General features: G+C 35.9%; 104 protein-coding genes, 2 tRNA genes and 1 pseudogene (1 of these 107 running past the window's edge). 39 read left to right on the plus strand and 68 right to left on the minus strand.

From position 1 onward, the window contains the following. Positions 1–93 precede the first annotated feature (93 nt). From ACRD7B_RS02460 to ACRD7B_RS02475, 4 genes are all read left to right on the plus strand, one after another. A complete protein-coding gene (locus ACRD7B_RS02460) occupies positions 94–312 on the plus strand; it encodes a hypothetical protein (RefSeq protein ID WP_430822876.1) in 219 nt (72 codons plus the stop codon). Between the two features lie 74 nt (positions 313–386). Next, positions 387–824: a hypothetical protein gene (locus ACRD7B_RS02465; protein ID WP_430822877.1), complete on the plus strand. Its 438-nt coding sequence runs from the start codon at positions 387–389 to the stop codon at positions 822–824. A gap of 81 nt (positions 825–905) precedes the next feature. Beyond that, positions 906–2,339, plus strand: coding sequence for an SH3 domain-containing protein (locus tag ACRD7B_RS02470; protein WP_430822878.1), 1,434 nt, complete (start codon positions 906–908; stop codon positions 2,337–2,339). A gap of 77 nt (positions 2,340–2,416) precedes the next feature. Further along, on the plus strand, positions 2,417–3,556 hold the full coding sequence (locus ACRD7B_RS02475) for a hypothetical protein (RefSeq protein ID WP_430822879.1): 1,140 nt from the start codon (positions 2,417–2,419) through the stop codon (positions 3,554–3,556). Positions 3,557–3,641: 85 nt separating this feature from the next. On the opposite strand, the gene ACRD7B_RS02480 is transcribed toward ACRD7B_RS02475, so the two are convergent. Next, positions 3,642–5,603 carry a DUF2779 domain-containing protein gene (locus tag ACRD7B_RS02480; RefSeq protein WP_430822880.1) on the minus strand — a complete coding sequence of 654 codons (1,962 nt, stop codon included), beginning with the start codon at positions 5,601–5,603 and terminating at the stop codon, positions 3,642–3,644. A gap of 111 nt (positions 5,604–5,714) precedes the next feature. Between ACRD7B_RS02480 and ACRD7B_RS02485 the strand changes: the two genes are divergently transcribed. The 14 genes from ACRD7B_RS02485 to ACRD7B_RS02550 all read left to right on the plus strand — a co-directional run bounded on the left by ACRD7B_RS02485 (position 5,715) and on the right by ACRD7B_RS02550 (position 24,085). Further along, complete coding sequence (locus tag ACRD7B_RS02485) at positions 5,715–6,695, plus strand: hypothetical protein (RefSeq protein WP_430822881.1); 981 nt, start codon at positions 5,715–5,717, stop codon at positions 6,693–6,695. A gap of 30 nt (positions 6,696–6,725) precedes the next feature. Then, positions 6,726–7,130 carry a hypothetical protein gene (locus ACRD7B_RS02490; protein WP_430822882.1) on the plus strand — a complete coding sequence of 135 codons (405 nt, stop codon included), beginning with the start codon at positions 6,726–6,728 and terminating at the stop codon, positions 7,128–7,130. 4 nt (positions 7,131–7,134) lie between these two features. Continuing rightward, entirely contained in the window at positions 7,135–7,731 is a 597-nt protein-coding gene (locus ACRD7B_RS02495; RefSeq protein ID WP_430822883.1) for a hypothetical protein, read from the plus strand. Then, complete coding sequence (locus ACRD7B_RS02500) at positions 7,706–7,975, plus strand: hypothetical protein (protein WP_430822884.1); 270 nt, start codon at positions 7,706–7,708, stop codon at positions 7,973–7,975. The genes ACRD7B_RS02495 and ACRD7B_RS02500 overlap by 26 nt, the downstream gene beginning before the upstream one ends. Positions 7,976–8,070: 95 nt before the next feature. Continuing rightward, positions 8,071–8,907, plus strand: a complete 837-nt coding sequence (locus ACRD7B_RS02505; protein WP_430822885.1) for a hypothetical protein — start codon at positions 8,071–8,073, stop codon at positions 8,905–8,907. A gap of 85 nt (positions 8,908–8,992) precedes the next feature. After that, positions 8,993–9,214 carry a helix-turn-helix domain-containing protein gene (locus tag ACRD7B_RS02510; RefSeq protein WP_430822887.1) on the plus strand — a complete coding sequence of 74 codons (222 nt, stop codon included), beginning with the start codon at positions 8,993–8,995 and terminating at the stop codon, positions 9,212–9,214. Then, positions 9,204–9,818 carry a BrxA family protein gene (locus ACRD7B_RS02515; RefSeq protein ID WP_430822888.1) on the plus strand — a complete coding sequence of 205 codons (615 nt, stop codon included), beginning with the start codon at positions 9,204–9,206 and terminating at the stop codon, positions 9,816–9,818. Before ACRD7B_RS02510 ends, ACRD7B_RS02515 begins: the two co-directional genes overlap by 11 nt. Beyond that, positions 9,815–10,426, plus strand: a complete 612-nt coding sequence (locus tag ACRD7B_RS02520; protein ID WP_430822889.1) for a BREX protein BrxB domain-containing protein — start codon at positions 9,815–9,817, stop codon at positions 10,424–10,426. Before ACRD7B_RS02515 ends, ACRD7B_RS02520 begins: the two co-directional genes overlap by 4 nt. Before the next feature lie 35 nt (positions 10,427–10,461). Further along, entirely contained in the window at positions 10,462–13,965 is a 3,504-nt protein-coding gene (gene brxC / locus ACRD7B_RS02525; protein WP_430822890.1) for a BREX system P-loop protein BrxC, read from the plus strand. A gap of 1 nt (position 13,966) precedes the next feature. Further along, positions 13,967–17,521: a BREX-1 system adenine-specific DNA-methyltransferase PglX gene (pglX, locus tag ACRD7B_RS02530; protein WP_430822891.1), complete on the plus strand. Its 3,555-nt coding sequence runs from the start codon at positions 13,967–13,969 to the stop codon at positions 17,519–17,521. Positions 17,522–17,527: 6 nt separating this feature from the next. Next, complete coding sequence (pglZ, locus tag ACRD7B_RS02535; RefSeq protein WP_430822892.1) at positions 17,528–20,083, plus strand: BREX-1 system phosphatase PglZ type A; 2,556 nt, start codon at positions 17,528–17,530, stop codon at positions 20,081–20,083. Between the two features lies 1 nt (position 20,084). Further along, positions 20,085–22,109, plus strand: coding sequence for a BREX system Lon protease-like protein BrxL (gene brxL, locus ACRD7B_RS02540; RefSeq protein ID WP_430822893.1), 2,025 nt, complete (start codon positions 20,085–20,087; stop codon positions 22,107–22,109). Positions 22,110–22,159: 50 nt separating this feature from the next. Continuing rightward, positions 22,160–22,894, plus strand: coding sequence for an abortive infection system antitoxin AbiGi family protein (locus ACRD7B_RS02545; protein WP_430822894.1), 735 nt, complete (start codon positions 22,160–22,162; stop codon positions 22,892–22,894). A 123-nt stretch (positions 22,895–23,017) separates the two neighbouring features. After that, complete coding sequence (locus tag ACRD7B_RS02550) at positions 23,018–24,085, plus strand: hypothetical protein (RefSeq protein WP_430822895.1); 1,068 nt, start codon at positions 23,018–23,020, stop codon at positions 24,083–24,085. A gap of 39 nt (positions 24,086–24,124) precedes the next feature. Here ACRD7B_RS02550 and ACRD7B_RS02555 read toward each other — a convergent pair whose 3' ends face one another. Continuing rightward, positions 24,125–24,343, minus strand: a complete 219-nt coding sequence (locus ACRD7B_RS02555; RefSeq protein ID WP_430822896.1) for a hypothetical protein — start codon at positions 24,341–24,343, stop codon at positions 24,125–24,127. Between the two features lie 411 nt (positions 24,344–24,754). Here ACRD7B_RS02555 and ACRD7B_RS02560 point away from each other — a divergent pair, with 411 nt between their 5' ends. Together ACRD7B_RS02560 and ACRD7B_RS02565 are read left to right on the plus strand one after the other, a co-directional pair. Further along, positions 24,755–26,107, plus strand: a complete 1,353-nt coding sequence (locus ACRD7B_RS02560) for a protein NO VEIN domain-containing protein (RefSeq protein ID WP_430822897.1) — start codon at positions 24,755–24,757, stop codon at positions 26,105–26,107. Positions 26,108–26,164: 57 nt separating this feature from the next. Beyond that, entirely contained in the window at positions 26,165–26,563 is a 399-nt protein-coding gene (locus ACRD7B_RS02565) for a hypothetical protein (RefSeq protein WP_430822898.1), read from the plus strand. Positions 26,564–26,621: 58 nt separating this feature from the next. Here ACRD7B_RS02565 and ACRD7B_RS02570 read toward each other — a convergent pair whose 3' ends face one another. Then, entirely contained in the window at positions 26,622–26,948 is a 327-nt protein-coding gene (locus ACRD7B_RS02570; protein WP_430822899.1) for a hypothetical protein, read from the minus strand. Positions 26,949–27,734: 786 nt separating this feature from the next. Between ACRD7B_RS02570 and ACRD7B_RS02575 the strand changes: the two genes are divergently transcribed. Together ACRD7B_RS02575 and ACRD7B_RS02580 are read left to right on the plus strand one after the other, a co-directional pair. Continuing rightward, positions 27,735–29,279 (plus strand): T9SS type A sorting domain-containing protein, encoded by a 1,545-nt coding sequence (locus ACRD7B_RS02575; RefSeq protein ID WP_430822900.1) that lies wholly within the window; start codon positions 27,735–27,737, stop codon positions 29,277–29,279. Positions 29,280–29,658: 379 nt separating this feature from the next. After that, positions 29,659–30,813 (plus strand): carboxypeptidase-like regulatory domain-containing protein, encoded by a 1,155-nt coding sequence (locus tag ACRD7B_RS02580; protein WP_430822901.1) that lies wholly within the window; start codon positions 29,659–29,661, stop codon positions 30,811–30,813. A 55-nt stretch (positions 30,814–30,868) separates the two neighbouring features. On the opposite strand, the gene ACRD7B_RS02585 is transcribed toward ACRD7B_RS02580, so the two are convergent. Beyond that, on the minus strand, positions 30,869–32,314 hold the full coding sequence (locus ACRD7B_RS02585; protein WP_430822902.1) for a glycoside hydrolase family 16 protein: 1,446 nt from the start codon (positions 32,312–32,314) through the stop codon (positions 30,869–30,871). Between the two features lie 544 nt (positions 32,315–32,858). Between ACRD7B_RS02585 and ACRD7B_RS02590 the strand changes: the two genes are divergently transcribed. The 5 genes from ACRD7B_RS02590 to ACRD7B_RS02610 all read left to right on the plus strand — a co-directional run bounded on the left by ACRD7B_RS02590 (position 32,859) and on the right by ACRD7B_RS02610 (position 35,814). Continuing rightward, positions 32,859–33,638: a VTC domain-containing protein gene (locus tag ACRD7B_RS02590; protein WP_430822903.1), complete on the plus strand. Its 780-nt coding sequence runs from the start codon at positions 32,859–32,861 to the stop codon at positions 33,636–33,638. Between the two features lie 10 nt (positions 33,639–33,648). Then, positions 33,649–34,302 (plus strand): DUF4956 domain-containing protein, encoded by a 654-nt coding sequence (locus ACRD7B_RS02595; RefSeq protein WP_430822904.1) that lies wholly within the window; start codon positions 33,649–33,651, stop codon positions 34,300–34,302. Next, entirely contained in the window at positions 34,283–35,329 is a 1,047-nt protein-coding gene (locus ACRD7B_RS02600; protein WP_430822905.1) for a hypothetical protein, read from the plus strand. The genes ACRD7B_RS02595 and ACRD7B_RS02600 overlap by 20 nt, the downstream gene beginning before the upstream one ends. A gap of 130 nt (positions 35,330–35,459) precedes the next feature. After that, positions 35,460–35,534: transfer RNA gene (locus tag ACRD7B_RS02605), tRNA-Gly, on the plus strand. A 194-nt stretch (positions 35,535–35,728) separates the two neighbouring features. Then, positions 35,729–35,814 (plus strand) — tRNA-Leu (locus ACRD7B_RS02610). A gap of 47 nt (positions 35,815–35,861) precedes the next feature. Here ACRD7B_RS02610 and ACRD7B_RS02615 read toward each other — a convergent pair. From ACRD7B_RS02615 to ACRD7B_RS02900, 58 genes are all read right to left on the minus strand, one after another. Beyond that, positions 35,862–36,707 carry an HNH endonuclease gene (locus tag ACRD7B_RS02615; RefSeq protein ID WP_430822906.1) on the minus strand — a complete coding sequence of 282 codons (846 nt, stop codon included), beginning with the start codon at positions 36,705–36,707 and terminating at the stop codon, positions 35,862–35,864. Beyond that, positions 36,707–38,215 (minus strand): AAA family ATPase, encoded by a 1,509-nt coding sequence (locus ACRD7B_RS02620; RefSeq protein ID WP_430822907.1) that lies wholly within the window; start codon positions 38,213–38,215, stop codon positions 36,707–36,709. Before ACRD7B_RS02620 ends, ACRD7B_RS02615 begins: the two co-directional genes overlap by 1 nt. Positions 38,216–38,235: 20 nt before the next feature. Then, positions 38,236–40,275: a hypothetical protein gene (locus tag ACRD7B_RS02625; RefSeq protein ID WP_430822908.1), complete on the minus strand. Its 2,040-nt coding sequence runs from the start codon at positions 40,273–40,275 to the stop codon at positions 38,236–38,238. A 104-nt stretch (positions 40,276–40,379) separates the two neighbouring features. Next, complete coding sequence (locus tag ACRD7B_RS02630) at positions 40,380–40,934, minus strand: glycoside hydrolase family 108 protein (RefSeq protein ID WP_430822909.1); 555 nt, start codon at positions 40,932–40,934, stop codon at positions 40,380–40,382. Continuing rightward, positions 40,921–41,343, minus strand: a complete 423-nt coding sequence (locus tag ACRD7B_RS02635; RefSeq protein WP_430822910.1) for a hypothetical protein — start codon at positions 41,341–41,343, stop codon at positions 40,921–40,923. Before ACRD7B_RS02635 ends, ACRD7B_RS02630 begins: the two co-directional genes overlap by 14 nt. Further along, a complete protein-coding gene (locus ACRD7B_RS02640; RefSeq protein WP_430822911.1) occupies positions 41,340–41,672 on the minus strand; it encodes a hypothetical protein in 333 nt (110 codons plus the stop codon). The genes ACRD7B_RS02635 and ACRD7B_RS02640 overlap by 4 nt, the downstream gene beginning before the upstream one ends. 2 nt (positions 41,673–41,674) lie before the next feature. Further along, positions 41,675–42,289 carry a P-loop NTPase family protein gene (locus tag ACRD7B_RS02645; RefSeq protein WP_430822912.1) on the minus strand — a complete coding sequence of 205 codons (615 nt, stop codon included), beginning with the start codon at positions 42,287–42,289 and terminating at the stop codon, positions 41,675–41,677. Positions 42,290–42,303: 14 nt separating this feature from the next. After that, positions 42,304–43,218: a hypothetical protein gene (locus tag ACRD7B_RS02650; protein WP_430822913.1), complete on the minus strand. Its 915-nt coding sequence runs from the start codon at positions 43,216–43,218 to the stop codon at positions 42,304–42,306. Positions 43,219–43,249: 31 nt separating this feature from the next. Then, a complete protein-coding gene (locus ACRD7B_RS02655) occupies positions 43,250–47,167 on the minus strand; it encodes a strawberry notch-like NTP hydrolase domain-containing protein (protein WP_430822914.1) in 3,918 nt (1,305 codons plus the stop codon). Beyond that, a complete protein-coding gene (locus ACRD7B_RS02660) occupies positions 47,151–48,182 on the minus strand; it encodes a hypothetical protein (protein WP_430822915.1) in 1,032 nt (343 codons plus the stop codon). The genes ACRD7B_RS02655 and ACRD7B_RS02660 overlap by 17 nt, the downstream gene beginning before the upstream one ends. 3 nt (positions 48,183–48,185) lie before the next feature. Continuing rightward, on the minus strand, positions 48,186–49,184 hold the full coding sequence (locus tag ACRD7B_RS02665; protein WP_430822916.1) for a hypothetical protein: 999 nt from the start codon (positions 49,182–49,184) through the stop codon (positions 48,186–48,188). A 99-nt stretch (positions 49,185–49,283) separates the two neighbouring features. Then, positions 49,284–49,907, minus strand: a complete 624-nt coding sequence (locus ACRD7B_RS02670; RefSeq protein WP_430822917.1) for a hypothetical protein — start codon at positions 49,905–49,907, stop codon at positions 49,284–49,286. Between the two features lie 14 nt (positions 49,908–49,921). Then, positions 49,922–50,290, minus strand: a complete 369-nt coding sequence (locus ACRD7B_RS02675; RefSeq protein ID WP_430822918.1) for a hypothetical protein — start codon at positions 50,288–50,290, stop codon at positions 49,922–49,924. A 101-nt stretch (positions 50,291–50,391) separates the two neighbouring features. Then, positions 50,392–50,568 (minus strand): hypothetical protein, encoded by a 177-nt coding sequence (locus ACRD7B_RS02680; RefSeq protein ID WP_430811101.1) that lies wholly within the window; start codon positions 50,566–50,568, stop codon positions 50,392–50,394. 17 nt (positions 50,569–50,585) lie between these two features. Next, complete coding sequence (locus tag ACRD7B_RS02685; RefSeq protein WP_430822919.1) at positions 50,586–51,674, minus strand: hypothetical protein; 1,089 nt, start codon at positions 51,672–51,674, stop codon at positions 50,586–50,588. A gap of 7 nt (positions 51,675–51,681) precedes the next feature. Beyond that, a complete protein-coding gene (locus ACRD7B_RS02690) occupies positions 51,682–52,032 on the minus strand; it encodes a hypothetical protein (RefSeq protein ID WP_430822920.1) in 351 nt (116 codons plus the stop codon). Next, entirely contained in the window at positions 52,019–52,795 is a 777-nt protein-coding gene (locus ACRD7B_RS02695; RefSeq protein ID WP_430822921.1) for a hypothetical protein, read from the minus strand. The genes ACRD7B_RS02690 and ACRD7B_RS02695 overlap by 14 nt, the downstream gene beginning before the upstream one ends. Positions 52,796–52,879: 84 nt before the next feature. Then, the gene (locus ACRD7B_RS02700) at positions 52,880–53,260 is read right to left on the minus strand and encodes a hypothetical protein (protein WP_430822922.1); all 381 of its coding nucleotides are present in this window, start codon (positions 53,258–53,260) and stop codon (positions 52,880–52,882) included. Positions 53,261–53,332: 72 nt separating this feature from the next. Continuing rightward, positions 53,333–54,178, minus strand: coding sequence for a hypothetical protein (locus tag ACRD7B_RS02705; protein WP_430822923.1), 846 nt, complete (start codon positions 54,176–54,178; stop codon positions 53,333–53,335). A gap of 170 nt (positions 54,179–54,348) precedes the next feature. Beyond that, positions 54,349–55,011 carry a hypothetical protein gene (locus ACRD7B_RS02710; protein ID WP_430822924.1) on the minus strand — a complete coding sequence of 221 codons (663 nt, stop codon included), beginning with the start codon at positions 55,009–55,011 and terminating at the stop codon, positions 54,349–54,351. Positions 55,012–55,043: 32 nt separating this feature from the next. Next, positions 55,044–57,530: a hypothetical protein gene (locus tag ACRD7B_RS02715; protein WP_430822925.1), complete on the minus strand. Its 2,487-nt coding sequence runs from the start codon at positions 57,528–57,530 to the stop codon at positions 55,044–55,046. Positions 57,531–57,696: 166 nt separating this feature from the next. Further along, complete coding sequence (locus ACRD7B_RS02720) at positions 57,697–58,068, minus strand: heavy-metal-associated domain-containing protein (protein ID WP_430822926.1); 372 nt, start codon at positions 58,066–58,068, stop codon at positions 57,697–57,699. Positions 58,069–58,101: 33 nt separating this feature from the next. Continuing rightward, complete coding sequence (locus ACRD7B_RS02725) at positions 58,102–58,539, minus strand: heavy-metal-associated domain-containing protein (RefSeq protein WP_430822927.1); 438 nt, start codon at positions 58,537–58,539, stop codon at positions 58,102–58,104. Positions 58,540–58,541: 2 nt separating this feature from the next. After that, positions 58,542–59,009, minus strand: a complete 468-nt coding sequence (locus ACRD7B_RS02730; protein WP_430822928.1) for a hypothetical protein — start codon at positions 59,007–59,009, stop codon at positions 58,542–58,544. 387 nt (positions 59,010–59,396) lie between these two features. Then, entirely contained in the window at positions 59,397–59,792 is a 396-nt protein-coding gene (locus ACRD7B_RS02735) for a DUF302 domain-containing protein (protein ID WP_430822929.1), read from the minus strand. A gap of 38 nt (positions 59,793–59,830) precedes the next feature. Then, the gene (locus ACRD7B_RS02740) at positions 59,831–60,349 is read right to left on the minus strand and encodes a hypothetical protein (RefSeq protein ID WP_430822930.1); all 519 of its coding nucleotides are present in this window, start codon (positions 60,347–60,349) and stop codon (positions 59,831–59,833) included. A 39-nt stretch (positions 60,350–60,388) separates the two neighbouring features. After that, positions 60,389–60,913 carry a hypothetical protein gene (locus tag ACRD7B_RS02745; protein ID WP_430822931.1) on the minus strand — a complete coding sequence of 175 codons (525 nt, stop codon included), beginning with the start codon at positions 60,911–60,913 and terminating at the stop codon, positions 60,389–60,391. Between the two features lie 12 nt (positions 60,914–60,925). Continuing rightward, positions 60,926–61,606: an AlbA family DNA-binding domain-containing protein gene (locus ACRD7B_RS02750; protein WP_430822932.1), complete on the minus strand. Its 681-nt coding sequence runs from the start codon at positions 61,604–61,606 to the stop codon at positions 60,926–60,928. Positions 61,607–61,776: 170 nt separating this feature from the next. Beyond that, a complete protein-coding gene (locus tag ACRD7B_RS02755; protein ID WP_430822933.1) occupies positions 61,777–63,897 on the minus strand; it encodes an efflux RND transporter periplasmic adaptor subunit in 2,121 nt (706 codons plus the stop codon). A gap of 41 nt (positions 63,898–63,938) precedes the next feature. Further along, positions 63,939–65,171, minus strand: a complete 1,233-nt coding sequence (locus ACRD7B_RS02760; RefSeq protein WP_430822934.1) for a TolC family protein — start codon at positions 65,169–65,171, stop codon at positions 63,939–63,941. 3 nt (positions 65,172–65,174) lie between these two features. Further along, positions 65,175–68,978 (minus strand): efflux RND transporter permease subunit, encoded by a 3,804-nt coding sequence (locus ACRD7B_RS02765; RefSeq protein ID WP_430822935.1) that lies wholly within the window; start codon positions 68,976–68,978, stop codon positions 65,175–65,177. Positions 68,979–69,076: 98 nt separating this feature from the next. Then, complete coding sequence (locus tag ACRD7B_RS02770) at positions 69,077–69,457, minus strand: HYC_CC_PP family protein (protein WP_430822936.1); 381 nt, start codon at positions 69,455–69,457, stop codon at positions 69,077–69,079. Between the two features lie 110 nt (positions 69,458–69,567). Beyond that, positions 69,568–69,777, minus strand: coding sequence for a GDCCVxC domain-containing (seleno)protein (locus ACRD7B_RS02775; protein WP_317195167.1), 210 nt, complete (start codon positions 69,775–69,777; stop codon positions 69,568–69,570). A 37-nt stretch (positions 69,778–69,814) separates the two neighbouring features. Next, positions 69,815–71,074 (minus strand): permease, encoded by a 1,260-nt coding sequence (locus ACRD7B_RS02780; protein ID WP_430822937.1) that lies wholly within the window; start codon positions 71,072–71,074, stop codon positions 69,815–69,817. 88 nt (positions 71,075–71,162) lie between these two features. Then, positions 71,163–71,657, minus strand: a complete 495-nt coding sequence (locus ACRD7B_RS02785) for a helix-turn-helix domain-containing protein (RefSeq protein WP_430822938.1) — start codon at positions 71,655–71,657, stop codon at positions 71,163–71,165. A gap of 93 nt (positions 71,658–71,750) precedes the next feature. After that, complete coding sequence (locus ACRD7B_RS02790; protein ID WP_430822939.1) at positions 71,751–71,960, minus strand: GDCCVxC domain-containing (seleno)protein; 210 nt, start codon at positions 71,958–71,960, stop codon at positions 71,751–71,753. Continuing rightward, entirely contained in the window at positions 71,961–72,758 is a 798-nt protein-coding gene (locus ACRD7B_RS02795) for a cation efflux transmembrane domain-containing protein (RefSeq protein ID WP_430822940.1), read from the minus strand. Further along, the gene (locus ACRD7B_RS02800; RefSeq protein ID WP_430822941.1) at positions 72,752–73,651 is read right to left on the minus strand and encodes a cation diffusion facilitator family transporter; all 900 of its coding nucleotides are present in this window, start codon (positions 73,649–73,651) and stop codon (positions 72,752–72,754) included. The genes ACRD7B_RS02795 and ACRD7B_RS02800 overlap by 7 nt, the downstream gene beginning before the upstream one ends. Positions 73,652–73,660: 9 nt before the next feature. Continuing rightward, positions 73,661–74,248 carry a methyltransferase family protein gene (locus ACRD7B_RS02805; RefSeq protein ID WP_430822942.1) on the minus strand — a complete coding sequence of 196 codons (588 nt, stop codon included), beginning with the start codon at positions 74,246–74,248 and terminating at the stop codon, positions 73,661–73,663. 31 nt (positions 74,249–74,279) lie between these two features. Next, complete coding sequence (locus tag ACRD7B_RS02810; protein ID WP_430822943.1) at positions 74,280–74,741, minus strand: DUF302 domain-containing protein; 462 nt, start codon at positions 74,739–74,741, stop codon at positions 74,280–74,282. Between the two features lie 40 nt (positions 74,742–74,781). Continuing rightward, positions 74,782–76,953: a TonB-dependent receptor gene (locus tag ACRD7B_RS02815; RefSeq protein ID WP_430822944.1), complete on the minus strand. Its 2,172-nt coding sequence runs from the start codon at positions 76,951–76,953 to the stop codon at positions 74,782–74,784. A gap of 66 nt (positions 76,954–77,019) precedes the next feature. Further along, entirely contained in the window at positions 77,020–77,433 is a 414-nt protein-coding gene (locus ACRD7B_RS02820; RefSeq protein ID WP_430822946.1) for a Fur family transcriptional regulator, read from the minus strand. A 50-nt stretch (positions 77,434–77,483) separates the two neighbouring features. Beyond that, a complete protein-coding gene (locus ACRD7B_RS02825) occupies positions 77,484–77,951 on the minus strand; it encodes a hypothetical protein (RefSeq protein ID WP_430822947.1) in 468 nt (155 codons plus the stop codon). A gap of 14 nt (positions 77,952–77,965) precedes the next feature. Then, complete coding sequence (locus tag ACRD7B_RS02830) at positions 77,966–78,913, minus strand: hypothetical protein (RefSeq protein WP_430822949.1); 948 nt, start codon at positions 78,911–78,913, stop codon at positions 77,966–77,968. An 83-nt stretch (positions 78,914–78,996) separates the two neighbouring features. Beyond that, entirely contained in the window at positions 78,997–80,175 is a 1,179-nt protein-coding gene (locus tag ACRD7B_RS02835; RefSeq protein ID WP_430822950.1) for a TolC family protein, read from the minus strand. A gap of 12 nt (positions 80,176–80,187) precedes the next feature. Continuing rightward, positions 80,188–83,304: an efflux RND transporter permease subunit gene (locus ACRD7B_RS02840; RefSeq protein WP_430822951.1), complete on the minus strand. Its 3,117-nt coding sequence runs from the start codon at positions 83,302–83,304 to the stop codon at positions 80,188–80,190. An 18-nt stretch (positions 83,305–83,322) separates the two neighbouring features. Next, entirely contained in the window at positions 83,323–84,633 is a 1,311-nt protein-coding gene (locus tag ACRD7B_RS02845) for an efflux RND transporter periplasmic adaptor subunit (RefSeq protein ID WP_430822952.1), read from the minus strand. 67 nt (positions 84,634–84,700) lie between these two features. After that, on the minus strand, positions 84,701–84,982 hold the full coding sequence (locus ACRD7B_RS02850; RefSeq protein WP_430822953.1) for a hypothetical protein: 282 nt from the start codon (positions 84,980–84,982) through the stop codon (positions 84,701–84,703). A 154-nt stretch (positions 84,983–85,136) separates the two neighbouring features. Further along, on the minus strand, positions 85,137–85,556 hold the full coding sequence (locus ACRD7B_RS02855) for a DUF6769 family protein (protein WP_430822954.1): 420 nt from the start codon (positions 85,554–85,556) through the stop codon (positions 85,137–85,139). A gap of 71 nt (positions 85,557–85,627) precedes the next feature. Next, positions 85,628–85,972, minus strand: a complete 345-nt coding sequence (locus ACRD7B_RS02860) for a hypothetical protein (protein WP_430822955.1) — start codon at positions 85,970–85,972, stop codon at positions 85,628–85,630. Next, positions 85,969–86,202 carry a DUF4248 domain-containing protein gene (locus ACRD7B_RS02865; RefSeq protein ID WP_430822956.1) on the minus strand — a complete coding sequence of 78 codons (234 nt, stop codon included), beginning with the start codon at positions 86,200–86,202 and terminating at the stop codon, positions 85,969–85,971. The genes ACRD7B_RS02860 and ACRD7B_RS02865 overlap by 4 nt, the downstream gene beginning before the upstream one ends. A 648-nt stretch (positions 86,203–86,850) precedes the next feature. After that, positions 86,851–90,069: a DNA primase gene (gene dnaG, locus ACRD7B_RS02870; RefSeq protein ID WP_430822957.1), complete on the minus strand. Its 3,219-nt coding sequence runs from the start codon at positions 90,067–90,069 to the stop codon at positions 86,851–86,853. Positions 90,070–90,074: 5 nt separating this feature from the next. After that, positions 90,075–90,365 carry a hypothetical protein gene (locus ACRD7B_RS02875; RefSeq protein WP_430822958.1) on the minus strand — a complete coding sequence of 97 codons (291 nt, stop codon included), beginning with the start codon at positions 90,363–90,365 and terminating at the stop codon, positions 90,075–90,077. 73 nt (positions 90,366–90,438) lie between these two features. After that, complete coding sequence (locus tag ACRD7B_RS02880; protein ID WP_430822959.1) at positions 90,439–90,750, minus strand: DUF4406 domain-containing protein; 312 nt, start codon at positions 90,748–90,750, stop codon at positions 90,439–90,441. Between the two features lie 19 nt (positions 90,751–90,769). Beyond that, on the minus strand, positions 90,770–90,952 hold the full coding sequence (locus tag ACRD7B_RS02885; RefSeq protein ID WP_430822960.1) for a hypothetical protein: 183 nt from the start codon (positions 90,950–90,952) through the stop codon (positions 90,770–90,772). After that, positions 90,952–91,242 (minus strand): hypothetical protein, encoded by a 291-nt coding sequence (locus tag ACRD7B_RS02890; RefSeq protein ID WP_430822961.1) that lies wholly within the window; start codon positions 91,240–91,242, stop codon positions 90,952–90,954. Before ACRD7B_RS02890 ends, ACRD7B_RS02885 begins: the two co-directional genes overlap by 1 nt. 161 nt (positions 91,243–91,403) lie before the next feature. Then, positions 91,404–92,153, minus strand: a complete 750-nt coding sequence (locus ACRD7B_RS02895) for a hypothetical protein (protein ID WP_430822962.1) — start codon at positions 92,151–92,153, stop codon at positions 91,404–91,406. A 117-nt stretch (positions 92,154–92,270) separates the two neighbouring features. Further along, positions 92,271–93,641 (minus strand): tyrosine-type recombinase/integrase, encoded by a 1,371-nt coding sequence (locus tag ACRD7B_RS02900; protein ID WP_430822963.1) that lies wholly within the window; start codon positions 93,639–93,641, stop codon positions 92,271–92,273. Between the two features lie 560 nt (positions 93,642–94,201). Here ACRD7B_RS02900 and ACRD7B_RS02905 point away from each other — a divergent pair. The 6 genes and pseudogenes from ACRD7B_RS02905 to ACRD7B_RS02930 all read left to right on the plus strand — a co-directional run bounded on the left by ACRD7B_RS02905 (position 94,202) and on the right by ACRD7B_RS02930 (position 99,274). After that, positions 94,202–95,407: a site-specific integrase gene (locus ACRD7B_RS02905; protein WP_430822964.1), complete on the plus strand. Its 1,206-nt coding sequence runs from the start codon at positions 94,202–94,204 to the stop codon at positions 95,405–95,407. A 747-nt stretch (positions 95,408–96,154) separates the two neighbouring features. Continuing rightward, complete coding sequence (locus ACRD7B_RS02910; protein WP_430822965.1) at positions 96,155–96,739, plus strand: LacI family DNA-binding transcriptional regulator; 585 nt, start codon at positions 96,155–96,157, stop codon at positions 96,737–96,739. After that, positions 96,700–97,206: a substrate-binding domain-containing protein gene (locus ACRD7B_RS02915; protein ID WP_430822966.1), complete on the plus strand. Its 507-nt coding sequence runs from the start codon at positions 96,700–96,702 to the stop codon at positions 97,204–97,206. Before ACRD7B_RS02910 ends, ACRD7B_RS02915 begins: the two co-directional genes overlap by 40 nt. 54 nt (positions 97,207–97,260) lie before the next feature. Beyond that, positions 97,261–97,548, plus strand: coding sequence for a hypothetical protein (locus tag ACRD7B_RS02920; RefSeq protein ID WP_430822967.1), 288 nt, complete (start codon positions 97,261–97,263; stop codon positions 97,546–97,548). Positions 97,549–97,584: 36 nt separating this feature from the next. Further along, positions 97,585–98,355: pseudogene (locus ACRD7B_RS02925) on the plus strand (phosphotransferase enzyme family protein); the annotation flags it as partial. A 16-nt stretch (positions 98,356–98,371) separates the two neighbouring features. Continuing rightward, entirely contained in the window at positions 98,372–99,274 is a 903-nt protein-coding gene (locus tag ACRD7B_RS02930) for a sugar phosphate nucleotidyltransferase (protein ID WP_430822968.1), read from the plus strand. Positions 99,275–99,338: 64 nt separating this feature from the next. On the opposite strand, the gene ACRD7B_RS02935 is transcribed toward ACRD7B_RS02930, so the two are convergent. The 5 genes from ACRD7B_RS02935 to ACRD7B_RS02955 all read right to left on the minus strand — a co-directional run bounded on the left by ACRD7B_RS02935 (position 99,339) and on the right by ACRD7B_RS02955 (position 106,214). Next, positions 99,339–100,928 (minus strand): sulfatase, encoded by a 1,590-nt coding sequence (locus ACRD7B_RS02935; protein ID WP_430822969.1) that lies wholly within the window; start codon positions 100,926–100,928, stop codon positions 99,339–99,341. A gap of 4 nt (positions 100,929–100,932) precedes the next feature. Next, positions 100,933–102,510, minus strand: a complete 1,578-nt coding sequence (locus ACRD7B_RS02940; protein WP_430822970.1) for a chondroitinase-B domain-containing protein — start codon at positions 102,508–102,510, stop codon at positions 100,933–100,935. Between the two features lie 248 nt (positions 102,511–102,758). Further along, the gene (locus ACRD7B_RS02945; protein WP_430822971.1) at positions 102,759–103,382 is read right to left on the minus strand and encodes a carbohydrate-binding family 9-like protein; all 624 of its coding nucleotides are present in this window, start codon (positions 103,380–103,382) and stop codon (positions 102,759–102,761) included. A 52-nt stretch (positions 103,383–103,434) separates the two neighbouring features. Beyond that, positions 103,435–104,985 carry a sulfatase family protein gene (locus tag ACRD7B_RS02950; protein WP_430822972.1) on the minus strand — a complete coding sequence of 517 codons (1,551 nt, stop codon included), beginning with the start codon at positions 104,983–104,985 and terminating at the stop codon, positions 103,435–103,437. 20 nt (positions 104,986–105,005) lie between these two features. Then, positions 105,006–106,214: a glycoside hydrolase family 88 protein gene (locus tag ACRD7B_RS02955; protein WP_430822973.1), complete on the minus strand. Its 1,209-nt coding sequence runs from the start codon at positions 106,212–106,214 to the stop codon at positions 105,006–105,008. A gap of 326 nt (positions 106,215–106,540) precedes the next feature. Between ACRD7B_RS02955 and ACRD7B_RS02960 the strand changes: the two genes are divergently transcribed. The 3 genes from ACRD7B_RS02960 (at position 106,541) to ACRD7B_RS02970 (ending at position 112,920) form a co-directional block, all read left to right on the plus strand. Continuing rightward, positions 106,541–110,617, plus strand: a complete 4,077-nt coding sequence (locus ACRD7B_RS02960; protein WP_430822974.1) for a hybrid sensor histidine kinase/response regulator transcription factor — start codon at positions 106,541–106,543, stop codon at positions 110,615–110,617. A 103-nt stretch (positions 110,618–110,720) separates the two neighbouring features. Then, entirely contained in the window at positions 110,721–112,280 is a 1,560-nt protein-coding gene (locus ACRD7B_RS02965; RefSeq protein ID WP_430822975.1) for a DUF4955 domain-containing protein, read from the plus strand. A 25-nt stretch (positions 112,281–112,305) separates the two neighbouring features. Continuing rightward, entirely contained in the window at positions 112,306–112,920 is a 615-nt protein-coding gene (locus ACRD7B_RS02970; RefSeq protein WP_430822976.1) for a CBM96 family carbohydrate-binding protein, read from the plus strand. Between the two features lie 301 nt (positions 112,921–113,221). Here ACRD7B_RS02970 and ACRD7B_RS02975 read toward each other — a convergent pair whose 3' ends face one another. Beyond that, complete coding sequence (locus tag ACRD7B_RS02975) at positions 113,222–113,713, minus strand: cbb3-type cytochrome c oxidase subunit I (protein WP_430822977.1); 492 nt, start codon at positions 113,711–113,713, stop codon at positions 113,222–113,224. A 129-nt stretch (positions 113,714–113,842) separates the two neighbouring features. On the opposite strand from ACRD7B_RS02975, the gene ric reads away from it, so the two are divergent. The 3 genes in view from ric to ACRD7B_RS02990 are tightly spaced (at most 12 nt apart) and all read left to right on the plus strand, a layout consistent with a single transcriptional unit that may run on beyond the window. Then, positions 113,843–114,568, plus strand: coding sequence for an iron-sulfur cluster repair di-iron protein (gene ric / locus ACRD7B_RS02980; RefSeq protein WP_430822978.1), 726 nt, complete (start codon positions 113,843–113,845; stop codon positions 114,566–114,568). 3 nt (positions 114,569–114,571) lie between these two features. After that, positions 114,572–115,012, plus strand: coding sequence for an RrF2 family transcriptional regulator (locus tag ACRD7B_RS02985; RefSeq protein WP_430822979.1), 441 nt, complete (start codon positions 114,572–114,574; stop codon positions 115,010–115,012). 12 nt (positions 115,013–115,024) lie between these two features. Next, a protein-coding gene (locus ACRD7B_RS02990; RefSeq protein WP_430822980.1) for a hemerythrin domain-containing protein crosses the window boundary here: on the plus strand, positions 115,025–115,343 show its 5' portion. Its footprint extends 191 nt past the window's final position; the window shows 319 of its 510 coding nt (coding positions 1–319); it begins with the start codon at positions 115,025–115,027; its stop codon lies off the right edge, out of view.

The raw sequence follows: 115,343 nt of genomic DNA on the forward strand, positions 1-115,343 counted from the left end.
ATGTAACTCCCATTGAATATGAATTAAATTATTACCAAGTTTTAATTGCGGCTTAAGGTCTTAAAAAAACGTCCGGTTTTTATTTGTAATTCCATGGTTTACCTTCAAAAGGGTGGTACACTAGGAAGACCTAATGGTAGCACTGAATCAGAGAAAAAGTTTCTTGAGAAGGATAAGACCAAAGAGATCATTAAGTGGTTGAATAAAGGTCGTACTGTGCGTGAAATTGCAAGTCATACTCAGGCTAGTAACAAAACCATTCTTAAGGCTAAACAAATCGGGGGGAGGTATGGGTTGGTAAAAGAATGGTGATTTATAATTTTAATCGAATGCAGGTGGAATATATTTTCTATTTTTAACAATAATTATTTTAAGCGAAAATACAAATGTCGGATTCTAAATCAATTAAACAACAAATAATCAATGCTTTTACATCAGAGTTTGGGTTTATGCAGGATAAATTTGAGATATTAGATTTATTATCAAATGGATCTCCAATGGATTATAAAACCATTGAATATTTAAAACTACCATCAGAGGATATTAATATTGTGTGGCATCCGGGAGTATATGTTTTCATAGGTAATAATGTAGCGTACAGAGTCGGTGTTAGCATGAATAATAGTAGAGCAAGAGTTATGCAACATTTAGATGTTAGAACCCAAAAAGATGGCTATTGCGTCTGGGATATCAACCAATATGAAGACAAATCAATTCTACTGTTTAATGTAAAGAATAAGGTAGATAAGCACTGGTTATTAGCGTTGGAAGTATTTTTGGAAACTAAGTTTCAACCTAAAATTAAAGCAGGAAGAATTGGATAGTGGATAATTACATATTCACTACACATTTATTTTATGAGCATTATTATTAATGCTTATTCGTGTTGTACAAAGCAAAAACATATGAGAATAATAAAGAATGTTGCACTTTGGTTTTTGGGAATAACAGCAATTATTAGTGGTTTTTTCTACTTGATTGAGGCGACAACCAATGAAATGAGAGGACTTAATATTGCATTAATACTAATTGGTGTATATACTATTCCATTTGTAAAAAAGAGATTAAATATTCAACTACAACCAATTATCCATGTATTTCTTTACATAGGACTATTTTTTATCATCCAAGAACTCGATTCCGTTAAAAGAAATGAAATTGAAATCACATATACGGTTAATGCAACAAGTCTAAATATTAGAGAGGGAGCAGGAACAAGTTTTGCCATTGTTCATAAATTAAAGCAAGGAGATGTTGTTAGCGTTCTTTCAATTGAAGAGCCATGGTATGAAATTTCTACAGTCGATGGAAATAAGGGTTATGTTGCTGCGGAGTTTATTAAAAAAGAAGAAGAACAAAAGAGTGTTTGGTGGCGATGGATTGTATACATTATTTGGGGAGTTGTCGTGATAAGAATAATGTTTAAAAGAAAAAGAAGATATTCTAATGAGATCTCTAGTGGTTATGAGAAGTCCGCTAGTTTTGAAACAATTTCTAATAGTTCATCAAGTAATACTAGAGAAAAACCAAAGCCTGATTTTCATAAACAAACATCACACACAAATAAATCAGAAGAACCATTTAGAAAGTCATCATCACAGAAAGATGATTCAGTTGAAACTAAAGAAAAAGATAAAAAAGAGGACGCAAAGAATTATTACTGTAAATGTTGCGGTAAAAAAGATTCATCAATTCGTTCTTTGACATCGAGTTCGTGTAGATATAGTTCAAGTAAGAAACATCAACCGTATGAAGGGGATATTGCTCTTAAGTTCTTTTGTAAATATTGTGGAAAAGAGGATAGAACGATTAGTTCTTTAACTTCGAGTTCATGTAGAAATAGTCCCAATGGAAAGCACGAACCATTTATCGGTGAGTCTTTCAATTCATACTTTTGTAAATATTGTGGCAATAAGGATTCCTCTATTAGTTCTTTAACTTCGAGTTCTTGTCGTTATAGTCTAAATCAAAAACATCAACCATATGAGGGAAAAAATGCACTTAAATTTTACTGTAAGTATTGTGGAAAAGAGGATTCCTCTATTAATTCTTTGACATCAGGTTTATGTAGGATTAATTCAAGTGGGAAGCATCAGCCTTACATCGGAATAGAAAGAAAAGAATATTCTTGTGAATTTTGTGGAAAGAAAGATTCATCAATCCGTTCATTAACATCAAGTACTTGTAGAAATAATCGAGATGGTAATCATCAGCCATACGAAGGCAAGATGCAGATTAATTATACTTGTAAATACTGTGGTAAAAAGGATTCAACGATTAGTTCTTTGACTTCTAGTTCTTGCAGAAATAGTCCCAATGGAAAACACCAACCATATTAGGATTTATAACATTAAGTAATTTCAGATTCATTTATTCAAACATATTCATAGTTTATACATCACGTTATAGAAAAGTTATGGCAAATGGAAAAATAAAAGAACAACTTCGAAATAGAATCGCAAATTATGAACATTGGATTTCTTCTGGTTGTAAAGGAAATCCACCTCAAAATGTTCAAAAGGAGTTATTTGAATTATTCAAAGAATCTCCAAATACCTATACAATTTACAGAAATTATTTATGGAGTCTTTTGATTGGATTGGATGGGGAAAGCGATGAATTATCAGAATTTTTAGAATTTCTTAATCACTCAAAATCTGATGTTAAATTCAATGAAATTGTTAGTTTCTTTGAGACTGAAACGATGAGTTCATTTGATAACAAACGTATGAATGTTTTTGAAATTGTTTCTGAAGTTTCTGTTCAAGGTCTCTCTCAAGTTAGTTGCTTTTTATATCAAAGTTATTATGAAATTGAATCCATTCTCTTATTATTTGCTTCAATAGCTTCCTTTAATACTAAAGGAAGCGTAAATACTGAATTAAGTAATCTTCGAGATAAATCTGGCAGATTAAAAAAAGGAGTTGCAGTTGACTTTATAAAAGCAAAACTAAAAAAATACCCGATATTATTGAGTTTATTTAATAGTGGGTATAATGTAAAATTAAGGAATACAATTGGTCATAATAGCTATCGAATTAATGGCGAGTGTATTGAATCATTAGATTCTGAAATTAAAGTTTCAAAATCAGAGTTTTTTAAATCTCTATATGACCTTCAGAAATTGAATAATTTTCTAATTTACTTTTATTCATCTAATAGTTTAATAGAAAATGACTTTAAAGATAATGGTGCTATATCTATAGGGTTTGGAGAGGACGAAGAAGAATGCCTCCTATATGTTTTTCAGTTAGAATGCTTCTTCAATATTGATAATGAAAAAAAATGGTTTGACAATGTGATATTTACGATCGAAAATGATTTTATTCGAACAACATTACCAACAAAAACACCAATGAAAGGCAAATATGACGACAGGATGAAAACATGGCTAGAAAAGCAGAAAAAGAACAATAAGTTAACCGTTGTTTTCGAAAGCATTCGACCTCAAATGAATGAAGATGATAGTATCATAGAAACAGAATATGGAAATTTTGCGATTTGCGGTAACCAGATTGAGATAAAATGTGATTATGAGATAAAAACCACTTGCTAATCAAATAGGCGACTGACAGGATTGTTGCACTGCCAATGTGCCTCACTCTTCCTAAAGTAATGGTTCGTTCATGACGGTTCAGTCCCTAAATAATCATCTCCTTCCACCCCTCATAAATAAATACCATCGCCATAGTATCTAACTCACAGTACCTGAGAAGTCCATCAGCAATTCTCTGGTGTTCCTCTTGTGACATCTCCGAGAACTGCATCATCGCATATGCGGTCATGGCAGCACCACCATCAGCTAGTTTATCGCCCATAAGGTAAGCCTCAATTTGGTCATCATCCAACCCATCGAACAACGATGGTAGCAACTTGTAGGGACTAATTACCTTCCCCTGATCATCAAGCTGAATCCACTTCCAACCATCCTTAAAATTAAGACTTTTGACTTCAGAATTAAGACCGTAAATAGGTTGGATATACCTTTCCTTCAGGTACTCAGAAGAGTTCATTATTGCTGGTAAAACAGCTTTAATCGAATTCGATCCTTTCATCAGGGGATGCCAGTAATAAGACTTCACCAATTCCAGAAGGTCAATCATGTCCCTTGTACCTCTGTGGTTCGCTGAATGAGTGATGGTCTTTATGAATTCAATTAGTTCTTCTTTATCATTCACATCATCATTATTAGCCTCCTGAAGCTGGATCATAATGTGGTTTAGAATTGTGTTTTCATGTGCAGCATACCTAAAGACCGAACCTTCATCCTCTGAGAGTTCAGCTTTCAACATCCTAACAAATTCGAAATTGGGAAATACACCACGATAAATATTCAAGTACTGTCCCTTGTGCTCAATGCGACCATCTTCATAAATAATATGGTGGGAGAATTGAAAAGCAGTTTGTTCGTACGGTCGTCTCCCCTTATAGAATGGTACAGCAACAGCAGAGGTCTCAAAGTCAATCATGTGAAGCGGATACACCCAACTATCCATTTCTTCCCTAAGACCATCGAGATCAATATATGGTTGAGGATCGAGAGAAACAGTTTGTTGAACCTGTAGCCATTGTCGTGCCTTGGGAGTTAATATGTCTTCTTGGTTCTCAGCACCACTACCAATATCATCAACAGTGACCTGATCCATATGGTAGATACCATTATCCATTAGCTTCTGCTTACCCCTGAAGTTCCAGATATCGAATATTAGGGGTTTGTCGAAGTCCTGATGCTTCCAGTGTAGTTGATGAGACCAACATTCTTTAAAGCCTGAGAATTTACCATCAGTTTCTTCTTCTGTTTTGAATTCACATGACGCACATCCGGTATGAATAGGTGTTATGATTTTCTTATCCTGAGAATAATGATCAGCAAGATATTTAACCAAATCGATAAAACTCTTTTCGGGCAACGTTTTTGAATCAGTGCCATCATAAATCATTTGACATAGATCGTCAACATTAACTCGTACCAATATCTCTTCACCAAGTTCTTCAGGAGTAGGATTGCCAACGATTTCAACATAAGTTCTACCGTTTGAATTCTCCTTCAATAAAAACTTTTGGTTCAAACCATCAACAGTAGCAACAGTGTCTTTATCAGCCAGCATCAAATATGCTTTAACATCCCAATCTGGCTCTGCTTTAGTGACAACATGTTTCTGAAAAGCCACATCATATATGTATTTCTTCCACCCCGAATCTAGGTAGCCACTCTTGTTTAGCATGTCCAGTGAAGAGTTACCGGAAAAGGATTTTGATTTAACTTCGATGAGGTTAATCTGATTCCCAATCTTCTCCAAAACATCAACACGGATGAATAAATTATCAACTCTGAAGGCAGCTTCAAATATTACAACGTTTTCTTGTTGAAGTAGATCATTAGTTCTCTTGATGGCTTCTTCATAATCCAATGCATCGATATCATGACCATTGGGGTAGTAACATTTAGCAAGAGCACCAACTTGAAAACCACCTTTGGCGAGGGCAGCTAGAAAATCATTCTCTGTGTTTTGATCAGGGTATTGGTCTTTGCCTGAATAATATAACTTGGTGGGGCAAGCTAAGGCTAGGGCGAATCGGGATTTGGTTAGGTATCGGGGCATGATGCTTAGAGTTTAAATAAGTTTACTATACATAAAGAAAATAATAATCCACGTCAATCATGTATTCTTTTTACTTAAATTTAGATTTTAATCACATATTCTAGAATAAGAATGAAAATTGAAATAGCTGAATCACTCGTAAATAGTTACTTAAAGCATGTTGAAAAATGCCGACTGGTACAAACCAATTGGGCAACCAGTGGTGGTTGGGTAATTACTGATTACGATAAAGAAAGAGCAATTGAATTGTTCGAGAAAATAAAGCAACATCCTGTCTTTAGTGAAATATTTAAAGGTAATTCGTTTGAACAACTAGTTAAACAAGCTGAAATAGATGTCTTAGGAATAAATGTGGAAGAAAGCACTGTTTATGGCATAGATGTCGCATTTCATTCAGCCGGATTAAATTATGGTGGTCAGGATGAAACATGTGCCCGGTTAATGAAGAAGATATTCAGGACGGTTTTTATCATGCAATGCTACTTCAGCCAGTTTGATAAGTTTCACTCTTACTTTGTTTCTCCAAAAGTAAACCCATCGGTTGAGAAACAGATTTTAGAATATATCGATATAGCAAGGGGAGTGATTAGTGATGACAGTATTTCCATAAGGTTAATAGCTAATAGTGATTTCTATTCAGAGATGGTTGATCCAATCAGTAAAACCGTTAAACATGAAAATGATACCACTGAATTATTCGCACGAGCATTAAAGTTGTTGCAGTTGGATAATCGAAGTAAAAGCAATTTGATAACTCCGATTATACCATCGGGTGGCGTTAAAGTAAACAGTACTAAACCATCTGAAGATGGTATGAAAATAGGTCAGTTTGTTCAATACCATATGCAAAGACTATTCGATGAAGGGAAAATATCCGACTCGGAGATATCAAACCTTCTTGATGGATGGTATTCCAAACAAACCTTTAATCAGGACTGGTCTGTTCTTAGAAAAATAGAAGAAGGAACTAAAGATGATAAAGGCTATGGACGATATTATTCACGAAATATTTATGGGGGAAAGTACTACCTGACTTCTCAGTGGTATGATCGTCATTGGGAAATGTTTAAGAGTTGGCTTTCTAATTATTAAGCAACATCAATCCCGTAAAAAAAATAGATTATGGAAGAATTGCTTTTAGAATATAAGGTTGAGCCAACTGATATGTATTATCAGAATAGATTTATTAGATTCTATGTTGATCACACCAATAATGGAGAGATGTATTTTTTTAAATGTAACAGAAAAAAATATTTTATAACCCATGAGGAATACAGTGATTTAGAAAGAAGTATTTCAGGTCTGAAACTGGTTATTCTATTGCCAGATGATGCATGCGGATGTGATGGAGCGTGGGAAAGTTTAAGAATTGAAAAAGGATTTAATTCAATAGAATTTAAATGGTGGTGCGATTCTGCTGGTGATCAATGGAAAGGGATTTATGAAATAAGGGATAAAATAATGCATTTAAAAGAAAAATATGCGGATGCCAGTGACAATGCTGATTCCAATACCAAAAAATACTAAATAAATGGTAATTAACAACCAAATGAACATACCTTCCCTCACATTCGAAAGAATCAAAAATGATACTAAAAGGTTAACGATCCAGTCATCAGATTCTTATATTCAAACATATCCAGAGTTTATACAATACTTCAGAAATATCGATAGTATTGAGAAGCATCATTTATTAATTTCTAGCCATTTTGTTTATGGTTGGATGCCAACAATAATAACTTTAGACTTAACAAAGATTGATGAAGTTGTTTCGTTATTGAATGCTGCCAAGGATGGAATAGAATTATCGATTGATGATCTTAGTATTTTAAAGCCTTGCATTAATAATTCAATGGTTGGACTCTCTAAACTGTTACACTTTATTAATCCAGAAATGTATGCCATATGGGATAGTCGAATTTTTAGGTATGTTACAGGTAAGAAATCACAATATGGAATAGATCGACCAGAACTGTATCTTCAATATTTATCTGCACTTAAATCGATTTCAAGCAATAAGGATTATACAGCATTACATGAAGCAATTGAAAAGCAAATGGGGTATCCAATAACTCATTTTAGAGGAATTGAGATAGTGATGTTTGAGACAGATAAGCAAACGAATTAATGAATCAATTACACTTATGGGCGTTATTTACGATAGTTTTAAGGATAAGCAGTTGGCTGGCTTAATTCTCTATGCTACACTACATGATATGCAAAAGACCGAATCAATATTAGAACAGGTTAATTCTGGTAATTTAAAGATAGTACCTGTATATCCGGGAATGGGAGAGAAAGTACCTAAGAATGCTGAATGTATTGGTAGCATTATGGACGGAGCATTGTACTTATTAAAACTAATAAACTAACCAACTAGAATTAATAATTAATCATCTCCTCCTCAAACAAAATACTTATTGCCTACAACATCATGAACATTCATAATGCAAACACTTAATATATTATGGAAAAGCTAAAAGATTCTTATGAAGTGGGATTTGATCCAGATGAAAATACCATGATAATTGATCAATCTGGTGAAATTCATTATTCATTAGGTTTTCACTTTCATGATAATACTGTTGATGAAGAAATATCAAAATCACACATATTTTACACTCTTAAAGGATACAAACGAATGTGTAGAATACCGATCCTTACGAGTAACCATAGTGATGCAAAGAATATCACTAGTTACTATCCTGACAGTCCTGTCATAAAAATTATCAAGAAAGAATCTTTTAGATCAGGTACATATGATAATATCTATAAAGGCTACCCTGAAGAAATACTAACAGAATATTTCAGTCCTCTTATTCATGATATTAAAAATGAAGAATACCTAACTTGGAAACAGAAGAACGATTTAAATGAGAAGTTTAGTAAAACTAGAAAGCTTGTTTCAAAGTTTTACCGCATCTTAAAGAATGGAATGCACACAAATCTGGATTGTAGCCTATCAGAATTATTTAATCATACTATTAAAGATAAAAAGTTCATGATCCTTTACGAGAATTGGAGAAATTCTAATTATAATCAAGATTCTGAACCAAGCGTGGTAATTCGTGACCGTAATTCAAGTTCTATTAATGGATTTGAATTATGTACCGTTAAAGACAACAAGCTATATGGTAGGAGTGCTAGAAAAATTGGTCAATATACTCTTGATGGAGAATTAGTAAAAGTTTATCCGTCAATCGTAGAAGCAGTAAAAAATACTGAATGTACAAAAAGTGGTATATGTAAGGTTCTTTATGGTGACAGAAAATCACATAAAGGATATTTTTGGAAACATGAGTAGTTTTCATTCTCTCCCCTCCATCTCACTTTCATATCTCACATTTTGTGATATATTTGTAAACCTATATTCAAATCGGGGGATTTATATGAATCGGATTAAAGAAGTGCTTGAGGATAGAGGGATCAAGCAAACTTGGTTAGCGGAACGATTGGGCAAAAGCTTCAATATGGTTAATGCTTATGTGCAAAACAGAAGGCAGCCAAGTATTGAGGTTCTTTATCGAATAGCTGAACTATTACAGGTTGAGGCTAAGGAGTTGTTGGTGAATAATGATATGGTTGAAAAGGGAGGTGCTGATGAAAAATAAGTACCAGACAGGATATAGTACGAGGTCGTTAATGATAAAAGAATTTGATGCCATAATAAGTTCCGTTAATGACATTGGAGAATTTATTGCCGGAAGAGAGAAGGTCGATATTAATATCATCCCGGTAAATTCAGAAAACTCTAAAAAGAAGGTGTTGGCAGAAGTACTTAAAAGGGTTAGAAATGTGGGGAATAAAATATTTTGGAATTTGTTTTTAAACGCAAATCCAGAAGATAAATCGCTTATCCTTTTCTATGCGATATGTAAGTCATATCAACTAATACCGGACTTTGTATTAGACGTGGTGTTGAACAAATGGTATAACATGGATTACGAATTATCATCATACGATTTTAAGAACTTCATATACAAACTTTCTGATACACATCCTGAATTAGAAGGTATGTCAGATAAGAATTTGAGTAATATTTCTGGTGCTACCTTAAAGGTATTAAGGGAAGTTGGGATGTTAAAGAAAAACACGCTCGTTCAGGTCGAGTACGATCAACAAATACTCAAAGAAATCGTCAACAATGGCGACAGTTGGTTTCTGGAGGTATTGCTATTAAATGAGAATGAACGAAAGGAGATTATTGAAGCATGATCAATATTGATAAACTATATGATTTAATGTCGGATAAGGGTTTTCAAGAACCAAGGACTGGTAACCTGTTCTTTCCGGCATACATATACACCTACGCTCCAGAGAACGAATATGCCATGCGAGAGCAGATTAATCTATTGATCGAGAAACTCAAGCGTCCAAATCATTACTTGGATTCATTGGTGATTAATATCTATCACGAAGTAATTGAATATCTGAAGGATATAACCTTTGCTGGTCAATCGCTTTTTGATCAGGTAATAGAAAAGGAAAAAGAAGACCCTCAAGACGCTTTGCAATGGATACGTGAAGAGATTAATCATGGGGAGTTCTATGAGCAATTTGAGAAAAAGGTAAAAAGTCACTTTCAATCAAATGAAGACCAACGGGTGTACCTGATTCTTCATGGTTTCGGAAGTTCATTCCCTTACTTAAGAGCATCCGAGTTCTTGAAGAGAACAGAACGACTCATCAAAGAATTTAAGATCATCGTTTTTTACCCCGGTGAATATACCGAATCAAAATACAGTCTGTTTGGACTGCTTAATGACGATAATATGTACCGGGCAAACAACCTAAACAGACAATTAGGTGAAACAATTGAATAAACTAACACAATATAAAAGACATTAAACCAGATAGAATGCTCATTCAAAATTTATACGACAAAGACATTACCCGGAGAATCAACCCGGCAGTTGTAGTAAGTGAAATGGAAGACTACTTCATTAAGCAGGAAATTGATGAATATGTCTTTACTCAAGGAATTACTAAAAACATATATAAGTTTCTAAACGCTGTTGCCAACAAAAAAGAAGGTAAAACAGGTGTTTGGATCAGTGGATATTACGGAAGTGGTAAGTCTCACTTCATTAAGTACCTGTTCTATTGTTTGAATAAGGAGTATCGTCAAGATGCTTTTTCCAACTTTAAGGAGTCGTTGGAGAACTTGGAGTTAACAGATGAACCAACATTGCTTCAGGTATCCAACCTTCAGAAAAGTCTTGATCAACTCACCATTGAAGAAATCATCTTCAATATTGATGCTGTTTCTGATCAGGATGGAGCGAAAGATCGTATTACCAGAGTGTTGTTAAATCAGTTAAATGCCTACAGAGGTTACAACCATAGTAATATTGCTCTGGCTCTATATCTTGAAAAACCATTAGATAAGAAAGGGCATTTTCAGGCATTTAAGGATAAAATAAAATCTGCTTTCAATACCGATTGGACCGGAAATCAAAATCGATTTGCGAGGATGTATCTGGATAAGGTGATTCAGATTGCGATGGAATTCGATGCTGATATTGATAAAGAATCCTTGAAAAAAAGTATTCTGGATCGTAATCAGGATTACACCATCGAGTTCTTAATCGATGAATTGAAGGATTACCTGTCTCAACAGGATGATAACTATCGTTTGTTATTCCTAATGGATGAAGTATCTCAGTACATTGGTTCAAATACTTCTTTACTGCTGAACCTTCAAACCATAGTTGAAGAGGTTGGGGCACAGATTGGTCAAAAGGTATGGATCGTTTGTACGGCACAACAAGAGTTATCGAACTTGATTGACAATACCGATAGTAAAGCAGAGGATTTCGGAAAGATCATGGGACGTTTTGAAACCATGATATCGCTCGAAAGTCAGGATGCAGCATACATTACCAAACGTAGGGTGTTAGATAAAAACTCGGATGGATTAGGTGCATTAAGTGATTACTATAAGGAGAATAAAGGGGCAATTGAAAACCAGTTTGTATTCGATCATGATCTGTATGAGAACTTCAACAATAAAGAAGATTTCACCTTAACTTACCCTTTTATTCCTTACCAGTTTAGATTGATCTCCGATGTATTTGAATCGTTTAGCCAAGTAGGATATGTAGGCGAAGGTGTAAAGAACACTGAACGTGCTATTCTTGGAATTACTCACTACACAGCAAACCTTTGTAAGGATAGTGAAGTTGGGTATTTTGTGCCATTCGATCTCTTCTTCAATGAACAGCTTGAAAAGAATCTGACTCACCATGCAAGGGGAATATTGGACCGGGCATACAGTTTGGAAGCCATTAAGAATGATGAGTTTTCTAGACGAGTCGTAAGTTCTGTGTTTATGATCTCCAACCTTGGAGAGAGTCAAAGTGTTAATTTCCCTGCAAATGTGGAGAATCTCGCTTTACTAATGATGGATTCGGTGGATACCTCAAAAATGGATATGCAATCCAAGGTACAGTCAGTACTTGATGTTATGGTATCGCAAAACATCATTCAGGTTTCTGAAGGTAAGTACCGTTTTCTCAAAGAGGATGAAATTGAAGTGGCTCATATCATTAGAAGTACTGTTGTAACCAATGAAGATAGGTTAGATTACATTTATAAGGATATTATTCTAAAAGTTTTAAAGCCAACTCCGGTTGCTCAACTAGGGACTCGCAACTTCAAAATTGCTATTTCAATTGACGATAAAGAGATTGGAACAAAAGGGGATTTCAACCTTAAATTCTCAATTTACGATACTACCGATCTTGATCATCTGGCTCATTCTACTCCTTCCAACGATATCATCATAGGTATCAGTGAATGGTTTAATAATGACACTGATCTCCGTGCTCAGGTTTTGGATTATGTAAGAACTCAAAAATACATTTCTTCAAACCGTAATGCTACCGGAACACGAGCGGAAACGATTAAGAACTTTGGCGAAACCAATAAAACCCTGTTGGATGAAATCAAACTTCGCTTTGAAAATAAGTTTCAGCAGACCGCTATCATCTCGAAAAACCAAGTGATTACATCGGATGACATTAATGGTGGAAACCCTAATGCACGGTTTGTGGATATGGTGAAGAAGCATATGGAGCAAGTATACCACAAACACAATCTTAGTTCCAGCTATGCCACTACTAATGCCGAATTGTTAAAACAAGCCAAGCAAAAACAAAAGGAGATGTACAAAGACCTGTCTCCGGCTGAAGAAGAACTCAACAACAAACTAAACCTATTTGGTGAAGTAGCGGTGGTTGGTGATGTGGTGAAGCAATTTGAGAAAGACCCATACGGATGGAAAGATATATGTACCTTGGATATCCTATTACGTATTGCCAAGAAAGGGCACAGGCGTTTCGAGTGGAAAAACGAAGAGATTAATCTTGAAACATATGCAGATAAAGCACTGAACTCTAAAGAACGTGATTCTATAACCATTCTGAAAGAAAAGGTTCATTCGCAGGAAGAAATCGATGCATTCAGGCATGCCGTTAATGATGAAATATTCAACGAGACTCTTATTCCTTCAAATATTATGGAATATAAGGAAGCGGTTGAATCCTTTAGAATAAACCTTCAACCAATAATTGTTCAGGTTAATCAGTTTAAAAATGATTACGAGAGTTATCCATTTCATTCGCACCTAAAGATTTACCACAAACAACTTGAGACAATATATCACGAGCGTAATCCAGAAAAATTGGTTTCAACAGTAATGTCTCAGAAAGAAGAGTTAGTTACTGCACGTGATACATTCATGTTTATAGTAGAGTTCGAAGAGCACAACTTCAAAGCATATGCTGATATTGCAAACTTTACAAAACAGAATGAGAACAATTTCACCTCATTGGAAGACACTCTAAATATTAAGGCTGATGAATTGGTGGATTACTTTGCCAAAGACAAAGAGCCATGGGAGAAGTTTCCTCAAATGCGAAAGGCATACAAAGAGGTGCATGGAGCGATTAAAACCCGAATAGAAAACCTTCGAACAGAAGTGGTTAATTTATATGAAACCATTTTTGAAGAGATTGAAAAGCATCGTACTGAATTAGGCTTAGATGCCAACATAACACCTGCTTCTGATCAGCTTCTAAATAAAATTGGAAAAGAAGGGCAAATTACGATGCTGGAGAATTATCAGCTTAATGCCAGTAACTTCAGGGCAGAGAATTTTAAGAAGCTGGAAAATCGCAAAGCGGAAGAAGAGGCTAAGAAAACGGGTAAAAGTTATGTTACCAGCGTTGATGTCTTCATTGCAAAAGAAATGTCTCCACAAACCATTGAAACACCAGAACAGTTGGATGACTACATCAAGAAACTGAGAGAACGATTGATGGTAAAACTGGCTAAAAACAAAAAAATATTCTTGAACTAATATGCAAACCAACAATATAAAGTCCTTTGCGAAGGAAGCACGTTTAATTTTAATGGATGGGGTATTACAACGTCTAAAATATTGGGGATTTAACGAGGATGGCAACAATGACCAGAATCTGGAAGCGACTCATGGGGGATATTCCTTTAGGGGGCAAATCTACACTGAAACTACCGTCCCTGCAAAGTGGAACAAGCTAAAGGAACGATTGACGGATAAACAATCTGTTGAGGATGTGATTGAAGAAGCCTCATATACTTGGTTTAACCGTTTGATGGCAATTAAAATATTAGAATCCAATGGTTATATCACCAAACAGTTGGAATATGCTGAAGGGGTTCGTACACCATTAATCGTTCAAAATGCTAAACGTGGACAATCAACTCTGACCAAACAGAGTGAGAAGGATTTATTATTGGAGTATTTACAAGACGATAAAGAAGAACAAGCCTTTGGATTGTTGATTGCTGACCTATGCAACCGCAATAAGTTGTTGCACGATGTGTTTGGTAAACTTGACGATTATACCGAAATATTGCTCCCACAGAACCTAATGCAAGCTGATGGTTTGCTTGACCTGATCAATAGCGATGCCATTGCCTTGGATGACTATAAAGAGGTGGAGTTAATTGGGTGGTTGTATCAATTTTATATCTCGGATAAGAAAGACGAGGTATTTGCCGGGTTTAAAAAGAATAAGAAAGCCAGAGCAGAAGATATACCAGCAGCCACGCAGATATTTACACCTAAGTGGATTGTGAAATACATGGTGGAAAACACCGTTGGTAAAGTTTATCTGGATTACGAACCCACTTCTGACCTGAAAGAGGAAATGAAGTACTTGGTGGAGAACGATAGTGATATAAACAACCAAGCCATTATCACCGACATCACCGAATTGACCTTGATTGACCCGGCATGTGGTAGTGGACACATATTGGTTACCGGGTTTGAATTACTGTTTAAGATGTACCGAGAAGAAGGGTATACAGCCAAACAAGCAGTGGCTTCAATTTTGGAGCACAATCTTTACGGTCTAGATATTGATGACCGTGCCATGCAACTGGCTCGTTTTGCGGTATTGCTGAAGGCTGCGAAGTACGATGCCGATATCTTAAACAAAGGCATCTTACCTCATATCTATAGTTTCCCTGAAACAAGCCATTTCTTAAACGAAGAGTTACAAAACTTTTTGGGGCACGATGGACATGAACATGTAGCTGACCTAAGAGAAGCAATGCAACTGCTTAATCAAGGTAAAAACATTGGTTCTGCCCTTAAACTGGAGTTAAGTGCTGAAGCTTACGATTATATAAGGGGGCAATACAACAACTGGAACAAGCTAAGCCAGAGTGCTGGTGCATTGGATATGGTGCAGAGCGATATATGGATACGTTTAAAACCATTTTTGGAGGTATTGTTACTACTGACCAAGAAATATACATCTGTGGTAGCTAATCCACCTTACATGGGGCAGAAAAGTATGAATGGGGATCTGAAGAGTTATGTGAATTCACATTACCCGAAGACCAAATCAGACCTATTTGCTGTATTTATGGAGGTCTGTCTAGGTTTAAATTCTTCTAAGGGTTTAATGGGGATGATTAACCAGCACTCATGGATGTTCTTGTCTTCATACGAAAAGCTGCGTGATGATATTTTAAGTAATTATGAGATTATTAATATGCTTCACCTTGGTCCACGTACCTTTGAGGAATTAAGTGGTGAAGTGGTACAATCAACTGCATTCGTTTTATGTAATTCGCCATTGACAACAGATAATTTAACCTCTGGTGGCACTTATTATCGTTTGGTTGAGTACCGAACGAATACCGAAAAAGAGCAAAAGTTCTTAAATGGAAGTAATCACTATCAAAACATCCCCCAAACCAACTTCTCCAAAATACCGGGTAGTCCAATTGCTTATTGGGTGAGCGAGAGGGAAAAAGACATGTATTCATCTGGTGAGTTTTACAAAAATTATTCTTTCCCACGAAAAGGCATTGATACAGGTGAGAATGCACTCTTTCTTAAGTTTTGGTTTGAAGTTAACGTCATGAATTGCTCATTGACAAATCATAATGTTAATAAGAAGTGGTTTCCATATAACAAAGGGGGGGAACTTAGGAAATGGTATGGCAATCGAGATTATGTTGTTAATTGGAGAAATGAAGGTGAAGAGATAAAAAGTCGTCTTAAATGGAAAAAAAAGAAACCAACAATTAGGAACATTCAATATCATTTTAGAGAAGGGTTTTCATGGTCTACAGTTAGTTCCAATGGTTTATCCTGCAGGTATGTTCCTGCAGGTTGTTTGTTTGATAATGGAGGTTGTACTTTGTTTTCAGATAACAACTTACTTTATTTAGGTGCTGTTTTAAACAGTAAAATTGCTAAGCGTTATTTAGAATTTCTTTCACCAACATTAAACTTTCAACCCGGTGATATAGGACGAATGTTATACTTTCCTCCAAATAATCATTCAGCAATTTGTGAAGTAATAATAAATGAGTGTATAAAAATCACAAAATTCGATTGGAATTCCTTTGAAACCTCATGGGATTTCATACACTCCCCTTTATTAAATGGTAATAACTCCTTAACTGAATCATATCAACATTGGCAGGAACAAGTAACCAATGATTTCTACCAACTCCACGCCAATGAGGAAGAACTTAATCGCATTTTTATCGAAATTTATGGTTTGCAAGAAGAATTAACTCCAGAGGTGGCATTAAAAGATATAACCATCCTTCAAGATGAGTTGGATCGTAATGCGTTGGAACAACTAGAGCCTATTTATAGAGAACAAGGTAAAGATGCCGTTGAACTGCCCATCGATAAAGTAGAAGTGCTAAGTCAGTTTGTAAGTTATGCTATTGGTGTTTTTCTAGGTCGCTATCGTCTGGATAAACCCGGCTTAAACATTGCCCACCCTAATCCATCTGATGATGAGGTTGCTTCCTATCAATACAACAGCCATCCCATTGAAATTGATGAAGATGGCATCCTACCCCTTATGGGAGATAATTGTGCCTTCCCTGATGATGCCTTGGTACGCATGAAAGACATCATGTACGCCATATGGGGTGAAGAGACATTAACCGATAACGTTAACTTCCTGCATGAGTGTTTGGGTATGGACCTTCACAAGTGGCTCAACAATCAATTCTGGAAGTATCACACCAGTATGTACAAGAAGAAACCAATATATTGGTTATTCGCATCCAATGCTTCCAAACCACAAAACGCAGCGTTTAAAGTATTGGTTTACATGCACCGCATGGATAAGTTTACGGCACAGAAAATTCAACGCAACTACCTGCATCCTCATCAGGAGTACCTCAAGCAGGAGCGTGAGAAGCTAGAAGAGAATGAAATCACTTTGAGTCGTGAGGAAGTTAAACGTTTGGAGCAGATACGTAATTGGGAGATTGAGTGTCGTGATTACAACGAGGTATTAAAGAATTTGGCAACCAAGCAAATTGAGTTTGATCTGGATGATGGTGTAACTGTTAATTATGCCAAGTTTGAAGGTGCTGTTGCTAAGATATAATGGACAATGATAGTAGATAAGATTAAAAATATATTACTTCAAGAGAAGCGAAATATCGTATTTTATTTCGATGCGGATGGTTCATTACGTGATGACCTTCAAGAAATAGAAGCATCCGGCATTAAGGTAATTGAGGTTCAAAACAATTATTTTGAACTCAAGTATCGCTTGGAGATTGAATGGGCAGGACAGCAATTGTTTTTGTATCATCCATTTGCTCGACCCAACGATAATGAACTCAAGAAATATCCCCTGTTGGATTTATTGAAAGCCAATGCGGAGTTGAGATTGGATGATGCTTCTGAGTTTTTATCGGAATATGGATTGCAGGATCATCACCTATCGCTGGTTAAACGCTACATAAAGCAATTAAAAACCAAAACTAACCAGAAGAAGTTAGCGAAGATTTTGGATAAGGGAAATTTCAATGCTTCTAACCTAAAGTTAGGTCTGATCTCCATTTCTCTGAATTTCAGTTCAATCACTGACAGAAATAGCTGCATCGCCAAGTTGTTGATTAAAGGTACTGATGCAACTAAGTTCAACAAATTATTAAAAACCATTAAAGAACAGGACATAGAAGCCGATATTCTGGAGTGGATCAGTAATTTGGTGAATAAGCGTTATTCAGAATTAAATATTGAAACGGTTTCCGATGTTGCCCGGCTGATCAAATACAACATACTCACGGTGTTTATTGATAAGACCATCAAGGCAGATAGTTATTCGAAACTAAAGATGGATAATGCTGCTGGCTTAAACCGCATGCAATCCTTCTTTCAAGATTGGGAGAACAACCCCACATTAAAAGGTCATATCGAAACTGTATTCAGTGATCTGGCTGCTGACATTCAATACGCCAAGATCATTGAGTGGTACGGAACAGAGCAAGAGTATGGATACTACTCTGAGGATATGTTGAATCGTTTAATTCTGGATTTATATCATAACATAGAAAATCATCCAGTAAGAACAAAGGATGAATGTATTAAATGGATGCGTTCAAGTACTTTACCTGATGATTTAGTAGAGCAGGTTAACTTCATTTACAATGCTTCGGGCATGTATGGTGTGCTTGAAAGTTACAAGTCTTTTAAATTCAATGCACCTGAAGATTACGTCAATGAGTATTCCAATGAATTGTATCAGGTTGATTTAAGTTATCGTAAGGCGGTTATTGCCTACGAAAATGCCAGTGATGACCTTTACGATTTTGAACAAGTGGCATCAAAGGTATTCAGCACCCTGAATGAGAAATATGATCGCTTCTTGATTGATCTGAATGTGGAGTGGCAGAAGATAATGGCAGAGAATAAATTCAACTACCATGCCCTTGATGTTAACAAGCAGTTCGATTTTTACGATAACAACATTAAGGATTTCAATAATAAGATTGTGGTCATTATATCAGATGCCTTACGCTATGAGTTGGGGCACGATATGTATAACGATATGCTTTCCAATAGTAAGAATGACCTTACAATTGAACCTTGTCTGGCTTCAATTCCATCCTACACCAACCTTGGAATGGCGAACCTGCTACCTAATACAGATATGGTAGTAGAGAAAGCAGATGCCGACTTATCATTTAAGGTCAATGGAAAGACAACGGTTAGCACTAACCGAGAGAGCATCTTACAGACTCAAGAAAAAGAGAGTGCCACCATTAACTTCTCTGAACTCAAAAGAATGAGCAAGCAAGAGAAAAGGGCATTCTTTAGAGATCAACGTATCACCTATGTGTATCACGATTGGATTGATGCTGTTGGTGATAAGAAGAAAACAGAACATGAATCGTTTGAAGCCACTGAAAAGGCAATTAAGGACTTAAAGTGGTTAATCAATAATATTTCTGGAGAGATCAGGATCATGCATGTGCTGGTTACCTCTGACCATGGCTTCTTGTACAACTATAACGAATTAGCCGAAAGTAGTCGTGAGGTATTACCCAAAACAAAAGGTTACAGCAGGGAACATGCTCGTTTTGTTATTGCTGATGAGTTTGAAGGTAAGGTGGATGGATACCAAATGGACTTAAAGAATACCACTAATCTGGATACTGATCTTAAAGTGTCTGTTCCAAGAGCCATTAACCGTTATCGAAAACAAGGTAATGTTGGTGTTCAATTTGCACATGGTGGAGCAAGTCTTCAGGAATTAGTTACACCTGTTATTAAGCTATATAAGAACCGTAAAGAAGCTAATCAAGCTGTATCATTCAAACGTATTGATCAAGCGGATAAGATATCCTCGGGTAGCCTAAAGATTACGATTCTTCAGGATCAACCAGTATCCAATGAATATAAAAGTTCGGAGGTAGTATTTGGCTTGTTCTCAGACACAGGGGAATTATTATCGAATGATTCAACATTAATTTTGAATTCAACTTCAAACAATCCTAAAGAACGAGTATTTGAGGTGATATTGTCGCTCAATACACTTGGATCAAAAGCCAGCTTTGGATATTTAAGGGCATACGATAAGAAAGATAAGTCGAGGTTAAATCCGATTGGAGTAAATGACTTAATCAAAATAAGTACACGAGAAATAGATGAGTGGTAATATGGGACTAGAACAAAAAATCATAAAGCACTTTGAAGGTAAGGTCGTACGTAAGGACCTTACTAAGTTTGTTAAAGGTAATGCCGTTGTTCCAACCTATGTGTTAGAATATTTACTTGGTCAACATTGTGCTTCTTCAGATGATGAAATCGTAACGCAAGGCGTTGAAAAGGTAAAAGAGATTATCAAAAAACACTTCGTGCACCGTGATGAAGCTGAAGCTGTTAAGCATGATATTGTTACTAAAGGTAACCACCGTGTCATTGATAAAGTATCTGCCCGGTTAAATGATCGTAGAGGTATCTATGAAGCAGAGTTTGCCAACCTCGGACTTAAAAAAGTGACCATCAGTAATGATATTATTGCCAACCATAAAAAATTATTGACATCAGGTGTATGGTGCATTGTGAACCTATCTTACTTAGGTGGAGATGAAGGTAATGACTCACCTTGGGTGATTGAATCTTTAAAACCTATTCAAATCTCCCATGTAGATTTGGAGGAATTTAAATCGTTACGCTCTCATTTTACCAAAGACGAATGGATCGACCTGTTGATGCAAAGTATTGGCTTAAATCCTGAGCAGTTTAACTTCAGGGGGAAGCTGATTCAATTAACCCGTATGGTTTCCTTCTGTGAAAACAACTACAACCTGATCGAACTTGGTCCTAAAGGAACAGGTAAGAGCCATATCTATTCGGAACTATCACCACATGGGATGTTGATCTCCGGTGGTGAAGTAACTCAAGCCAAACTATTCGTTAACAATAGTAATGGTCAAATTGGTCTGGTTGGTTATTGGGATAATGTGGCTTTTGATGAGTTTGCCGGAATCACTAAGCGAGTGGATAAGAACCTAGTAGATACCATGAAGAACTACATGGCAAACAAATCCTTCTCTAGGGGTAGTTCACCTTATGGTGCAGCAGCATCATTCTCGTTTGTGGGTAATACCATGCATTCAGTAACCCATATGATTAAGCATTCGGATTTATTTGAAGCATTACCTAAAGCATATCACGATTCTGCATTTCTGGATCGTATACACTGTTATATTCCCGGATGGGAGGTGCAGAAGTTACGTAATGAATTATTTACTGATGGTAATGGGTTTATTGCTGATTATCTGGCAGAGATACTAAAAGTGTTACGTAAGGATGATTACTCGCACTTATGCAGTAAATATTTCGAATTATCAGAAGGTATCACCACAAGGGATCGTACGGCTGTTTTAAAGACCTTCTCTGGCTTGTGTAAGATTATATACCCTCATGGAGATTGCTCGAAAGAAGAAGCTAAAGAATTGCTTGATTTTGCTCTGGAAGGTAGACGAAGAGTTAAGAACCAGCTTGCCATCATCGATGAGACCTTCTCTGAAGTTGAATTCTCATACACCAATGGTACTAACAAGATTGCAGTACTAACCCTTGAGGAAAAACAGTATCCAAGTCTATTTAAAAAAGAGGGAGATGAAGAAACTGAGACCTATGAGGAAATACCAATGGTTGTTGAGAGAACTACAACACCAAAAGAAGAACTGTTGTCGGGCAAGCATGTGGTATACGAAGAAAACACTAAAGGGGTAAGTTATGAGAAACTCTTTGCGCCATACCTTAAAGGGGCACGAAGAATAACCATCAATGATCCATACCTACGATTATTCTACCAAGTGAAGAACCTGATGGAATTCATCCAGATGGTTCACAAGAACAAAACCATTGGTGAGGACATTGAGATAAGTGTTGTTACCAAATACGATGAATTTAAAGAGCAGGAAAGTGAGGAGCGTTTCGAACAACTTAAAGAAAGTATCGATGGCTCAGGCATTGTATTCGACTATGAATTCGACCAGTCTTTGAGTTTTCATGCTAGAAGTATCGAAACCGACACTGGATGGAAAATTAGCATAGATAGAGGTCTGGACATCTTCCAGCCATACGATTTTAAGAATCCATTTAATTTGGCAAATACCCTTCAGGAAGAGCGAGAAGTTAAGAAGTTTGAAATTACTTATTTGAGGGAGTAAGTTTTTAAGCATTTAATTATCGATAGCTAAAACTATAAACAATTTCATAGATGGATGATAATATAAAATCAGAGTTTAAACAGAAAAAAATTAATCACATTTTTCATTATACAAGAAGATATGATTGGCTGAAGAAAATTTTAGATTCTGGATTTGCGCCTTCTTATTGTCATGAAAATATTAGTGAGTTTGAATATTTTATTCCAATGGTAAGCTTTTGTAACATCCCATTAAAAGATGTTGATAATTATATGAGGTATGGGAAATATGGTATTGGGATGAGTATGGAGTGGGCAGTTAGAAATAGTATTTCGCCTGTTATATACATTCACGAGCAAACTCCATTTCAGAATTTTTATAGTCTTTTCTCCAGTTATAGAAAATACGATCAGACACTAAGTTTTCAAGATATGTCTATAAAAGTCGTTCAATACTTTAAAAATTGGAAGACACAATATCGAGGAAATGAAATTATCACATATCATGAAAGAGAATGGCGGTATATACCAAACCTGAACGGTAAGAAGCCGATTATAAAGGTTGATGACCATGAATTTAAAGATTATCAAGATAAGAATAAGATTAAGAAACCCCACTTTCCGGAAAAAGCCTTAAAGATCAATAGTATATCTGACTTAAAATATATTACAGTGAAGGATGAAAAACAAAGATTTGAAATATTGGACCTCCTAAAATTAAAATTTACTGATAAAAGTGTGACAGAAGCTTTGGTCGGGGGGCAATTATTGATTCTCACAATAGACCAACTTCATAATGATTTCTAATCCGTTTTAGTAAAATACCCATAATTAACACTTTGATATAGTACTTCCAATTGAAGTTATACATGCATAAAGCCTTGAGTCAGCAGATAAGTACTATTGAAATTATTTTTTTAGCTAAAAAATATGAACCAAGAAACAAAAGAAAATTTACGAGTATTTGTTGAGTTGTTGAAAAACAACAATAACTACTTTGATAATAAGAAAGTTAAAGTTCACTTAAAAGACTGGAATATATTAAGTTCCGAAGATGATATTAATAAAATTAAATTCAAAGGAGACAACAAGAGTGAAGTATTAAGTATTCTGAGAGAAATTGAAGACAAATTAAGAAACGATTTTATAAACGATCCAAACTATAATTACTTAGTAGATTTAAGAATTAGAAACTCTGTGGGAAGTATAACTGAGTTAGTTTCTATGCCATTAAAAGTAATAACGCCATCTGGAGAAATACAAGAAAACTCTTTTTACAACGAAGAGAAAGTAAGGGAAGAGTCATTTAGGTTAAGAATGATTGATTGCCTAGTAAGTAAAGATGAAGTTATATGTTATAAGATTGCGGAAATTATCAAGTCTAGTTATATTTCTGTTGGGATGATAGATTCTCTGGGTTTAGTAACAGTTTATGTCAAGGATAGTGATTCCATAAACTTGTTGGAGAACGAATATAAGAAACAAATCATTCAAGTATTCATTGATATTCTTGGTGAAGATGGTCTATCTCTGGATAATTTAGTATACAAAGAATATCCAAGTGATTTTTTTAAATCTATTGCCTATGATAATGACGGTAGTTTTCAAATTAAAATAAATGAACTTAGAAGCAACGCAGGATTAATTAATGATAACACGGAGCGAGAAATTAATATTGCTCTTGGTCTAATCGAGCAAGAACAATATTTATCGGCACTACGATTATTATTAATCATTGTTGAAGAAATTACAGATGAGATCATACTAAGGACTGAATCCTGGAGTGCTCAAGGAGAAATTATTGGTTTAAGAAAAAAGATTGCCCTCCTATCTGAAAAATATAATTTCAAAATGAGTACAATATATTTTACTACTGATATTGTGGATATTAGAAATTCTTTTGTTCATGCTTCAATTAATTTAAAAGACCAAACCAGTTTGTTAGTATACGTTAACTTCGTGATGGATGAGATGATTAAAATTATTAACATTAAGTAAAAAATACTGTAGCCAAACTTTTCCGGGGGAGGCTACAGTTTAACTATAACATAGGTTAGGATTCCCCTTCACTAATTCTTTAGCTTCGAAATATACATAATCAAGATCATCATGAATATGTGTTATCTCAACCATGGTCACTTCTTCATCAATTACAAGAGTCAACTTCATGCCCTCGTACAATAATCGATAACGGGTATATACATTATCATAGTCCACAAGAGTAGTACCGTCAGCATAATTATATAGTACATTCAATTGTTAATCAGTGTTGGTCGTATTAATTATGTGAATGGTGATAACGTAAAGTTACCATCCTCTGTAATGTCTTGCTTTTCATCGTTTAACAAACAATTAGTATCTTTGTGGAACAAGTCACGATCATTGAAAAATAACGTAAAAAAGTAGCACTTTCTTGTACCTACTAAATTGGGGGTTGCATGAATCGCTTATGAATAAAGGGGTGCGAGGGGTTAGGTTATGATTTAACTCGCTCTACAAACGGACATAAGAATCACTCCCCCCAAGTAGTGGTTTTTTGTTTATAGACCATCCCAAAGCCTTATGAATACTGAGTTTTTAGATTCTATACGTTACAAGTTCTACAATAGACTCGAACCTTTTTGGGGGCAGAAAGGGGTAATATAAATTAATATTAAACGAATTTTAATGAAATCAATAGTTGAAATTATTGTTGACAAGTCTGGTAGTATGGGATATATGAATGGCTCAAAAGATCATGAGAATAAATATCTTTTGCCAGATGGCTCAACTCGTATGTCTTTAGCTAAGAAAATACTATCACAAGATATTATTCCAATTATTGATTATGCCTCTCTTATTGTAATAAGAACCTTTAGAGTATCACGAAACGGAAAACAGGACTTCAATGATGTTGAGAAAATATATGATGGTGAGTATGATAAAGATAGGGTTACTAGAATTATAAGTGCCCTTGACAATCCTCCTCCGGGAGGTTCTCCGATTTCTGCTGCTATTGAAATGGCTATTACTAACCTGAAATCATTTAGTAATTATGATAGAAAGATTATCTTAATTACCGATGGTGAAGAAAATGGAGGAGGTGATTATAAGAAAACGATCGAAGAAGCGGAGACAATACATGGTGTTCCCTGTGGTGTTTTTATTGTTGGAATTGATCAGGATGATTCAGCAGAACAAAAGTCCAAAAAAATAACTCAAGCCACCGGAGGTAAATATTTAAACCTTAAGACTAATAATTATGAGACATCAAGTGTTTCATCAGTTTTAAGTGGATTTAAATCATCTATTTTAGCTAGTAGTGTAGAAAATCTTACCAAATCTGTTGAAGTATCAAGTGATCTAAATACGGCAATTGAAGATGTAAATAGTGAAACAACTAGGATTGTAATTCAAGAGCAAGAAGAGGAAAAAAAAGAACAGATTAACCTTGAAGCAAATGGAGATAAGGAAACTATTCAGAATATCAAGGAAGCGAGTATTAGTGAAGTTGTAAACAACAACTCTCAATCAATTAATATTATTTCCAAACAGTTAAGTATTATCTCAGATGAAATTAAGCAAATACGTTCATTCGACAATTTACCTGATAGTGAAGAGTTCTATGAAAACAAAGAGTTGAACGAAAAAACAAGGGTTAATAGTGAGACATTTGTTTACGATATGTTGAAGAAGATGTATCAGGATCGAGTTGTGTGGTTTAATAAGGATGGCGAGAGTCATTCGGCTTGTGATTTTCAGATATTAAAACCAGACAAGAGTATAGAATATTACATCGATTGTAAGGCTTCCAAAAATAATACTAACCAATTCTTAATGACTGAAAATGAGTGGGACTTGTTTCTTAATAACACTAAGAATTATCAGATATATTTCGTTTCTAATGCATTAACTAATCCGGAATTATTAATCGTTGATAATTTACTGGATTGGATTTTATCAGGTCGTGTTGTTCCGTTTTCATCTAAGAAGATTTGCCTTAAAGCAGGACGAATTTTGCTAACGATTAATGAAAAATAACGCTCATAGTATGAATACCATAACCATTATCTATCGTCTATTTGTAAAAGCCATAAGATGCAAGACCATATAACTAAGTTGGTTTTATTATTCCTGTTTTTCCTAGCAACATCAATGAGTTGTGAGAAAGAAGACGTAGAGCCATCAAATCATTATAAGATTGATATAGAGTATTCAATTTCCCCCAATTTATCGTTCACCATAAGCAATATAAATGATTCACGATGCCCTGAAGGTGCAAGATGTTTTTGGGAAGGTGATGTTGCAATGGATTTCCTTATTGAAGAAGGTAATAGTGTTATTGATACCACTCTAGACCTAAGTTATCACCGGGATAATCCATCCGAATTCGGGGGGTATAGATTTGAGATCACCGATGTCCTTCCTTACCCTAAATTGGGCACAGTGATTGAATTGGATGAGGTAAGGGTTGTAATGGACTTGGTTAAACAATAAAAGGGGCAGCAACATACTAACAAAGTTACCACCCCCTAACTATAAACGAATCAAAAAGTCATTGTGTTTTATCGTCAGTATTTTCAACCAACAAGTCCCACACATAGTCCAAGTTCATCATTGTGAAATAAGGATCTGAATCAAGGTCTATTGCCACAAGAATCTCCTGACATGCTTCTAGATCAATAAGATCGAAATAAACTATTCGCCCATTGATCTGGATGCGTTTTATCTGCACTGGTGTTGGTGAAGTTTTATCCATTAGCAGCATCATTTTATCCCCTACTTTTATGTGTTTATGTCTGGAGTAAATGTTGCTTAAATGAATAAGAGTTTCGTCTTCTGCATATGCTGTGGTGGTGGGTTGTTGTACATTCGTTTTCATATGATTCGTTTTCTATAAATACTGCTTTAAATGGTTTTGGACGATACAACTGTATGAATATTCAAACCAACAATGGGGTTATGCTTCTATGAGAGGCTGTGGACAATGGAATTTATTGTAAGTGTACAATTCAACACTATTGGTGGGGAGAACAATGTGTTCTCTTGTGGTGACATGGATTTGATGTACAATCAATGGTCTGAGATTGATAACCGTTTCTTTGGGGGGATGAGGTAAATAATGTACGTGATATTGAGTGTTTAATGCGCTAATGTACAGTAAAAGCCGTATCCGGGGGTATGTTTGATGCCCCCCCCCGGCACTCTATATACAGCTAGGGTCGAGCGTGAATGAGGGGGCGGATAGAATCAAAAAACTCATATATTATTTCGATTCCCCATTATTTGGGATCGTAAAAAATTTTGAAAAAAAATTGTGTAGTGGTGGAAAAGTGAATTGTAATTGATTTTGGCAATAGGTTAGAATAAATAAAAGTGTTTTAAACGATTGAAACATAAATGGTAATGAAATATTTGTAATAATCCAGAATTAACATTATATTATGTAGGAATTAGTATTCACACACTAGTTTCCCGATATTAAAAAGGGGTGGTACATTAGTTTGTGTCACCCTTTTTATTTGGAATTGCAGAAAAAACATGAGAAAAGGTGATGGTGTAATTATTGATTAGGATAATGACGTAACATAGTAACTGTAGTTGTCAGATGTAGAAATTGAATATTTTTGTTTACTTTAACAGGCATTATGTACGTCAAATTATATTTATGAAGGCTCTATATTCACTAACTATTTTTATTCTACTAACAGGTGTTCTGCAAGCACAATCTTCTGAACATGTTTTAGATTATACAATCACAGAAACGTATGATGAAACTACAGGGACATTAGTTAATAGTTCTAAGAAATCTTACGCCTTTGATTCCAATGGAAATCGGACATTGGCAGTAAGCTATAATTGGGATTCGACCCTCAATGATTGGGTAGGAAGTTCTAAAAATGAATTTACTTATGATTCCAATGGAAATGAGACTTTGGAAATATTATATAATTGGGATTCTACCCTCAATGACTGGGTAGGAACTTCTAAAAGTGAATCTAGTTATGATTCCAATGGAAATCGGACGTTGGCAGTAAGCTATAATTGGGATTCCACCCTCAATGACTGGGTAGGAAATTTTAAATCTGTATACACCTATGATTCCAATGGAAATGAGACCTTGAATGCACGCTATAATTGGAATTCCACCCTCAATGATTGGGTAGGTAAAAATTATAAATATGAATATAGTTATGATTCCAATGGAAATCGGACGTTGCATGTGGATTATCGTTGGGATACCGCCATTAATGATTGGGTTGGATATGTGAAATGGGAATATAGTTGTGATACCAATGGAAATCGGATATTGTCTACACGCTATAATTGGGATTCCACCCTCAATGACTGGGTAGGAACTTCTAAGTATGAATATACTTATGATTCCAATGGAAATGAGACTTTAAAAGCATTATATAATTGGGATTCGACCCTCAACGATTGGGTAGGAACTTCTAAGTATGAACATACTTATGATTCCAATGGAAATGAGACTTTGAAAGTATTATATAAGTGGGTTTCGATCTTCAACGATTGGGTAAGATATGTGAAATATGAATATAGTTATGATTCCAATGGAAATGAGACCCTGAAAACAATCTATAATTGGGATTCCGCCCTCAATGACTGGGTAGGAAGATCTAAATATGAACATTCTTATGATTACGATGGAAATGAGACCTTGAATGCACAATATAGTTGGGATTCCACCCTCAATTATTGGGTAGGAGATTTTAAATGGGAATATAGTTATGATTCCAATGGGAAAATGACGTTGATTGTAGACTATAATTGGGATATTACCTTAAATGATTGGGTAGGAAGTTCTAAGTATGAAAATAGTTTTGATTCCAATGGAAATAGAACGTTGTCTGCAACGCACAATTGGGATTCTACACTCAATGATTGGTACTTGTCATCTCGAACTACTTTATATTACACAGAACCCATATCAACTAGATTAAATGATATTATAGAATTCAATTATAAAATTTATCCAAATCCATCTACTGATTTCATATGCATTGATGTAACCGAATCGGTAAAAACCATATCTATTCAAATATTTGATGTAAGTGGATTAAAGGTATTAACTCAAGAATTAAATACGAATAATCAAATTCCTGTTGCTCATTTACCAAGGGGGATGTATATCATTAAATTAGTGGAAGGGAATAGCTTGGTTAAAAACACTAAGTTATTATTGAAATAAAGCGTGAATATATTTGGTGTTGCTTTCTCGACTTCACCAATAAAGAAACTGGTGGTGCATTAATTTGTATCACCCTTTTTTATAGATGAAAAATATTGTGGTATTTAATTAAAATAATGTTTGGAGTTGGGTATGTTGATATTTATCGAAGTAATTTTTTCACAAAACCGATCTTTTAAAATTAAGAACTTTGTTAGGCTTATTGAATATGAATAAAGGTGCTATATTTGTTAGTAATGGGAACAGTTGAGAATTTAATAAACTGCAATGTTCCCAGTAAAATGTTCCCAATGTTAAGGGTGGGGTATTTAATGAATTGATAATTAGATTACTGTGATTAATATTTATAATTTTATCAAAAATATAAAAAACTTCAGCAATGCAACGTCGAATTTTAAAATCAGCCATTATATTATCTGTATTAGGTTTTATTTGTGTTTCAACTCTTGTGGCTCAAAATATTGAGGTGAAAGGACGAATAGTAGATGCTGAGACCAATAAAGCGGTTGAGTTTGCGAATCTAGGAATAGTAAATTCGTACATGGGAACAGCTTCTGATTTCAATGGTGATTTTAATTTATTAGTAAGTCAGGATTTTGAGAATAATCTTGTTCGTATTTCAGCAGTAGGCTATAAAGTTCGTGAGTTGACTTTAAAAGAGCTTTACGATTTGGCACCCGAACCGTTAAAATTATTTCCCCAAAGCTATGGGATTAATCAAGTGGAAGTGAAGGCTGCTTCAAAACGTTTATATGGTATTTTAAAAACAGCTTCTAATGTAATTTCTGATAATTATTCTGACGCTTATTCATCAAAGGTTTATTTCTCACAGACTGTGAATGGTGCTAATACAAGTGAATTAGCTCTGAATTTTTCTGATGAAACTGGTTATGTTGATCGTTCGTACAGTAATGCTTTTGAAAAGCGTAGTTATGAAGTTAAGGAATTGCGCCGAAATTTTGAGCCCACGCCAATTATTAAAGGCATGTTATTCACTGATGAAGTTTTGGAGTTTGATGTGGCTCGAATTCGTGGAAATGTGCTTGATGCGGATGTTGTGGATCAGTTTGAGTTAAGTTTAAAGGAAGAAATCGTTTACAATAATGATTCAGTTTGGGTAATTGCATACAGTTTAAAAGAAGCTGACTTTGCTACAACTGGAGGTTCAGAGTTGACAGATTACGAGGGGACTATTTATGTGTCGCAATCAGATTATGCTATATTACGAAATGAGCTATCATATACCAGTGGTGGTTTTCATTTGGCCGGAAGAAGTGCTGGACTTTCAAGTAATGAAAACGGCGATTACAAAGTAAGTATTAGGGTTGATTATCGTAAAAAGAAGGATGGAAAATATGCCTTAAGCAAGATTGAATATCTTGGAAAAGAAATGGGTAAGTTAAAACTTGAACTTTCGTGGGTTGTTTATGATTATTCCGAAAAGCAAATCAGTTCAGTTTCGTCCAGAGAATACTACAGCGCGAAAGAATCAGATTCGAAGTTTTGGGAGAAGTTTAAATTACCTTCAAACTAAAGAAAGCCACCCATAGGTAGCTTTCTAAAAAATATCTGTTGTTGTTTGTTTCTTTTTAATTTTCTTGATAGCAGCGAACCCAATCTATTTCTATAGCAGCAGAGTTTAGCTTTTCAACATCTTCTAACAAGTGAGAACTTAAAGTTAGGTACATAGGTTCTTGTGGTATGTTGCTGGTTTGCTCATGCACTTTAACACCATTAACAGTCCATTTTAAGCTGTTCTTTGTCCACTCTAAACCATAAACATAGTAGTCGCTATCAAATTTAGCACCATTAACAGTACTGATCTGATGGGCCGTTTTATGGTTCTTATCTGCACTATGGCAGCCAGCGGTGTAACTTTTAGCATTCTTTGAGAACCTAAAAATATCAATTTGAGGGGCAATGTTTTCACCTACCATCCAAAAAGCATGGGTAAGTGGTGATGCATGGTCAATTTTTACTTTAACCTCAAACTTTCCGTAAAGTTGACGAAAGCTTTGACCTGTACTTATAAGTGCAGAACTATAATTAAACTCTTTGGGAACAAAACCAAGTGTCTCATTCCAAACTTTACCCTTAATTTTTTCATTTTTAGTAAGTAAACTAGCCGTACTGTTTCGCAATTGTATGTTCTTTTCAGTAAAGAATTGATGTTCGTTAGCTAGTACATAAACATCGTTCATTAAGGCTTTGCCCCAGTAATAGCCACTTATCCATTTTTCATTGTTAATAGATTTGGAATCGAAGTCATCTTCAAATGTCAATTTCCATTTGTCAATTTCTTTAAATGGATTTTGCTTTTCCGTTTTAGAATGCCATATAAATTCCGGTGTCTTCTTTATTTCAGCATATTCCGAAAGCAAGGCATATTCTTCTGATTTCTTAAAACGTTTAGGATCTTCTAACTCCTTTTTAAATGCCTGGAACTTGTCTGATTCAACCTCTTGCTTTAGTGTTGTGAAACTTACTAAACGTTCTGAATCCTTTATGTTTAGATAGTTCTTATAATTGGTGGAATTTATTTGTTTATTATAAAACCGAATGTCTGCATTTCTTCGCAAAGAACGAAAGTGTTTGAATTTTTTGTAGTTCTCGGTTTTTTTGAACCCTTTTTTACTCTTCTCCTCTTTAAATTCCGGACTGTCAAGAAAAAGTTTTAAGTCAGAATATTCATTGAAATTTTTTGAGTTGGCTATTTTAATTAAGCGCTCTGGAATTCCAGCGTTGTAATATTTAAAGTACTTTTTAAGATCACCAGATTTCTTTAAGGAGAGGTATTCTTTCAAACGCAAATGTTCTTTGCTATCCTTAAATTTTTCGGTTTTCAGTTTTTCAACTTTTTTCTTAAAGTCACCAGAATTGACAGTCGTGTCAAGTTCTTGAAAGCGTTTGAATTGAGATGATGATTCATAATCAACAAATCTTTTGTGGTCAACACTTAGCTTCTCAATATCTGCTTCGTATTTTGAAGTATTCGGGTATTTGCTACCAAATATGGTTTGAATAAATGAGGCCATACTGTCTTTACGTTTTTGGGTGATTGAGCCTATGATACGGTTTTCCGTCAATAAGGTTAATGAAATATGCTAAAAAAAATCCTAATTGGAAAATAATGTGCGTTTTTGATTTTCAGATGTTCGAAATCGGTCATTATAAAATTCTCTTCAAAATCCGTAATGCTAACAATATTAGGTTTTTGTGATTTTTGGACTGATGCTTGATATGTTAATATTAGAATATTTAATAATGAATGGAATGCCATTCGGCAATTAATTAAGTTTTAAGAAAATTGAGAAGAATATTTTCTATTAATAAAGTTTAACAATTGCATTTAAGTCTTTTTGATAAATTAACATGTGGTTAAAGTAGTTGAATATCAGTAGAAAGTGGTGTTTGTAGGAGTCGGAATTCATACTTTGCTTATGTTTTGAAAGAAGTAAAAAGGCTAATTGATTTAGATCATGAATTTGTTGAACGGAAAATGTGTGTTTTGCACAATATTTCAAAAAAGCGTTTAAAAATTCACAAACCAACGGAGTATTAAAGTTAAATAATCGAGATATGAATGTTTTAACTAATTTGATAAGTTTTTTTGACACTATACAGCTGAACGATACTGGTAGAGTAAAATTGCTCAATAGAATTGATACTAAATTTTTATTATCTCCAAAGGCACTCGTAGATTGTTTGTCAGCCCACATCGAAGATTACGAAGTGGTTGAAATAAATAATGAACGTGTTCTTAATTATGAAACTAAATATTTTGATACGTCTGATTTAAATATGTATTACGAGCATCACAATGGTAAAGCTCGTCGTTACAAGGTTAGATATCGTCGTTATGCCGAAAGTGGTGATCAGTTTTTAGAAGTTAAATACAAAGAAAAGAATAGAACACATAAGCAACGCATCGCTGTAGATGGATTTCAATCCCACCTTTCTGGCAATAACGAAGACTTTATAGAAAATGTAACGCCATATAGAGCTGACGAATTATTTCCTTCTATTACTACTAAATTTAAGCGCATTACACTCGTCAATAAAAAAGTGTGTGAGCGTATTACCATAGATTTAAATATAAACTTTTCCAATACTGATTCTGATTTTGAACTAAAAAACTGTGTTATTGTTGAGATTAAAAGAAATAAAGAGGATGTATACTCTTCGTTTGCTCGAACAATTAAAGAACATGGATTTTTACCATTATCTATTAGTAAATATTGTTTAGGAACAGTAGCTTTGAAAGACGGAGTGAAGTATAATCGTTTTAAACCTCGCTTACGCAAAGTTGATAGTTTAATGGCTCAAGAAGAAAATAATCACTTTGCGTTAGTTGTGTAAATAGCTAATTATGTTTGAGATTTCTGAAGGATCTGTTTTATTAAGTTTATTTGTTCGTTTTGTTTCCAATTTTTTAGTGCTAGCCATTATTGTTTGGGGAATTTATTTTCCATCGGCCAGACGTAAGGAGTATGTTTTTACATATGCCTTAATTAGCAAGACAGTTTTCTTTATGACTTTCTTCTTGGCTTCAGTAGAGCTTGAATTAGGTTTTGCACTGGGTTTATTCGCTATTTTTGGTATCATTCGATATCGAACATCAACCATTCCTATTCGAGAGATGACTTATCTGTTTTTATTAATCGCTGTAGCGGTTATTAATGCAGTGTCGCTTGAAGAATACTTGTTTCCAGAAGTTTTTATTGCCAATGTAGTGTTTGTTTTGTTGGCGTTTTTGATGGAGAAGTTGTGGATGAACAAAGGGGAACAACGAAAAACAATTGTCTACGAAAAAATTGAGCTACTTCGTCCCGAAAAAAGAGAAGCACTTCATGACGATTTACATCGACGAACAGGATTGGATATTCATAAAGTAGAAATTGGTCACATTGATTTCTTAAAAGACACAGCCGTGTTGACGGTATATTTTTCATCTATCAAATCCGACACTATCTTGTCAGATTTTGAGGTAATTAATGGTTCGAATGTTGAAGAGGTGGATTAAATTTTTTTTAATTTCAATTGTTTGTTTTGTTGGTTCTTCTAATTTATTTGGAAGAACAGAAGATATAAAATCTTTTCAAACAGATGATTTGTTCTCACATACCGAACCTCTTGATCTAATAGTATATGCCGATTTTGAGGCCTTAAAATCGAATCGTGATAAAACAGTACCTTATCAGAAAGTAAGCTTGTCATATGTCAACAATGATACGGACACAATTAAGGTATTATCTCAGATAAGAGTTAGGGGTAATTACCGTTTAAGAGAAACAACTTGTAGTTTTCCTCCACTCAAGTTCAAGTTTAGATCAAGAGATGTTGATTCAACCATTTTTGAAGGATGTAATAGACTAAAATTAGTAACGCATTGTCAGGATGATGAAGTTGAGATGCATAACAGTGCTATGCGCGAATTGTTGGCTTATCAGATCTATAATGAAATCTGTGATTTTAGTTTACAAGTTCGTTTGGTTAATGTCGTCTATGTAGATATTAATACAGAAGATAGAGTTACTCAACGAGGCTTTTTTATTGAAGATGTTGAATGTCTGAGTCGTCGAAATAATATGGAGGAATTTAATTCCGTAAACCTAACTATGGAACAATTGAGTCAAAATAATATGATTCGTATGTCAATGTTCCAGTTGATGATTGGAAATAATGATTGGTCGGTTCCTAAGTTACATAACGTTGTTTTAATGCGGGAAGGAACCCATACGCCTCCAATAGCAGTACCTTATGATTTTGATATGTCTGCATTTGTAAATGCACCATATCGTAAGTCTATCTTGGGTGAAGAAGAGGTTAGGTGTGTTTATAAGGGGCATCGTGTCGAAGTGGAAGAATTGGAAGAAACAATTGATTTATTTGTTGAACGACGCGGAGCCATTGTTGATTTAATCCTGGATTTTCCCTATTTGGATGTCAAAAATAAGCAACTTTGCCTTCAAAAAATTGATGAGTTCTACAATTTGTTTGACCATAAATCAAGTATTCGCCGCACATTCGTTTCTAAACCAAAATCATAGCTTTTAGTACAGCCTAGGTGTTAAGTGGTATCAAAAAAAAACCAGTCTTTTTCTGTGTTCCAAAGAATTATTTTTTATATTTTTGCATGCCCTTTTAGAGAAGGGTAAGAGTTATACATCAATAAAAAATGCGAAAATAGCTCAGTGGTAGAGCACGACCTTGCCAAGGTCGGGGTCGCGGGTTCGAATCCCGTTTTTCGCTCCAGTATTTCAGAGACTGCCCAGGTGCTGAAATTGGTAGACAGGCATGGTTGAGGGGCATTTACTAAACTTTAGCTACAAAGGACTGCTAAAGCTGATTAATAAAGAGTTATAAAAGAACGTAGCTCAAATGTAGAAAAATTTTTCGGAAACAATTCGGAAACAATCTACAGATTTGTAATTTTGGAATAGATACCAGCCCAGATGGTGAAATTGGTAGACACGTTGGCTTGAGGGGCCAATGCTCGTTTTAGAGCGTGCAAGTTCGAGTCTTGTTCTGGGCACACAAAAACTCCCGATTGATTTAGTTCAGTCGGGAGTTTTTATAAAACTATAATTCATTAAATCCCTCATTACAGAACCAGTCAGATGCAGCCAAAGCTTGATATAATGCTGTTTGCCAAGAATTAGGGTGCACCATTTGCCTACTTTCAGCTGCATCTTCCAAAAAGTCTTTCACTGCGTTTGAACCTCCAACTTCATATTGTAGAAGTAAAGAGAACTGGATATTAACTAATTCTTCGGCTGCGTGAGAAGCATACAATGTATTTAAATCCAGTACGGAAAAGTGTAATTTTACTCTTTCAAAAAGAATATCATCCCATTCTTTTGGGTGTTCTACAAAAAAAAGTATTGCAACAGGTTTAGAATCAATTACCAAAGCTTTTAACCATCTTTCTTTCTCGATGTTGTCATAATACGGATGGATTGTAACTTCTTGCTTTGAATTAGGTTCAATATCATCTTTAGCTGTATTACAATCCTTACAAGCAGGTATAAGATTAATTGGAGAAATAGAAAGTAAAGGATAATGAGCTTTAGGTAAATGGTGGTCTAGCGTTGTTACTGTTCTATGTCCACACAAAGGGCATCGACTATGAGGAGTTGATGTAATTATTTTGTCATAGTATGGACGTCCGGGTGATTTTTTAGGAACCATTCTCGAAGTATAAACTTTTACTAGTTCCTCATTAGTGATATCTATACCTTCAGGCACACCTGATTCAATAAGATGTAATTCCCCAGAACGCGCAACAGTGTCGTATTCGGTATTTGCTTCTTCAATAATATCACCGCATTGACTTAACCTTTGTTTTAAATCAGGATTTCTAACTTTTGAAATACAGGTAGTGTAAATCTCAGTAATATCTTCGTCTGGTATAGGTAAACTCCTCATTAAAACATTCTATTTTTTTTGTGAATTAACGAATTTGCAATGGCTTTACCTTCCATACCTATTTCTGAATTAAAAGAATCTAATACTTCTTTGAAACTATCAAATTCATTTACCTTTTCGAGAATTAATTTGTGAAAACCTGAGTATGTAACTTCTAAACCAAAAACCTCACGAGTGAGCAGACCTACATTTTCACCAAAAGATTCTGCTTCTAGTCGTTCTATTTTTGACTCTGCTCCTGATCTTCTCAATTTCCACACGCAGCTCATCGGAACTTCTTGCAAAACCACTGGAGAATGAGTCGCTATCACAGCTACACCATTTCGTTCAATAAGAAGGTTTGATAAGGCACGGATAAATGCAGAAAGTAATGGTGGATGCAAATGAGCTTCTGGTTCATCTAAAAGTACAAGACTACGTTCTTCAACCGTTTCAACTAATCGAGTAATAGTTAAAAGAACTATTTTATGTCCAGAACTAAGCTTGTTAAATAAAATCCCGGCTTCTTCTTTAAACTCATCCTTATTCCTAATTTCTGCAATTTTTGTTACTTCTGCTTCTTTAAAAATATTATCAGACTCTAATTCAATAAGTGCTCGTTTCCACCTTTCATTTTTAGCACCTCTTCTACATGCTTCAACACTTTTAACAAATTCGTTCTTTAATATAGTTGGGCTTTTAGGAGCTAAACTAGTATCTTTTCCTTGTTTGTTTCTTTTCAAACCAATGTAAGAATATTGCAAACCTTTAGTTTTATCCTTTCTTTCAGGCATTGGCTCTGTAGTATCAAATGCACTAAAAGTAACTGAGACAAGATTTGAGAATATTTCATTATAATCATCCGAAGTAAAATATCCATATCTAGAGCGAGCATTATCTACAAGAAGAGAACTTATCATGTTGTTTAAAAGATAAGTTTTTCCAACTCCATTGCGACCAATTAGCACATGAATATTTGTTGGTGGGTTTGAGTTTGGAATCACAGAAAAATCAAACTTCATACGAGGAGAAGTACTTCCTTTGGTTTTGGGTGCAGTATATTTGAAATTATATGGAGACAATTGCGCCATTCCTTGTGCAAGCCTTCTATATTGACCAACAACTGATGAGATTGAAACATCTCTAAGCAGAGAAATTTTCATAACCCTTTCTTCTATAGACTTCTCGTATATTTCATTATTTAATGCAACATCGTTAAGTTTTGATAGCACGTTATCACGAATTTCATCACCAAAGGCATTAAGGTTTTCATAATATGAAACATCTTGCCCTAATGAGAAGAAATCTTTGGGTAATTCATCAAATTCAGAAGGAATGGTAGGCCTCCTTTCTGTCATATTAAACTGTCCTATCTTAAGAGAACCTATTCGGTGATATATCTCCTCAGAATCGATATAAACCAAATGAAAAAGTGTTGAGAATTCAAACCAATCATCCCAATTATCATACTCTAACCTAAATTGATTGGTAGCCTCTCTAATTCTACTTTTTGAGGTAATAAATTGCATATTTGTCAGTATGAAGGATTTTATAAACTATCAATTCCTAAAGCTCTAAAAAAGGCATCATGTCTTTTCTCTGCAAATTCAATCATTGTTTCATACGACATTACTTCGAAGTATAAGTTTAGTTCCGGATTAATTTTGTATAGCGTCCCATATGGAGTGAGCTTAAAATAGTTACGAGTTATATTATATTCTACTAAATCTTTGTGTAAATCACATATTATATAACCAAATTTAGGAGTGTTATTTTCTATGTTTAGGAATTTCCCTTTACTTGATTTTGCCTTTGATTCCAATAATTTTTCGAAGTAACCTTCTAATTGATGATCAAGCTTTTTATCTTCTGAGGTATTCATATCCCTTCCCGGACGCTTAAATTCAAATAAAACAATTGAGTTTATATTATTTGGGTCATCGGAATATGCCCATGGAAAATCGTAAATCAATAAATCTGGTTCTTTTTGGCTCTTACTCTCAATCTGCTTGTTTGTTCTTAGCTGTCTATCTGAATTAATAAACGAATTAAAGGTTAGTCGCTCATCCAATAACCATAAGTTGTGGTATTCACTTGGCATCGCATTACTTTCAGCCCCCATTGTAAATATTATATTGTGGAGATCTTCTTCAAGCATATAATTTTCATCACTTCGCCATTCAAGATACTGTCTAAATAATTTAATAATTGATTTTCTTCGAATCATTAAATCAGCTAATTTACCGGCCGAGAAAGCAGCCTCCTCGCTTAATACTTCATGAATTATTTTACTGAAGTCATCTTTGTCATATTTCTTCTTTGAGAAAGCCTTATTGAACGCTTTTGTCCTTTTTTGTTCTAGTCTAAAGCTTTTCTTATGAAGCTCAGATTCAAGCCTTTCTTCTGAAATATTTGCAGGTATATCATCAAATACATTATCTACATTTAACAAGTGCCTATATGCTAATCTTGGTTTTTGCGGATTTAATATGTAATTATGAATTTTAGAGTTTTTCTCATCAACAGCAGCCACTATGTGTTCAGAATATTGAGTTCTTAGATTAACTGAAACATCAGATAATAACTCGTCAATACTTAACTCATCAAAACTAGTTTTATCTTCGCTCTTCAAAGGTATGGCGAATTTATTTCTTTGGTTATTTGCTCGTTCATCAAGAAAATCCCCAGTTACATAAACTGATAAATAATACTTTTCTTCCTGTTCATCCATTAATCCATTTACAAACGAAGGAATATAATTTGCAATATTAACTTTTGCTCCAACCTCTCTTTTATTGGCGCAAAGGTGAACAGAATGAGATTTGTTTTTGTAATTTCGAAGATAGTCAAGCGAAAATGGAGCTTCTATGCCATTGATTTTTATATCCTTTGAAGCTTTATCAAATTTCACAAACTGATTAAATAAGTCATTAATAATTAATGATTTTTCAGGCTCACCTTCATTGAAAATTCTGATTTTAGGAACTCCACCCGATAAAAAATACAATAAACAATGGTCAATTATGCCTTTTGAAATATCTTCAATTTCGATTCTATGGTTAACTATATAACTATGAAAGTTCTTATGGTAATTATTAAGTTTTACGACAGTCTTTAATTCTCCAGATTCAACCTCTTTTAGGTTATCGTCATTTTCAGGATTTACTCCATCAATTACATCAAATTGGAATGTTCTATTAAACCAAGTATTATTCTCGGAAAAGGTACTTTCGATATTCATGCTGCCAAAACAAGCAAGTACAGTATATCTGCCAACTCCTTTACAACCTTTACCCTTATTTATTTCAGTAAAAGCATCATTAAAAGCCTGAAACCTCTTCCGAATAAAACCTACACCATCATCGTAGACTTCAAATCCAATAATGGGACTGTAAGGTTCTTCGAATTCTTTTCCTACGTTAAGTTGCTTACCTCGAACGATTTTAATAGAAATCGTACCATCTTTGGATTTTTTATCCTCGATGCTTTGAATCGCATTTACAATTACTTCTTGTAAGGGCAACAAGTATTCATTAGGTTGTATTTCAATACCTGCAACAAAACCTCTTATATTTAACGTTTGAGCCATATTTGCATTTTTAACGAAGAATGCAAGATACTCATTTTTCATACTATTTGAGATTTGTTTATCTGATATTTTGTATAATAGGTTTATTAAAAATACCGTAAGCATTAGTACATGATAGAGTTAATCCTTCTCAACCACCCGTTTAAAAATTTATGATTCTGACCTCTTTGAGCAATCGTATTGTAATAATGAATCCGGGCAGATTTAATGGCGTTAAATAGCAATTCCGGTGGACATGAGTTAATTGCCTTGATAGTGTTTTTACCAATAATTCCATCCAGTTTAAGGTCGCAATCAAAGAATCGATTCAAGACCTTCTGAACGCCACAACTCCCCCAATAACCACTATTGACACACCAATCAAAAATGATTTCTTGTAACGAGCCGGAGTTAATGCTTCCGATTTTGTACTTATCGTAGAAAGTTTGTTTGTAGAACTCCTTGACCATTGCAGTTAGTTCCGGAATATCAATCTTGGTGTTTCGTTTGAGTTCACCAAATGTCAGTTTGTAACCATCAATAATTTGCCAACCTTCCCAGTTTGGGTGCAGGTTTCTGGCTACACCCATATACGTTTCACCTCCTTTATCTCCGGTAACATTGGCGTAGTAGCCTTCGTGCTTTATCACTCCATCAAAGAGTTCGTCAAATGTCTTCATTCTTACGTTTGGTTTTAAGTTTTACATTGTTCACACCGGAAATTGCACCACCGAAAAGGAAGTCGATAATGGTACTGAGCTTGGTTGAGATACCGCCATTAATGCTACTCACAAAAGCAATTTGCCAATCCTTTAATTCAATGGTTTGAAACACAAAGTAGTTGAGCATTAGAACCGTTAATGCACACCATGCCAGTAAGAAGAAAAGTGCAAATACCTTTTGCAGCCAACTGTCCTGAGCGTACATGTCTCTTGCGGAATCCCGGTCGGCAACAGCCATTTTAAAAAGCTCCATTTTTCCTTGGAGCTTTTCTTCCTGAGTGGTAAATATCTCATCAATGAGTTTCGTGCCAACCTTCAAAGTCTCAGCTACTCCGGCATTGGTTAATTTTCCAAATATCTTTCTCATCGCTCCACAAATTTTAAGATGGTGTCTAGTTTATCATTGAGTTGCTTGATCGTCTGGTGAAACAGTTCCTTACTCACGTAAATCTCCTTGGAACTATCCCTTAAATCGGAAACACGTTTATGCAGTATGGCAAACTTATTTTCAGCTCCTTCTAATTCTTTGGTCAGGTGCTTAATATCTTTTTCCAGTAAATCGGTTTTGGCTTCCACCGTTTCTTTGGTTGCATTTTTTGAAATAGCATTGCGGATAACGAAAGAGGCTACACCCACAATTAGAGAACTTAATCCGGCAATTACTACCCAGTAGAATTTAATAGTCATTTCCTCCATGCCTAAAAAATTTTAATGGTTTCGGAACTACCGTTCGGAAAGCGGTTTTTCTCCATTGTCGCACTCTGGTTTTCGATGTGCATAATGGCATCTACATCGTGTTCCCAATCAGTTCCGCCTTTGGATGTACCATCACGATTGGCTTTAAACACCAGAATAAATGAAGTATTGGGGAATCGCTTTTTGAGAGCTTTAAACTCATCCGGCTTCATACCCACGGTTTGAGTGCTATCTAAGAATACGGCATCGTAACCTTTGAACTGGCTTGTATCGTAATTCTCCACGAAGTCAATTGGATTACTGATTCCTAGTCGCAATAGCTTTTCCTGTAAAGAACCTTTTACACCTTCCTCATTGGAAACATACAGTACATTCAAACCACATTTAACCAGTAAATCAGCAAACAATAAAGCCACGGAGCTTTTACCATGAAACCTTTGTCCATAAATCATCAGGTAGAATGGTTTGTATGGCTTACCAAGCAGCTTGCCGAATTTCCCGGTCAGAGAAAGTGTAGAAAACTTCATTTTGGCTAACTGGTTAGCTGATACTACCTGATTGGGTGCTACGTTTACTGTTCTTGCTGCCCTTGGTTTAGAGCCACTACTTTTGGGCATTGAGGTAGTGGCATTTACTTTCCCAATCCGGCAATACCTTTCAATCCATTTAATTGGATGTTGGTTACCAGTAATTTATCACTATCCAGATAATCTTCCAGATGCTTTTGTACTTGGTTAATCCGGTCGTAAGCCCTGTCTGAACTGGTAACTTTACCATTCTTTTTGGCATTCTTAATGCTCGTGAGTAATCGTTTGGCCTTATCAATGGTGATATTACCGTAAAGGTTGATGAACCTTTTTATTAGTGATACAGCCGGAGTAACACCATAGCTATCCACAATATTTTTCAACTTGGAATACATTGAATCCGGCACTTCAAAAGTACAGGTACTACCCATTTCCTTGTATGTCCGAGCAAGGTCATTACCAATCTTTTTAACTTCCTCTGCATACTTACTGGATTTACGAATGGTCTTTTCGGTGGCTGCTTTTTGAATCACTTTATAAAGCAATGAAACCTGACGTTCGGTGACTTTCTTACCATGCATGTTCAGGTAACGCTTAATAATCTTCACTTCCAATGGCATTAAAGGCACTTCATTAGGCTTCCGCTTTACCGTTTTTGAAGTTACTTTCTTTGCAGAAGAAGTCGGCTTTGTTGCAGTTTTCTTGTTACTGGTTTTAGCAGTTGCTTTAGGCTTTTTATTGCTATCCCTGTATTCCTTTAAAGCTTCTTTGTATTGCCCGGATTCCTTATCCAGAATGTTTAAAGGGTGGGCGAACGGTAACTCAGGAAAACGCTTTACGTTGATGTACGGCTCAACAATCTTGAAATGATTATCAAGCATTTCCTTGATGTCTTTATCCTCATTGTAAAAGTCAGCAAAAGCATCAAATTCCTTGTGTGCTTCACGAGCTGCTTCCGGTAATTGTGAAAAGTCAATATCCTTGGTTGCTTCCTTGTAGTTTTTTATTGTAAGCTTCATATCATTAGTATTTTATTGTTGTTGAATTGATTTACAGCCCTGCTACAGCTTTAAGCTGTTTTTGCTTTATCAGAATGGCTTTTGCACGGAGCTTCACCAGTTTTAGTTTTTTGCCTTGGTCGATATTGATGGTCTTTGCTTTGGTAGTAGCATTTTTCTGCTTGGCTAACCTTTGAGGGAATTGTTTTTTATCCTGCTCAAACATCTCCATCGCTTCTTTGGTCAGGCTATCAGCATTATCATTTCGCTTAGTTCCTTTCTCCAGATATTCTTCAAAATAATTCCGGGGTACTTTTACAGATAAGCTGAACCGTTCTCCAAGTAAATTCAGCAACTTGGGCATTTTCTTTTCTGATACCGAAGCTTTCATATTGCCTGATACCATTTCGAAACCATCCCGGCTGTTTTCTAATAGCTTCACCACTTCTTTATCCGTATAAATTGGAATATGGCTTTTGGTTTTAGGCATGATAACCTTGAACGTATCATCGTAATGGCGAACAATGCTAATCTTGTTTTCGGTGCTTATGGTAGCTCCACTTCGCAAGCTCATGATGTGCTTTTGTAGCTTGGCTATAGGTGCAACCACATAGCTGTTGGAGTTCTTTTCAGCTTCATCCGGTGACCATGCTTCGGACATAAGGATTCCCTTTTGAACACCTCTGCCTTTGGTAGTATAACTCACCAGTTTGCCGGAGAAGTCTGCCGAACCTTGCAGGATATTCCCAGTAATGATGTAGCGGACTTGTCGGTCTTGGGTGAAGTTCTTAATGGCTTCATCCCACTTACTAATCAGACTTTCCTTTTGTGGTGTGCTTAACTGGAAACTACGGGCCTGAATACGCTCAATTTCTTTGGCGGTATCTCCAGATGCAGGTAGAACGATATATTTCCGACTATCGGAAATAGCAAAACGAAGCTTTACAGCTGATGGCGCATAAGGATTATTTCGCTTGGGATTAATATCAAACCCAAGGAATATACAATATGAGTTATCACTGCTTTCATTCTCAAAACTCAATGCCGGATAGAAATAACCATGCCCAATTTTAAAGAACTTGAAAAAGGCATTCAGGTAGTTCTTTCTGTTCTGGCTTTGCGTTTTAACCTGCGTAATCTTGTCCTGTTTGGCATCTTCCAGTTCCTCTGTACGTTCAGCCATGTACTCATTTTGAGCTGCCTTGTCAAATACCGGAATCTTCTGGAATGCTTTTTCGTTGGGAATGTCAGCAATCAGGTCTTTGTATTTGGTTTCAACCTCCTTTAAATCCTCTACCAGTTTGCTTTGTACATGCTTTTCATGCGCTGCAATATAAGCTTCAGAAATACTGTCCGGGTGTTTGCCGTTCAAATGTTTCTTGATAAGCTTTTCCAGTTCCGGTTTACCATATGGCTTTTTGAGTACGTTACATTCGCACTTTTCAAGAAAAGTATCATTACCAAAAACAGAACGTCCACCTTTCCCGGCAATAACAACCTTCTTATCAAGAGTTTCAGCTTTCAGGTTAAGGACTTCTACTTCAAGGTCGTATTCATCGGCTTGCTTGAGGTACTCTACATAGTCGTTGTATCGCTCAATGACCTCGTTGTAGAACTTCTCCTGTTCCTTTACTGAAAGGACGGCTACACGCCCAGTAACTTTTGAAGCATCACCTTCGGATGGTGTTTCATCGCTTTCTTTACCTTCAAATTTCAAAGGATTATCCAAGGCTTTGTTTAATTCCGGATTCTCCAACATATACTGGCGAACCACTTTGTCACCGTATTTATTCAGGAAATCATCCGATTCCAGTTGTGATTTACTGCTTTTCTGGTTGGAAGTGGTATTGGCATCCAATGATTTCAGCTTCTTTTTAAGCATCATCATAAACCGCTTTTGTGCCGGAATGGATGAGATAATGTAATCGTAAATCGGCTTCATTATCTGTCCGGTGCGGTTGATACGCCCACGCTTTTGAATCTCGGTGTTGATATTCAGCTCCGGTTGCAGTATCACCATCACACGTTGCTTTACCTGTTCGGCAGGTACTTTGTCGGTAACAATCGCATGAGCCGAAGCTCCGGTAGAACCACTCTGGTTAATCAGTAAGCAATCAATATCATTGTCATTGAATCTACGGAACAGGTCTGCTGTGTTTTCCTTTTTCCGGCTCATCACCAATGCGGTCGTGTTCTTGGCATTGGTTGAGTTATATTGTACGCAAAGCTTGCGCCCGGTAACTTCTCCAACGGTATAGCCAGCTTCTTTGATTTTCTGGATGATTAAATCCAATGGACTTATGGTGATTCCGGTGGAAGCCTTTTCAATGCGCCTGATAATATCACGATAAGCGAATTGAGCTTCTTCCGATAAGTCAGCAATATTAAATGCTTTTCCTTCCGATTGTCCATCAATATCCTTTTCGGTATAGCGCAGAACAGAATCCAGACCTTTCTCCAAAACGGTTGAAAAATCTGCATTAATTATATCATCCGGCTTTGCCATTCCTTCCAGAAAGCTTCCCATTGTGGATGCAAAAGCAATGATTGGCTTTTTACCATCCTTTAATCTCTGGATAGCATGTTCAGCCACATCAGATGCATTGATACTAAACAGCAATTGGTTAATGACATTGAAAACTTTTGAGAAGTATGGTATATTATCAACTCCTGCTTTCTCTGTTCCTTTTCGGGTTTCAACCTCCTTGCTTTCTGCTGCTGCAACCTTATCAAGCTGCTCAACCTGTTTGTTGATGTACTTTTCTTGAAAGCCGATTATATCCCGGATAATAGCTGTTATCTTATCGGCTATATCAGCCTGTTCTTTGGCTTTTTCCTTTAGCTCGATATAGTTGACTTCCACACCTTCAAAAGAACGCTCACGTCTAATCATCTGACCTTCGGAAACCAATTGTGCTGCCAGAATCTCTTGTAATGCCACACCGCCTTTTGAAATGGCTTCCACCAAATCCTCTTTGCTCATATTTGCATCACTCATGGATGTTTTTTGCGCATAGATAGGCATGTTATCCGGTCGCTTGGCAAAGGTCGCTGATAGGAAACATACACCTTTGGTTTGGCGAAGTACACTCTGCATAAATTCCCCGGTATTGGAACTGCCGGAAGCATTGTGCGCTTCATCCATTATGATGATGTTACCATTACTGGAAGCACTCAGAAATAATTGCTTTGCAGGTTTCTTTGGCTGATTGAATTGAGAATAGGTCGCACAAACAAAGTTGTAGTTGCCCGGTACTTGTTGGCTTTTAATAATACGCTCCTGAGTTGGTTTTTCAGGAGCCGTGTACACAATCTCACCGCTTTTATCTTTGATATGTGTTTTGCTCTCTTTGGTATTGACGATAAACGGCACAAGTGCAGAGCTACCAATATCCGATAAATCCCGGTACAAGTCAGTAAAAAGGTTTGGCTTTTCAGAAAGGAAAACTGGTTGCATTCCTTGTTTTACTCCATAACGAATTAAAGCTGCTGCCGTTCGTCCTTTTCCTATTCCGGTCTGGTCACCAACTATGATTCCCTGACCACGTTTTTCAATGTTGTAGATAGCCAATGATACCGCATCTACCTGTTCTGCTGAAAGGGCTTTTACCAATTCATCGTTTTGGTAATCGAGCTTTTCGGCTACATAGTCAAACAAGGGCATCCCAATACTTTTCTTGACTTTTCGAATGGCGATGTGCATTTCGTGTCCCATTGAATCCGGAACCGTTGTGTCAAGAATAAAACCTTTTTCGGCTGCCGGAATGTAAGCCATTCCCAAACCCTGAATACCCAACATTCCTTGCAGGTACTCATGTTCGTTTTGAGCCAGTTTCTGAGTACGGATAAAACACTTGTTATCCTTGGTTGAAAAACCCAGTTCAATTAACCGGGAGACAATATGTTCCTGTGGTTTGCGACTAAACTTTACAGTTATACTGCTTTTATGGAATTTAATTTCGGACTTCATCTTGCTTTTGTTTTAGAAGGATGGCTTTAGCTCTTAACTTGACTAAGCTCAATTGTTTTTTATTCGTATTGCTTTCAGGGTTCTCTAACCACACTCTATCCCAGAGTTCTTCATGGCTGTTCACCATTGTACTGTGGAGTTTATTTTTTAGTGGAGCTGCACCTTCCGGTTTGAACTTTGCACCATCAATCAGGATTAAACGGGTATTGAATGATGTGCCCTGACGAGAATAAAGCTTCTTGCCATTTATGGGGATTATATCTTCCACATTGTAAAAGTGATACAGGTAATTCAGGAAGATTCTGTTTTGCCCGGCAGTAACCCGACCATGTTTATCCCATGAGGTATGACCACCGATGATAATGGCTGCCTTTCCGTTGTCTTTCATACAGCGCAATGCAGCCAGACACATGGCATGTTCCAATCGCTTTATCTTGAAATTCCCAAACATCATCGGTTCGGAAAGTGTACCGAATGGTGGATTGGTTATTACACCATAAAATTTTCTATCGTATGCAAAAGGTGGTTTTACCGCATTCCAACTACTTACCTTGGCAAAGGGTTGTTCTTTAAGATTCACTAACCTGACATCATCCAATTCGTTGACGTATGTTTGATGGTATGGCAAAGCGATTGTCAATAATCCGTTTCCTGCTGATGGTTCTAAATACAAGGAATCAGCATTGGTATTTCGTACATAACTGGATGCCAAATACGATATAGGTGCAGGTGTAGAATATTGCTGCATCAATACGCTCATACTTGTACGCATTGATAGGTTAACCTGAGACTGGTAAAGGGCTACAATATCAAGATATTTCTCGTAAGTGGTCAGCGAATTGTCGTGTGCTATCTCTCGTGCATTCAGGACTATTGCCAGTTCGGTGTATTCCTTAACCAGGTTCTTATTGGTTATCCCGAAGCTTTTGGCAATACTTTCTATGGTAGTTTTAGAGTGCTTACGACCATTAAGCAAATCCTCACGAATCCTTGATATGTAGCCTTTTTTATCCAATTCTTAGTCCCTGCTATAAGACTTTGACAAAGAAATATCCCTTGACGTTCCATCACGAAAATCAAGTATTACTTTATTCTTTGATAGATTAAATTCAACATTTACAACTTCTGCCTGAGTTAATGCATTTGCAAGCTCCACAATACTTTCTGGTAGTTGGTTTTGTGTATTATCAAATGAGCCTTTAAAGTAAGTACCGTTAATATCAATATTTCTATAAGCCTGCTTCGCCCCTATCATGTCAGACACTTTCAGTTGTCCATATAATATCATGCAGATATAGTTTGGTAAATTATCTTCAGATTGAGTATAAACCCTAACTTCAGAATATGGCGTAATGGCATAAAAAATGAACGATACATCGATTGGAGTATCTATTGTGCTATGAGAATTGACAAAAGTGCAGCTACTCAGATATATCTTGTTATTTCCTTCATCTTTAATGAAGTAATATTTTGATTCCTGAGCCATGCCTGACATATTAAAATAAGCCAAGCTATCTTTAACCCTAAATAAATAAGCATTATTGGTTAATTGCCTCACATTTAACCTATAAATATTAATCATTGAGTTCCTAACCTCTATACTTCTTTCAATATTTAATATTGAACCACCATTGATATGACCACGCAGGTTAATCGTATAGGTAAAATCTCTAATCGTTAAAGGAGTTAACATATCATCTAAAAACTCTGAATTCTCAAAGTCAATGTTCACACCCCAAAAGCTATCCCCACTCTTCAGTTTAACTGATTTAGGTAATGAGTCTATTAATGATTGAACTCTCGATAATGGAGTTCCTGTAGGTATTACGAATCGCTTTAGTATTCGGTCATACTCAAAACCTGCTACAATTTGATTTTTATCGTGATCAAAGACTGATTGAAAGATTTTTGTATCTCCATTATCTATTCCTAAATAAGCATAAATACCATTGGATGCCCATTCCCCATTCTTTAACAACGGTGGGTTTGCCCCGTTAAACATCTTGATTGTTCCCATATGTATTTTTTTTAGTATCAAGTATTGATTATCAAGATTCAAGATGATTTACAAGGCGCTTAGTCTTGTGTCTTTAATCTTGATAATTGTGTCTTTAAATTATATCATTGAATAAGCCCTGTCAAACAGTTCATTGCTGACGTAATTACCTCCATTTTCAACCCTAGAGATAGATAGTACCAAAAGGCGAAGCGTATTCTTGGTAGGCAATAGCTTTGCTGTTTTGCTCACTTTTAAATCCTTACACACCGTGTTGATATAAGCTGCTGTATTATTCTCGAATTTAGGTGCGTATTCCTCTATAAGAGTCGGAACTGTATTCTTGCCCTTTTCAATATCATGCTTGAGGTCTTTAATCATTGCACGAACACCATAAACCGGAGCAATAAACATTTCAAACCTCCTGTCTTTATTCTGCTCTTTCGGTACTTTTCCGTTCCACTTGATATTGGTATAAATAAGGTTGCCCGGATTGTTATTGCGGATTCCCCTTGGTGCATTGGACAGGTATGTGTTTCCACCATTCCAGTTTTGAAAGTTCGGTGGCAAAGTATTGTTGTTTGTAGTCAAAATATTTGCCGGACATGTATCAGAACCACTTGGGGGCAATAGTCCACGTTTTTGCCTGTTTCTTCTGCGAATCAGTAAAACGCTTGTCACTATTGCCCCGGTGGTTAACACCCCTCCCGAAATAAATAATATCTTCTTTTGCTTCTTATTCATAGTTGTATTGGTGTTTAGAGAGGAATGCCCCAACTATCGAATTTGGGCTTAATTTTAGCTATCTCTTTATCGTCTAACTCAAAACGTAGCCAACCAATCAGGTTGTAGTTCTGACCAAGAAAGGCTGCACGAGTTCCCCAGAGGTACATCTTCATTCCAAAGGCTTTTATCACCAGTAGCATATCATCCTTGGTCTGGATTTTATCAATGGTGCTGTAGATCGTCTTTTCATCCGTACCGAAGTCAAGCATTGCACCATAGAGTGTATTGGCAAATAAGGCTGCATCTGAAGGAGTAATAGTCAGGTTCTCTTTTTGGAGTACCATATCCTTTAATGATGGCGCAACGGTAGATGATGTTCCATCCGGGTTACGCTTAAACATCTTGCGGATGGCGTAAATACCCACACCAATTGCCAATACCGGAACACCGATTCGTATTCCGCTACTGATTAATGCTGCTTTATTTGCTGTACTTAAATCCATTAGATAAACCTTAGTGCCTTTTTAACTATGCTTGGATTCTTTGCAACCTTGGTCAGAAGCTTGATAATATCTTCCTGCTCAACCTTGTTGACTGCATTTTGAATCAGGTTGCCTACTTCTTTTACTTTCTCCGGCTTTTCAGCCTCAATGGTGATTCCTATCTTGAATTTTCTCATAATCGTATGCTTTAATGTTATTCTTGCTCTATTTCGGTTGATTCCTCCTGAACACCTTGCATGGATTGATTCAAGAACATTAGTGTTTTGTTGATGAGTTCAGCCCGGTCAAGACATAACCCAACGATGTTGGCAATCTTGGCTACATCTTCCAGTTCCCAAGTTGACAGGGCATCTGAAAGGTTTTTAATGATGGTTGCCTTTTGCTTTTCTTCCGGTGTTTGTGGAGTGCCTACTTCGCTAATCTCAACATCGGTTTCCGGTATGGACTGTGATTCTTCAGAATAGTCTTCTACCAGTCCTAAAGCTCCTTTTAGTTCCTCCGGTGATAAGCCAAATAACTCTGCTGTTTTAGGACTATTGCTTAATATTTTTGTACCAATACCAGATACAACACCAATGGCAACACGTTTCATCAGCTCGTTGGGTGCATAACCTGCCAATCGTTGCTCTAAATCAGATTTTTCACGTTTCAGTTCTTGGTTTTCGTTATTGAACTGGTCACGTTCTACCCGAAGCTCGGTATTCTCATTACTCAGCTTCTCATACTTCTCCTGAAGCATATTGTAACGTGTCTCAAACTTGAAGTCATCCAACTGCTTTTGGTAACCAATGCGTTCAACTTCCTTGTTATTGCCAGATAAGGCGTTAAACAGACCAAACAAACCTTCAATATCATTTCTGGCATTTTCATCTTTTACCAGTCCCAATAATCCGCCAAGTCCTATGCTTGGAGTGCTGTTTTCCTCATTCTGTTTTTTTACTTCTTCTTTAACCCAAATCTGAACATCAGCTTTTTCCAAAGGTGGTTGTGGTGGATTCATTAGCCCACTCACGTTAACCGTGTAAGTGTTCAATCTTCGTGCATTGGGGCTTTTACCACCAAAAACATAAACTTTCAATGTGCCGTGTGCCTGTTTAGCTTTCTCAACGGCATTTTCAATATCCTGATTAAAGGATGAAGTACCGGAAGTTCTTGATGTCAATGCCGTTTCATCAACTCCGGTTAAAAGGTAAATCTCGTAAGCGTAAGGGTACTTTTGCTGTTCCTCTGAACGCTTGATAAAATCGTATATGCTTTGTATTTGCTCTCTAAAGTCCAACATATCATTATTAATTTCGGTGTGGGATAATCTTTACAAACTCCAAGCGGTAAGGCTTAAAGCTTTCAGTATTGGTTTTAATGTCGATATAATCGGTAAAAACCTGATAGCGATATTCGTCCATGAACTCGTATTCTTCTGGTGTTGCGGTGAATACATTGTCAGAGCTTACCAGTTCCATTTCTTCGATGCTTCCGGGCAATCCTTTGGTGTTGAGAATCCACATGTCATTCTTTAAATCCAATGTTTGATTGGCTTCTGTAACACGAATGACCGTTGGTTTTATCTGGTAACTATCAATGGTTCGCATTCCGGCAATACGGTCTTTAGCGATGGTATGTAATAACTCACTCGTGTTCATATTCAATGTAAATTCTAAGGGTTAAAGTGTTGTTATCACTATTCTTATTGCTCTTGAAAACCGTATGGATATTGCTGTTCACTTCCAAAGGTTCATGGAAAGGAATAATCTCTTTTATCATGTGACGTACCTTGCGATTGGCTGTCACCATGTAATCACGAAGCAAGAAGCTGTTACCATTTACAAGCAGACTGATATTGCCACATTCATAAGGTTCCGGACGTTTGTATTCCTGCTTGATATGCAAAAACACATCTTCACGTTTTTTATAAGCGAACATCAAAGTGTGTTGGGCAATCAAATCGGCAAATTCCAGATTGTTCAGGTATTTACCTTTCTCATACAAACCAACTTCACCATAGAGGTAATCCGTAAATTCGTTATTGAATGTGTCAGTGATGTTTTGCTCCAGTTCTTCCTGTTCTAAATCATTCAGGCAAGTGTACTTGATGTTCTCACTTAATATCCGGCTGATTTCCGGAAGCATATCATTTACAAAATAAGCCCTACTATCTTCTTCACTTGAGCGTGTGCGCAAGTAGGAATAAAACAGGTCAACAATACTGTCCTTTTCCAGTAAATCGGTTATCAGGTGCTTTGGGAATGACAACAACTCGGTTACATCCTCTAATTGACCATCCTGCTTTGCCGTTGCGTTAATAGCAATTCCGGTAATTAACTTACAAGATGCAGGTAGCAAGTCCTGAACGTTAATGTGACTATTGTCCTTCGATTGGTGGGATATAACAAAATATCTTTTCATTATTTCGACTTGGGTGTTAATTGTTTGCGCTACTGTTTATTCAAAGTGAATCAGTTTCTCAGTTATTATTTCAGCCATTGGCTGTTACTTGTTTACTTCGGCTAACAGGTACACACGAACATCGTAGCTATCACTTACAGCAAGGTTTTCGCTGTTGTCTTTATAGATGATTCGTACCGGGCTGTTCTTGGCTTTCTCATTCACCGGAAAGGCTACATCCTGAATACTCATATCATCGTTGTGATGTAATAGAGCCACTTCGGTATCGTCCGGGATGATTTCTGTATCATCAATCCAAACCCTTAAAGTTGAACCCGGCAGAGCTTGTTGGTTCGACAAACGAAGAAAGATGCCCTTGATGCGGTCATGCTCCGTCTTGGTATTACCGTTAAACTCAAAAGTCTGACCTTTCTGAACCTCAAATTTTACAACCTGTAGTTTCTTAATATTCTCTTGTGCTTCCATTCGTAATTAATTAGGAAAGAAAGGGAACGGCAGGAATACCGCCCCCTTTTTGATTATGAACAAACTCAGTTACTATGCTTTCTCTGTGATAGTACCCAGTAGCGTTACTTTAACGGCAGGGTTAAACACCTTATCTCCGTTGTTGATTGCTTTAGGCATGTTCAGCTTTGGCGTGATGTCCATTGATGGTTTTAACCATTTCGGATTCGCCAGTTTGTACTGGAACTTACGCTTGGTCGTATCGGTATCATCGAATACGGCACATGAGATTTCAGGCATGATTACCTTAGTTCCCAAGGTCATTTCAAATGTACCGTTCAGGATTTGCGGTGGTAGTGCAAACTGACCAAAGGCAAAATCTGCCGGGTCAACATCTTCCTCCGAAGCTCCGTGAGCATACTCCAGAACCACATCGGTTAACAGGAAGTATTTACCGCTATCCAACTGCGCACGGTTCAGATTGGTACGTCCTGATTTCTTATCGTCTGATGCTTCCATCAAGTCAATATCAGACTTGTCCTTGATGCTCTTTACCGTATAGATAGCTGCATCAACGGTTTGCATACGTGCATCTTTCAATGCCTTTTGAATCTCCGCTGGTAATTGCTGTCTACGCAGTTCAAACTGACCTTTTGACGTTAGGTTTTTTGTAAGCCCTGTTTTAACGGCTGTACTTCTTGCACCTGCATTGTAAGACCTGCGAACTGAACGTCTACGGCTGCTTCGTCTGCGACTTCTGCGAGCCCTTCTGCGGCTACGTCTGCGAGAACGACCTAAATCACCAATACCATCAACGGCATCTTCTTGGTCTTCCTCTTTTTCTAATGCGTCCTCTTCTTTATCAAGAACCGCTTCCTCTAAACCTTCAACCTCTTCCATTGAAGGATACAAATCATTTTGCTCGTTTATTTCCGCCATGATTTTTCTCTCTTTTGCGGCTTGAATAATCTTCCAATAGCTGCGTTATGTTTCTGCTCAAATTGGTCATTTACAAAATGTAAACTCACAATTTTCGCAGTTCACAAGCCTTGCTCTTGTAGTCTTATTCTTCGCCTTGGTTATTAAAAATTAATTGTCTCTTATTCGTTTTAGGATTCCATCATATCGCCCGAAAAGATGTCGTAGTCCATACTGTCCGGGTCAAGGTTGGTTATCTTACCAACTGCTTCTTCCTCGTCATCATCCGAACCAATTGGCTCATCTGACATGGAGAAGTCTTTAGCTGCGCTGCCAATCGGTTCATCACTCATGCTAAAATCAGTTGCTGCACCTGAAACCGAAGCTTGAATTTCTCTTTCGATGTCAATGTCTGCTGCCGGAAGTGCTTGTGTAACCGGGTTCAATGCCTGTAATCCATCAACTTCCTCGTAATCGGTGTATTCATCACCCATTAAGCCTTCCAATCCTTGAAGGATGGTTTTACCTGTAGCTTTCTTAACGATGGATTCTACACCTGCACCTGCTGCACCTACCAAACCAATTTTGATGTATTCATTTTTGGTAAACTGTGTAGCAACCAGACCACCCATTGTAACCGCTGCCGGAACGACGTAGGTTTTCATATCCGAACCCAGAAGACCGCTTACCGTTGGGCTCTTTTCAAGCTTTTTAAGTGCATACTTACCAACAGCAAACCCTGCTACGGCAGCAATAGGCTTGCCTATGTTGTTGGTGGCTTTCATAAAGTCAATCTTTGTGGCGGTTGACCTTGTTCTTGCACGAGTTTGACTCGTAGTTTTTTTAACTGCCATGTTTCTAATTTTTATTTATTGAATTGCATTTGTTATTGAAGCGAGATGCTTCCCAATGATTTCTTTTCTGTGGATTTCTTTGGAGTTGACTTGCGTTTTGGCTCATCATCCTTGCGGAACATGAAATAAGCTCCGGTTCCGATTAATGCAGCCACTCCCAGACCAATTCCTATTTTAGCCCCTTTGCTCATGCCTTTCTTCGGGTTAACCGTAGCAGGTACACCTGCTGACTTTTGCATTGGTACAACAGGAGTAATTGGAGTAGTTACTTGTGGTACACTAATATTCGAAGGACTGATGGGAGTCATTGGTGTCAATGGCTGTACCATATCCTGTGTGTTGTATGATTGTGTATCCGATGGCTGTGGAGCTGCTTGTCTGTTTGGAGCAACCTTGTTTTTGATTTTGGTAAAGATGTTCTTTACTGGTTTGAGCCAACTTTTGATTTTAGCCAAAACTCCGGTTGCTGCGCCAACAGATGCTGCGGTAGCAACTGCACCCATTTGTCCCAGTTCTGCCAATTCGCCAATGGATTCCAGACCTTGTAAATCGGCTAATAATCCATCCATGCCTTTTAAGGAGAAGTCAGAACTCTTTTGTTTTGCGCCTTTAAGAATGGCTTTTCTCAGGTTCTTTTCTTTTCCCTGTAACCCTTTAAAGAGCTTGCGAACTCGATTGTGACGTTTCTTTAAATCCTTTAATTTCTTTGCATCAATGTTGTGTTTGGCAGTAAGATTATCCGGTAAATAGGCGTATTGTAGTTTCTTGGCAATGCCAAACATGTTTAGGCGTAATGCTGCTAATAATCCGTTACGAATGGCTATTGACAGGGGGTTAAAGCGAACAATGGCTTTAACTACTTTCTTGGCTACTTTACCAATTTTCTTTCCTGCTTTTTTAATTCCCTTTCCGACTTTCTTGCCGATACGTTTAATGGCTCTCCAAAAACGACCTCTGCGTTTTCTTCTACCTAAACCATCTATTTCATTTTCTAAATCGTCAAACTCCAATAGCCCTTCAATGGCATCAACATCGTATTTAATCAGACCTTTTTCAGCAAGAGCTTCTTCGATGTCAACCAGTTTATCCAGAACTTTTTCTCGTTGTGGAGTATGCCAAAACTTAATGGCTTGGTCAAGCATACTGATGAACTGGTCAGGGTTCTGTATGTGAGCCATCTTACCTTTATTCTCCTTATTCTTAAGCAAGAAATTTCGGGTACGCTTGAGATAATTTAATGTGGCTGTATCCGGGTCACCAAGTCCGTTGACAGTATCTTCAAAGTCAATTCCGGAAACAATTGCCATAAGGTCTGCATCATTATCATTTGCCATGCTTCCCCCGGCATAATCAATTCCTGATAAAGCGTAAATGGGTAAGCCCAACGAAGTTGAACTAGTCAATCCATCAACACCATGAATACCTGCAACCATTTGAAGAGGTGACATATTAAAGTCAGACTTTTCAAAACTGTATGGTTTCTGGTAATCGAATTTGGAAAGTACCGGATCTATGATAATCTCATCTTCACTATCACCAGTAGCAGGTACAAAGACATAAATATGCTGAAAGTTCCTTTTACCATCGTATTTGGTAATTCTGAACTTGAATGGAATGCCCAGACATTTTAGGATTGAACCCACAAAAATGCTGTAATCATCGCAATCAATACCGAATGACGTTTTGCCCTGCTGCTTGAACTTAATTTGTCCATCGAGCCAACTTCGGGCAGGTGTTCGGAGTTGTTCCGTTCCGTTCTCATCTTTGTGGTATTGCAAGTAGGAGTACGAAAAATCAAAGATGTTCCGGCATGTACTTTTCAGCGAATCGCCTTGTAGCATCTTAGCCAGTTCTTCAACTTCGAGGTAGTGTTCGGAAACCAAGTCAATACAACTTTCAACGGTTTCCAGAACATTACCGTTTTTTACAAATACATCTTTGCCGGATGCTTTTTTTATGAGGTGATTGTATTTTCGACCGTCTTTTGTATTACGAGGGCCAGAAACAATACCCAATTCTCCCAATGCTAATCCGCTCATATTATCGTCTGTTAAATTTTGCGTAGTGGTAATAGTTTCCCCGTTCACGCTGATGGTAAGCATAAAGGTCATATCGGCTTTAAGCTGCTGCGTATTTTGAAGTGCAGCCATAGTCAAGCCTTTACCCATTAGATTCAGGTAAGGCACTTGAAATAAGATTTCCGGTTCTTGTGATTTGCCTGCCGGAATGGTCAGACCTTTAATATCAGGGGTGGAATAAGCAATTGCTGAACCTTTGTATTTGGCTACAACTTGGTTAACAGCTAAAGTGATTGGAGCTAAGGTAGGATTATAACAGCGAAGCTTAACGGCAAACTGAACTTCTTGCAAGTTCATCTTATGAATACGAAATCTCAGGAGGGCAAAGTTCATTTTTGCCCCAGCTAGAAGCTTTTTGCCTTTCTTAATGAGGTAGAAACCTCCACCAACGGCTGCAACTGCTGCTAATCTGCCTAGTATTTTCTTTGTGCTTGCTTCCATAATGGAAACAAACTTATAGTAGGTTGTAGGTGGGGGTGAAGGTGTTAGTAGTTACCTGTAAGTCTTTGTAGTTTGTTCATGAAACTTGTTGGGGAATGGGCATAAAAAAACTCCCGACTGAATAAAATCAACTGGGAGTTTTAAAATGAATAACCAACCGATTTTTCTAGTGACGATGTCCACTATGGCCTTCCTTTTTCTTTTGTGCTCTGTCAAACTTACAGCAATCAGGCAATTTATTGTAGTCTTCATCTTTTGCTCTAATCAGTTCTGTATCATGTCCGGCTTTAGCAATTGCGTTATGAATTGATTTAACATCAACAGTGTGGGGATTATAAACTACTTTCATCTGTTTTGTTTTTTTATCCCAATCTGCTGATACAACACCATCAATTGATTGAACAGCTTTTTCGATACGTTTTTCACACATACCGCAGTTTCCAAATACTTTAAAACTCTTTGTTTCATTATGAGCCAATGCTTCAATTGCACTCAGCGCTGTTATCAACGCAACTAATAAAAATACTTTCGTTTTCATAATCTCAATTTTTTAACATTTATACTAAAATCTTTATTTCCCACAGCAACTGCCACTCGCACTTGCTTTTTTTGGCATGGTGCAACTTGAGTGTTCTTCTTCATGTTTATGTCCTTGGTGCGTACCCCCTTTTTGCTGTATCTTTTGAGCTCTTTCATATTGACAGCATCCATGCAATTTCGCATAGTCTTCGTCATTAGCCTTATGCATGTTAGTATCATGCCCTGCGTTGGCAATTGCTATGTGTACTTTATGGACATCGGTTTTAGATTCATCAAAGGAAACCTCAATCATTTTGGTTTCTTTGTTCCAATCTGCTGCTGTTACACCTTTGACTTCTTTTGCAGCTGCTTCAATGCGCTCTTCACACATTCCACAATTACCATATACTTTAAATTTTTCACTTTTTTCCGAAGCCATTGTTATTCCGGCACTTACTAACATGGCAAATACTAAAATTTTTGTTTTCATAACTAACTATTCTTTTGTTGTTTTAAAAAATTATTATAAGATTCATTTGATTCAAAATACAATACCGTTCGTTTATTGGTTGGATTGATATGAATTATTGCATCTGATTTTTTAAGCTTTTTTCCAGTATGTGGATCAGAAGCAAATCGTACATTTCCTATATTCTGCCCTAAACGGTTAAGGCATCTATCACAACATCCCCAGTAAACATCATCTTGTACCATTATTGGATTCGTAGCAATCGGTTTTACCAAATTACTTATCATGCACACTACACTGTCAGGTACTTCCTTATTTTCATATGCTTTGTAGGCATTTTCATATTTAATCGAACGATTAATACTCGAATAATATCCTAACAAAATGATAATAAAACAGATTGTTCCTGCGTAAATTAAATAGTGTTTCTCCTTTTTTGACCATAGTTTATTGGCCTGTTTCTTCTTATATGACTTAGGACTTCTTTTCATTCTATACAATTAAAAAATGCAATTAAAAAAATACACTATAGTACCTGATAGCATAAGTACTACACTTATAATTATCTCCTTAGGTGATATTTTACTATTCCTGAATATAAATAGTAATGAAAGTCCCAGAAATAAAATAGTTAGTAGCACATCAATTTTTCCATTCATCAATTCCAACTCCTTTTTAGACCATTGCATATAAAAATGATTAGTGATAAATGAAGCGATGAGAAGTACTGTGCCTAAGTATAGATTCCATTTAAACACTTCCTTAATCTTACCACCAACTGTTCTTAGGCAAAAGGCCAAAATTGCGAATAACATTGAGCTAGCAAGAATAATTCCAGCTGAGAGTTTTATTATCGAATGTACCGAATACATGCTCTACTATTTTAATTTGATAGCAAGTAATGCCTTCATTAGCTTTTGATTTACTTCTACTGCAATTGCCAATAAACTTTTATTATCGATTGCTGACATTGATACAACTGGTTCAATGGCCGAAACCTCTATTATGCCTTTTTCTTTCTCTTGGACCACTACATTGCAAGGTAACATAAGACCGATTTTATCTTCAACATTAACTGCCTTGTATGCATAGGATGGATTACATGCTCCCAATATCAAGTATTTACGAAAATCGACTTCTAGTTTTTCCTTGAACTTATCTTGCATATCTATTTCAGATAGAATACCGAAACCTTCATTTTCCAATGCTGTTTTTACATCAAAAACAGTTTCATCAAAGCTTTTTTCTACTGTGATATAATTATAATACTTCATTTTTTTTCAATTTGTTTTAATAACCAGGTGAACTTTATTTAGTGTTTCTGTCCTTTAAACTTCATGTATCCTTCTGGCATTATGAAGGTATATTCAAAAGTTTCAGAGCCTGGATGGAATCCACCAAAATGCTCATCACCATCCTGATGTTCGTCATCCTTGTGATGCATCCACTCGGTTTCATCACCACGCATATCTCCCATCATACCTCCACTCATATGGCCTTCACCTTTCATATGACCATAAATTTTACTAAAGTCATTGCCTGCAAGACACACCATAACACTGTCATTATTATGATAGTAGTCAAGTATAATGGTAGTATCGAAATCGGCACTATAGCAGTGTACCTTAATTTGTCCATCGCCCATATGATCAACATCAGCTGTAGCATCATCACTACCGTGTCCTTCAGCCAAAGCAGATTTCAAGTTAGTGTTAGATAAGCTACCAATATAGGTACCTGTTAGCTTGTCTATTTCCAGTTCATCACTCTTATCACATGCATAAAACGAAAATGTGATAACAGCTATTAGTAATAATTTAGATTGTTTCATCTTTCCTTGATTTTAATTTGTTAATATCTCACCTGGTTATTAATATGAGTATACTAGTGTCTCATCACCATGTCCAATTCGTTCAGAGGAATGTCGATATATCAATAGTTTTTTGTTATTATCTGAATTAATGAGCTTGATATCATTGCTATTAGGTACTTTTAATATTACAGTACCCTTTTCATTGATTACGTTGATGGTAAAATCAATCTTACGAAACTCAACTTCATTATTAGGATCAAAATCGTGGTGGGTTAAAATAGTACATGAATAAATGATTTCAAGCAAGTTATCCTTGTTTAAAGTGTGCATTGAAATATGCTTAATTTCATCCAGAAAATGGTGTCGAGGTAATGGCAGACTAACTGATTTCCATAACGTCTTATCAAGATTATGAAGGTTAACTGTTTGCTCCCTTTTATTATAAATGACATACTTCATACTTCCATCTTCCATTGTCAAGGTTTTGTAATCAGAATCCATCGTTCCTTCATATTTCAATTGGCCATATGATTCAATCATTAGCATTTGAATCAGTATTAAAACAAATATATTTAGTTTCATAATTTAATATTTTTAATGTTTCGTATTTAAATACTTCACTGTCTCACTAGTGGAGAGAGTTGATGTCAAATTCCCTGTTCTTAAGAAGAATACAGTTGTATTATTTTCTTCTAAATAAACAGGCTGAATAGAGGGTTCTATTAGAACAGTACAAATATCTTTATCACCTATTGTGTGAAAAGCCACATGGATGTATGAGCAAATATTCTTTCCAAATGCATGGGCTATTAAGCTCATCAGTCTTTTATGGTATCCATCTTTGTCCTTTTTCTTTAAAGTCCAAAAATCATTTGCTAATCCTAATACCTGACCATCATTACTCAAGCCTAGTATTATAGTTCCTCCTTTCGCATTTAGAAATCCTGCAATCGATTTTAAGACTTCAAACTCAATATTTTTGTTCGTCCTAACCTGACGATAATCATAGCGAAGAGATGTCATAAATTCAACAAATTCATTTTCACCTTTTGCTATCATTGTTGGAATACTCTGATTAAGTAGCATTCTTTTGCTAGATATCTTTACTTCTCGTTCCTTAATTGAACTGTAGTATCCACCAGATATATATCCACCAACTAATCCAAGTAATGCAAAAGCTATTGACATTGGCATCATATGTCCGCTAAATGAGTGTACAAAACTTGACCATATTACAGCACCCAGTTCAACCGAACTAAATGACTCCTGGTTCATTTCATACCAATATATTGTCATACTAATTGGATGCAGAATAAAGTACCCAATAAGCATTCCTATAGCAGAATGGATTAATAATGTGGAATGCCTGCTATTCTTCAATAAATTAGCAACTTCCATAACACTATTTTTAACCATCCGGACATTTGCCCGGACGGTATTATTATTTACTTTAATCGCTCATACTGACAGCAACTATGCAAATCATTATATACATCAGTATCTGCTTTATATTTATCGGTATCATGACCAACCTTTGCGATGGCTTTCTGAATAGCATTTTCTGTAGCCGGGGTTGAAAAGTTGATGTGTACCTTTTTGGTTTCCTTATCCCAGTTGGCATCAATAACGCCTTCAACAGTATAGGCAGCCGTTTCAATGCGATCTTTACACATATCACAATTACCAGCAACAGTAAACATGGTATGCTGCTTATTGTCGTCACCCTTTCTTTCTAATCGAGTATATTGACAACAACTAGGCAGCCCATTATAAACAGCACCTTCAGTCTTATACTTTTCCGTATCATGACCTGCTTTAGTAATGGCCTTTTGAATAGCATCCGTATTGGCTTTGTTCGAATGATAATTGACATGCAACTGTTGCTTATCGGCCATCCATTTAGCACTTGTAACACCTGAAACTGATGAAGCAGCTGTTTCAATGCGATCTTTACACATATCGCAATTACCAGCCACTTTTATCATGGCATGTTCAGCTGTATTTGAAGATTCGTTTTGGCTATTACTTAATCTATCATACAAGCAACAGCCCGGTAATCCCTTATATACATCATCATTGGCCTTATGCATTTCGGTATCATGACCTGCCTTGGCAATGGCCTTGTGAACATCATGTAAATTTGCTTTTTCAGGATCATATTTAATACTTATTGTTTGAGAATTAGCATCCCATTTGGCGGTGCTAACGCCATACACAGTCTTAGCCGCTTTCTCAATACGGGATTGACACATCTCACAATTACCTGCCACAGTAAATGTTTCCTTTTTGAGATTCTTTGTGTCAGGGGCATTCATCATGCTTGGCAATCCAATCAACTGTGCCGCTGCATCAATCTTAAACACGCCATTAGTAGCTATTTCTTCGCCTGGCTCCAATCCTTCTTTCACTACATAAAAGGCACCAGCTTCAGGCCCTAACACAATTTCGCGGTATAAGAATGTGGGTGATTCTCTTTCCTCAACTTTGGTATAAACCACGGCTCTTTTACCGGTCCAAAGCACGGCTGTTTTAGGTATCAAAACAGCCTTTTGACCTTCAGCTATTTTAGACTCCAGCACCCCGTTTGTAAACATTTCAGGTTTTAAACGAAAATCCTTATTGTTGATTTCAGCCCGCACCTTGGCTACCCTTGTCTTGGCATCGATTATTGGGTCAACATACGTAACCTTTGTTTTGAATTCTTCACCTGGCAGGGCTTGCATCGTAAAACTCACTTTATCACCTATTTTCACCCAGGGTAAATCTGTTTCATAAGCATCAAACAAGGCCCACAACCTGGTTAGATCAGCTACTTTAAATAGAGCTGTTCCTTCTTTCACATAGTCGCCTAACGCTGAATGGCGCATAGTAACTGTTCCTGTTATGGGTGACAATACATCAAAATTAACTTCTGGCTCCCCAGATTCTTCAATATTATTAATCTGCCTTTCGGATAAATCCCAAGCTTTTAGTTTAGCTCGTGCTGCCTTGTATAAGGAAGGATTATCTTCTTTAAATTCTGAAGCCTCAATTAGCTCACGCTGTGCACTAACCAAATTTGGCGAATAAATAGTTGCCAACTTTTGTCCTTTGCGAACTTTCTGACCTGTGAAATTGACGTATAGTTCTTCAATACGTCCACCAAATCGAGCAGTCAATTCAGCAATTCGTCTTTCATCTACATGTAACTTACCTTGGAGAAAAATGGATTTTTTAGGTTCACCAATCGCTACAATGGAAGTTTGAATTTCGGCCAGTTTTGCAGCAGATTCACTCATCACGATTTCATTGGGGTCGGCACCTTCACCACCTGAGTTCATTGATGTAAGCGGAATTAAATCCATAGCGCAAATCGGACATAACCCAGGCTTATCCTGTTTAATTTGAGGGTGCATGGAGCAAGTCCATGTTGTAGCTTCTTCTTCGTGATTATGTCCTGCATGTTCATCTCCGACACCATTGGCATTGCCAGATGGTGCGATTATCCAACCTATGGCTAAACCTAGTATTAAAACGCCCAGAATTAGTTTATAGTTGCTTTTTATATTTTGAAAAATTGTTTTCATTTCTCTGTAGTTAAATCGTTAAAACTTGATGATTACATTCGTTATTTCCCCATTAAATAATGGATAAAAGCAATAGCGGCCTGTTTGTCTGTCCTTCCTTTTTCCAATTCCAGATTATATTTTAACAAACGTCTTTCCATCCGAAGTATTTCCTCAAAATTCTTATTAGCAAAGGCATATTCCGTTTCTAATAATTTCAAAGATTTTCGGGCAATTCGCAGTTGCCTATCAAATAATTCTATTCGACGATGGGCATCCTTGTAATCTTTCCAGGAATTCTCGAAAATTGTCTCCAATACATTCTCCTTGTTGATACGCTCATAATCTTTTGCGATTTCAAGGTGAATGACTTCCTGAACCATGCTTTTATACTTGTTTCGATACAATGGTATACTTAAACCTATCTTAGGGAATGCTATCGCATCCTTTCCGGATAAATTGTTGTCACCTTTCCCAATAGATATATAATCAATCCCAAGACTAAATGTCGGAGCCCCCTGCTTTTTGGCCGATTGCTTTTTAAAGGCTAAAGCACTTTTTTGTAAATCGATACTTAGAAGTTGGTGATTCTTTATGCGAATAGAATCCAGTACGGCCTCCTTTGTATATAAAATGTCTGTCATCCAGAGTTCTTTTGGAAAAGTAATGACCTTCCGTTCCTCAGAATTTAGCAGGTTATTGAAGGAGACTTCCAATACTTCTTGTTTGTCCTTCAAGAGCGCCAGTTGATTTTCCAAATCATTTATCTCCATCTCAATCCGGTATTGGTCAACAGCCGACACCAAGCCTGCTTCAACCTTAACAATGGCTAACTTTTTAAAGGTATTTAGTATCTCAATATTCTCTAGTGTAATGACAGTAGCCTTACTATTGAAATACAGGTTATACCAATTCGCTTTAACCTCATTAAAAAGTTTAGACTTGTTTTCTTCAAACACCTCATAGAATGCTTTGGCTTCTTCCATACTGGCATTCTCTTTTGCCTTTAAGGTACCAAACCAAGGGAACATCTGCGTTGCTGAGAATCTGAATTCCTGTGGCCCATTTCTGGTTTCTACAGGCTGAATAAAGTAAGCAAATGCCAATTGTGGGTCAGGTAAAGAGCCTACCTGTGGTCCTTTTTCAAGAGCGGCCAAATATTTGTTAAATGTGGCTTTTAAGGCAGGATTATTTTCTGCTGCCTCTATCAAATACTGGTTTAGTTCATCTTGTGCTTGTAGCACACCTGATAAACCTAATAGCACAAATAATATATAAATCTTAATGATTTTCATGTCTTAAGCTTTTTCAGGGTTATTCTTCTTTACTTTTGCTTCCTGCCACATACTGTAAAGCACTGGCACAACAAACATCGTCAACACCTCAATTGTCATCCCTCCAAATAAAGGAATCGCCATTGGCACCATTATATCAGACCCTTTACCAGTGGAAGTTAAAACGGGTAATAGTGCGATGATGGTCGTAGCAGTGGTCATAATGGCCGGACGTACTCTTTTTGAGCCGGCTTCCAATACTAAAGCTCTCACTTCTTTAATTGTTTTGGGTTTTCGCTTGTCCTGAAGCTGTTTGATGTAAGTACTGATTAAAACACCATCATCAGTAGCTACACCAAACAAGGCAATAAACCCAACCCAAACCGCAACACTCAGGTTGATGGTGCTAACCTGAAAGAGATTGCGTAAACTCATTCCGGCAACGGAGCCGTCCATAAACCATGGTTGACCATACATCCAAAGCATAATAAACCCTCCGGATAATGCCACGATTATCCCTGAAAATATCAAACTTGTTGAAATGACTGACCTAAATTGAAAGTACAAAATCAAGAAGATAATAATTAAGGATATTGGAATCACAATCATTAAGCGCTTAGTAGCACGTATCTGATTTTCATAATTCCCTGTAAATTTATAACTCACTCCAGCAGGAAGAGAGAACTCACCAGTTTTCATTTTTCCCTTCAGGTACTCTTGGGCATTTTCTACCACATCCACTTCGGGATAACCTTCTTTTTTATCGAAAATAACGTATCCAACTAGAAAAGTATCCTCACTTTTAATCATCTGAGGGCCTCTGACATAATGTAGAGTAACAAGTTCTCCCAAAGGAATCTGGGCGCCTGTTGGCGTAGGAATTAAAATGCGTTGCAAATCCTCTGGATTATCTCTGAATTCACGTGCATATCGCAAACGTACTGGAAAACGTTCACGCCCTTCAACAGTTGTTGTAAGGGGCATTCCCCCGATGGCACTTCCTATTACCGCTTGCAAATTTTTAACAGTTAATCCATATCGTGCAATAGCATCTCTTTCTATCTCCATCTCAAGGTACGGTTTACCTACCACACGATCAGCAAAAACTGACATACCTTGTACACCTTCTACATTTTTCAGTTGTTTCTCGAGCTCAAAGCCTACCTTTTCAATGCTTTCTAAGTCTGGACCATACACTTTAATACCCATAGGAGCTCGCATTCCAGTCTGCAACATCACTAATCGAGTCGATATGGGCTGAAGCTTAGGTGCTGATGTTAAGCCTGGTATGGTACTCTTATCAATAATCTCCTTCCAGATATCATCAGGAGATCTTATTTCTTCTCTCCATTGTCTAAAGTATTCTCCGTTCTTATCCTCCGTTAAATTCTTCTTATCAATCAAACGGAATGCCTCTTTCTTTGGATTGTATTTAGAACCATCTTTCAGCACAAAGGCACCTTCTTTATTCGTTTTAAAGCGCATGCGATGCCCTTTTTCATTCAGAATATATTCTGGTTTATAATTGATGACATTCTCATACATGGAGGTAGGCGCCGGGTCAAGGGCCGAATTTACGCGTCCCCATTTACCTACCACTGTTTCAACTTCCGGTATGGAGTTAACTCGCTTATCTAATATGCGAATAACTTCCAAGTTTTCTTGGACGCCTGAATGGGGCATTGTAGTGGGCATTAGTAAAAATGAACCTTCATCAAGCGATGGCATAAACTCTTTACCTATACCAGGTAGTTTTTCATCCAGATAGGCATATGAATCGGTACTTTTAATAAACTGAGGCATGAAACCAAACAACTTATTAAAGCCTTGCCAACTTGTCATTCCAAATAGTACAATGAAAATTGGTACCGCTAGGAAAGTCCATTTATTATCTAAACACCAATTTAAGATACGAGCATAAAAAACAACCACCATCGATAAACTGCCTAGTACGGTTGTAACGATAGCTATCACAAAAAGGAAATTGGCAAAGAGACTGTTTTGAGCTCCGAGTGGCATCCAAGCTTTTGTCAAAAAGAAAACGACAACTACAATGGTGATGGCAATATTGATAAGGTTTATCCACTTCTTCTGATTTTCTTTCCAACGGTATGATAATAGGCCATTAATACCATAGGCAGAAATAGCCAAAGCAATATAATTACCTGAAGCGATTGACAGAACAACTCCAGCTGCAATCAGAATGAAGTTACCCAAGCGTTGATAACGCTTTTTATCAATCTTAATGGAAAAAATCAAGTGCGATAAGGTTGGTATGATTATCAAACCAATTAATAAAGCCGAAATCATAGTAAAGGTTTTTGTAAAAGCTAAGGGCTTAAACAGTTTTCCTTCCGCTGCTTCCATGGCAAACACTGGCAAGAAACTGATGATTGTAGTTGATAAAGCCGTAATTACTGCTCCGGCCACTTCAATAGTACCCTGATACACCACATTTAACAGTTCTTTTCCTCGTTTCCCTTTGTTTTCAGGCATCTCAATATGCCGGATAATGTTTTCAACAAAGACTACCCCCACATCTACCATCACACCTATCGCAATGGCAATACCCGAAAGGGCGACAATGTTGGCATCTACTCCAAACTGACGCATCGTAATAAAGGTAATGAGTACACCAATAGGTAGTAAGCTGGAGATAAGAAATGAGGCTCGCAAGTTAAATACCAGTACAATAACTACAAGAATACTAATTAGCAATTCAAGTGAAATGGCTTCTTCAAGTGTTCCCAGAGTTTCTTTAATTAAACCGGTTCGGTCATAAAAAGGCACAACCGTCACTTTGGATACAGTACCATCCGCTAATATTTTGGAAGGCAATCCCGGCTCAATTTCAGCGATTTTGGCCTTCATGCTTTTAATTGTTTTAAGCGGATTAGCTCCATAACGTGCTACCACAACACCTCCCACAGCTTCTGAACCACCTTTATCCAGTCCTCCTCGCCTTGTTGCTGGGCCAAAATTAATTCTTGCTACATCCTTCAAGCGTATTGGTACATTGTTGCGAACTGTAACCACACTCTTTTCAAGGTCTTCCAGATTTTTTATGTAACCTAGTGCGCGTACCAAATACTCGGCTCTATTAAATTCAATGGTTCGAGCACCAATATCCAGGTTACTGCTTTTTACAGCCGACATAATCTGTGCGATGGTTACATTATGCGCCTTCATGGCATTTGGATCTATATCAACCTGATATTCTTTCACAAAACCACCTATAGAAGCCACCTCGGCTACGCCTTCTGCTGAAGTTAAAGAATAGCGCACATAGAAATCCTGTATGGTTCTGAGTTCATGAGGATCCCAGCCGCCAGTTGGATTACCATCAGAATCACGACCTTCAAGCGTGTACCAATAGATTTGTCCTAGAGCTGTTGCGTCAGGACCTAATGCGGGAGAAACTTCAGATGGTAGCGTACCCGCAGGCAAAGAGTTGAGCTTTTCAAGGATACGAGTTCTACTCCAATAAAATTCAACATCATCATCAAAAATGATATAAATACTGGATAGGCCAAAAATAGAGTTACTACGAATCGTTTTTACTCCAGGTATACCTAATAAGGAGGTGGTTAATGGATAAGATATTTGGTCTTCAATGTCCTGTGGCGAGCGGCCTGGCCACTCTGTATATACTATTTGTTGATTCTCACCAATATCTGGTATGGCATCAACAGGCACTGGGTCAGTTGGCAAAATGCCAGTATCCCAGCCAAATGGAGAATTGATTATCCCCCAGCTAATGAAAACAAGCAAGACTAAAAATGTTACGAGCTTATTTTCCAGAAAAAAGCGAATGATAGAATTAAGCATGTCAATTCATTTATGATTTATATTCGAAATAAGTTATGTATTTGACTGCACTAACACAAATAATGTTAACGAAGTCAATTAATAATTAAATCGAAAAATCACAAACGATATACTTGTATGTCAGAAAGAAAGACAAGAACCTCTTTGGGAGGTGGTGGATTAAAATATGCTAATTCAAAATTCTGTGATTCAATTTCTTTGAAGACAAGAACTTGAATAAAAGGCAACAAAAGGTCAAAATTTGTTTGTTGAAATTCAACATTATTCACAGCAATAACAAAGTCTTCGTCCAGCTCAAAGTGAGCTGATTCATTATGACAACATTTAGAAGTACCAATGTCATCACAGCAAGTTTTTGCTTCGCCAAAGATATTTACATTCACTAAACTACCTTGACAATAATGCTTAGATACAGTCATACCTGTTGTTGAAACTAACAACACGATTACCATTATTATATGACTGATTTTTTTAAGCATAACTTAATTTAGTGCTTTTGACAAAGTAAACGATAAATATTCAACTTTGTTTTATAAAATTATGATTTTTATTTATATTTCTTTTGGATTAGAAATTATTTAACAGGTAATTAACAACAATTACCTCCATGTTGTATTGGCGGGCATCTTGCCGAACCATACGAGCAATAAACACAGCAATCACCTTTCTTTGGTTTTAATACTGTTTTACATTTCTCACATTCATAAAAGAACTGACAAGAATCCTCTGGCATAGTTTTTTCTTTCTGAAAACCACACTCAGGACAGGTTATTGTTGATTTTGGAATTAAGACTTTCATGATATCTTGTGTGAAAAGTTAATGACTTTAAATAATCCTACGATGCTTTATAACCAAGAGAATCAATTGCTTCTTTGATTTTATCCAATTCAATATTATCACCTTCAAGTGTAACTGTTTTTTCTCTAAGGTTTACCTGTGCATTCTCAATAAAAGCTAACTTCTCTAGGTTGCTTTCTACATTTGCTTTGCAATGATTGCAAGTCATTCCTTCTACTTTAATTGTTTTAATTTCCATCGTATTGTTTTTTAATTGAGTTACAGAATTCTTTTTTGTGTTTAGGTATTTCTGGATATATCCATTAATGATAAGTGCCATTAATATAACTCCAGATGCAATTTGCCACCAACTTAATCCTTTGTGATGATTATGCCCAAGATGTTGATGGGTAATTTCGGTAAACCATTGTGTTGGTAAGGCATAATCTATTAATAAACCAAAGCCTAAAGCTCCCACGATAATGGTTGCTAAATAAGTGAATAAACTCTTTCGGCCAAGTACTTTTCCTATCATGGTTATTGTTGCTGCATTCGTTGCCGGACCAGCCATTAATAATACAAATGCAGCTCCCGGACTAATGCCTTTTAAAATTAGTATTGCAGCCAATGGTATTGAGCCTGTAGCACATATATAAAGCGGAATGGAAACCACCAGGATTAAAAGCATTTGAACTATGGGCGGCATATTTAAAAGTTCGAAAAACTCATTAGGGATTAATGCTGAAATAATAGCTGCCAATACCAATCCAATTACCAACCATTTTGATATATCCTGAATAAAATCGACAAACCCATAACGGAATACATCTCCCACTTTTTGAGAGAATGATTTACGTTCTTCGGTTTGTTCCTGGAAAGTTCTTGTGTCTGTTTCGTTTTTAGTTGCCACACTTGTAATTAATCCACCTGTTATTCCTGTTACCAAAGCTGCCAGAGGTCGGATGATTGCAAATGGTAACCCCATTAATGAAAAGGTTGCTAATATAGAATCAACTCCCGTTTGTGGGGTTGATATTAGAAATGAAACTGTTCCGCCTTTAGATGCTCCATTTTTATAAAAAGCCGTTCCTGTTGGAATTACACCGCATGAACATAGAGGTAAGGGAATCCCAAATATAGAAGCTAAAACAGATGATTTAAACGGTAAGCCATTAAAATAGCGTTCGATTTTGTTTTGGGGAATGAAGGCATATAATAAGCCTGCAAAGAAGAAACCAAGCAAAAGATATGGAGACATTTCACTCAATATCTTTACAAAGTCATTTAGAAAAGTGATGATATATTGTTGTACTTCCATAGCTCTGATTTTTTGATATTACAAAGTAAGGAAGTAACGATGTGTTTACTATTACACGATTTTGGAAAAGAGTTATATCATTTTTGGATTACACCTGGTCAAGAGGTTTGCGCTTATTTTCTTTAAGCTTTTTGAAGTGTGATGGAGTTAAGCCTGTAATTTTTTTGAACTGATTAGATAAGTGCTGAACACTACTGTACCCTAGTTGGTATGATATTTCATTTAAGGATAATTCATCATAAACCAAAAGCTCTTTTACCTTCTCAATCTTCTGATTGATGATATATTTTTCAATGGTAATTCCTTCAACTGAAGAAAACAGATTGCTCAGATATGAATAGTCATGCCCCAATTCTTTGGAAATATATTCAGAGGTATTTAAAGATTCAAAACCGGATTCTGAATAATGGGTTCTTTCAATGATAATCGTTTTGATGCGGTCAATCAACTTACTTTTCTTATCGTCAATTAACTCAAATCCATTTTCATCTAACACCTTTCTTACCTCTTCAATTTTATCGTTTGAGAGTTGAGATGAAACATTGACTTTACCAAGTTCTATTTCCTCAATATTCAAATTCATCTTTGCAAATTCATCTTGTACCACCTTTATGCAGCGGTTGCAAACCATGTTTTTAATATGTAGTGTTGTTGAATTCATTTTGCAAAGATACAATTAACAACAGCTTTTACCTTGTTGTATTGGTGGGCACTTTACAGTTCCATAAGAACAAAAAACGCAGCAATGACCTTTCTTTGGTTTTAAGACAGTTTTGCACTTTTCACACTCATAGAAAAACTGGCATGAATCCTCAGGCATAGTTTCTTCTTTTTTAAAACCACACTCAGGACAAGTAATTGTTGATTTAAGAAATACTGATTTCATTTACTTACCAAGTTTTAAAATTCTAAAAGCCCCTTTTACTACAATTAAAAATACAATTGAGCCAATAATTAAATCGGGGTATTTTGATTGTGTAAGTAATACCAATACACCAGCAAGAATAACCCCCGTATTAATAATCACATCATTAGAGGTAAAAATCATACTAGCTTTCATGTGAGCCTCATTGCTTTTGGATTTCTGGAGTAGATACAAACAAACCCCATTAGCTATTAAAGCAAAGATGGATACACCAACCATTATTCTATAATCTGGCATTTCTTCAGAACCAATAAATCTTCTTACTATTTCTATCATACCCAAAAGAGCAAGCGATAATTGAAAGTATCCACTCCAACGAGCCACTTTCTTTTTTCTCAATACAGTTGAACCAACAGCCCAAAGGCTTAATCCATATACAAAAGAGTCAGCTAACATATCCAATGAATCAGCCACCAAACCCATTGACTTTGATATCAATCCTGTAGTCATTTCAATAATAAAGAATGCGAAATTGATTATTAATACTGACCACAGTAGTTTAGACTGTACATCGGAATCCTCTAATGCTACCTCATTGTCATCAATAGAACTTGTTTGTGTTAGCTTTGCGCCAAAGTTCAATGCCTCTAAACGAGATAATATCTCTTTATCTTCCTCTGAATGAAATACCGTAAGGTTTCGGTTCTCAATATCGAATTCAAGTTTTTTGATTACTTGTAAACCATCCAGTTTCATGCGAATCATGTTTTCTTCGGATGGGCAATCCATTTTTGATATATGGTATATTGATTCTAACATTCTTTACAATTTAGGTTGTCGGTTGTATGCTCTACCTGAATGGTCACATGACTAATATTGAATTTTTCAGCCAATAATTTTTGCAAACTGCTTAATAAGGTATCCGTCTTTTGAAAAGAAGTCATTACATGTGCTGACAAAGCATTCTCGTTTGTACTCAAAGCCCATAAGTGCAAATCGTGCATGTCAATAACTCCCTCAGTTTGCAATATTGATGATTTTACATCTTCAAGTTTGATATTTGAGGGTACAGCATCTAAGGCAAGTCTGATAGATTCGGTGAAGAGTTTCCACGTTCCCCATAAAATAACAAGTATTATAATAAAACTCATTATTGGGTCAATCCATTGCAATCCTGTCTTTACAATTAATAATCCCGAAATAACAACTCCAAGAGATACTCCTGCATCGGCTGCCATGTGTAAAAATGCTCCTTTAATATTTAGGTCATCTTTTTGTCCTTTTAGGAACATTAATGCAGTAATGGTATTAATGAAAACGCCAATTGCGGCAACTATCATGACTTGTGTGCCAGCAACAGGTTCAGGATTTTTAAATTTCCCGATGGCGTCCCAACCAATTGCTATAACCGCACCAAATAGCAAAAAGGCATTCAATACAGATATTAAGATGGTTGTCTTTTTATAACCATAAGTGTATCGTCCAGATGGTTTCTTAGTGGACATCCAAACAGCAAACCAGGCAAAGACTAATCCCAATACATCGCTTGCATTGTGACCTGCATCTGCTAATAAGGCAGAAGAATTAGCTATTAGACCATAAAATACTTCTACTGCTACAAATACCACGTTAAGACTAATGCCGATTGCAAAAGCTTTATTGTAATTGGTACTATGGTTGTGACTATGATTATGTCCGTGACTGTGACCCATAACAAAGAATTAAAATAACCACCTATTTACTTTACTCATGTATTCTTTATATTCTGTTCCCAACTCCTTTAGGAGAAACTCTTCTTCCAATCGCACCTGAACCTGAATAACAATAAAACCTGAAATCAATATTACTAAAGTAACCGCATTTGGAATAATAAGGAACATTCCTGCAAACACAATTAATACACCTAAAAAGATTGGATTTCTTGATATTCCAAAAAGTCCTTTAGTAATTAGGTTTACTTTGTTTTCATTATCTATACCAATGCGCCATTCATTTGCCATGTTCCGTTGTGCGATAAAGATAATAATGAATGAAAGATGCAACAAACCCAAGCCTATCCAAACAACTATATCTGATTTTAGGTACTCTATTGATACCAAATATTGCATTGCTGACGGTAGGAAAGCATTTAGGGCAATAGTAATAAATGCTATTGCTGATATAATTTTATAGGCTTTTCCTACATAATTTATTGCCGTTTCTTCCTTGCTAAACTTAAAAGGATTAATTCCTGAGCGCTTAAATGTGATATAGCTCGGAACTATAAACAAAGCAATTAAAAACACACAATAGAAGATAAATAGATACATATTTATTAAGTTTTGATAGTAATGAAGCAAATTAAAGCTTTTCTAATGCTTTTTGAAATTTATCTGACACTTCATTTGCAATCGAAACCAGTTCAGGTTTATTGAGCATTCCCATTAAAGCTGCCGGGTTTACTACTACAACCTCAATTTTTCCTTCACCAATATCTTTTACAATAGCTTTGCAAGGAAGAAAAACACCAATGTTTTCTTCAATTTGGAGTGTTTTGTAAGCAAAACCAGGATTGCAAATACCAAGGATTTTATATGGCTTTATGTCAACATTGTCTAGTTTCTCTTTGAGTTTCACATCCATGTCAACCTCGGTTATTACACCAAATCCTTGTTCCTTAAATACGAGTTTAGTTTTGTCTACAACATCTTCAAAAGTACCCTCTATTGTTTTTGTAAAGTAGAATGTCTCATTCTCCTGTGCGACTAATGATTGAATAGATATAACCATTAATAGCATCGAAATAATTACTGTTTTTTTCATGACTTTTAATTTAAACGTTAGTGATGATTTGTTCTAGTTTTTATAATAATCTAAGCTTAATACCCCCATTAAATACAAATCCATCGGTTGGTGCCCAAATGTCCGGGAAAGTAGGATTGTTGGTTGGTGGTAATACCAAAGGTTCATAATCTGACTGCAATACATTGGTAAAGTTCTCGAAGTTCACAAATATGGATAAGCGTTCCCAATGGCGCATTAACATTACACCCATTGTCCAATAATCCGTTTTTTGATTGTATAAATTATCGAACTGTTTTCCTGTATAATATACTTCATAACCAGCCGACCACTTTTCTTCAATTTCATAGAACAGAACAAAACCTGCATTATGCTTTGGTGTTAAGGGTTTTTGGTCATTGATATTATCGTATTGTAATTCCGTATTAACAAATGCGTAGTTTAAATAGAGTTTAAAGTCATCGTATGTTAGCTTAATGTTGGTTTCAAATCCAGAACTTAACATATTGCCATCAGCACTTTCAAAATAAGCCATATCCGTGGTGGCATCTTCTCGTAAAACCAATGCGTTTTTAAGTTGAGTAAGAAAGAATAACTGGTTAATAGAGAATGTCATTTCATCGCCTAAAGCAGTTTTATAGTTAATGTCGAAATTACCACCTATAGAAGTTTCAGCATCTACCTGGTCGGTTGATAAAGGCTGTATGCCCCTATAGTAGAGTTTCTCAGCATCTTCGGTAAAAATGGTTGGTAGTTTGTAACCCATTGCACCACCAATACGAGAGCTAAGTTTGTTATTTGCTTTAAAAAGTAAAGAGAAGCGAGGTAAAACAAACGTTCCGTAATCAGTATTGTAATCGGTTCTTAACCCTGCTTCCAATATTAACCTTTCATTTATATCCGTAGTGTTTTGAATGAATCCACCAATTGTATTATGTGTGTAATCTCTAACAGGAAGGGAGTCTGTATTTTCCTCTGTAAATTGTTCCAAGTAATGATTCAGACCAAATTGCCATTCGGATTTTTCATTTCTATGTAAATTGTACGAAGCTTCTGAGAAACTAGAAACCTGGTTCCCGTTAAATTGATAATCAGGAATAGTCAGCTTTCTATCGAAATAGGATATGCTGTTTTTGAAGTCAATGGTTCTATTCTCTTTTGTATTTCTGAAATTCAATTGCGTAGCATAACGCTCCGATTTGTTTTCCTCTGTAAATATATGTTCGGTACTTGAGTTTCCCTTTATTACTTCCATATCTCCACCTGTTCTGTCATCAATGGTGGTATTTAAACCTAAACTAAGTTCAGTATTAGGATTAATGTAATAGTAAAATTTTGGATTTAGGCTAAAAGTTTGTGCATCGGGCATATTCGAGAAACCATCATCATCTGGGTCGTAAGCTATTTGGTTTGTAGCCGAACCATATATCGAAAGACCAATCTTACCATATTTCTGAGCATAGAAAATATTACCTGTAGTACCTAATGCACTTGTTTGGTTTAGCATGATGTCGAGTTTTGGCTCATCATCAGGTTTAATGGTAACAAGGTTTACCAAACCTGCAATAGCTCCACCGCCATATAATGTTGAATTACTTCCTTTAATCAGTTCTACTTGTTTTAAATCGAGCGGTGGTATTTGCATAATGGAGAGTCCACCTGCAAAGCCTCCATAAAGAGGCATACCATCTTTTAATATTTGAGTGTATCGTCCATCCAAACCTTGAATGCGGATGCTCATATTACCTGAGCTAAGTGAGGTTTGTTGCATTTGCACCCCTGTAGTCTCTCTTAATAGCATTCCGATATTAGAAGAATTCATGGCTGCTTTTTCGCCTAATTCTTCGCCTGTAATGGCTTCGATTCGTGTTGGAATATCTTGTATGGTTCGTGAAGACCTTGTTGATGTAATTACTACTTCTTCCAGTTCTTCACCTTCTTCCAATTCAACTTCAATGGTTTTATTGTTGTCTTCAGGAAATGACAATTCAATTTCCTTTTCTTCATAGCCAACAAACGAAATAACAAATTCTATTTCACCATTAGGTAGATTTTCAAATTTAGCAATCCCCTCTGTATTGGTAATTGTACCATTGGTTGTTCCTTCAACTACAACACTTGCACCAATCAGAGATTCGCCCGATTCTTCTTTTACTTCAAAACTTACTGTGTTTTGTCCTAATATGATTCCTGAAGTAAACAGGAAAAGTAAACTTGATATTAAATATTTCATAGTATATAGATTTACAAATTTATACTACAAAATTACGGCAGAATCACATGCAACAGTATTGCAAAGTTATCCTTGACAATTAGGGCAAGTTCCTTTTATTACAAAATTGGCATTTTCAAAATTGAATCCTTCGGGTAAATCCACCTTAGGTATTGGCATATTTTTCAAACAATGAGTTTGACCACATTTAGTGCAAAGAAAATGGTAATGTAAATCATCCAATGAGCAAGTACAATCATCATCACAAAGAGCATATTTTACTGCACCAGAACCATCATCAACACTATGGATTAGCAGCTTGTCCTGAAATGTTTTTAATGTTCTGAAAATTGTGGAGCGCTCAACGTTTTCAAATTGCTGTTCAATCTCATAAAGGCTTAAAGCCTTCTTATTTTTATCCAAAACTTCATAAACCAACTCACGCATGGCTGTTGGTTTTATGTTTTTTTGTTCTAATTTCTTGTCTATTTCGTTACTCATAATTTATAACCATAAAGTTAAGTGGTGCAAATATTACTTCCAACCTTTTATTATCTATTCTGTCCATAATACTTTTTAAATGTTTGTTTGTTCTCAAAATATAATATAAAGGGTTGACCTTTTTCCTTAAGTCCTATAATTGCATCTGCTTTGCATATGGAATCACCAGAATAAGCATCAACAGTATAGGCATATTGCTGATAATGTTCTACTATATAGTGTTTGCATCTTGAACCACAGACATAAAACATTTTACTTTCAATATCCACAACTTGGGACTTATGAAATTTCAATTTGTTTTCAACTTCACAAATCAACTTAGGTGAAATTTCTTTTTTATATAGAACATACTTTTGAATTATGTGCTTTGTATCGCACCAATGAACAAAAAATATTTGAATTAGAGCCACCACCACTAAACCGATAATGGCTCCATTTCTAAGATATTTCTTAAACTTCTTATCTTCGAGAATCTGCTTTTCTCTACGTTGCTGCTTGGTAAGTTTATTTCGTCCCATAACTAAAGATGGAATTATGAATCCATTATCTTTTTATATTTCTTAAAATGGAAACCAAAGAGGTATTCCAATTTGTCGTTATGACGATGTACTGCACAAGCATGTTTGCAGGGTTTCGAATAAGCTGATGAATTTCTATAAATTAATGATGGTTTGTTCGTTTTACAATCAATAATTAAATGATTGAATGAAGGTTCGTCCGAAAAATGGTTAATAGTAATAAGCAAATAGGCTTTAGTAGTATCTTGAGCTGTTACCGCTTTAATAATTTCTTCTTCCGAAACTATTTTCACTTTCCCTTTATACAGAGTGTTTAAATATTCTTCTGAATAAGTAGTAAGCTTCTGCGGTATAAGCAGGGTTTTGTTTGACAATACGCCAGCACCTGTATTAATTTCATTAGCATATAGTCTCTGATTTTTATATTGTTCAGACTGACTTATGAAATTTTGAATTTGTTCTATGGCAAATTCAGCATTTAATTCAGAAAGTTCTTCATCAACTAAAGGAATTCGTAGTACTTCCTTTTTATCATTATATAATGAAAGCTGATAATGAGAATAGGAATAATAATAGTTTTTTTTCACTACCCGTCTGTCAAAGAATCTATCGGAATGTTTTCTAAGTGTAATATACCAGACATCTTCTTTATTCTTAACTTTTGTTGTAAGTTCGGATTCGGATATTTCTTTTGGTTTATCACTACTATTCCAATTTTCAGATATAAGTTTCGCTAGGAAAAGGTTTTCCTTCTGATACCTTTCTTGCGTACTATCAATTAATTCTTGTTGTTTATATTGCTTAATCTGTTTATCGGATAGCTGTTTTGTTTCAAAAAAATCAACTTTTTCAAGTTGCTGTACATCGCTTAATTTATTCTTATTTATAGAATATTGTGCGTTCACAGCACATGTGATTACCATTGAAATAATCATTACTAGTATTTTAAAAGTATTTTTCATGACTATATGTTTTAAGGTGAATTATTCTTTTTTAACATCAATAAGTATTAGTTTAAAAAAGGCGGAACGAATTCCGCTCTTTCCTATAAATCATATCTATAAAGCTTTGCCAAAGTAAAACTCAATTCTTTCTCCATGTTCAACAGTTCTTCCTTATTATCGTAAAAAACCATTAATTCGAAGTAGTATTCAGATAGTGAAATTTCTCCTTTTTGCATTGCTTTATCTAATAATTCAAGGATGGTTTTCCCCGATATGCGTTGCTTGAAATCGGTAATGCTGCTTTGTAAAGCCGTTGCTTTACGATGCAAAGTTTTCATTTCGTTATAAAATTGAACTTTAGCATCAGCCTCGATGCTATTAACCGCTTCTGTTTTTAGTTTGGCATACTTTACCGTGTTTTTATTCCCCCAAAGAGGAATTGAAACGCCCAGGGTGACACCTTGAAATTGTTGTCCTACAACTTTTTCACTCATATAACCTGCATTTATTTTAGGTAAATTCTGAGCTAACTGGAGTTGTTTTTCTTTTGATGAAATTTCAATTTCCTGTTTTAGCCAATTAAGCATAGGATTGTTAATTGCAGCCTGAGCATACCACTCGTCAAAATCAGTTTCAACCATATTTTCGATAAAGATGGTATCGTTAAAGCTTAATGAAACCCCTGCGTTAAGAGTTGCTAATTGTTGCAATTCAGCATCTCGTTCTATACTTATTTGTTCCAATTGTTTTTCGGTATTCAAAAGGCTTATCTGAGCTTTGTTGTGTTCGAGAATGCTTGCTTCACCACTTTCCAATTTCTTTTTAAAAGCATTGGCAATTTTCATGTCATTATTTAACCTAAGCTTATATTCAGAATACAAAGCATTCAGGTATGTTAGTTCAGAGCAAATTGTTTTAGCACTTAACAAAATTTCATACCGCTGTTTTTTATACTCCATCTCAACTTGTTCATTTTTCATATCAGAAAGCTGAGATTTATAAACATATGCTGTAGGAAAATCGAACGACTGAGTAACTGAAAAATCGGTACGGTTGCCTATATTATCAGGACTTCCTATTAAATAGTTAAAACCTACTTCCGGGTTATCGGGTAGCAAGTTTGATTTATTTCCCATTTTATCGGCATCTGCATTCTTCCGATATGCCGCCAACGTGGTGTTATTCCTTTCGATTTCAGCCAATACAGAATCCATGCTACTCTGAGAATAGACTGTAAAAACTGAAAACATTAAGACGATTATTATTAATATATTTTTCATTGTCATCATTTTTTAATCTATCATTAATTCTTCTGAAGCTGTCTCTGAATCGGCTTGCTTACTTGTTATAAGAAACATAATAGGAATAATAAATCCATTAAGTAAGGTAGAGGTTAATAATCCACCAAGGATTACCTGTGCCATTGGGCTTTGAATTTCATTGCCTGGTAAAGCACCACCTAAAGCAAGAGGTAATAGAGCAAGTCCGGATGATAGAGCTGTCATCAATATTGGATTTAAACGGTCAAGTGAACCATGCATTACACTATCAATTGCCGAATATCCTTCGTGATGCAAGTCGTTGTACCTTGAAATAAGAAGCATACCGTTTCTTGTTGCGATACCAAAAAGTGAAATGAAACCAATAATTGCAGGAATGCTAATAATTCCGCTGGTGAAAAAGATAATAAATACACCACCTATCAATGCCAATGGTAGGTTTAACAGCACAACTACAGATTGAGTTATATTCCTAAATTGATTGAACAACAATAAAAATATAGCCATGATAGAAAAAATGGATGTAATAAGCAGGGTTTTGGAAGCAGCCTGTTCACTTTCAAATTGCCCTCCATATTGTATATGATACCCTTCTGGCAATGTGATATTTTCATCAACTGATTTTTGAATATCATTTACAACACCTCGTAAGTCACGCCCAGCTATGTTAGCCGAGATAACAATTTTACGCATTACATTTTCACGATTAATTGTGTTTGGTCCAGTAGAAGAAGTAATTTCTGCAATATTACTGAATGGTACTTTTCTACCATTTGCATCCACTATTAGTTCTTTGATACGCTCAGCTGTTGCTCTTCTTTCAGTATTTACTTTTAGAGTCAGGTCAAAAGATTTGTTGCCTTCATATACAAGAGAAACTACTTCTCCTGCCAGCATCACATTAACAATTTCTCTGAATTCAGGTAAAGTAATTCCATATTTGGCCATCACGTCTCGTTTTGGCTCTATCTTTAATTGAGGGCGTTGTATCTGTTGTTCAACATTTAAGTCGGCAATACCCTCAATGCCATCTATGGAAGATTTGATTTGGTTACCCAACTCAAACATTTTATTCAAATCTGTTCCAAATAATTTAATGGCGATATTTGCCCTTGTACCTGATAGCATAGCATCAATACGGTGCGAAATGGGTTGCCCTATCTCTATGTTTGCCCCCGATATGGCTTTCAACTTTTGGCGTAGTTCTACTAATACTTCATCTTTTGAACGTTCATCAAGAATAAACGGAGCTTCTATTTCCGAAACATTTACACCTAGAGCATGTTCATCTAACTCGGCACGACCTGTTTTTCGTGCTACAGTTTGAATTTCGGGAATAGACAACAGTATTTCTTCAGTATATCTTCCAATTTTATCTGATTCGTGCAATGATATGCCTGGTAAGGTACTTACATTAATGGTAAATGACCCTTCATTAAATGAGGGAAGAAAACTTCGCCCTAACGTGAAAAACACAATCATTGTAGCAACCAGAAAACCACCTGTTATTCCAAGAACCAATCTTTTATGCACTAATACCCATTTTAGAATCCTTTCGTAAATTCCTTTGAGTTTACGAACAACAAATGGTTCCCGTTCTTCTTTAATCCCTTTAGTTGGCTTTCCTAATAAGTAGCTGCATAATACAGGTGTTACTGTTAATGCAACTACCGTTGAAGCGATAAGTGACACAATAAATGCAATACCCAAAGGCGCAAGCAATAATCCTTCCATACCAGAAAGGAAAAATAAAGGAACAAAACTCACTATGATAATAAGAGTAGAATTTAAGATGGGCATACGAACTTCCTTTGATGCATCATAAACCACACTCATTACACTTTTTTGTTCTTCTTTAGGTTTAAGCCTGTTTTCTCTTAAGCGTTTAAATACATTCTCAACATCAACTATGGCATCATCGACTAATGAACCAATGGCAATAGCCATACCCCCTAAACTCATTGTGTTAATTGTTAACCCCATGAATTTCAGTGCTAAAATTGTACAAACAAATGCTAGTGGAATTGTAACCAGAGAGATTATTGTAGTTCTAATATTCATTAAAAAGATTAATAGAATAATTATCACAAATACTCCACCTTCTAATAATGCCTTTTGAATATTACTTATGGAATTATCAATGAAACGAGCCTGACGGAAAATGTCGGTAGCTATCTTAACGTCAGCAGGTAATGTCTGTTGTATTTCCGTGATAGATTCATCCAGTTTTTCTGTTAATTCGAGCGTACTGGTAGCGGGTTGTTTTGTTACAGTTAAGAGTACTGCCGACTTGCCATGATTTGAAGCCAGTCCCAACTTTGGAGCTTTATTTCCAATCTGAACATCTGCTACATTCTCAATCAAAATAGGCACATCATTAACTGTTTTTACCACAGCCTTACCTAATTCATCTAATTTATTGGTAGATAATGCTCCACGAATGATATACTCATTTCCATATTCGTATAAAATTCCTCCCGAAGCATTAAGGTTCATATCTTGAACAACAGCTATCACTTCATCCATAGAAACCCTATAGTGTTTCATTTTTTCAGGGTTAAGCAATATCTGATATTCTTTTATTTCACCACCTAACACAGTAACCTGAGCTACACCACCAGTCGAAAGTAGGCGAGGGCGCAATGTCCAATCTGCCATTGTGCGTAAATCTTGTAATGATGTTGTGTCCGATGTAAGTCCAATAATCATTACTTCACCTAAAATAGAAGATTGAGGCCCTAATGTAGGATTCCCTACATTCCCTGGCAAGGCATCTTTAACAATGGCTAATTTTTCTGAGACAATTTGTCGGGCAAGATAAACATCCATACCCCAATTAAATTCAACCCAAACAACAGAAAAGCCTGTTGTTGATGAAGACCTTACTCTCCGTACGTTGGTTGCTCCATTTAAAGCAGTTTCAACAGGAAATGTAACCAATCGTTCAACTTCTTCAGGAGCCATCCCTGAAGCTTCAGTCATTACTACAACAGTAGGTGCATTCAAATCGGGAAATACATCTACTTCCATATTTTTAGCAGTATATAACCCAGCTAACAACAGAAGTACTGCTGATACTAACACAACCATTCGGTTGTTTAGCGAAAACTTTATAATATTATTCAACATGATAATTCCGTTTTTGGGTTAATGACTATGTCCATGCCCTTCAGGCATTACTGATGAAGTTGCTGCAAGCTTAACCTGATATACACCATTGGTTACAACTTTATCACCTTCCTTTAAACCGGATAATATATGAACTCGTTCTCCATCGTTTTGCCCAAGTGTGACTTCTTGCTTTTTAAAGATTTCTTCTTCGACTTGTATATATGCAAAGTAAAGACCTTGTTCTTCAGTAAGTGAAGACACAGGAGCAGTAATCACATTGTTTTGAGGATTTGCTATTAAATAAATTTCGGTGAATGAGCCTGGAATCAAGTCGCCTATATTGTCAAATTCAAATGTAATTGGAACATAAAATGATTGTTGTCCTGATGTACGTCCATAAGAAAGTAATCGACCATTTAAATCAGACAGCTTATATAGTGTATTATCATAAGCTGTTTTGAAATTAGCATTGCTAATGTTTTTAAGCGACTTGTAGTTTTTCTCCGAAACTTCGGCTTTTAATTGCAGTTTTTGGTTTTGAGAAATAGTGGCTATAGACTGACCAACCGAAACATACTCACCCTGTGCAACAAGCCTGTTTTTTATATAACCTGAAATTGGAGATGCTATTTTAACTCCATTTACAGATGAGTTGGTTGATTGCGCTTGATATGTGGTTTTTGCTGTTTTGTACCGCATTTTTATCTGCTCATACTCCTTAACCGAAATTATCTGGTCGCCAATAAGTTCATCAGCACGTTTCATCTCTTTTTCTGCTGTTTCGAATGCAATTTTAGCCTTTTCAACAGGGTCTCCATTTAAAATCTGTTTTGCAGAAACTGTAATGATAACCTCACCGGATTTTACATAGTCGCCTTCTGCAATAGATGGATTAACAAATGAAACGATACCATTTGAAGTAGCTACAAGCGTAGCTTCATCACCTTGCGAAGCTTGTATTTTTCCGCTTGTTTTAATAACCTGATGAAAAGTTCCTAATGCGATAGATTCAGTAGCTAGTCCAGCCATTTGAGCCTGTTCTTTTGTGAATGAAATTTCATCCGTATGACTACTTTCTTCATCACTATGGTCATTCCCTTCAAGACTTTCATCACCATGGTCGTGGTCATCGTGGTCATGGTCATCATTGTCATGGTCGTGACCTTCATGGTCTCCATGGTCATGTCCTTCATGACTTTCTTCATCATGATTGTGACCTTCATGGTCATCATGGTTATGACCTTCATGGCTCTCTACGTCATGATTATGACCTTCGTGACTATTGCTTTGGTTGCATGCTACATAAACTAAACTTAGCAATGCGATAACTAATATATTAATTTTCATTATTTCTTGTTTTAAAATTTAAAATTGTAGAATTACCCTCTTTTCAGCGAGCATAATCTGCAATAATCTAATGATTGTGTCCCTCATGATTATCATCATCATGGTCGTGTCCCTCATGGTTCCCGTGGTCATGACCTTCATGACTAACTTCATCGTGATTGTGTTCTTGATGGTCACTATGGTCATTCACATTGAGGCTATCTACATCGTGATTGTGTCCATTATGGTCATGGTCATCATGGTTGTGACCTTCGTGGCTTTCAACTTCAGTTTTTTGACCTTTTTGATTATTTCCTTGGTTGCATGATACATAAGCTAGACTTAGTAATGCGATAACTAATATTTTCATTTTCATTTTTTCTGTTTGTTAAAATTTGTAATTGGATATTTATCTGCTGTTTAGCAAATATGTTATGGCAATATCTGCCAGATTACAGAACATACTTCTTCAAGCCTATTAATAAAAAAAGCTCAAAAAAATTCTGTAAATACAAAATTGATTTTTAACAAACAGGAGGTGCTCGAAGACCTTGGGAAGAAATTAAAAACCGAGTGGGTATTGGGATATTTTCCTCGGTAATGTAGGAATCATCAGCAAAGTTATTCTGCGATGAAAAATTATAAACGAAAAGTGCTATAAAAAGAATATCTGCCGATTCTAATTCAGCAGTATTATCACTAACTCTAAATTGATTATTTGGTAATAGCAATGTCTGAGCAATACTACATGATTCAGTTTCATGTTCTTCATGTTCTTCATGACATATTAGAAAGCTTTCATCGTGATTATGCTCATCTTCCTGACTACACTCAAGAGAAAAAACAATTTCACTTTTGGTGTGATAATGGTGAGGTATAACAGCATGAGCCAACAACACTAAGTTGGCTAACAATACAAATATGAATGCTGTTTTATTTCTCATTATATATTCCTCGTCTCTATTTAAACGTCAAATTTACAAAAAAGTTTGTGCAATAGTGTTGCAAAGTTATTTTATAATTCATCAAGAATCTTAACAATACCATTTAGCAACCCTTTATTTAAATGAGATTCAGTACGTTGAATCTTCTGCTTTAAATAGTTTTGAGGTACTTGCTTTTTTATTAGGACTTTCGCTAATTTACCCAACTCTCCAAACAATTCGCTTTCATCAGATTGATTCCTTGCCTTAACTGCATTGCGGTCTTGTTGTAAGTATAATACCCGTTCCTTATATTCTTGTTGCATTCTTTGAAACTCAATAGCGTTTCCCCCCTTGTCGGGATGTAGTTGTTTCGCTAATTTCCGGTAATGTAGTTTGGCTTGCTGTAAGTCAGTGATGCCATTGAAATACTTCATAGTTGTTCAAATTCTTCGATTGTTATACAAAAATGTTCCAGGATTAAAAGGAGTTGTTGTTTATTGTAATAATGACGTTTGGTATGTCCTAAATTTGCAATTTGTTCCTTTAGTTGTGGACTTAGCTTTATATCTCGTCTGAGTTGCTGCATTGCTGCATCTGCTGAAATACTGTTGGGATATAGTTTCTTCACCAAATCCTGTTTTAATATGGTTCGTTGAACTATCATAACGCAGGATTTAGGTTTAAAAATGTGCAATAACGTACCTGAAACATTAGAAAAAGTGGTCTTGTAGAGTATATTTTAAATGCTTGAGACTGCTTTTGAAAGCTTTTTTGAATATTGAGATATTCTGAGCGAACTTTCAGACATTGTTCAGACTGCTTTACTGAATATTCTAATTTTTGAAGGGTACTTTGAATGAATAATTGCCAGTATTGTAGTTGTAGAACCACAAAAAGCCCCGGAAAGAGGCTTGCTTCTTGAATGTATGAAAGTATTTTGGGCATAATCTAAACAATTATACCCTTGACGGCTTATGATGTAAATATAGCTTTTTTAGTATTAAGTTCTTTTCAGACCCTATGGTATTTTTCAAAAACTGTCCTCATTCCTCATATTTACATTAAGTACCACATAATCAACAATATAAAATGAGGACATTGAGGACGCATGAGGGACGAGGTTTGTTTTTCCCTCACACGTCCCTCACTTATCCCTCATATTTCCCTCAGCCGTCCTCACTTATTTTTATAGGTATATATAGTAATAGATTATATATCAATGTATTATTACTATATCTATCTATTAAGTGAGGAAATGAGGACGGTTTTTGCATTAGTACCATTATTAAGCTTTAAAAATGGGTTGTGTAGTTTAAATAAAGCGTTCAAGCTCTATGCCTTGTTCCTTTAGTGTATCGTAGTTCATTATGTAAGCACTTGTTCTATTATTCCCGAACTTTACATTTTTTCTGCGGTAATCAATAAATGAGCGGTGCTTCTTCAGGTATTCACCAATCACGGCTTGGTCTAACACCGTTATTCCTTCCTTTCGTGCTTGCTCCCGGTATAAACCATGAATTGAACCAACCCTTAAATAAAGATGCTTTACGCTGTTTTCAGCAACTACAATTTTATAATGTGTATTCTCGCTAAGTTTGTAAAGGTTAAGCAGCGATTGCAATACATGAAAATACTGTTCCACTTCATCGCTTTGATTTTGTACTGATATAGTAAGTTTTGCAGAGCGGGTTAAGGCATTCTTTGCTGATAGAAAATCAAATGGAAAACTTAATTCGGATTGCTCCATTAGTATTTTCATTGGTGTAAGTACTGATGAAATATTAAGAACAGTTCTTCGGTCAACATTGCCGTACTCTCGTACTAATTCATCCATGACCTCAGAGCTAATCTCTGGTTCAATTTTTGAATAATGTTCTTCAATTAATTGTCGGTAATCGAAAACTGAGCATGTAATATTTGTAAACTGTAGGCTTTCTTCGGCTGCTTTAAATAATTTCAGTTCAGAATAGTTGCCACGATTGCTATCATCAAACTCTCCCAATAAACTACGGCTACTCAAAGCAGGGTCTTGTGTGGGTAAGTCCTGACCGCTGATAATTCCAGACCCCCTGGGCTTTGCTATTCGAGTTTCATTACCTCCCGACTTTACACCAGTAAGTTTTCCATTTCTATCAGCAATACCTTTTAATGCTTCGATGGTATTTTTATGAATACTGTTCTTATACTCATTGCCCCAAAACGGATGGTTGGTTGTAGAATCCATACTACGCTGCATACCTGTACTTGTACTACCTGATGCGAGGTTGATACCATCTTCCATTGGTGGTTTGCCAAACATATACATGATGCTACGTGCTGCGGTACTTTTACCTGACTGTCGTTTCCCGAAAAGGAATAATAAAGGGAAGTACCCAAAATTGGCTTTGTAGATTAAGTCGCTGAATATAGTGGAGATGTAATAAGCTATCAGCAATTCAGCATTGCCAGGATAGACCTTTGTCATGGATGCAGCCCACTTAGCAAAGTTCCAGTTGCTACCTTTCTTTGGTTTTACATACTTTGAGTTTTCTTTAAATGGATTACCGCCATCGGAACTACCAATTTTTAAAGCTTTGCCATAGGGTAGATAGAAGAAATGAAGCAAATGTACCTGGCTCTGTTTTATACTTTCTTCCAATTTCTCCTTGCCATATCTACCAATAAACTCAGCGGTGGTATTCAGTACATGAAAAGTATCGTTTATTCGTATCTGACTTTCAGGAGGTATATTGTCAAACTCATCCATATTATTTATAAGCGTGGCATGAGTGGTAATGCCGTACTCATCAATGGGATGAAAAGTCTTTTCGTAATACAATCCATTAGCAAATACCCAAAAATTGTTTTTCCCATTAAAGCCAACACGTTCAAGCTCTCTGGCTTCGGGTATGCCTAATAGTTTCACATTCTTAATATTATCCAGTTGACTATCGTTCCCATACCAAAAGAAACCATGCCTACGGTGTACTTGCTTTTTAAATGATGCTGGAGTACAAAAGTCATCCGATGAAATAATAGCCAGGCGTTTTCTACCGTATTGGCTCACCAAGCGTAGCACATATTTTAGGTCAATTCTGCCTTGTGGGTCTTTGTGGAACACACAAAACAGGGCTTCAAAAGTGAAATTGGAGATTTGCTTTGGGTTCTTTCCTTCCATTGTATAATAAGCCCCATTCTCTTCATAAAACTGATTCTCGAGTAAGTTCTCCTGTTGTTCCTTTTTTAGCTTAATAATTTCGCTGATATTCTCCTTTTTCTTTGGCTTTTTCTCAATTGGTTGAGCGTATTCCTTTAGCGCATCTTGCCAAGCTTTCTTAGGCTTTATCAGTTCAGAAACAAAGTCGAGGTACACTTCCTGGTTAGTTCTATCATAACACGAAATAAGCGAAGCCATACGTTTAATGGCTTCGGATTTCTTTACTGGGTCATTGGCAAATTTTTCGCTATACGTTTCGGTTTTAAATACCACATAATCCGATTGGTTTTCATCATACTGAAGAAATGCTTCTTGGTTTACAAAAGTGGAATCTGGGTCTTGTTTTTCAGGGAGCAACACAACAGAAACATGAAACTCATTTTTGATTAGTATTTCAGCATTCCTATCGGTGGCACGTAACCCTGCTGCATCTCCATCAAAGATTAAAGTTGCCTTATTGGTGTAGCGTTTCAAGAGCTTTGCCTGTGCCTGTGTTAGTGCTGTTCCACAAGTAGCAACCGTATTTTCAATACCTATATCGTGCATACGCAGCACATCAGAATAACCCTCGACTATATATGCTCTGTCTTCTTTCTGAATAGCAAACCGTGCCACGTTCAAAGCATACAGTTCATCTCCTTTAGTGTAGATACAACTCTCAGGAGTGTTCATGTATTTAACCTTTGGATTTTCGTTCAGGTCACGCCCGGCAAAAGCGATGGTCTGACCTTTTGAGTTGGAAACAGGAAATATCAGTCGGTTACGGAAGAAGTCATATAAACCATTGTCAGCACTTTTCAAAACGCCAATTTCTTCCAATATCTCCGTTTTTAACCCACTATTGCGAGCATGGACCAGGAGAGCATTTCCACTTGGAGCATAACCGATATTAAAACTACCATTTTCAGGTATGGCTAGTTTACGCCCTTGGATATACGCTTGGGCTTCCTTGTGAGTAACTTGCTCCAAGTAGAATTTCTCAATGATGCTACAGGCTATTCTCAGGCTTTCATCGTGTTTGAACTTGGCTTCATCAAAGTTGGTACTCTTCTTCCATTCAAAACTGATATTAAGAATCTTTGCACCAATCTCAACAGCATCTTTAAATTCAACACCTTCATGTTCCTTTATGAACTCGATGGCATTGCCACCTTTATCGCAACCAAAGCATTTGAAAATACCCTTTGCCGGATTCACACTAAACGATGCTGTTTTTTCATTGTGAAACGGACAGCATGCTTTGTAATTACTTCCTGCTTTTTTTAGTTTGATGAAGTTTTCGACAACACTTAACGTATGCTCGTTAATTTGTTCTATAACCCTGTTTGCATCCATATGTGCTACCAATTTATTGTTGTGAATCTTTCTTTATTTTGTGGGTCAAGACTCATAAAGAATTCAAGTATATTTCCTCTGAAATCGTAAAACTTATCTAAGAGGTGGTAGCCCATTGTTGAACCCCAAATTTTATAAAAGAGTGCATTCAATTCTAATTGAGAACTCTCAATCATTTTTTGTACTTCCTTGCCATCGAACGGCATGTTAGAGTAACCATTCTTTTCGTAGAAGCTTTTGATACGGTTATCGAAGTAATGCAGCTTAGAAACTGTATTGGGGGATAAAGTTGTCATATTCATTATTTTTGAAATATGTTGTAAGTTAAAATAGTAGGGCTGCCCTTGTTCAGCCCCACTTAAACCAATATTAGCCGTCAAGGGTGGTTATTAAATCTTTAATATCATCAATTGTAAAGCATAGGTGTTTTTTCTCATTCATAGCAGCTGTAAGCTCAATTCTAGCAATAGTGCTTTCTCTCCATTTCGGTAACATAAACATGGTATCACTTGCGAGTATTGAGTTCATACGGATAGACATATCTTCAGTCCAACTCAACTTCTTTGTTGCATTTTCTTCAGGTGCAACGATGGTACATCCTAAAGCCACTATTTGCTCTTTTAATCCACGTAAGAAAGTTGAATCTGTTTCGTTGTGGATGCCTGAGAGGTAAATTGTCATAATCAATTGCTTTAATAATTTAAGGACGACCTAACAAATCATAGATGATTTGCACTTGTTTTGGAGTAAATGTTTTACCTCGGTATTCCCCTAATTCTCCTTTAATTGGTTGAATCCAATGTTTGAAAGTTTTTAAGCTAACCTGGTACGCCTCTGCTAATTGGATTTTACTTTGAGCAACTATTTTAGTATCGCTATCCATTATTTATATGAGAGATGATTCGTTGTTGCTTCTTCCTTGAGTCTATTCATTTCACTTGCATATATCTGCCATGAACCGCCTTTGAATTCTTGCCTTGCTTTAAGCATGTTTTTTTTACAATAATGAATGACTGTTGTGTAAGGCATACCAGTTAATTTGCTGAATTGACTTGGGGTGTAAAATTCAGGTTTGTCTTTTTCAGATATGCGATGCATCTCGCTAATAATTTTTTCGGAGAAACTGTTTAAATCAGCTACTGTTACTAAATTGTTTAAATCCTCTTTTTGCATAATTGTATGTTTTAAATTCTCATCAATTTGTAGGCGAACATACATTTGCTTTAAACACGAAAAAAGGGACAGGGGAGGATATCCCCCTTTGTCCTCCTTGGGTAATGGGCAGGTATTCAGTTAATAATAAGATTGTTTTTTTTGAAAAATAATTACAAATACTATGAGATGGTACTATCGGATAACTCATTGAATAACGATTCAACTCGATTTTTAACTGAATCGTTAACTTCGGTAAACTGTTTTCTTACCTGACTTGCTTTTGGAAAAACAGCTTTTTTAGTGGAGAAGTTTTCAGCTAATAATCGGGATAAATGCGAACGGTTAAAATCTGGGTCTTCTGACACCTTCTGCATAATCTTAAATGAAAGGTATGCCAGCTCAGGACTTGAAAGCTTCGTTTTAAACCTTTCTTGGCATTCCTGATTGAAAGATTTTATTTCAATTCCATCGTTTAATGCAGTAAGCTTTAAGACATCAACCGCATTTTCAATCTTGTCAATACGTACAGCAAATGCAATGTGTAGTTTTTGATATTCCTTTCTCGCTTTTGTGAGGTATTTTTTCTGGAGGTATCGAGGGAAGCAACATTTATATTTGACTCTTTGTTTGGAAATACAATCCTGACTTTGTGAAATTACTTTTTTAAACTGCTCATTTAGGTTTTCTCTGGTATAAAGAAACTCATCAAGAAGATTATTTAGAAATGCTTTTCTTGACTGTTTTGTATTTAAGCTAAATGGTAAGCTAAGTATTTCTTTTCTGAACTTAATAAGATATTCATCAAGTTTTTCCTTGTATTCCAGTTCCGAAGAAAATTCTTCTGTAATTGTTATATACTGCTTCCTAAACTTGGTGGAGTACACCACCTCAATCCTCCCTATCTTTTCTATGAAATCATATACGAACATTATACTTTAATTTAAATAGTTAATAAAAAATTAGTATTAACGTACAAAGGAAATAATGTATACTTCTTTGCGATTTTGGTACTTGTTCGTATATGATTTCGTGTCTTTCATTATCTTCTAAATGACTTTGTATGAAAACTTAGTGGAGCAAGATTGACATTGCAAACTCAGCTTTTTAAGTGTGATTATTCCTTTTTCAAAATTTATCACTTCATTGTCGCAATTTGGGCAGATAGCCAGATTGTGAGTAGTGCCTCCATCACTAGGACGATTTAACCTATTCCATTTTGACATTTCGTCTTTTCGCTTATCATCAATGATTTTAGCGTAAATCTGTGTGGTTCTTAAATCATTATGCCCCATGATGTCAGATACGGTTTCCAAGGACATTCCTAATGTCAATGCACTAACTGCAAAAGTGTGTCTTGTTGAATGAAAAGAGAGATATTTATTTATGCCAACCTCTTTCATTATAAAACGTAGCATCGGGTTAATATCTGAGCTATTTCTAACAAAACCTTGGTATATTGTGTCGCTTGGCTTTTTATCTTTTAAATCAAGAATAGATAATAGCCTTTCTGTGAGTGGAATTCTGAGCATTTTTTCTTTATCCTTCCGGCTTTTTTCCATCGGCATTATTATCATATTGCTTTCAATATGTTTGAACCTAAGCTTTTTTAGGTCAGAGAGGCGTAACCCACTATAACAACTTATCAATATGTGTTGAAGGGTTTCCTGATACTTCAATCCGGTTAAATATGTTTTGCCACGTTTATCCTTATGATAGATTTTTAAGAATTGTTCACTGTTGTAATAATCATGAAGCATATCTAATTCCTCAAGCGTAAGATGTTCTTTTTTGCCATCCTCTTTTAAAAATGAGAAATTGTGAAAAGGGTTTCTATCAATTATTGATTTTTTGTGAGCATAGGTTATGTATTTCCTTATCATTGAAATATTACTATATATAGTATTTGCCTTATTATCGAGTTTTTCTATCAGGTAGTTCCTGTATTTTTCGAGCCAACTCTCATCAATTTCGTAAATCGTAACATTTGGTTGGTATCTTTCCACCTTTAGAATATCAAGTTCTAATCCTTCATGGGTAGACTTTTTTATTCTATTTCGCTCTTCATTTAACCTGTTTTTTGCAAATTCAATAAAGCTACCATTAACCTCACAATTTGAGTAGATGCTCATAATATTTCCGAAAGTAACTGCTTGCTTTTTTCTCTCTAATTCGATAATGATTTGTTCAATCTCGCTCTCTTTATCTTTTAAATAGAGATTGTTTTTCTTTGCATCTGGTACTTCTCTAATTTCTTTAATCTTTTTAGTTTTGGAGTTGTAATACTCTGGTCTAAGAAATAGATTAAGAGGGATTTTTTTGGTCTTCCTGTTAAGGGTAACTCTAATGTAAAAACGTGACGTACCATCTTTTTTTGTGTACGAGCTGTCTAAAAAAATACTTACTGTAGCATTCGCCATAATTAATAAATTTGCGCTATAGCAGTCTCTAAAATATTATTCGGAAACAATATTTAGTTGCCAACCATTATTCGGAAACAATTCGGAAACAAATATTGTATTTGTTGTAAATATGAGTACGAATAAAGAACACTAAAGGAAAGTAAAGGCACGTAAAGGCAAGTAAAATAGGGGTTTTTAGAAATACATTGTAATTTTATCTACAATAGTATTTGTATCCTACTTGGTTGAGGGCCATGTGTCCGTTAGGGCGTGCGGGTTCGAGTCCCGCTCTGGGCACAGATCAATAATCTAAATTGATCTAAAAGCGCTTAAAACTAATGTTTTAAGCGCTTTTTTATTCTAAGTGAACTTCATAAAACTTGATTAAAATAAAGTAATAATGGGAGCTCTGAGGTACCATGCTATTCTATTTAACGATGTGGTACCTTGAGAGACTTAATGTTTTGTATTACAGCATTCGGTTTGACTCATTTTGATATTATTTGAACTTGGTTTTGAGATAACTTTGTTACTAATTTGCACTTCAAGGTACCTTCTCAAACCACAAAATTATTACTATGAGGTTTTATACTAATTATGTCATTAAAAAGACAAGTGTCCGAAAAAATGGAGCAGTCCCTATTTGTATTAGATTAACACTTAATCAATCTAGAGCCGAGGTTTCAACAGGTATAACTATTTCCCCTAGTTCTTGGGATGAAGTCAGACAACTAATTGCAGAAGACAACAGAGATGCAGAAGTATATAATAATCGCCTAAAAAAAATGATCTCCAAATTACAAGATATTTACAATCGTTTGGTTTCTGTTGGTGACGAGTTTGATATAGTTGATATCAAGAATGAATTCATTGGAGAAAAACGAACTAAAGGAATATTGGAAGTCTTTGACTACTATTTAAAAACAATTGAAAATAACATTGGTCATGGTTATGCATTTAGTACACTTCAGCACTATCGTGTTTCGAGAAAAAAACTTTATCAATTTATGATGTCTGTTTTTAATCGTCAAGATGTGAAGTTGTCTCAAATAGATTACAATTTCTTAAATCAACTTGATATGTATTTAAAGACAGAATTTAAGGTACATCAAAATACCGCCTGGAATTACCATAAACACCTTAGGCGAGTTTTGAATCTAGCAATATCAATGAATTATATTTCTAAAAATCCTTATTCTAATTTTAAAGTTAAACTTTTAGAACCTCATCGTGATTTCTTGACAATGGGTGAGTTGAAGCAAATAGAAATAAAAAATATAGAGCTGGAAAGATTGTCTATAGTTCGAGATGTCTTTGTTTTTGCATGTTATACTGGGTTGTCGTTTGCGGATGTTTCAAAACTCAAAAATGATCATATTCAAATTCGAGATGATGGTAATACATGGATTATAATTAATCGTACTAAAACAAAATCCAAATGTATTATTCCTTTATTTACAAAAGCTCTTCAAATAATTAAAAAATATAAAGAATATCCTCAGTCAATGTTGAATGGCAAAGTGTTACCTGTATCGTCTAACCAGAAACTTAACTGTTACCTTAAAGAATTAGCTGTGATTTGTGGAGTTAAAAAGAATTTAACAATGCATATGGCTCGCCACACATTCGCTACCACTATAACTCTTTCGAATGGTGTTCCGATTGAGACTGTGTCAAGGATATTAGGCCATAATTCCCTTAAGGTAACTCAAATATATGCTAGGGTATTGGAAAACAAAGTATCTGAGGATATGAATGTTTTGAAAGATAAATTGGGGTTATAGCATTTTAGTAACGCATCTATGGTTGATTGACATTAATAGTTGCCTTAAATACATTTCCGTATAATATGCTTTGCTTGCTGAGTGTATATAACTGGTGCAGATGAAATAGTAAATAAGTATTTAAAGCATCTTGGAAAACCAGATGACCTAAATGTGTCGTAGTTTATCTTAGAATAGTGCTTATGGTAACTGCTTCAGGTTATGTGCTCTGACAACCATTATAGACTATCATTTTATATCGGTTGATTTAGAAATATGTTTACTAAATATTTTATTACAATGTATGAATCATTTTTAAGGAAAAGGGGAAATTGATAGTAGTATCTAGTTATTTCCCTGAATAATGATTGTTTTTTGTCAGAGACTTTGATTTCAATAAAATATTTAGTCACACCTAACTTTTTTATAGTATAAGGAAGAAGTACTTATTTCACTTTAAGAATGTAAATATGGGTTCGTTTTTCTAAGGACAAGAGCTTTCTTTTTAATATTAATAGTTCTTTTTCTTTTGGGTGAACGGAAATGTACATATTCTTACGAATGTGCACATGATAGGTTCTCATGTTCATATATTTGTGTAAACATTAAGTGTTTATTTTAATCTATGATTGTATAAGTTATTTTAAGTAACTATCTTTTTAAATGGGGTTTATTAGTTGAATAAGTATTTCAAGTGAGTTTATTTTGAAGTAGGTGCATTAAAAAAACAATGATACTTTATAGGTAATAGTTGTGACTAAATCAATTATGAAATCGAAAAAAGATTATACGATTAAAGATATTGCCAATATGGCTCAAGTATCTAGAGCAACTGTTGATAGGGTAATTCATAATAGAGGCTTTGTGTCAAGAGAGACTAGTGAAAAAATTCAGTTAATCATTGATAAGGTAGGTTATCAGCCTAATTTTATGGCTAAGATTTTGCAAAAAAGAAAGTTGTTCAGAATTGGTGTTTTGATTCCTGATGGGGATTTTGATCAGTATTGGGAAAAAGCCATTAATGCTATTAAAAAGACAGCACATGAATTGTCATTCATTGGCCTAAGTTTAGATCTGCATTTATTTGATCCCTTTAAAGAAATCAGTTTTAGTATTCACTCAAAGCAAATATTGCAAGGTGAATATGGTGGTGTTATAGTAACACCAATCTTTAATAATGAAGCTTCCTTGTTTTTTATTGAATGTGCGAGTATAGGATTACCTTGTGTTTCTTTTAACAGCTTTACAAATGATACTAATATTCTTTGTCATGTGGACAGGATTCTCAGAAAAGTGGTCGGACCGCTGCCTATTTGCTTAAAAAATTATCGAGTAAGAATGATGAATATGTAATTGTGCATATTGATGAAGACAATTGGAGTGCTTGTTATACCAAGAAGAAAGAAGATGGTTTTATTGAGGCTCTTATTCAGAAAGGAGTTAGTGAAAAAAATATTCATATCCTTAAAATAAAAGATATTTCTTCTGTTGAAAAAGAAACGGTTAGAATGCTAGAGATCTATCCCAATATTAAAGGTGTTTTTGTTAGTACTTCTAAAGTGTTTTGCATTGCCAGAGTTATTGAGGCCCATGATCTAAATTTAGCCTTGATTGGTTACGATTTAAATCAAGAAAATATTGAGTATTTAAAATCAAGTTTAATTGATTTTATTATTTATCAAAACCCTCAATTAGAAGCTAGTACTGCAATCACCTTATTGTTGGATCATCTAGCTTTTCAGAAGAAAATACCTAGGGTTAAGAATTTCCCTATCGAAATTATTATTAAAGAAAACCATCAGGAATATTTAACATTGTAACTACTAAAATTTTATATGTCAAAATTAAATGCTGTTTAAAATAACAAATTACATATGCAAGAAACTAAACTGAAATATATTGCTAATCAATTTCATATTCAAGGTGTTGTATCAAAAATAAAGGCTCTTGGTGAAGGTTTTATTAACGATACATACATCATAGAAACTGAGAAAGCTAGAACACCCAACTATTTAATGCAACGAAAAAATAAAAATGTTTTTAATGATGTTCCCGCAATGATGAATAACATTGAGCGGGTATGTCAGCATTTAAAAGCTAAGGTGAAAGCACATGGTGGTGATCCAATGAGAGAAGCTATGACGATTATCAAAACTAAGTAGGAGGCACTTTATTAAAAAGACTCACAGGGTGATTATTGGGCTGTATGTTTGTTTATTGCTGACAGTGTTGTCTACGAAGCTGCAGATTCCCCTGAGTTGGCCTATGCAGGTGGTAAAGGTATTGGAAAATTCCAAAGTATGAATTCTGATTTTAAGGGGCAATTAACAGATATTCTTCCTGGTTTCCATAATATCCGCTTCCGATTTAAGCAATGGGATGAAGTTTTAAGTAAAGATCCTGTTGGTAGAAAAAAGGAGTTAAAAGCTGAGATTGATTGTATTGAAAGTAGAAGGGAAGAAATGCTTAAGTTTTGGTCGAAGGTTGAAGATGGCACAATTCCAACGAGAGTAACACATAACGATACCAAAATCAACAACATCCTTTTTGATGATAAGGGTGATGTTTTGTGCGTTATTGATTTAGATACCGTTTTGAGTAGCAAGGCTTTGAATGATTTTGGTGATGCTATTCGTTCGTATACCAATACAGGTCTCGAAGATGATGAAAATCTGAGCAATGTTGCCATGGTTATGGCTATTTTTAAAGCTTATACTGAAGGTTATCTATCCGAAACTAAGTCATTCTTAACGTCGGTTGAATTAGATTATCTTGCTTTCTCAGCTAAGTATATAACCTACGAACAAGTATTACGTTTTTTAATGGATTACATTGATGGCGACAACTACTATAAAGTTAATTCACCAGAGCACAATTTAGTACGTACACATGCTCAATATAAACTTTTGCAGAGTATTGAACAGCAGTATGATGAAATGGAAGAGGTTGTTAAAGAAGCAGTGAAATAGCAGACGCGATACAAGCATGAAACCAACATTATTGATATTAGCCGCAGGAATGGGAAGCCGATATGGCGGTTTGAAACAGATGGATCCAATTGGTCCTTCAGGAGAAACGATTATTGATTACTCAATTCATGATGCCATTGAGGCAGGATTTGGAAAGATAGTTTTCGTAATTAGGGAAAGTTTTGAGAAAGAATTTAAGGCACTTTTTAATGCTAAACTTCATGGTAAGATTGAAGTCGCATATGTGAATCAAGAATTGGAAAAGGTGCCTGACCAGTGTACTTATAATTCTGAAAGAGAAAAACCGTGGGGCACAGGACACGCTATTCTGATGGCTAAAGATTGTATAAAGGAGCCTTTTGGCGTTATTAATGCCGATGATTTTTATGGCAAGGAAGCTTTTGTAACCATAGCAAACTTTTTGCGTGAAGATTGTTCTGATGTGCTATTCGGAATGGTTGGCTATCAAGTTAAAAACACTATTTCGGAGAATGGTTCTGTTTCCAGAGGAGTTTGTTCTGTTGATAAACACTCACATTTGCTTGGTGTGATTGAGCGTACCCACATTGAGAAGTTGGATGATGGTATTGCTTATAAAGAGACGGAAGTATGGACTTACATTAATGATAATACAACGGTTTCGATGAATTTTTGGGGATTTTCACCTCGGATATTTCAGCAACTTGAAGTTCAATTCATCGACTTCTTAGATAAAAAAGGGCAGGAGTTGAAATCTGAATTTTTTATACCGACGGTCGTTAGTAATGTTATTGAGAATAAGGCGGCGAGAGTAAAGGTTTTAAATTCAGCTGCGCAGTGGTTTGGAGTGACTTATCAGGTAGATAAGGAATTGGCGATTAACTCTATTAGTGAGCTTGTGAAAGAAGGTGTTTATTCAGCTGAATTATGGATCAAATAATTTTATAGTTTTGATGTTTAGTAAAAAGGTTTTGGCTAAAGTGTCAAAACCTTTTTCATTTTGTTTATTTTAACCATTCAGGTATCAATGATGCATCATTTTCCCACCGTTCAGCTCGTTTGTTATATATATTGTGCGTTTTACTTTCTTGTGCCGAATGGTGGATGTCTATCGGAAGTTGCTTCTTCATTTTTTCAATAATGCTCTTGTATTCTGGATTGCTGGCTAAATTATAACGTTCCTTTTTATCAGCTATACCATCATATAATTCTTCATCACCATTAGCATATCGAATGTAATGCCAACGTTCGCCTCTGACCGAATGGCTTCCATATGAATACGATGTAAAGGCCGGATTTGTGCGTTTGGCGTTTACATCCTTTAATTGAGGTATTAAACTTATGCCATCAACATGTTTTGCATTTTTGAGTTTGCAAAGTTGGCTTAAGCTCGGATAAATATCTATTAAACTGGTTGGTTGTTTGCATATGTCACCAGCTTTGGTTAATCCTGGAACCACCCAAATCATAGGGCTATTAGTTGACTCCTCCCAGAGTGTATTTTTTCGCCAGCTTCGCTTTTCACCCAAATGTTGTCCGTGATCAGACCAAAGAACAATGATAGTATTGTTAGCATACTTGCTCTTTTCCAATGCATCTAATACACGACCTACCTGAGCATCTAAAAAAGTGACGCATGCTAAATAGCCTTGAACCAGTTGTTTTCTGTAACTAGGACCTAATTCACGAACCACCATTTCATTACTTGGCTCAAAGGCACCGTAGGCCATTGCTTTTCCGTACAGTGGTATGTCATCCATTTCATCTTCGGGTTCTTCTGAAAAAGTTATCTCATCAAGCGGATACATGTCAAAAAACTCCTTGGGAGCCGTATATGGAACATGAGGACGAACAAAACCAACTCCTAATAAAAAAGGTTTGTCATAGTCTCTGTTTAAGCGTTCTATGGTCCAGTCAGTTGATAGTTCATCTGGCATTTTTCCGGTCGGTAAATCCTTTCTGTCGATTGGCCCGGCACATAAGGAGTGTCCTTTATAACTAGGGTTATGATTTTTAATGGGAGAGCCTCCTTTTGGGAATGGATAAAAGTACACGCCATTATAACCACCTCCATCTTTCATGAGCTCATCGGTCATATCAAAACTACGAGGCGCTCGTTCATCCCACATAAGTTGCTCTGGATTATCAAGTTCTATATCGTAGCATGCATGGCCTTCAATTTTTCCACATGCCATGGTGTGATAGCCATTTTTTCGAAACAGAGCAGGAAGTGCTAAAGCTTCGTTCCAGAGGTTTTGGTTTTGCACACCGCTTGTATTTGAATAACAGCCGGTAGAAACAGCACTTAATCCGGTCATTACACCTAAGCGAGATGGTGTGCAAACTGGTACACTAGTGTGATTATTCGCAAAATAAACTCCACGCTTGGCCAAGTCATCAAGGTTTGGTGTTTTAACATTCGGATGGCCCTCTTCACCCAGTAAACTTAACCAGTCATTTAAATCATCTACCGAAATAAACAAAACATTTGGTTGATTGGAATTTGTTTTCTGTTCTTTCTGTTTATTTTTGCATCCTCTAGTTATTGCTAAAATTAGGAATGCAATAAAAAGATAGGCTGTGTATTTAAACATGAATTTATTTTTTACGTTTGTTTATCACTTCTTTAAATTTCTTTTGAAGAGATTTAGATAATTTGCCTGTTTGAGCATAGGTTCCTGGGATTTCCAGCAACCAACATGGGCCAACATCTTCAAAACTCAGTGGCTCTCCCTTTATACCTTGCGAAACAATATGTGGTATGTCAAGATTAATACCTTCAATATTATACAAAATAGATGTATAATCTGATTTATTGTGATTAAAGTGCTTAGTGAATTCAGCTTGCCAATTATCTGACAATTTGGATTTGTCAAACTTTATCCCTGTTTTTATTTTAAAGTTAGTGGAACTATTTAAGGCTGTATTATCGTTCCAGTCAATATTTCTTCCGCCCTTGTTTTGTCTGTAAAAAAGTGGAAAGGTGTACTTTTTGTCAGAAGTAAATAGATTATTAGCAAGGAGGATATCTCTAGGTTGTTCAAATTTAGTTCCTTTATCGCTACAGTATTTAATGCGTCGTTCGTACAAGGCACTAAAATTAATGGCATAACCATTGTTACGGTCGAAATAATTATTGATAATTCTAAGATCAAACGCCAAAGCATGTTCGTCGCCAACAGCGCCGCAATTTAAAAACAAAGCTGCATTGCCTCGTGATTTTAGAGTTGTTGGTAAGTTAAAGTAATTATTGGCAATAATATGACCACTACCCCAAACAAATATGCCGCCATATTCTCGCATTGAGTCGGTTCCGATGAAGAAATTATTTATGGCAACCTGTTTGTCGCCATGCCTGAAATTTAGAGTACCCGCGCAATTTTTATAGGTGTTGTTGTAATATACATTTTCCATCGATTTACTAGTAATTATTTCAGGTTCGGAATCTTGCCTTTCAAAAAGGTTATTATCAATCAAGCATCTTCCATAATCGCTACGCCAATAACCTACTCGTATACCACCTCCAGCGTTGCCCGGTTTCTTAGGATTTGAAAAATAGCAATGATCAATGCGATGATACATCGGAATGCCTTGTGTTCCTTTCTTAATGTCTTTTTTGGCTACATTATTTAGGTTAATTACCTGATCGAAAGTTATTTTTTCGGTAAACGAGCAATGATCAATACGACAATATTGAGGTACCTGTCCATCTTCGGTTAGTGAAGTGGTGATATAAGCCGAGTTAGCTTGATCAAAGGCATGAAAAGAGCATTGTGTTATACGATTATGACTGCCATATATTGCTACTAATCCTGGGCCGTGTGTGCTCCATTCGTCAGGGTTCCTATTACCATCTTTAAAAAAAATGCCATCTAGCACGTTGTACGTTCCGTGCATTTCAATTTTAATGTCGCCGCTAAAAACAACTTTACCTCTGTTTTTGGCGCGTATAATGATTGGAGCATTTTCCTTTCCTGATTTCTTTAATATTAATTGAATATTATTGTAAACTCCATCAGCTATCAACAACGTGTCACCTGGTAACAAGTTTGTAATTGCCTGTTCAACCTTTTTAACTGACGAAACAGTTTTATTTGTAGCTGTTATTTGAACACCTATCTTTAAAAATAGAATTGTTAATCCAAATGCAAAGTAATAAGAGAAGGTTGTTTTCATTGAGTTTATTGTTATTTTATTCAAAAATAATTTAACCAGAATCATGTTTGGTTAATTTCTTGGCACGTTTGGGAAACGTTCCAAGGAATTCAAAATAGTTGCAGAACGGAGGCTGTTCTGCCTTCCATTTAATGATCCTACATGGGATTTATGAATTATTAAAATATGGGATAGTGTAAAACAAAAAAGCATCTGATTGAATGATTATTATTTTGTCAGATACTTTTTACTTTCCAGACTTAGTTTACTTATACCAACCTTATTTTTCCAAAGAATGCAGGTAAATGGAAATTAGGTGTCGGATTATCAATGGCATTCCATGATAAGAAATGGGGCTCTTTTTGCTTGTCGCCACATTTATAAAAGTTGACATCAAAAGTTCGTCCGGCCTCAAGTGTAACATCGTCGTTACTAAAAACTTGTTTTGGAATAACGATGTCTAAAGTCCACTCCATTGGCGTATTAAGAATATCTATTGGCTTTGTTTCTAATGATGGCTTTGTTTTAATATTAGCAACTATATTTTGATCTAAATTGGATCTATCTATATTACTGGTGCCGTAGCCACATAGTTGCGTGCCAATGCAATTGAATTCAAGGTTATAATACCCCTTGTCATTAAATGCTATAAAAAATTCAACACAGCTGTCTTCCCAAACAGGACCGTTTATTTCTGTAGTTATTGCTTTTGCATTGCTTTCTATAACCTTGTATTTTAGATATAAATTGTTTTCATCGTAGGCTAGTCCAAATTTCACCATCATCTCAACTGGGTACTTCCAGTTGTCATTATTTATAGGGTTTGATGCTTTTGGAAAAACAAGCTCACCTCTTTTTGTGTGTAGTATCTGGTGTATTTCAATCTTATTCATATTTGTTTGATGTATTAGAGTTTAGTTTATCACACTTTTTTATGGCTCATGACTAGTTGTCATAGTTTATCCAATCGCCTAGTATTTTGTTGTGATACCAAGGGTCATCACTTCTTTTCAATTCTGTTGCTAGCTCAACTAACAAAACCTGAATAATTGGGTCTTTAAAGTTAACCTGGAGGTTATTCATCTGATATGGATCTTCTTTGTCATTGAAGAACTTTGTCTCTTTTAATTGATTATTCCTATCGATTGCAAGTTCCAAGGTATATTCATGCGTTTTTATGCCTCGTGCAACGGGGAAATAGTCGGTAACCAGTCCTTCTTCATTCTTTTTACCATTAATGTTTCTGATATAAAGGGCACTTTCAGGACGATCTGCATTGGCTATGTTTTTCATGGCTTTACTGTAATCATTGCCCTGTACTTCGTTCGGAATTTTATCCGAAAAACCCATAAGCCCAAGTAGCGTTGGCATTATATCTGGTGTGCCTAGTAATAAGTCGTCGATGCGTGCCTTTGCCATCTGTGGCCACCTTATTAAGAATGGAACATCAAAAGACTCGCTGTAAATATTGTTTTTTGGATCTTTAATGTTTTGACTGCACATGGTCTCACCATGGTCTGAGGTGAATACAATAATTGTATTTTCGTATTCGCCCATTACCTTAAGCTGCTCAACGATGCGTCCAAACTCGCGATCTACGCCCGTAACGTTAGCAAAATAGAATGGAGCCGATTTAGCTTTATCCATTTCCGGGTTGGCATTATCGCGATGAAGTAGATCCTTAAGTGGTATTTCTTTATAATGATTGTAGTCTTCTTCCAAACAATCGTCGAGAGAGTTGTATGGATTGTGAGGAGGATTCATCGAAACAAAGATGGCGAACGGTTTTTCTGTGTCGCGTTGTCCGTTTTCGTTTTTTAAGTAGGATATAACCTGATCAGCTTCATGTTGCGGCGACCATTCTTTAGGTTCATGCCTTTTGCCATCATTATCGTAGTAATGAGGGTTTTTGTGGACATCCCAGGTGCCATACGAGTACCAATAATCAAAGCCATGACGTTTATCCTTTGGTGTATATGCATCCCAGGCTGGGGTGCGCGGATCAACGTAGTTGCCGGGATTAGCTGGGTCGTTTGGTAAAGGATAATCTAAATGCCACTTGCCAAAATAGGCTAAGTTGTAATCCTCATTTTCAAGTACATCACTAATACAAACCGCATCATCCCTAAGTGAACTTATCGGACGATCGGCATTGCAGTTTAATGGAACGCCAGACGCCCCAGGGTATAGTCCTGTGAATAAGCTTCCGCGGTGTGGGCTACAAAGAGGACAGTTACTAACTGCATTTGTAAGGACAAGAGCCTCCTGTGCAAATTGATCAAGCTGTGGTGTAAGAACAGGATCAGCCTTAGTACGTATGGCACCTTTGAATTCACCCTGAGTCCAAAAATTTAGTGCTTGTTTTCTAAATTGATCAGGGAATACATATACCAGATTAGGTTGCTTCTCTACTTGCTTTTCCGGTGTTGAGCATGCAACGAGAATGGTAACTAATCCAATTAGTACTGCTGATAATGTGTAAGTGAATTTTCTCATCAGTTTATTGTTGGGATGAATTAAATTGCCTTGTCTTCAATTTTCTTTAGGCGCATCAGTGCCTCAATGTAATAATAATCGGCATAGTTTAACGGGACATCAATTTCGTTGTTATGCGGAATGCTTCCGACACTGTGCTTAAGTATAAAATTATGATTTTCGCCCTCTTTGGCCAGGTAACTTTCTGAGGACAAATTTTTAAGAATAAATTTAGCCTCAGTTAAATAATTTTTATCCGAGTATGTGTCTAATTCGATAAGTGCTGAAGCTGTTATGGCTGCTGCCGAGGCATCGCGTGGTTCGTATGGTATTTTTGGTGCATCGTAATCCCAATAAGGAATGTGATCGCTTGGCATATCAGGATGGTTAATAATATATTCCGCTATTTTCTCGGCTTGTTGTAAGTAGGCTGGGTCTTTAGTGTACCTGTAGCATAGCGTATAGCCATATACTCCCCATGCCTGACCGCGTGCCCATTCCGACTCGTGAGCATAACCTTGTGCTGTATGTCTGTTGCGTACTTTACCTGTAATACTATCATAATCGATCACGTGATACGAACTCAAATCTTCTCTGAAGTGATTTTTTAAAGTCGTATTGGCATGCGCAATAGCTACTTTTCTATATTTATCGTCTTCTGTTATTTGTGATAATTCAAATAGTAGTTCCAGGTTCATCATGTTATCGATAATGACAGGGAATTCCCATCCTCTTTTTGATTGCCAGCCTTTATCCACATCCCAAGAGCGGATGCATCCAACATTTGGATTAAAACGTGTAATTAAAGTATTACCGGCTTCAATTAAGGTTTGTTTAAATTGCTCGTTACCGGTTAAACGATAACCGTTTCCATACGAGCAGTTGAAAACAAAACCTAAATCGTGATAAAAAGGCATTAAACGATGACTTTCAAATTGCTTTTGAAAATGAGAAGCAGCTTTTTTCCATTTTTCATCTTTTGAATATTCAAATAAGTACCAGCAAGTACCTGGAAAAAATCCCTCTGTCCAATCAAAGCCATCTCTTGTATAATGCATATGACCATCCGCAGTGATTGTGCGCGGTATTTTCTGAGCAGCTTCAGCTGTTTTTAATAATAAACTAGTTTGCTTACTGGCGAACTTTAAATTCTCAGTGATTCCTGGTTTTGTTGTTTGATCTAAACTACAACTACAGATCGAAACAATACTTAAAATAAAACCTAGATTTTTTAAAAATGAAATTCTCATTGTATCTTATATTTATCTATTATCCGTTTTCGTTCCACTGGCATTTTACCGTTTGGGATAAGACAAAAATAATGAACCTAAGGTCTTAAAAAACACTTGGTTAAGGATTGTCTTTGAGCTAATATTGTTCATGCTGTTTATTAACGTTTGATTATCAAGATAGAAGAAGTCCGATTTAAGGGTGATGGTGTACGATAATGTCATTATTGCGAATTATTTTGGATTATTATTTTTTGAGTAGCTGTTCCTTTGTATTATGCTTATTTTTGAATTATTAAAGCTATGTATTTATAGTGATAAAGCAATTATTTTAAGGGAGATTAGGAATGAAAAAGTACGCAATATTTATACTTGTTTTATTTATTAGTGCTAAGCTTTCAGCACAAAATATAGCTTTTGAGTATTTAGGTTTGAGGGACGGCATATCACAAGTTTCTGTGACCTCATTAATGCAGGATGAAAAGGGGCGGATTTGGATTGGAACACGGGATGGATTAAATGTGTATGATGGAGATAAGGTTAAAACATTTCGCCCGGTTAGAGGAGATAGTACATCTCTTTTGGGTCATAATATAAGGGTATTAAAAAGGGAGGGGGAGTATGTATGGGCAGCTACCTATAATGGGGTTTCACGATTAAATACTAAAACTTTGGTGTTTGAGCAGTTCTCATTTGATGGTGTTTTGGCATTGTTGCCGTACAATGGTAAACTTTTACTGGGGACGAGCAGGGGCTTATTTGAATTAAATCCCAATAATAAAGCATTTACATTAAGAGGTGATTTATTTGACAAGAATTGTCCTGTTCGAAATCTAACCATCGATCATGCTGGAATATTATGGATTTGTAGCGATGATGGATTGTATAAATATAATGCCAATAGTAAGGTTACAACCCAAGTGTTGGATGTAAAAACCAATGTTGTGTATACCGATTCTCAAAAACGTATCTGGGTTGGAACTGATGGCGATGGAGTTGTTGTTTTGAACCGCCAAAACAATGTCATCAAACATTTTCAGCACAGTGACGATAGTAGTTACTTGGTGAATGATATAATTCGTGATATAAATGAAGATTCGCAAGGTAACATTTGGGTTGGAACATTTCTAGGTTTAAGTATTATTGATGGGCGAAGCTTTGAAATTCAAAATTATCAGCAGTCAGATAATGACCACAATGGATTGTCGCATAATAGTATATATAGTCTGATGTGCGATCAGCAAGGTACTATGTGGATAGGTACCTATTTTGGAGCAATAAGTTACTATAATCCTGATTTTCATGTTTACCGACAATATTTCGTTCGTCCTAATAATCCACAAGGTGTGAACTATCGCGTTATTGGAAAAATGCTTGAGGACAAGAAAAATAATTTATGGGTTGCAACTGAAGGCGGAGGTTTGGATTATTTCGATCGTAAGACAAAGAGCTTTAAGCATTATATGCACTCGGAAGGTCAGCCTGGACTTTCGCATAATAGTGTAAAGTCCTTATTAATGACTAAGGAGGGAAAGTTGCTTGTAGGTACGTATTTAGGAGGGTTAAATTTGTTGGATATTGAGAGCGGAAAATTTCGTGTCTATACTCACGACTCAAAAGATAGTACCTCTTTGGCTTCTAATGTTATTAATTCTATTATTCCTTTTCAGGGTAATTACCTTCTGGGTACGCATAGTGGAATCGTAAAATTTGATATTGCTACCGAATGTTTTGAACCCTTTATCCAAGATAAAGAAGATCAGGCTTTAATTGGTAAAGTGATCTTTTGTTTGTTTGAGGATAGTTTTGGAAAGTTATGGATTGGAACGGAACGAAACGGCTTATGTGTTTACGATGCTGAAACAAATCAATTGAAGAGGTATACAAATGGAATGGGTGAAAATTCTATAAGTAGTAACACCATTAACAGTATTTTTGAAGATCACCAATTCAGGCTTTGGGTTGGAACACTTGGTGGTGGCTTAAACCAATACCTACGAAAGCAGGATAAATTTTTGAATTATTCAAGATTATCTCATCAATTACCAAGTGATTTCGTCTATGGAATTCAAGAATCGAGGTATGGTAATTTATGGGTTTCAACCAGTAAAGGTCTTGTTCGCTTTGATATTGAAAATGGACGTTTTTATAATTACGATCAGACTAATGGTTTTCCGCTAGAAGAATTAAATGATGGTTCTTTGTTTCTAACTAGCGATGGAGAGGTTTTTGTTGGTGGCATTAATGGTCTGGTCTCTTTTCAGGAAGAGGATTTATTAAAAAAGTCGAGTGATTTTAGTTTGTTGTTTACTTCTTTATATGTCAATAACAAGGAGGTTTACCCTGGTGATGAAACGGGGCTGTTAAAATATGATTTGGCGTATAGTAATGAAATAGTTTTAGCTCCCGAACAAGATGTTTTTACTATCAATTATTCAGCATGCAATTACATTTTAACCAATCAAAGTAGATACGAATATCAACTCGAAAATTTTAATGATGATTGGGTGAAAGCCGGAAATCAAACATCGGTGACGTACACAAACCTTGATCCGGGAACCTACCATTTAAAGGTACGTGTATTAAATAGCATTGATGATAATGTTGTGGATAGTAGGCGTATAAAAATAGTTGTTAATCCGCCATTCTATAAAACGTGGTATGCCTATTTGTCTTATTTGGTACTTCTGGTCGCTTTGATATTATGGCTTAATCAAATCTATTTAAGTCGTGTGCGATTAGAGGATAGTCTAAAGGTTGAAAAGCGTGAGAAAGAGCAGATAAAAGAAATGAATAAATCAAAACTTCGTTTTTTTACCAATATATCCCATGAGTTTCGAACTCCTCTGACTTTAATAACTGGCACCTTAGAAGCCATATTGGAGGATACGAAAACATCGGCTCGTAACTATAAAAAGTTACTGACCATTAATAATAATGCAGTTCGATTAAATAACCTTATTACTGAATTGCTCGATTTTAGAAAGATGGAGCAAGGTTTTCTGAAACTGAAAGTGTGTGAGTATAAAGTGGCTGCTTTTCTTGATGAAATATTTCAATCTTTTGTGGAATATGCCCATCATCATCATATTGATTATGATTTTAAAACGCCTGCACAATCAATGTCCTTGTGGTTCGATGGTCAACAAATGGAAAAAGTGTTTTATAATCTGATTTCAAATGCTTTTAAGGTAGTTAAAGAAACAGATGGGAAGGTGATTGTTGAAGTAATTGAACAGCCCGCTTTTGTTGATATAGTTATTTCTGATAATGGACCAGGGATGGCAAAGGAGGGCGTGAAGAGAATATTCGATCGTTTCTATCAAATTGATAAAGTTTCGGGTAAAACAAGTGGGCAAGGCAGTGGGATTGGCTTGGCGCTTTGCAAAGGAATTATTAAGGAGCATCAAGGGCAAGTGTTAGTAGATAGTATTGAAGGAGAAGGTACTTCGTTTACAGTCCGATTAAAAAAAGGAAATAAGCATTATAAAGATGAACAACTCACCAACGAGAAGCCTGAATTATTTAATGATGAGAGTTCTCTTATAGAAGTTGAATTAACGGACGAATTCGAATTAATTGAATTGGCTGATAATGTACCAAGCCTTTTGTTGGTTGAAGATAATGGTGAGGCTAGAGCTATGCTAAAAGATATTTTTTCGAAACATTATAAAATACTGGAAGCAGAGGATGGCAGTGTAGGCTTAAATGTTGCCTTAGCTGAGCAGCCCGATCTTATTATCTCGGATGTAATGATGCCAAATATGTCAGGTACGCAAATGTGTGCTAAACTAAAGCGTAATGCACAAACCAGTCATATACCTATAATTTTATTAACTGCCCGCACGGCAATGGAATATAAGATTGAGGGTGTTGAAACAGGTGCTGATGATTATATTACGAAACCATTTAACATTAAGCTGCTGCGTGCACGAGTGAAGAACCTATTAAAGAATCGTGCTATTATTAAGCAAAAGTTTAAGCAGGATCCTAAAGCGGAAGTAAAGGATTTGGCACATAATAGTATTGATCAGAAGCTACTAGAAAAAGCGCAAGCAATTATTGAGGAACACATAGACGATACTGAGTTCGATGTCAATGACTTTGCAAAAGCCATGAGCCTTGGTCGAACACGTTTGTATTCAAAAATTAAGGGTGTTACTGGTCAAACACCCAATGACTTTATTCTGTCCATACGATTAAAGAAATCGGCTGAAATGCTTCTAAGCGAGCCTGAGATGAATGTTTCGGAAATTGCATATGCTGTTGGTTTTAGTACACCTCGTTATTTTAGTCGTTGTTTTCGTGAGCACTTTGGAGTAACACCTTCAAAATATACGCAGGGTGAAAAGGCATGTGATAGGATTAATGATGGAAAAAAAGGTGCAGAAGCTGCCAGTGAAGAAGAAAATGAAGGTAGCTAGCTATAAAAGTACTGAATAATTATGAACGTAATTTGAACGATTAACTACCTTCATAACTTGTGGTAATTCCTATTTTGCAGTCATAAATCATTACAAGTTATTTATGAAAAACAATCTTAAATATATGTTGGTATTGGGGATATTAACCATGTCAACTAATGTGTTAGCTCAAAAAAGTCAGCTATGGGAAGATTATAAAGCTGCTCAATCAAAAGGAGAAGTTGCTGAACTACCTGATTTTTCTTATGCAGGTTATCACCATGGTGAAAAAACTATTCCAGATGTAAAACACAAAATATTTGATGTAACTGATTTTGGAGCTATCCCTGATGATGATAAGTCGGATAAAGAGGCCATTTGTAAGGCCATTAAAGCGGCAACAAAGAACGCGTCCAGTATTATCTATTTCCCCAAAGGGCGTTTTCTAGTGAATGAAGATGATGATGATCGTTTGCCGATTATTGTAAAAGGTAAGAATGTAGTGTTTAGAGGAAGTGGAGCAGGAGTGAATGGTACTGAACTTTACATGAAAAACTACCTACCTGCGAAAGATCCGAAGAAATTGTGGACAACACCTTATTTGTTTCAATTTGTTGGTGGAGGTAAGGAAGAGGTCATAGCTAAGGTAACTGGTAGTTCTGATCGTGGATCTTTTTCGGTACGCGTTAATGATGCTTCAAATATTAAGGCTGGTGATTGGGTTGTTTTGCGTGTAAAGAATAATGCACCTGATTTAGTTGAGAAGGAGATGTGTGGCTGTCACTTAGATGAAGCGTGGACATCAATAATAAACAAAGGTGTATATGTAAATGAATATCATTTGGTGGAGAATGTTAAGGGTAAGAACTTAACATTTAAAGAACCCTTGATGCGTGAAGTAGATAAGAACCACGAATGGCAAATTTTAAGCTATGCACATTTCAAAGAAGTGGGAGTGGAAGATATTGCATTTGTTGGTAATTGGCACGATGAATTTGTGCATCATAAAAATGATATACACGATGGCGGATACTCAATGTTAAAGTTTCAGCGCTTAGCTAATAGTTGGGTGCGTAATTGCCGCTTTACCGATGTTAATCGTGCAGCCAGCCTTGTACTTTGTTCTAACGTGTCAGTTTTAAATTGTGATGTAACCGGAACACCAGGGCATAGCTCAATCAGTTCTAATGCTTCCACAAGAGTTTTAATTGGATTGGTTAACGATAGTTCCTCGCAATGGCATGCACCAGGAGTAACGAGTGCTACTATTGGAACTGTATTATGGCGAGTGAAGTATAATGAAGATACGAGCTTTGAAGCTCATGCATCTCAACCTCGTACTACATTGTTCGACTGTATTGAAGGGGGATTTTTTATTGGTCGTGGAGGAGGAGCTCGATTTAATTTGCCTAACCATTTGGAGCATCTCGTTCTGTGGAATTATAAAGAGTTGGGTGAGCCTGAAACGGACTTCGAATTTTGGTCATCAAAAACATGGTATTGGAAGATTATACCTCCCATTATTGTTGGTTTTCACGGAGCTGGTAGCACCTTTCAAGAAGATCAACTTAAAGTGATTGAATCGTTGGGTACACCTGTGGAGCCAGAATCGTTGTATGAAGCACAATTAAAGTTACGACTGGGTGAGTTACCAAATTGGATTAAGCAGGTTACAGAGAACTAATTTTTTAATTTTAAAATATAGAGTGATGAAAATAGTATTGATGTTACTAGGAGTTATGTTTTTGGGTTTTTCAAATCAGGTTGAGGCTCAAAAGGTAAAGAAAGTTACAGTATGGCAAGATGCCTTTGTACAAGGTGGTGAAACGGCGAGTGAGGCTTTGGGGTCGACAACACCACAGCGTTTACGTGTAATGAAATCAAATGGAGATGATAAATATTCAAGAACCACCTATCTTCAATTTAACCTAAAAAAGGTAGAGGATTTTTCAGATGTAGAACTTAATATTTGTGTGAGGGTTTATCCAAATAAAAAAGATGCATCAGCAAATTATACTTATAGTGTATATAGCTGTGATGATAATAAATGGAGTGAATCAAGCATTACATTTGATAATAAACCAGAAAAAGGTGAATTGTTAGCAACTCAAACATTGGAGCCCAAGGACGATAATGTTTGGGTGAAAATTTCGTTACCTGCTGATAAAGTAAAAGAGATGATGAAGCAAAATAAGAAGCGTAAGGTCACATTCGTCTTAAGTAATGATGATTTTAACAAAACAAATATGGAGTTAATTTCAAAGGAAAGAACCTGGAGTAATGGTTCTTCTGCGAAACGAGAGGCCTATTTATCTTTTAAATAAAATTACGTGTTTAATTGTATGAGGGCTGTCTTTTCGGAGATGGCCTTTTTTTTGGTTGTTGATGATTCTAATCTTTGTATCTAAAAATTGTTTAAACATTGTATAATACTTGTGTTTTATTGCTTAAATGTTCTTTTATGCGTTTTAGTTCGTCTGTTTTCCCTCTATACACAAATCGAGATGTTCTGATTTCTGGTAATTTATTACATTCATACTTTAGATTTATTAATTCTTGTTGTCAAAATAAACGCCCGACTACTATAATGTAATCGGGAATTTATTAATGTAATCTATGTTATTATTATTCCTTAATAGCCCATCCGCCTTTTAAGCCAAAAATAAACCATGCTAAGTAGACTGCTCCAACTGCAAAAACAGTATCGCCAATGGCACGAAGCCAACGTAATGTTTCCATTGCAGGGGGTCCTAAAAATTCTGCTGAACGAGCATACCATAAACCATGTTTCACACTAGCTACAGTTTGTGCTAATCCTACAGGTAAAAGACTTAATAAGGCCATTAACAATAGACCAATATTTAATGACCAAAATGCTATTCTAATGGGCTTCTCTTTCCATTCTGATTTTAAGTCCATATCTCTTAATACAAATAACATAAGACCCATTCCCAACATTCCATAAACTCCAAACATTGCAGTATGACCGTGTAATGGGGTAGTATTTAAGCCTTGCATGTAATAAAGTGCAATTGGTGGGTTAATCACGAATCCGAAGATACCCGCACCTAATAAATTCCAAATGAAATAACCATTACCAAAATAAATCCAATCCAAAGCTTTTTTGTATTCATCTTTATTTGATTTTAAAATTTATAAAAACAAATATATAACAATTTTTATAAAAGGATATCAATGTCCTTTTATAAAATATTTCTATCTTTGTAGAAACAAAAAAACATAGATATGGACATAAACATAAATACAAGCGTTGGAGAGATAGTTAAAGCCAATTTTAAAACTGCTCAGATATTTGACAAGAATAGCATAGATTTTTGCTGTGGAGGAGGAATAAGTTTAGATGAAGCCTGTAAAAAATCAAAGGTAGATATTGACGTGCTAGTTCCTGAATTGCAAGCTATTGTCGCATTGAGTGACCCTGATTCAAAATACATTGATAGTTTAGAATTAGACGAGCTATGCGATTATATTGAAAAGAGACATCATACTTATGTGAGTGAAAATATTCCATTTCTACAACAGAAATTACAAAAGTTATGTGATGTACATGGAGATAATCATTCGGAGCTTTTTGAGATAAAAGAGTTGTTTAATGGCGAAGCAGAGAATCTAAGTGCCCACATGAAGAAAGAAGAATTGATTCTTTTTCCATACATCCGAAAGATGGTAAAATACAAAACAGAGTTGCTGAATACCGAAGATGGATTTGGAGAGCTAAATAAGACTATTGAATTATTGGATGACGAACATCAGAAGGAAGGTGAACGCTTTGAAAAGATGTCAACTTTAACATCGGTATACACTTGTCCTCCTGATGGTTGTGGAACGTATCAAGTAACTTTTCAAACATTAAAGGATTTTGAGAATGACTTGCATCGACATATTCATTTAGAAAACAATATTTTGTTTAAGAAAGCTCTAGTTTTGGAGAACGAACTTTTAAACAAATAAGATATGCTATCTAAAAGTACAGAGTATGCCATTAGGGCTTTAGTGTTTGTACAATTGCGAAATTGGGAACAAAAAAGACCAGGCGTTGGTGAAATTGCTAAAGAAATTGAAGCCCCGGAAGCCTACACCGCAAAAATTTTACAAACACTTACTAAGAATAAGTTATTAGACTCAATAAAAGGTCGTGGTGGTGGATTCTTTTTTAACGATAACCAATCGAATTTGACACTGTACGATGTAATTCATGTGGTTGAAGGTGATGCTTGCTTTCATAAATGTGGATTTGGCTTGAAACAATGTAATAATGATAATCCATGTCCCTTGCATGAAAACTATAAGGTAGTGCGTGATGGATTCTTTGATATTGTAAAAACAGAGACTGTAAAATCGCTTTCAGAGAAAATACTTCATGGAGATGCGGTATTAAATAGACTTAAATTATAAGACTTAATAAAAATGAAAAATATAACACAATTATTGTCAGCTGAGCATCAAACTATTTTAAAGGTAATTGATGCCGTAGTAAAAGAGTGTGAAGCTCTTGAAAATGGAAAAGAGTTAGAGCTTGAGTTCTTTCAAAAAACCATTGACTTTATAAAAAACTATGCAGATAAGTTTCATTATGCTAAAGAGGAAGACATTCTCTTTAAAGCCATGCTGGAGAATATTGAGAATTTGCATTGCAACCCTATTCCAGTAATGCTAAACGAGCATGATGAAGGACGAGAGTATGTAAAAGGTATGGAGCAAGGCATAGCTGAAAACAACCAGGGAA

This window comes from Carboxylicivirga fragile (assembly GCF_050589805.1).
GTDB classification, from domain to species: domain Bacteria; phylum Bacteroidota; class Bacteroidia; order Bacteroidales; family Marinilabiliaceae; genus Carboxylicivirga; species Carboxylicivirga fragile.

What these genes read in the sequence shown, in the direction of transcription:
- ACRD7B_RS02950 (WP_430822972.1), bottom strand. Translation starts at nt 104,985, where the DNA reads ATGAGAAAATTCACTTACACATTATCAGCAGTACTAATTGGATTAGTT.
- ACRD7B_RS02930 (WP_430822968.1), top strand. Translation starts at nt 98,372, where the DNA reads ATGAAACCAACATTATTGATATTAGCCGCAGGAATGGGAAGCCGATAT.
- ACRD7B_RS02845 (WP_430822952.1), bottom strand. Translation starts at nt 84,633, where the DNA reads ATGAAAATTAATATATTAGTTATCGCATTGCTAAGTTTAGTTTATGTA.
- ACRD7B_RS02695 (WP_430822921.1), bottom strand. Translation starts at nt 52,795, where the DNA reads ATGAAAAGATATTTTGTTATATCCCACCAATCGAAGGACAATAGTCAC.
- ACRD7B_RS02735 (WP_430822929.1), bottom strand. Translation starts at nt 59,792, where the DNA reads ATGAAGTATTATAATTATATCACAGTAGAAAAAAGCTTTGATGAAACT.
- ACRD7B_RS02750 (WP_430822932.1), bottom strand. Translation starts at nt 61,606, where the DNA reads ATGAACCAGGAGTCATTTAGTTCGGTTGAACTGGGTGCTGTAATATGG.
- ACRD7B_RS02770 (WP_430822936.1), bottom strand. Translation starts at nt 69,457, where the DNA reads ATGCTTAAAAAAATCAGTCATATAATAATGGTAATCGTGTTGTTAGTT.
- ACRD7B_RS02595 (WP_430822904.1), top strand. Translation starts at nt 33,649, where the DNA reads ATGTTTGAGATTTCTGAAGGATCTGTTTTATTAAGTTTATTTGTTCGT.
- ACRD7B_RS02465 (WP_430822877.1), top strand. Translation starts at nt 387, where the DNA reads ATGTCGGATTCTAAATCAATTAAACAACAAATAATCAATGCTTTTACA.
- ACRD7B_RS02655 (WP_430822914.1), bottom strand. Translation starts at nt 47,167, where the DNA reads ATGAAGTCCGAAATTAAATTCCATAAAAGCAGTATAACTGTAAAGTTT.
- ACRD7B_RS02960 (WP_430822974.1), top strand. Translation starts at nt 106,541, where the DNA reads ATGAAAAAGTACGCAATATTTATACTTGTTTTATTTATTAGTGCTAAG.
- ACRD7B_RS02860 (WP_430822955.1), bottom strand. Translation starts at nt 85,972, where the DNA reads ATGAAGTATTTCAATGGCATCACTGACTTACAGCAAGCCAAACTACAT.
- ACRD7B_RS02730 (WP_430822928.1), bottom strand. Translation starts at nt 59,009, where the DNA reads ATGAAAAGAAGTCCTAAGTCATATAAGAAGAAACAGGCCAATAAACTA.
- ACRD7B_RS02885 (WP_430822960.1), bottom strand. Translation starts at nt 90,952, where the DNA reads ATGGATAGCGATACTAAAATAGTTGCTCAAAGTAAAATCCAATTAGCA.
- pglZ (WP_430822892.1), top strand. Translation starts at nt 17,528, where the DNA reads ATGATAGTAGATAAGATTAAAAATATATTACTTCAAGAGAAGCGAAAT.
- ACRD7B_RS02560 (WP_430822897.1), top strand. Translation starts at nt 24,755, where the DNA reads ATGAAATCAATAGTTGAAATTATTGTTGACAAGTCTGGTAGTATGGGA.
- ACRD7B_RS02840 (WP_430822951.1), bottom strand. Translation starts at nt 83,304, where the DNA reads ATGTTGAATAATATTATAAAGTTTTCGCTAAACAACCGAATGGTTGTG.
- ACRD7B_RS02580 (WP_430822901.1), top strand. Translation starts at nt 29,659, where the DNA reads ATGCAACGTCGAATTTTAAAATCAGCCATTATATTATCTGTATTAGGT.
- ACRD7B_RS02905 (WP_430822964.1), top strand. Translation starts at nt 94,202, where the DNA reads ATGAGGTTTTATACTAATTATGTCATTAAAAAGACAAGTGTCCGAAAA.
- ACRD7B_RS02755 (WP_430822933.1), bottom strand. Translation starts at nt 63,897, where the DNA reads ATGAAAACAATTTTTCAAAATATAAAAAGCAACTATAAACTAATTCTG.
- ACRD7B_RS02865 (WP_430822956.1), bottom strand. Translation starts at nt 86,202, where the DNA reads ATGATAGTTCAACGAACCATATTAAAACAGGATTTGGTGAAGAAACTA.
- ACRD7B_RS02550 (WP_430822895.1), top strand. Translation starts at nt 23,018, where the DNA reads ATGAACCAAGAAACAAAAGAAAATTTACGAGTATTTGTTGAGTTGTTG.
- ACRD7B_RS02615 (WP_430822906.1), bottom strand. Translation starts at nt 36,707, where the DNA reads ATGAGGAGTTTACCTATACCAGACGAAGATATTACTGAGATTTACACT.
- ACRD7B_RS02810 (WP_430822943.1), bottom strand. Translation starts at nt 74,741, where the DNA reads ATGAAAAAAACAGTAATTATTTCGATGCTATTAATGGTTATATCTATT.
- ACRD7B_RS02470 (WP_430822878.1), top strand. Translation starts at nt 906, where the DNA reads ATGAGAATAATAAAGAATGTTGCACTTTGGTTTTTGGGAATAACAGCA.
- ACRD7B_RS02545 (WP_430822894.1), top strand. Translation starts at nt 22,160, where the DNA reads ATGGATGATAATATAAAATCAGAGTTTAAACAGAAAAAAATTAATCAC.
- ACRD7B_RS02625 (WP_430822908.1), bottom strand. Translation starts at nt 40,275, where the DNA reads ATGGCTCAAACGTTAAATATAAGAGGTTTTGTTGCAGGTATTGAAATA.
- ACRD7B_RS02935 (WP_430822969.1), bottom strand. Translation starts at nt 100,928, where the DNA reads ATGTTTAAATACACAGCCTATCTTTTTATTGCATTCCTAATTTTAGCA.
- ACRD7B_RS02585 (WP_430822902.1), bottom strand. Translation starts at nt 32,314, where the DNA reads ATGGCCTCATTTATTCAAACCATATTTGGTAGCAAATACCCGAATACT.
- ACRD7B_RS02825 (WP_430822947.1), bottom strand. Translation starts at nt 77,951, where the DNA reads ATGGGACGAAATAAACTTACCAAGCAGCAACGTAGAGAAAAGCAGATT.
- ACRD7B_RS02575 (WP_430822900.1), top strand. Translation starts at nt 27,735, where the DNA reads ATGAAGGCTCTATATTCACTAACTATTTTTATTCTACTAACAGGTGTT.
- ACRD7B_RS02805 (WP_430822942.1), bottom strand. Translation starts at nt 74,248, where the DNA reads ATGTATCTATTTATCTTCTATTGTGTGTTTTTAATTGCTTTGTTTATA.
- ACRD7B_RS02820 (WP_430822946.1), bottom strand. Translation starts at nt 77,433, where the DNA reads ATGAGTAACGAAATAGACAAGAAATTAGAACAAAAAAACATAAAACCA.
- ACRD7B_RS02485 (WP_430822881.1), top strand. Translation starts at nt 5,715, where the DNA reads ATGAAAATTGAAATAGCTGAATCACTCGTAAATAGTTACTTAAAGCAT.
- ACRD7B_RS02900 (WP_430822963.1), bottom strand. Translation starts at nt 93,641, where the DNA reads ATGGCGAATGCTACAGTAAGTATTTTTTTAGACAGCTCGTACACAAAA.
- ACRD7B_RS02645 (WP_430822912.1), bottom strand. Translation starts at nt 42,289, where the DNA reads ATGCCCAAAAGTAGTGGCTCTAAACCAAGGGCAGCAAGAACAGTAAAC.
- ACRD7B_RS02745 (WP_430822931.1), bottom strand. Translation starts at nt 60,913, where the DNA reads ATGAAACTAAATATATTTGTTTTAATACTGATTCAAATGCTAATGATT.
- ACRD7B_RS02910 (WP_430822965.1), top strand. Translation starts at nt 96,155, where the DNA reads ATGAAATCGAAAAAAGATTATACGATTAAAGATATTGCCAATATGGCT.
- ACRD7B_RS02640 (WP_430822911.1), bottom strand. Translation starts at nt 41,672, where the DNA reads ATGGAGGAAATGACTATTAAATTCTACTGGGTAGTAATTGCCGGATTA.
- ACRD7B_RS02945 (WP_430822971.1), bottom strand. Translation starts at nt 103,382, where the DNA reads ATGAATAAGATTGAAATACACCAGATACTACACACAAAAAGAGGTGAG.
- ACRD7B_RS02850 (WP_430822953.1), bottom strand. Translation starts at nt 84,982, where the DNA reads ATGAAAATATTAGTTATCGCATTACTAAGTCTAGCTTATGTATCATGC.
- ACRD7B_RS02620 (WP_430822907.1), bottom strand. Translation starts at nt 38,215, where the DNA reads ATGCAATTTATTACCTCAAAAAGTAGAATTAGAGAGGCTACCAATCAA.
- ACRD7B_RS02685 (WP_430822919.1), bottom strand. Translation starts at nt 51,674, where the DNA reads ATGTTGGACTTTAGAGAGCAAATACAAAGCATATACGATTTTATCAAG.
- ACRD7B_RS02880 (WP_430822959.1), bottom strand. Translation starts at nt 90,750, where the DNA reads ATGACAATTTACCTCTCAGGCATCCACAACGAAACAGATTCAACTTTC.
- ACRD7B_RS02670 (WP_430822917.1), bottom strand. Translation starts at nt 49,907, where the DNA reads ATGAATAAGAAGCAAAAGAAGATATTATTTATTTCGGGAGGGGTGTTA.
- brxL (WP_430822893.1), top strand. Translation starts at nt 20,085, where the DNA reads ATGGGACTAGAACAAAAAATCATAAAGCACTTTGAAGGTAAGGTCGTA.
- ACRD7B_RS02715 (WP_430822925.1), bottom strand. Translation starts at nt 57,530, where the DNA reads ATGGAAGCAAGCACAAAGAAAATACTAGGCAGATTAGCAGCAGTTGCA.
- ACRD7B_RS02895 (WP_430822962.1), bottom strand. Translation starts at nt 92,153, where the DNA reads ATGTTCGTATATGATTTCATAGAAAAGATAGGGAGGATTGAGGTGGTG.
- ACRD7B_RS02665 (WP_430822916.1), bottom strand. Translation starts at nt 49,184, where the DNA reads ATGGGAACAATCAAGATGTTTAACGGGGCAAACCCACCGTTGTTAAAG.
- ACRD7B_RS02675 (WP_430822918.1), bottom strand. Translation starts at nt 50,290, where the DNA reads ATGTTTAAGCGTAACCCGGATGGAACATCATCTACCGTTGCGCCATCA.
- ACRD7B_RS02790 (WP_430822939.1), bottom strand. Translation starts at nt 71,960, where the DNA reads ATGAAATCAGTATTTCTTAAATCAACAATTACTTGTCCTGAGTGTGGT.
- ACRD7B_RS02855 (WP_430822954.1), bottom strand. Translation starts at nt 85,556, where the DNA reads ATGAGAAATAAAACAGCATTCATATTTGTATTGTTAGCCAACTTAGTG.
- ACRD7B_RS02600 (WP_430822905.1), top strand. Translation starts at nt 34,283, where the DNA reads ATGTTGAAGAGGTGGATTAAATTTTTTTTAATTTCAATTGTTTGTTTT.
- ACRD7B_RS02835 (WP_430822950.1), bottom strand. Translation starts at nt 80,175, where the DNA reads ATGAAAAATATATTAATAATAATCGTCTTAATGTTTTCAGTTTTTACA.
- dnaG (WP_430822957.1), bottom strand. Translation starts at nt 90,069, where the DNA reads ATGGATGCAAACAGGGTTATAGAACAAATTAACGAGCATACGTTAAGT.
- ACRD7B_RS02955 (WP_430822973.1), bottom strand. Translation starts at nt 106,214, where the DNA reads ATGAGAATTTCATTTTTAAAAAATCTAGGTTTTATTTTAAGTATTGTT.
- ACRD7B_RS02970 (WP_430822976.1), top strand. Translation starts at nt 112,306, where the DNA reads ATGAAAATAGTATTGATGTTACTAGGAGTTATGTTTTTGGGTTTTTCA.
- pglX (WP_430822891.1), top strand. Translation starts at nt 13,967, where the DNA reads ATGCAAACCAACAATATAAAGTCCTTTGCGAAGGAAGCACGTTTAATT.
- ACRD7B_RS02890 (WP_430822961.1), bottom strand. Translation starts at nt 91,242, where the DNA reads ATGCAAAAAGAGGATTTAAACAATTTAGTAACAGTAGCTGATTTAAAC.
- ACRD7B_RS02480 (WP_430822880.1), bottom strand. Translation starts at nt 5,603, where the DNA reads ATGCCCCGATACCTAACCAAATCCCGATTCGCCCTAGCCTTAGCTTGC.
- ACRD7B_RS02650 (WP_430822913.1), bottom strand. Translation starts at nt 43,218, where the DNA reads ATGAAGCTTACAATAAAAAACTACAAGGAAGCAACCAAGGATATTGAC.
- ACRD7B_RS02780 (WP_430822937.1), bottom strand. Translation starts at nt 71,074, where the DNA reads ATGGAAGTACAACAATATATCATCACTTTTCTAAATGACTTTGTAAAG.
- ACRD7B_RS02795 (WP_430822940.1), bottom strand. Translation starts at nt 72,758, where the DNA reads ATGTTAGAATCAATATACCATATATCAAAAATGGATTGCCCATCCGAA.
- ACRD7B_RS02725 (WP_430822927.1), bottom strand. Translation starts at nt 58,539, where the DNA reads ATGAAAACAAAAATTTTAGTATTTGCCATGTTAGTAAGTGCCGGAATA.
- ACRD7B_RS02475 (WP_430822879.1), top strand. Translation starts at nt 2,417, where the DNA reads ATGGCAAATGGAAAAATAAAAGAACAACTTCGAAATAGAATCGCAAAT.
- ACRD7B_RS02635 (WP_430822910.1), bottom strand. Translation starts at nt 41,343, where the DNA reads ATGAGAAAGATATTTGGAAAATTAACCAATGCCGGAGTAGCTGAGACT.
- ACRD7B_RS02720 (WP_430822926.1), bottom strand. Translation starts at nt 58,068, where the DNA reads ATGAAAACGAAAGTATTTTTATTAGTTGCGTTGATAACAGCGCTGAGT.
- ACRD7B_RS02505 (WP_430822885.1), top strand. Translation starts at nt 8,071, where the DNA reads ATGGAAAAGCTAAAAGATTCTTATGAAGTGGGATTTGATCCAGATGAA.
- ACRD7B_RS02510 (WP_430822887.1), top strand. Translation starts at nt 8,993, where the DNA reads ATGAATCGGATTAAAGAAGTGCTTGAGGATAGAGGGATCAAGCAAACT.
- ACRD7B_RS02680 (WP_430811101.1), bottom strand. Translation starts at nt 50,568, where the DNA reads ATGAGAAAATTCAAGATAGGAATCACCATTGAGGCTGAAAAGCCGGAG.
- ACRD7B_RS02515 (WP_430822888.1), top strand. Translation starts at nt 9,204, where the DNA reads ATGAAAAATAAGTACCAGACAGGATATAGTACGAGGTCGTTAATGATA.
- ACRD7B_RS02800 (WP_430822941.1), bottom strand. Translation starts at nt 73,651, where the DNA reads ATGGGTCACAGTCACGGACATAATCATAGTCACAACCATAGTACCAAT.
- ACRD7B_RS02785 (WP_430822938.1), bottom strand. Translation starts at nt 71,657, where the DNA reads ATGAATTTGAATATTGAGGAAATAGAACTTGGTAAAGTCAATGTTTCA.
- ACRD7B_RS02740 (WP_430822930.1), bottom strand. Translation starts at nt 60,349, where the DNA reads ATGAAACAATCTAAATTATTACTAATAGCTGTTATCACATTTTCGTTT.
- ACRD7B_RS02920 (WP_430822967.1), top strand. Translation starts at nt 97,261, where the DNA reads ATGCAAGAAACTAAACTGAAATATATTGCTAATCAATTTCATATTCAA.
- ACRD7B_RS02985 (WP_430822979.1), top strand. Translation starts at nt 114,572, where the DNA reads ATGCTATCTAAAAGTACAGAGTATGCCATTAGGGCTTTAGTGTTTGTA.
- ACRD7B_RS02940 (WP_430822970.1), bottom strand. Translation starts at nt 102,510, where the DNA reads ATGAAAACAACCTTCTCTTATTACTTTGCATTTGGATTAACAATTCTA.
- ACRD7B_RS02490 (WP_430822882.1), top strand. Translation starts at nt 6,726, where the DNA reads ATGGAAGAATTGCTTTTAGAATATAAGGTTGAGCCAACTGATATGTAT.
- ACRD7B_RS02875 (WP_430822958.1), bottom strand. Translation starts at nt 90,365, where the DNA reads ATGACAACTTTATCCCCCAATACAGTTTCTAAGCTGCATTACTTCGAT.
- ric (WP_430822978.1), top strand. Translation starts at nt 113,843, where the DNA reads ATGGACATAAACATAAATACAAGCGTTGGAGAGATAGTTAAAGCCAAT.
- ACRD7B_RS02495 (WP_430822883.1), top strand. Translation starts at nt 7,135, where the DNA reads ATGGTAATTAACAACCAAATGAACATACCTTCCCTCACATTCGAAAGA.
- brxC (WP_430822890.1), top strand. Translation starts at nt 10,462, where the DNA reads ATGCTCATTCAAAATTTATACGACAAAGACATTACCCGGAGAATCAAC.
- ACRD7B_RS02570 (WP_430822899.1), bottom strand. Translation starts at nt 26,948, where the DNA reads ATGAAAACGAATGTACAACAACCCACCACCACAGCATATGCAGAAGAC.
- ACRD7B_RS02830 (WP_430822949.1), bottom strand. Translation starts at nt 78,913, where the DNA reads ATGAAAAATACTTTTAAAATACTAGTAATGATTATTTCAATGGTAATC.
- ACRD7B_RS02815 (WP_430822944.1), bottom strand. Translation starts at nt 76,953, where the DNA reads ATGAAATATTTAATATCAAGTTTACTTTTCCTGTTTACTTCAGGAATC.
- ACRD7B_RS02460 (WP_430822876.1), top strand. Translation starts at nt 94, where the DNA reads ATGGTTTACCTTCAAAAGGGTGGTACACTAGGAAGACCTAATGGTAGC.
- ACRD7B_RS02965 (WP_430822975.1), top strand. Translation starts at nt 110,721, where the DNA reads ATGAAAAACAATCTTAAATATATGTTGGTATTGGGGATATTAACCATG.
- ACRD7B_RS02520 (WP_430822889.1), top strand. Translation starts at nt 9,815, where the DNA reads ATGATCAATATTGATAAACTATATGATTTAATGTCGGATAAGGGTTTT.
- ACRD7B_RS02710 (WP_430822924.1), bottom strand. Translation starts at nt 55,011, where the DNA reads ATGGCAGTTAAAAAAACTACGAGTCAAACTCGTGCAAGAACAAGGTCA.
- ACRD7B_RS02700 (WP_430822922.1), bottom strand. Translation starts at nt 53,260, where the DNA reads ATGGAAGCACAAGAGAATATTAAGAAACTACAGGTTGTAAAATTTGAG.
- ACRD7B_RS02760 (WP_430822934.1), bottom strand. Translation starts at nt 65,171, where the DNA reads ATGAAAATCATTAAGATTTATATATTATTTGTGCTATTAGGTTTATCA.
- ACRD7B_RS02565 (WP_430822898.1), top strand. Translation starts at nt 26,165, where the DNA reads ATGCAAGACCATATAACTAAGTTGGTTTTATTATTCCTGTTTTTCCTA.
- ACRD7B_RS02630 (WP_430822909.1), bottom strand. Translation starts at nt 40,934, where the DNA reads ATGAAGACATTTGACGAACTCTTTGATGGAGTGATAAAGCACGAAGGC.
- ACRD7B_RS02690 (WP_430822920.1), bottom strand. Translation starts at nt 52,032, where the DNA reads ATGAACACGAGTGAGTTATTACATACCATCGCTAAAGACCGTATTGCC.
- ACRD7B_RS02775 (WP_317195167.1), bottom strand. Translation starts at nt 69,777, where the DNA reads ATGAAAGTCTTAATTCCAAAATCAACAATAACCTGTCCTGAGTGTGGT.
- ACRD7B_RS02705 (WP_430822923.1), bottom strand. Translation starts at nt 54,178, where the DNA reads ATGGCGGAAATAAACGAGCAAAATGATTTGTATCCTTCAATGGAAGAG.
- ACRD7B_RS02765 (WP_430822935.1), bottom strand. Translation starts at nt 68,978, where the DNA reads ATGCTTAATTCTATCATTCGCTTTTTTCTGGAAAATAAGCTCGTAACA.
- ACRD7B_RS02590 (WP_430822903.1), top strand. Translation starts at nt 32,859, where the DNA reads ATGAATGTTTTAACTAATTTGATAAGTTTTTTTGACACTATACAGCTG.